Raw genomic sequence first — 112,915 nt, forward strand, 5'->3', positions numbered from 1 at the left:
GAGCATCCTGCGAGGGAAGCTCGGTCGCGATGTGCTGCCCTTCGCGGCGATCCGAGATGCCAGCCTGCAACTGCGCCAACAAAACCTGCGGAACCAGGATGCCAGTGCAAGCGACCAGCTCGTCGCCGCAAACGACCGGATCGCTGCGCTTGAAACGCAAGTCGCTTCGCTCGGCTCGGAACAGGACTACTACATTTCGGAGTATGAGAAAGAGCGGGCACGAGCTGAACTCTCGGAATCTCAGGCGCAGAAATCCGCCTACCGCATTCAGCATCTGACAAACCAGATCAAGGCGAAGGGCGATGATCCCGATCAGGACATTGCCATTCCTGCAAGCTGGCAGGAGCTGCCCGCATGGTGTGATGAACAATTGGCAGGGCGACTGGTTCTGACACCGAACGCACATCGCGGGGCACGGAATCCGGTATTCACAGATGTCGAGACAGCAGCGCAATGTCTGCTGTGGCTGGCGTCGGAATGTAGGGACCAACGCATCAATGGTGGGGGTGGATCGATCAACAACGTGACGATCAAGGATGGCATCCAGAACGCCTCCTGTGGTGCGGACACCTACGAGTTCGACTGGAACGGCCGCAGGTTCTCAGCCGACTGGCACATCAAGAATGGTGGAAACACCCGCGACCCGTCGCGATGCCTTCGCATCTATTACTGCTTTGATCCACAGGCGCAGCAAATCATTGTGTCCGACATGCCTGCGCATCGCCGAACAGGTGCGACATGAGTGAGATCGGCATCACCGATGCTTGCGTGGAAAACTGACATTGCATTTGTCCAATCAGGATATGTCACCATAGTGTGAGTTTGCGACATTTATCGCGGTGGTGGCAGGCGGCGATCGGCGGCATTTTGGGTATTGCGCGGGAATCGCCAAGATGTTGTACGGGAGCCCCGAGCCGAAAGCACTCGCGATCTGGCACGGCTCGAACCTTGCCGAACCGGAAACGGATCGTAATCATATTTGACTAATAAGGTACATTTTACTGTCAGATATGACTTAGAGGTTGCGAGCTATTTCCATCTCACCGCCGACGAATGCAGCCTCGTAGTCCCGCGCCAGCGGGCCAGAGACGCCAACCTGCCTGAAGGCTTCCCGCCATCCGTCCGAAATGCGTTCCGCCATGTTCCGGATCGTCTCCCGTGCCTCGGCCTCGGGAATCTCGAAAAACTCGCAAGCTTCCAGAGCAAGTTTGACCGAGCGGTCATGGGCTCCCCCCTCAAGAATCGCCGTCTCGAGGTGCGGGTTGCGGTCCGGTGCGGGGTTCACGTCGAATACCGGCGACAAGCGCCACCGATCCGCCCCCACATAGAGAAAGCCGTGGTTCTTCAGGTGATCGTCCTTGTTGGACACGAGGATCGTGAAGATCAGACGCCGGTAGAGTTCCCGGAAATCGTCGGAAGGATCGGGTGAATAAGCCCGCATGAAATCGACGATCTCGGTATAGGAACCCAGCTCCGTTCCTGTCTTGCCGAGCGCAGTGCGCGCGGAGATGTAAGGAATCCGTGCAGCCCCACGCCGGTCGAACCGTTGGATCAGCGCAACCGGGAACGGCGTGTCCGCCAGTTCCAGCCGTGTGTCGGGCGTGCGGATACCGCAGGCCGCGGCCAGACGCAGCGTCGCGACCTCGACGCGCTCGATTGGCTGTTGATCGTGGACCGAGGTGAACTTCGCCAGCCACAGCACATCGCCGTCCCTGACATTGGCTTTGGGGCGAGCGCCGCCGGAGCCGCCGGCACCGGCCAGCGCCTGCATTTCCTCGGGCGATATTTCTTTGCCCTGCTCATAGGCTCGCGCGATCGCCGTGATGGCTGCGAGATCGACCAGACGCGGGACGGCGTCCACTGCCTTGCCGCGAATGACCTCACCCTTGTCATCCAGAAAGCGCAACGCACCTTGCCGGCAGGTATCATCGGAAAGCGTCAGATATTGGAATTCGTTGAGACCATTGCCATAGGCACGTTCGAGCAGCCTGCGTCCCCAGCTGTCCGGAGCCGCATCGGCGAAAACGCCCGCCAAAGCGTCGCGCATGTTGCCGGGCTGCCCCGAAGTGTGGAATGGGCCGGCCTCGAGAGGGAAATCGGGCTGTATGGCGAAGGCGCGCGGGTTTTCGATCCATTCGGCGTCATAGGCGAAGGTCGAGAATTGGCGTGGCCCGGCATGGGTGAAACGCAATTGGCCCACCGATGCGCGGCCTTCGCCAAGCGCGACATGGGCGACGAAATCGGCCATCAGAAGGAGGCCCCGTCAGGGTCCACAACGTCCTGCCGATCCTGCGTCTCCTCCGTATGAGCCTTCTGCTTTTTCAGCCTTGCCGCGAAGGAGCGGCCCCTGCGCGGTCCGTGCTCCGCTGCCAGCGCCAGCCCCAGATCGTCCTTGCGGATATCGACCAGGTCAGCGAGCCGCTCCAGAAGACCGAGCACAACGAGAACGTCGGCAAGCGTTCCGATGGCGACACCGGGATCACCCCGTTCAAGGCGCGCGATGGAACTTGGCGAGGTTCCCGCACGCACGGCGAGATCCGCCACGGCAATACCACGCCGCAGCCGCGCTTTGCGGATATCCTGGCCCAGCCGTTCCAGTGCTGGCTTCGCCTTAGGAGAACCCATCTCAATCATCCATATATGATGCAAAACGCTGATAAACCGATCATATATGACTAATTAGCTCCAAGGTCAAGAATTTCAGTCGGTGCCTCCAAGATCACCATCGCCTCGTTTTGGCGATCTGCGACAGGCGGGGCGCGAACTGATGCGCCGATATTCTCGATTTCCTTAGCCATTGGCGGTCAGTGCCTCGAGATAGGGCCGAATGACCGTGGCGACCGATCCTCGTGCAGCCTGGCTGGCAATCTCGCTTGGCGTCGTCTTGCGCTGGCGCAGCGCTTCCTGAAGACCTTCGATCGCCACGGACAGGCCAATCTTGTTCCGATACCGGAAGCAATCGGCAATCGTCTTTGCGACGCCGAAAACCTTCACAGGCACCCTCTCGATAGGGTGGGTCTCAACCCCCTCGGTCAGGAGACGATCTGTGAAACGTACCAGCCTAATGGGTGTGCCTTCGGGTTTCGGAGACCAGTCCTTCTGGCCCACGGCGAGCCAAACTTTCCTGGGCAGCTGATCGGTCAGCCCGTGGAACGCCAGGGCAGAAACGAGGCAAACGACGCCCTTGGGAATCCGTTTGGCCGTCTCTGCAAGACTATGGTGAACGTCGAGGGGCGCGTCGGAAAGTTGATAAAGTCCGCGCGCGAGTCGAAGCACCTCGCCGTCCCGTTCCATCCGGCTCATGGTGGCGGCCGTTACGCCCGCCTCGCGCAGCTCTGCCAGGCGCGAAATGCCGCGCGCGGTCAGCACGGTATGGGCAATCTGGCGTTGGGACATGGATGACGGCACGATACGGAACCTCGGAGAAAAGGACCTCTTATCCGAGGAATTGTATCAATCTGCGTGGATGAAGAAAGGTGCCAGGTAGAAGAGGCTGCCGCTCTACGAAACGCGTTCGCCTCAAACGGACCCCTGAGCCAACAGCGACGACTGCTCAACAGGTCACCTTGTACATCCGCACCGGGAGGGGAAAGCCTTCCCCTGCGCCCGAGCCCGCTGGTCTCGACCGACCCCTTCTGCAGGGCGGCTGCCCCGCAACGCCCCGCTGAGAGTGAGAGAGTGGACTTGTTTCCCGTGACGGGTTGAAGGTTGGAGAAGAGGTCTCCGGCGCCCGTCATGGAGATTGGTCCCATGAATATGCAGGTCCTCGATGCGCGCCGTGACACCAGCGGCGGTTACAAGGTCGATGTCGGCCGTGGCGAGCGGGTCGGCCGCGTCTCGTCAGAGTGGTTCTCGCGTCCGGCCGACGAGCGCTACCTGTCTCTGTCCGAGTTGGCCCGCACTGCCCGCGACCGCACCGAACGCAGCCGGACGCGGGTGGTGGAGAGTGCGCTCGTCCATGTCGAGGCGAACCGCAACGACCCGGAGCGGCTGGCCCTCATCCTGCCGGGCACGGATACGCCAGTCGCGCCGACGCACTGGTCCTTCGGACAACTCGCCAGCCTGGTCGGAGCGCCCGCAGCCTATCTGCGCCAGCTCCCGGCCGCCCTCGCTGGCATCAACCTGCAATATGGCCTGACCTCCAATCGGGCCGAGCAGATCAAGACGCTCGAAACCGATACTGGGCGTGTCGAACTGCGCGCCGTCACTGGCCCGGACTATGGCCGCATCTACGATCACGAACTGGTCGAGGCGGTGCAGCGCATTGCCGGCAACGGCACGGGCGACACCCGCTGGAAGGTGCCGGGCGTGCTCGACTGGTCGACCGGAATCTACAATCCGCGCGTCGACATCACCAAGGATACGACCACGCTCTATGCCTCCGACCGCGACGTCTTCCTGTTCCTGGTCGACGACCTGAATCCGATTGAGGCCGGCCGACTGCCGGACGGATCGCCCGACCTCTATTTCCGCGGCTTCTATTGCTGGAATTCCGAAGTCGGCGCCAAGACGCTCGGCATGGCGAGCTTCTATCTGCGCGCGGTCTGCCAGAATCGCAATTTGTGGGGCGTGGAGGATTTCGAGGAAATCACCATCCGCCACTCCAAATATGCGGCCAACCGCTTCGCGCATGAGGCAGCCCCGGCGCTGCTGAACTTCGCCAACTCCTCGCCCCTGCCGTTCGTCAACGGCATCAAGGCCGCCCGCGAGCGGATCGTCGCCAGAACGGACGAAGACCGCACCGACTTCCTGCGTCGGCGGGGCTTCTCCAAGGCCGAGACCGGCAAGATCATCGACAGGGTGCTGGCGGAGGAAGGCCGTCCTCCGGAGTCCATCTTCGATTTCGTGCAGGGCATCACTGCCGTCGCGCGCGACAAGCCGCATCAGGACGCCCGCCTCGACATGGAGGGTAAGGCCAAGAAGCTGCTCGATCGAGCTGCCTGATTTCCGCGAAGCCGGGGATGCGGTTGTCCGTGTCTCCGGCTTTGCGCTTCCGTGCCTTTCTGGTTTGCCGGTCCGTGGCGCTGCCCCCTTTAGAGGAAGAGGGCGGCGCTTCGCTCCGTGACGGGTTGGAGGTTGAGAGAGAATCTCTCGGCCGCCCGTCGCGGAGTAATCCCCGATGGCTACTGCTGTTCAGAAGATCATCCTGTCGTCCTCGCGCGACATCCCCTTCAACAAGCTGGTGCTCAGCCAGTCCAACGTCCGGCGGGTGAAGGCCGGCGTCTCGATCGAGGACCTGGCGGCCTCGATCGCCCGGCGCGGCCTGATCCAGAGCCTCAGCGTCTTCCCCGTCGTTGACGCCGAAGGCAACGAGACCGGCATGTTCGAGGTGCCCGCCGGCGGCCGCCGCTTCCGCGCACTCGAATTGCTGGTGAAGCAGAAGCGTCTCGCCAAGGTCGCACCCGTGCCCTGCGTGGTCCGCGATCGCGACGGCGTCATCCTTCCCGAGGAAGTGTCGCTCGCCGAGAACATCGAGCGCGCGCCGCTCCATCCGCTCGATCAATTCCGCGCCTTCCACGACATGCTGACCAAGGGCATGACCGAGGAGGAGATCGCCGCGGCGTTCTTCGTGCCCGTCAACGTGGTCAAGCAGCGGCTGCGCCTCGCGACCGTCTCACCGGTCCTCCACGACGTCTATGCCGACGACGGCATGACGCTGGAGCAGCTCATGGCCTTCACGGTCTCCCAAGACCACGAGCGTCAGACCCAGGTCTGGGACGCGATCAAGGACGCCTGGTCGAAGGAGCCCTATCAGATCCGGCGCATGCTGACCGAGACCACGGTGCGCGCGTCCGACAAGCGTGCCGTCTTCCTCGGCATCGAAGCCTATGAGGCGGCTGGCGGCACCGTCATGCGCGACCTCTTCCAGGCCGATGATGGCGGCTGGCTGCAGGACGTGGGGCTTCTCGATCGCCTCGTCGCCGACAAGCTGAAGGCCGAGGCTGAGGTGATCGCCGCCGAGGGCTGGAAGTGGATCGAGGTCGCGGTCAGCTTCCCCTACGACGCCGTTCGCGGCCTCCACGAAGTCTCCGGCACGCCGATCGATCTATCGGCGGAGGAACAGGCGACCATCAAGGCGCTCACCGCCGAGCAGGTCAGGCTCGAAGCGGAATATCAGGACGCCGACGAACTGCCCGACGAGGTCGACGAGCGTGTGGGCGAGATCGAGACGGCTCTGGCGGCGTTCGACGATCGCCCGGAGCACTTCGACCCGACCGACATCGCCATCGCCGGCGTGTTCGTCAGCATCGACGCCAACGGGTCGCTTTCGGTCGATCGCGGCTTCGTTCGGCCCGAGGATGTGCCTCAGGTCCGGACCGATGGTGAGGAAGGATCGGAGAAGGAGATCGAATCCGATGGCACCGCGAGCCCGTCGGTGCAGCGCGCCGTCATCACATCGGCGGCCAGCCTGTCGAACCGGAGGACGATGAGGACGACAGCATCAAGCCGTTGCCCGAACGCCTTGTGATCGAGCTGACCGCCTACCGCACCCTCGCGTTGCGCAACGCGGTGGCGGAGAATCCGCACATCGCCATGACGGCGCTTCTCCACAAGCTAGTCTCGGACAACTTCATGACCCGCATGTACACGGGCGCCATGGAAGCGGGGGTGAAACACATCTTCTTCCCGGTTCAGGACGAGACTCTGAAGGACAGCCCCTCCGCGCGGGCTGTGCAGGAGCGTCACGACGCCTGGGCCGCCGACATCCCGAAGGACGACGACGCCCTCTGGGACTGGCTCGCTGGTCTCGACGATGCCAGCCGCATGGCGCTACTGGCGCATTGCGTCAGCTATGGGGTCAACGCGCTCTATGAGCGGCCGAACCCGCACAGTGCGGGCGGCATGTCGCAGCATACGCTCGATATGAGGCTCGCGCAGGCCGACCGGCTGACGCGGGCGACCGGGCTCGACTTGGTCGAAGCCGGCTGGCGTCCGACCTTCGGGAACTACCTCAACCGTGTCACCAAGCCGCGCATCCTCGAAGCCGTCCGCGAAGGCGCCGGCGAACGGGCAGCACAGCTCATCGACCATATGAAAAAGGGCGACATGGCCAAGGAGGCCGAGCGTCTCCTGGCCGACAGCGGCTGGCTGCCCGAGCCGCTTCGACTTGCCGGTGTCGACGGTGATCCGGCACCGGACGCGGACGGCGATGGCAAAACCGAGGGCGCCGAGCTGCCCGACTTCCTCAGCGCCGACGAAGAAACGGAATCGCCGGCCGATGGCGAAGGCGACGAGCGTCACCTCATCGCCGCCGAATGAGCGGCTCGCGGGGCGGCTTCGGCCGCTCCGCACCTTCCAATTCCAACTACTCCGAGCCCGGCCCTGCTCCGGGCTCTTTTCGTTTCAGGAGCCTGATATGGCCGAATATCTCACCCGCTTCTCCTGCCTGCTCGACGTCGGCTCGGTCGCCAATGTCGCGCGGGCGTTCGACATCTACACCGCGCTGATGGCCGAGAACGGTCGCGAGGACCCGCCCGCCGAGCCATTCCTGCTCTCGCTCACGCCCGAGCATGGCGCGACACGCCTCTGGCTTCGCGACCCCGGCACCGCCGATCCGCAATTGCTGGTCACCTTCGTCACCCGTTGCGCGGAGACATTCGCCCTCACCGGCACCTGGGGCTTTCAGTGGGCCGGCGTCGCCTCGGACCCTGTCATCGACGGCTTCTCCGGCGGCGCCCATCTGCTCGATCTCTCCACCGGCCGCACGATCGAGTGGATCAGCACCGGCCGGTGGCTAGCTGAGGGAGCTGTGCGATGATTCCCGACCATGCGCGCGCCCGGCCTCACGGTCGGGCGCTTTTTTATGTCAGCGGACGAGAGGAAGAGGACGGCCGGGACGGATCGAGTCCGGGCGGTCGAGAGAGAGCGCCGCCGGGCTTGTCCCTTCCGCTCTCCCGAGGTCCCCCCATGAACATTCTGTCTCCCGTGGCCCTTCCGGCCGCGCCCGTCACCCGTGCGTCCCCGATCCTCGCCGTGGCGCAGCAGCTTCTCGATTATCTCGAACGCGGCCAGCGCATCGACGCCGCGCTCCTCCGTGCAGCGATGGAAGCGGCCTTCCGCGCATCCGACACCAGCGGCGCCTGGGACTGGAAGGCGGCCTATGAGGCCTGCGAGGTCGCGACAGTCCTCTTCCTGCGCAAATACGGAAAGGCACTTTTCCGTAAGGCCGCATCTCCGGCTGCACGTCTTTCCGCTCTTGGGAAGATCGCCGGGCTCCTGCCGACGCATACGCGGCGCTCGGAAGAATCGCAGGCGCTCCAGCAGTTCTCGACGCCGGCGCCGCTCGGCCTCGCCGCAGTGGTGGCCGCCTCCATTGCCGCTGGCGCCATCGTGCTGGAGCCCTCGGCTGGCACCGGCCTGCTCGCCGTCCTGGCCGAGATTTCAGGCGGAACGCTCCTCCTCAACGAACTGGCCGAGACCCGAGCCGATCTGCTCGCTGCGCTGTTTCCGGCCATTGCCGTCACCCGCTTCGACGCGGCCCAGATCGACGATCATCTCGCGCTGGGTGCCACCCCGTCAGTGGTGCTGATGAACCCGCCGTTCTCCGCGATGGCTAACGTCTCCGGCCGAGTGGCCGACGCCGCCTACCGCCACATCGCTTCAGCGCTGGCCCGGCTTGCCGGTGGCGGGCGGCTGGTAGCGATTACCGGTGCCAACTTCAGCCCCGAGCATCCGGCTTGGGCAGCGGCCTTCGTCCGGCTTCAGGAGCGTGGCCGCATCGTCTTCACCGCGGCCGTCGACGGCTCAGTTTATGCCAAGCACGGCACGACCATCGACACGAGGCTGACGGTCATTGACAAGCTGCCGGCCGACGATCGGGCGGCGTTTCCCGCTTCGCCCGGCATCGCGCCGGACATCGAAACGCTGCTCGGCTGGATTGAGACGCAGGTTCCGCCGCGTCCAACTGCCACCCTCCCGTCAGTGACAACCTCGGCGTCCGCCGCGACGCCCCCCACCGTTCGCGGATACCTCGCGGGTACCGCTGCTGTACGTCCCGCCACGCCCGCGTCCATTGAGCCCGAAGGCGTCGAACTCGCCTATGAAACCGTGGACTGGACGCCCGCCGAAAACGGCCGGATCAGCGGCTCTCCGATGACAAAGGCGACATCGAGCCGCCCTCGCGATACGCCCGCGAGGGTGTCATCGAACGAAGCTTCCTCCACTCGGATCTTCACCTTCGGAATTTTCGTCGATAGGTTCTCAGGAGTTCCGGCAAGGGGCCTTGAGTAAGCGTTCCCATCAGGCCGATCCGCAAGTGCCCGTGTTGCCCGGTGTGGGACGACGCTAGTTCCTTGACCGCCCTGTGGAGATGTTCCGCTCCAACACGCGCTTCCTGAAGGAAATGGCTACCAATGGGAGTCAAGACCACCCCAGTACGGCGGCGCTCGAACAGAGCGACGCCGAGCCGCCGCTCGAGAAGCTGTACTCGGCGTGTGAGCGTAGACTGGTTGACCCCGATGGATAGTGCCGCGCGACGGAACGATCCGTGCTCCGCGGCAAGATGAGCATAACGAAGGTATCGCAGGTCAAGCGAGAGATCGGGCACTCTCGGCCCTCCGCTCCGACCTCCGCATGGTCGGCGTGAGCTTGCAGTTCATCCGACGCGATCGCCAGCCTGGGCCGCAGGTAGCCATCCAAAACCAACCTGCCGGTGAGATCCATCTATCCCCAAACCTCCTTCGGAAGCTCTCTTCCATTCCTCTAAACTCCGCATTATAACCTTTATAAGCCATTGTGTGCGACTGATTCCCTTATATAGGGAATTTAGAGGAACTTAAAGCCTACCAGAGGTAACAAAAATGTCGGAAGAGTTCTATACGGTCGAGTTCGCCGCGGAGCAGTTGAAGCTGCATCCAAAGACCGTCCTCAAATTCATTCGTCAGGGTCAATTGCGTGCCACCAAGGTTGGTCGCCAGTATCGCATCTTGCGCTCAGACCTTGCCGCCTTGGTTGGTGATCATCGTGCGGCTCGGGGCGCGTTGCGCGAGGTTAGGTCGACCACGATCGTCGATATCTCCAACGCGGATGCCGAGTTCGCACGGAGGATGGCGGCACTTCTGACAGGCGCCCGCAAGGCAAACGGCCGGTCTGCCGAGCCCATGAGCGTGGACGTCACACACGATCCGGCGAACAAGCAGGTCAAGATCATCATCGTCGCCCGGCCATCGGATGCTGCCGAACTCCTGCAACTCTCCGAAGTCCTGCTGGAAGGCCGTACATGAGTTCCGCCTTCCGAACACCAGAAGGCGCGAAGGCGGTCCGCGAGAGCTATGAGCAGCTTCTGGAGCATTGGCCGTCGCCAAGCCGTCGCCATCTTGTGCCGACCTCAGCGGGTGAGACATTTGTGATTGAAAGCGGCCCGCTCGATGCACCAGCCGTCGTCCTGTTGCATGGCACTGCTGCGAATTCCGCCATGTGGCTGAGCGACGTTGCCGCGTGGACCCAGCGATTCCGCGTGTTTGCTGTCGACATCATCGGCGATGCTGGTCTCAGCGCCTTTAACCGCCCAGCGCTCGATACCGACGCGCATGCGCGATGGCTAGACGAGGTTCTCTCAGCTCTTTCGATCCAGCGCACGTCGCTTGTCGGCATCTCCATGGGCGGCTGGCTCTCGCTCGACTACGCGACGCGCCGTCCTGAGCGCGTGCAGAAGCTCGCCGTCATCAACCCCGCCGGCGTCGGCGAGCCTCGGAACGTGCTCATCTGGGCGCTGCCGCTCTTGATGCTTGGCCGGTGGGGCCGCCGCAAGATGATTGAGCGGATCGCCGGCGCTCCGAGCGGTGCGCCGTCCCCGGATCAAGCGGCAGTGGCTACTTTCCTAGAACTGATCTTCAGCCACTTCCGGCCGCGCACAGCGGCGCTCCCCCGGTTCGACGATGCCGCATTGGATCGGCTATCTATGCCTGTCCTGGCGATCATCGGAGGTAGGGACGTCTTTATCGACGCGCCCGGCACCCGCGCGCGTCTCGAGGCGCATGTTCATGACCTGACGATGTCGTTCCTTCCAGACGCCCATCACTTCGTACCCGGTCAGACTTCGAAGATCGAAGCATTCCTGGCGGCCAAACCGACAGCGTCAGCATAGGAGCGTCGCTTTGAAGGAGAAGATCGATATCAACCTCGTCAAAGCCCTTCGGAAGCGCACCGCAGCCGGAGTGGTGAGTTGCAGAGACGCGCTGATCGACACCGGTGGCGACCTCGATTCGGCAGTGAAACTCCTGCATGAACGGCATCTCTTGCCCGCCGCCATTGAGCGCCGACCTACGGCCGAGGGGCTGATCGCCTTCCTCGTCGATGGCCGTTGCGGCGTCATCGTTGAGCTCGCTGCAGAGACAGACTTCACTGCCGTCAATCCGCTTTTTCAACAAGCAGCGCAAGCTATCGCGCGTACCACGTTCACGGTGGGAGGCGAATTGGCCAATACGCTCGCAGCGCCGTCGCCCGATGGTCAGGGAGACATCGCAGGCTATGTGCGACGACTGGCTGCAACGTTCGGCGAGAACATTCATGTCCGGAGGGCAAGCATCCTCAGGACCGAGAATGGGTTGATCGGCGCATACGCGCACAATCCGCCGGTGCCGGGCCTTGCGAGAATGGTGGCGCTAGTGGCAATCAGCGGACAGGCCCCCGGTTTGTCTGGCAATTTAGTTGCCAAGAAGCTGGCCATGCACGTCGTCGGCGCCGCGCCGCTGTGGTCGAACGTCGATCATGTTCCGCCGTCGGTTCGCGATCAGAAGCGGTTGAGAATCGACGACGACCGTGAGCATAGCCCAGACGAACGCGACGTCAGTTCCGCCATCGAGGCACGGCTGGAGCGGTTCTACGATCAGACCGTCCTTCCTCGACAACGCTACCTGCTCGACCCCTCGATGACCGTTGCCGAGTTTCTGGCTGCCGAGGCCGGGTCTGATGCTCACATCGAGGGTTTCGTCTGTTTCCGCATCGGAGAGGACGCCGCGCACGACGCGCGTGTTGCCGAAGCTGCGGAGTTCGAATGGACCTTCGGCAACGATTGGTCTGACGAGCGCCCTTCGAAACTGACCGCCATCGGCAATGAGCGGGTCTTTGAGATCTCGCCTCATGGACCGAAGCTGCGGGACGATCGTGACGCCGTCGATCTTATCAATGCGGCATGGTCGGGCGGAGCGACCATCATCGCCCTTCCTGTGGAGCGTCTGTCGACGGATTTCTTCCCTCTCAGCACAAGGAAGGCCGGGACGATACTGCAGAAGTTCTCGAACTTCGGCACACGCGTTGCCATTGTCGGCGACATTTCCTCCGAACTCAGTGCGAGTTCGGCGCTACGCGACTTCGTCTATGAATCCAACCACCGCGGTCAGGTCGTGTTCGTTCTCGACCTGACCGCGTTGATGCAAGGATTGCGGAAATCACAGCACGACAACGGGGATACCGCATGAAAAGCTAAGCGTCGCGATCATCGGCCGAACGCTGGCAGCCAACAAGCTTTTGAAGGACCGAGAAGATCGCCAATCGCCTTTAGGTAGCCTTCCAACGCAGCACGCCCAGTCTCAGACAGGTGAAAACTTGTAGCAGCCGACGGAAACCCGCCGATGTGTACGCTACAGCCCGAAAATGCCGCACGGCATTTCGAGGGGGCTTCCAGTACCGATATCTATCGCTTTCAATCGCCTTAGAGAAGGAGATTGAAAATGCGAAAGACCGAAACTACCCAAATCAGGCGAACAATCCGGCGCCACCAGTGACGCGAGATGGTGCCGATGGCTGACAGCACGATTTATGAAATGGAGCAACGTGGCGAGTTCCCCCGTCGGTTCGCGCTCTCGCCACGGTGTATTGTTTGGGACCTGGCCGAGGTCGAGGCTTGGCTGATGGTAAGGCGGGCTGCCCCGATCCGTCGAGCACAGCACCCTGACGTCACCAAGCGGAAAACCCGCCCGGTCAAAGAGCGGGATCAAGCTCCATCAAGGGCATAGCTGGCGGCAGAAGCGTTGGGGCGTGCTTCCGACCGTCGATCCAAGCGTCCACGGTATCTGCCCACTGCTGCATCATATGCCGGCGCTGCACCTCATACTCGGCCTTGTTGTAAACGCCGCGCGATGAACGCCCGTCCTCGTGCGCCAGGCACTTTTCGATCCAGTCGCTGTTAAAGCCCAGCTCATTTAGCAGCGTCGAGCCCGTCCGCCGCAGATCATGGACCGTGAAAGGCTCCAGCGGCAGCCCCTCCTTCTTGGCCTGTTCGACGACGGCATAGGTGACCCGATTGAAGGTCGCGCGCGACATCGGCGCGTCCGCGTCGTACCGGGACGGCAACAGATATCGGGAGTTGCCGGAGCAGGTCTTGAGCGCGATCATGATGTCCAACGTCTGTCGGCACAGGTAGACGTTGTGCGGTTTCGACCGCTTCATGCGCTCCTTCGGGATCGTCCAGACGGCGTTGTCGAAATCGATCTCGTCCCACACCGCATCCTGCAACTCACTTTTCCGGACCATGGTGAGGAGGAAAAGTTTCATGCCGAGGCGGATTGTCGGTAGCGTCGCGACATGCTCGAGCTGTTTGAACATGATGCGGATCTCGGCGGGTGAAAGCGCGCGATCCTTCGGCGTAAAGGTGGCGATCGAGGCCGGCCCAACGTCATCGGCCGGATTGGCGACCTTCTCGCCATGCAGAATGGCATAACCGTAGATCTGCTTGAGGATATCCCTAACGTGGATGGCGGTCGCAGGCGCACCCCGCTCGACGATCTTGCCGCAATGGGCGCGCAGGTCATCAGGTGTGATCTCTGTCAGAAGTCGGTTCCGCCAGACGGGCATGAGTTCGCGTTCGAAGATGGAGCGGCGCATCGCGCGGGTGCTGTCGGCCATGGTCGCGTTGGTCAGCCATTTCTCGCCGAACTGGCCGAAGCTCTTTGCTTCCTTGATCCGGCGCTTCTCCCGCTGCTTCTCGATGGCGGGGGACCGCCCCTCGGCAATCGCCCGGCGCGCATCAATGCATAGCTCTCGAGCCCTGGCGAGCGATATCCCGTCGCGGGCATACCTACCAAGATAGACGGTCTCCCGTCTGCCATTTAGCCGATAGTCGAGCCTGAACGAGATGGCGCCCGAGGGTGCGACGCGCACATACATGCCGTCACGATCAGTCACCTTGTACATTTTTGCTTTTGGTTTCAAGCCCTTGAGTGCTGCATCGGTCAACATTTCGGGCCTCCTCGCGGAAAAGTACCGTCACGCGGTTTTTGGAGGCCAATGTCGTCGAAAACGCTTATATTTCAGCGTATTAGTTCGAAAAAAGTACCGTCACGAGCCTCGTTCCTCCTGACGGTACTTTCGTTTTTGCGATTGAGCAATGGGGGCGAGGCCCGTCAGGCGGGCCGCCGGACGTGATCTATGCCTACCGATAGATGTCGATAGGTACGGAAGGGATTTATTTTTATTTTCAGTTAGTTAGATCGAAGTGCAGCGTAAATTCGGCGGCGTTTGGATAGGCCAGAATCATTCCCACTCGATCGTGCCCGGCGGCTTCGACGTCACATCGTAGACCACACGGTTGATGCCGCGGACTTCGTTGATGATGCGAGTGGCCGCACGTCCGAGGAATTCCATGTCGTAGTGGTAGAAATCGGCGGTCATGCCGTCGACCGAGGTGACGGCGCGGAGCGCGCAGACAAATTCGTAGGTGCGGCCATCCCCCATCACGCCAACGGTCTGGACCGGCAGGAGCACGGCAAAGGCCTGCCAGATCGCGTCGTAGAGGCCAGCCTTGCGGATTTCGTCGAGGTAGATGGCGTCGGCTTCGCGCAGGATGTCGAGCTTTTCGCGCGTCACGCCGCCCGGGCAGCGGATGGCAAGGCCTGGACCCGGGAAGGGGTGGCGGCCGATGAACGAATCCGGCAGGCCAAGCTCCTTGCCGAGCACGCGGACTTCGTCCTTGAAGAGTTCGCGCAAGGGCTCGACAAGCTGCATCTTCATGCGCTCGGGCAACCCGCCGACATTGTGGTGGCTCTTGATCGTCACCGAAGGACCGCCGGTAAAGGAGACGCTTTCGATCACGTCGGGGTAGAGTGTGCCCTGGCCGAGGAAGTCCGCACCGCCGAGCTTTTTCGCTTCTTCGTCGAAGGTCTCGATGAACAGGCGGCCGATGATCTTGCGCTTGGTTTCCGGGTCGCTGACACCTTCCAGCTCGCCGACGAACTTGTCGACGGCATCCACATGGATGAGGTGCAGGTTGTAGTGTTCCTTGAACATGGCAACGACATCCGCCGCCTCGTTCTTGCGCATCAGGCCGTGGTCGACGAGGATGCAGGTCAGCTGGTCGCCGACGGCCTCGTGGATCAGCAGCGCTGCAACCGACGAGTCGACGCCGCCCGAGAGCGCGCAGATGACGCGCTTGTCGCCGACCTGGGCGCGGATCTGCTCGACCGCCTTCTGGCGATAGGCATGCATGGTCCAGTCGCCCTTTAGGCCGGCGATGTTCTGCACAAAGTTCTGGATGAGCTTCGCGCCGTCAGGCGTATGCACGACCTCAGGATGGAACTGCACGGCGTAATACTTGCGCGATTCGTCCGCGATGAAGGCGAAGGGCGCGTTGGACGATGTCGCGAGCACCTTGAAGCCTGGCGGGATCGCGGTGACGCGGTCGCCATGGCTCATCCAGACCTGGTGGCGAGAGCCGACGGACCAGAGGCCATCGAAGAGGTCGCAATCCTGTTCGACCTCGAGGAAGGCGCGGCCGAATTCGCGGTGATGGCCGCCTTCGACCTTGCCGCCGAGCTGGGCGCACATGGTCTGCTGGCCATAGCAGATGCCGAAGATCGGAAGGCCGCTGTCGAACAGCACCTGCGGTGCGCGGGGGCTTCCTACGTCCAGCGTGGAAGCGGGGCTTCCCGACAGGATGATCGCCTTGGGCTTCAGCCGGTGGAAGCCGTCTTCGGCGGACTGGAAGGGGACGATTTCGCAATAGACGCCGGATTCACGAACGCGGCGGGCGATCAGCTGCGTTACCTGGCTGCCGAAATCGACGATGAGAACACTGTCGGGATGTGCTGTCTGGGTCATGGCGAGCCTTTAAAGAAATCGCGGCCATCTTTCAATGGCAGATTGCCCAGAGGACCGCGAATTTTTGTGCGCCTGCTCAGAACCAGAAGACGCCGTCTTCCAGCGCCGTCTGCAAGCCGTCGACGGCGAGTGCCAGCTTCTTGTCGATGAGATGCAGATACTGCGTCCAGTCGTCAATGTGATTGACGTCGTGGCGGCCGTCGGAAATGCCGCGCAGCCCGATCAGCGGGATGCCGAAACTCTGGCAGGCGCGCAAGATCGCGAAAGTCTCCATGTCGACCATCTGGCCCTCGATCGACTGGTAGGCGGCACCCGAGACGACATTCGCCCCGGTGGACAGCGTGGCGGCCGGAATGCCGGGGATCCTGAGCGGCAGCTCGACGGCAACCGGGAGATCGAGGAAGGGTGTCTTGCCCTTCTCGAAGCCGAAGGCCGAGGCATCCATGTCGCGATAGGATATAGCGGAAACCTGGTAGATCTCTGCCTGTTCGAGTGAGGCGGATCCGGCCGAGCCCAGCGACACGACGAGATCCGGCAGATCGTCGTGGCTAGAGAGGCGGGTAAGTTCTCTGGTCAGCACCACGGCGGCCTCCACCGGTCCGACGCCGGTCATCAGCGGCGAGATGCGGGTGCGCAGAAAAACGCCGTATTCGGCGTCCGCCGCCATGACGAACAGCACTGTCTTTCCGGCGATCGGCTTCATCTCATAGGTCATCCGGAAATCCCCTCCCGCCCGCGGATCACCATCATCGTGCTGGTCATGGAGGCAATCAGCTTGGCCGGCCCCTCGGTCAGCGCATAACCGCGACCGTCGGCGACAATGATATTGGATCCGGGCTTGGTGATTTCGCCGCGAAACAGAAAGCGCTCGCCGCGCCCCGGCGACATCAGGTTCACCTTGAACTCGATGGTGAGCAGCGAGATCTCGGGCGTGGTCACCGTGTAGGCCGCATAGCTGCAGGCGGTGTCGAGGGCAGCAGAGATTACACCTGCATGCAGAAAGCCATGTTGCTGGGTGAGTTTGGGGTCATAGGCGAGTTCAATCTCGACCACACCGGGGCTGACGCGCGACAGAGAGGCGCCCAGAGTCTCCATCGCCCCCTGGCGCGCAAAGCTCTGCCGAATGCGCGTTTCGACTGCGTCCTGATCGTAGTCCACCATGCCTCATGTCCCTTTTCGGCGGCGAAAGTGGCATGCGCATGTGAGGCAGGCAAGCCGGTTCAGCGATTAATCAGTTGAGCCAGGCAATCGACAGATTGAGCACGGTCGCAAACGCGACCCAGGCGAGATAGGGGATGAAGAGCAGCGCCGAGATCCGGTCGATCGACCTGGCCTTCGCCATGAACGCGATGATCGTCAGCAGCATGCCGGCGATGACCGCGAGCGCCAATTCCGGGTTCTCCAGGCCGAAAAAGGCTGGCGACCACATCAGGTTGAGGGCCATCTGGGCAAACCAGAGCTGCATGGCTGCCGATTTCGGGGCGCGCTGCCAGATACGCGCGCCGGCGATGCCGATCAGCACGTAGAGCGTCGTCCAGACCGGGCCGAAGAGCCACGATGGCGGGTTGAAGCCCGGCTTGTTCAGGGATTGGTACCAGTCGCCCGGCGCATTGGTGAGGCCAGCGAGGAGGCCAGCGCCGACGACGAAGCCGATGAAGAGAAAGTAGCTCAGGATCTTGGACATAAACCGCATCTAGGGCGCCTCCCTGGGTTCTGCCAGCCTTCAGAGACGGATGATGTGCTGATCCCAGGCAACCTTGCTGTGCTGGTCGAGAAAATCGCCGCGATAGGACGAGACGGCAAAACCTGTGCGGGAGGGGGCAATGCCCGCAGCATCCGGCAACACCGTCTCGGAAAGAAGCCGCCCGTCTCGGCCATCCAGCACGGCCCAGAGCCCGCTTTTCGGCGAGGCGATGCCCACGCGGCCCTCGGTGCGGTTGACGGCGATCGCGCCGACGTAATTGCCCAGCCGATCGGTCGTCTCGTCAGGCAGATGTACATAGGAGACGGCTACGCCCTTGGCGAAATGCCCGACCAAAGGCGGACGATCGGTGCGCGGCCCCTCATATTGGCAGGCGAACCATACCCGCCCATCGGCGGCGACATCGAGATGCCGGGTGGAAAGCTGCCTGAGTTCCGGCGGCAGCACATGCTTCTCGAGCAGCGTACCCGTGCGGGCATCGGCCAGGACCAGCGAGGGTTCCATGTGGTCGAGATTGAGTTTGGTCCGGCCGAAATCGGGATGTGTCTCGATCCCGCCATTGGCAATCACGAGAAGCCCGTCTTCTGTGACGGTGATGTCATGAGTGCCGATACCGTGAGCCGGGACTTCGCCCACGCGCTCGAACCCGGAAAGACAGTCGTAGATCCCGATCATCCCGGCATTGGCATCGAAGTTGTTTTCGCTCGCGTAGAAGAGCTTGCCGTCGGGTGAAAAGGCGCCGTGGCCGAAATAATGCCGCCCCTCTGGCGCGGCAATGATGCGCGGCTCTACATGGTTCTTGGCGTCGAAGACCACGGCAAATGTGCCCGGCCTTCGTGCAAAAGCGACAGACAGGCCGTTTGCGACACTGTGGCAGAGACCGTGGATTCGGCCCGGCAGCGCGATCTCGGCGATCAGGCTGCCAGCCTCGCTGACGAGCCCGATGGCAAATTTTCCGTCGGAGCGTTTGATGCCGCTGGCATAGACCGCGTCGGCTCGCTCCAGCGCAAAGGCCGAACGGGGGCCAAGGCCTGCCACGAAGGCAAGGCCTGCGGAGCGCAGGAAGGCCCGACGATCGATGAGCGGCGTTGAAATCATCTCAGTCGCCGTCGGAGAAAGAAAAGCCGGCCGCAAGCCCGATGCCGCCGCCGAGATCATTGTTGAGCCTGAGGATCAGGTCGCGGCTGTTGAGCAGCAGGAAATCAAGCTTGGCGATCTGCGCCGGGTCCTCGAAGACCTGGGCCACGTCCGGCTTGATGTCGGCCGAAACCCGCGACAGGGAGCGGGCAACGAAATCCGTCGACGAGACGACCGAGCGATTATCTTCAGCCAGCAGGTCCACCATGCCCGACGTGTCAAGCAGGTCGCGCAAACCCTCGATATTGGCCGTGATCGAGCGGAAGGTATTGCCTGAGCGCCAGTAGATCGCCTGACGCGGCAGGGCCTTCTTTGGGTCACCCTTGTAGAATTGCTCGATGCGCTGGTCGCGGATCGTCTCGGCGGCATGGACGAGCACACCGAGCAGTTCCTTGGCGGCTTCCGCCTCGTCGCGGTAGAGCGGATTGGCAGGTCCCGGGGTCTTCCACGCGGCCTGGACACCATCGGGCGCATCCCAGGCGGCGGTCAGTTCTGCGCCGAGACGTTTGAGGTTGGCGGATATCGCGGTGCCGTACTGGCAGCGGTAAGCACCTTCAGCTGTTGCGAGGCTGCCAGAGCCCGTGCCGAACAGCACGAATTCCAGGGCGCCAAGCCCCTGCATGGCGACACTCTTGCCCTTCAGGGTCTCGACAGAGGTGACGCTTGGATCCGGTTTGGCGAGGGCCGCCTGAACCTGCTTGAGGCCCGTTCCCTTGCGATCGGGGAAAAACAGGATTCGTTCGAAGCGATTCCCCTCGATAACAGGCCCGACGCGCACGATCTCGACGCGGGACCAGGCTTCGACGACATGGCCGAACGTGGACTGGGCCTCTTTCAGGCTTTCAGCCGAGGGAGAGCCGCAGAGTGTCGTCATGGCCGTCTGCATCGCGCCAGCCCGATCGGTGAACCGCCGGTAGCCCGGCCGGATGAATTCGTCGACCGCACGTGCCATGACAACAGGCACCTTGGCGGCGTCGAGCGCGCCGACGGTCGGAGCCGTATCCTGCGCGAGCACAGGCAGGGGCAGGGGCAGAAGAATGGCGGAGAGAAGGGCGAGGCGCGTGAATACCCGCATCAGAGAGACTCCAGAAACGTGATCAGGGCCTTGCGGTCCTTGGGTTCGGCGGTGGCAAAAGCATTGCGGGCAGCTTCGGCTTCTCCACCATGCCAGAGAATGGCCTCGGTCAGATTGCGCGCCCGCCCGTCATGCAGGAAAAAGCTGTGGCCACTCACCACCTGCGTGAGACCGATACCCCAGAGCGGCGGCGTGCGCCACTCCTGGCCGGTCGCATCTCCGACGGGCTGGTTGTCGGCGAGGCCCTCGCCCATGTCGTGCAGCAGGAAGTCGGAATAGGGCCAGATCAGCTGAAAGGCCTGCGCCTTGTTCTCGGCCTTCCGGCTCGTCACGAATTTCGGTCGATGACAGGCAATGCAACCGCTTTGGTAGAAAACCTGCTTGCCGCGCAGGACTGTTGCATCGTTCACGTCGCGCCGCTTCGGCAGGGCCAGGTTCCTAGCGTAGAAGGTCACGAGGTCCAGCACCGGGTCCGGCGCTTCCGAATTGCCCAGCCGCGGCTGAACACCGGTCGCCGCCTCGAAACAGGCCGTCTGCCTGTCTGCGCAGTCGCCGTAATGGCGCGGATCGTCAGGCGTCGAAATGCCGAGGTCTCCGGCAAAGGCGCTCGAACTCTGGTCGCGCACCGAAGCTTTCTGCGCCTTCCAGCCGAAGCGACCGAGCCTGATTTCGCCGGTGCGGTGATCGCGGGCGCGGGCCGCACGTCCGGAAATCCCGTCGCCGTCAACATCGTCCGGGTCGGCGTGCGCCCGAATATCCTCTTCGGGGATGGCCTCGATCAGCCCGAGCCCGATCATCGGATTGGCGATGCGTGGTGAAAGTGTGGTGCTCGGGTCGAGCGGTCCGTAATTGAGGTCGCTGGCGGAATAGCTGGGCCGGCGAAGCATCACGGTCTCGCCGCCGGCAAGCGTTACCGCCTCCTCGACATAAGTCACCACCATGCGCCCCTCGGCCGCCATGCCGGGGATTGCCTGATCCTGCAACTGGCCGCCATAGACGGGGTCGGGAAGCGAGGCCATGTCGAGACGGTCGAGCCTTGCCTGTTCCTCGGCCGTGGCAGCGGGCCGCGCAAGCCGGAAGAACATCGAGGTATGATCGCGGTCGCCTTCCGGCGGATGGCCTCGTCCGTCCTTCAGATGACAGCTTTGGCAGGCCCGCGCATTGAACAGGGGACCCAGGCCATCGGAGGCTTGAGTGGAAGAGGGGGAGGAGACCCAGAGTTTGCGGAACAGCGCATTCCCGAGCTTGAAGTCTTCTTCCTCCGCAAAGGTGATGTTGGCGGAAAAATCGGAGAAGGAATCGGCGTTGACGCCGCGTGGAGACGTTCCCGCCCCCCCTTGCATCAGTTCGAAGCGCTCGGCCTTGCCGAAGTCGTCTGTGGGGCGCGTGACGGCGACCACACGGGCCCGGTCCTTGGGCGTCAGATCCGCGCGTTCGCCGAGTTCCCCGGCGAGTGCCGCAGGCATCGGGAAAGCTGCCGTGACGAGAAGGCCGAGACCGGCGAGAAGGACCTTGCGAACTGTCATTGTGAAGATCGGGCCGCACCGGTGAGGGGCGGCCCGCCTTTGCTGCTTACTGGAAGACGGCCTCAGGACTATCAAGGCTGTCGGAACCTTCAAGCTCGATCGTGCCAAGCTCCAGCGACGCAATGACGCGCTGGATGGTCTGGGTCTGGTCGATCAGACCGTCGATCGCGGCCTGGACGGTGGCATTGCCCTCCGCATTGCCTTCGCCGATCATCTGGTCATAGGCTTCCTTGGTTTCGGCGCGCTCGGCCATGGCATTCATGGCAGCCAGCGTCTTGTCGAGCTTGGCCTTCATTTCCGCGTCGAGTGCCTGATCCTTGGCAGCGACGAGCTCGGACAGCGACGGACCGGTCAGCTTGGTGCCATCGACGCGCGTATATTCGCCGGTATAGGCGGATGCGATGCCGATCGCGTCGTTCAGGTGCGAGGCATGCGTATTGTCGGAGAAGCAGTCATGCTCCTCTTCCGGATCATGCAGCAGCACGCCGAGTTTCATGCGCTCGCCGGCGAGTTCGCCGTAGGAAAGCGAGCCCATGCCGGTAAGGATCGTGGAAATGCCCTTCTGCGCATCGGCAAGAACGGCCTTCGTCGCTTCGCCTTCGGGCGCCCAGGCGGCGACCATTTCTTCGAGGTCCTGCACCAGCAGCGTGGAGGCGGCCTTCAGATAGGCGGCGCGGCGGTCGCAATTGCCATTGGTGCAATTGGCCGTGTCATAATCGGTATGGGAGCGGCTGCCGGCGCCCGGGCCCGTGCCGTTCAGGTCCTGGCCCCAGAGGAGGAACTCGATGGCATGATAGCCGGTCGCGACATTGGCTTCGACTTCACCCGCCTCGTGAAGGGTCTCGCCCAGGAAATCCGGCGTGATGCTGGAAGCATCGACGTCTTCGCCGTTGATCTTGATCTTCGGATTGGCGATGACATTGGCCACATAGAGCGCGTTGCCATCGCTCTCGGTGCCGTAGCCTGCATCGACGTAATCGATCAGGCCTTCATCGAGCGGCCAAGCATTCACCTTGCCTTCCCAATCGTCAACGATGGGGTTGCCGAAGCGATAGACCTCGGTCTGCTGATAGGGCACGCGGGCGGCGATCCACGCTGCGCGTGCTGCCTTCAGCGTTTCGTCGCTGGGCTTGGCGATCAGCGCGTCGATGGCGGCATCAAGTGCCTTGGCAGTCGAAAGCGCATCCTGGAACTTGGCTTCGGCCATTGCACTGTAGTGGGTCAGTACGTCCTTGGGCGCAGGTGCGGCGACGGCCGGACCAGCGAAGATGGCAGCCGATGTTACAAGCAGCGCAATCGACGCGCCGATGACGGATTTCCGGATCATGGTGTCTCCCTTCGGCGCCGATGGGCGCCTCGTATTGAACGGACGGCCTGTCTTCGCGCAAAAAGAAACTGGTGTCAAACAGTCGAGTATAATTTACAATGACTGCAATTGACGATGATCAGGTCATTCCGCGCGGCGCCGCATCCGGCAGAAGAAGAAGCCGTCCGTATCCATGCTGGCCGGGCTGAGCGTTACCGTCTTGCCATCTGCCGAGCGAGGCTTTGGAGCCGAGGCGCCGAACAAACGTGTCCAGTCCTCCAGCACGGGAACGGTCTCGAAGCTCGGATTGGCCTCGCAGAAGGCCTGAACCTGTCGATCGTTTTCCTCCGGCAACACGGAACAGGTGACGTAAAGCAGCGATCCGCCGATCCTGACGAAGGTCGAGGCCTCGGTCAGGGCTTCCTGCTGCTGCGCCAGACGTTCCTGCAGGTTCCGGTCGGTCAGGCGCCACTTGGTGTCGGGACGGCGCCGCCAGGTGCCGGTACCGGTGCAGGGCGCATCGACCAGCACCTGGTCGCAGCGCTCCTTGAGGCTCGCGAGACCCTTGGTGCTGTCATGCACCTGAACATTGTGCGTGCCGGCGCGCTTCAGTCGTTCGATGATCGGTGCCAGCCGCTTGCGGTCGGCGTCATAGGCGTGCACCTGGCCCTTGTTGTTCAAGGCGGCCGCCATGGCGAGCGTCTTGCCGCCGCCGCCGGCGCAGTAGTCGAGCACCTGATCGCCTTCGCGCGGTGTCACGAGATCGGCGACGATCTGCGAACCTTCGTCCTGAACTTCGAACCAGCCCTTCTGGAAGCTGAGTTCGGCCGTGACGTTCGGCAGGCGGGACGGTCCTTCGCCGGCCGGTACGCGCATGCCGAAGCGGGCGATCGGCGAAGCCTGGGCGCCGGATCGGTCGAGTGCCTTCAGCACCTTGTCACGCTTGGCCTTCAGCGTGTTGACGCGCAGATCGAGCGTCGGTCGTGTGGCGAGCGCCTGCGCTTCGGCCAGCCAGTCGTCACCGAAGGCCTGTTCAAAGGATGGCTGGACCCAGTCGGGAATGTCACCCTGGACATGAAGCGGGGCTTCGGAGAGGTCTCGGGTGGTAAAGGCCGCAGTCTGGCTTTCGGAAAGGGGCGCAGGCGCGAAATTGTCGCCTTCGAGATCGGCTTGCAGGGCCTCGAGATTCATGCCCCATTGGCGCAACAGCACCGCCCAGCCGAGCGCGTGGGCGCTGTCGTCATCCATCAGCCAGGCATGGGAAAGCTTCATGCGAAGGGCGTCGTAGACGATGTTGCCAATGGCAGCACGATCGCCGGAACCGGCGAAACGATGCGAAAGGCCCCAATCCTTGAGGGCATCGGCAACGGGACGGCGACGGGTCTCGATATCGCTCAAGACTTCAATCGCACCGGCAAGACGGCCGCCCAGACGCATGGTCATTCTCCTCTGAAAGAAGAGAGCGTGGTAACGGCGATCAAGGGCAAGAGCAAGCGCCTAAAACCCGACGGACCAATCGCCGCTCCCGAAGGTAGTCTAGCTCAGCCGATGATCTCGTAGCAGACCTTGGCATGGCCCGCGCGGATCATGCCGATGTTCTGAGCGGCAGCCTTGGAGAGATCGAGAACGCGGCCGCGGATGAAGGGGCCACGATCGTTGATGCGAACGACGACGCTCTTGCCGCTTCGCGAATTGGTGACCTTGACCTTGGTACCGAAAGGCAGGCTCTTGTGGGCCGCGGTCAGCTTGGCCGGGTTCATGCGTTCACCCGAGGCGGTCTTCGAATGCAGCGCATACCAGGAGGCGCCGCCACAGGAAGACTTCGCATTTGCACTGTGAGGTGCGAAAGCACAGAGTGCAGCAACAGTTGCAGCGGTTAAAATAGAGCGTCGGCTGATCGTCAAGTTATACATCCCTAGTCGTTGGCACGAGCGAATTTTTGCGTGCAGCGGCTAGGCAGGGTCAAAAATGGCAAAAACGTGCCATTTAGCGTTCACGAAAAGTTACAGCTTGTAACAATTGTGATGTAAGTTCTGTAAGTCTTGACCCTAATGAAATGTTAAGTTCTGAGAAAAATCGTTTGATTCCATGCGCTTTGCGAGAATGAAAAACTCGCGTCGGCCATGCTTCTGCCGCTCACGGAATCATTGAAGAAAAATTTTGCTCAGACGCCATATTTCCTGCCCGAATTGTGGTGCGAACGGGGCGGTGGGCGATGTTTTGCAGGACTTGTGGCGCGACATGAGCAAAGTTCAACCAGGAAAACGCTGCCCTATGGCTTTCGGTTCCATGTTCCGGAGCCAAGTAGATCCGCCAGTGACACATGGTAGTTCGGGTGCTGGAAGTTGAATCCGAGCGACTTGATCTTGGCGTTCGAAACCCGCTTGTTCTCGCCGTAGAAGGAGCGTGCCATCGGGGTCAGCTCAGCCGTTTCGAAGGGCTGTTCCGGCGGCGCCTCCACGCTCATCAGCCGCGCCGCTTCGGTCACGACATCCTGCGGGGGGGACGGCAGGTCGTCGGTCACGTTGAAGATACCTGCGGTTTTCGCACCCGCGAGGAGGGCCGTGGCGGACGCGATGTCCTCGACCCGGATGCGGTTGAATACCTGGTCCTTCTTCACCAGTCGACGCGCCGTGCCCTTGGTGAGGTTCATGAAGGTGTTGCGGCCGGGGCCGTAGATGCCGGAGAGACGCAGGATCGCGAGCGGCAGATCGTCCCGCGCTGCGACTGCCTGCCAGGCCTGCTCCGCCTCCACCCGCTCCACCGAACGCACAGAAACCGGCTTCAATTCCGTTTCCTCGTTCACCCAGGCGCCATGATGATCACCGTAGACGCCGACGGTGGATAGATAGCCGATCCATTCGAGCCGGGGTATCAGGACCTTGATATCCGCAGATCCGCAAAGCCGGATGAGTGGGTCACCCGCACTCCCCGGTGCGATCGACTGGATAAGATGTGTCGTCTCTGAAAGTTCGGCGCGCAGTTCTTCGGAGAGGCTGAGGCCATCGAAGAGGAAGGGTCGGATGCCGGTCTCTGCAAGCGCAGTGCCCTTCTCGGCGCTGCGCGTGGTCCCGGCAACCGAGGCGCCCTGATCATGGAGCAGCCTGCCGATTGCCTTGCCCGAATATCCCGCGCCGAAAATCATCACACGCATGCGTCAGCTCTCCGTCATCCATTCCTGTCGGACCTGTGCGTCCGTTTCCTGCCCCAGATGCTCTGCCCGGAGCCTCATGAAGTCTTGCTCCGGCAGAAGCCGCGACAGCGCCCATGCCGCCATGCCGCGCACATCGGCGGAACGATCCGTCAACAGTGTCGCGCAGGCAGGCGCCAGATCGTAAGAGCCGGAATTGCCAGCGGCAATCAGGACGTTTCGCACAAACCGGTCTCGCCCGATCCGCTTGACCGGCGAGCCGCTGAAATAGGTGCGGAATGTCGGATCGTCCAGCGTCAGGAAGAAGGCAATGTCGGGGGCCTTCAGGTCCTCGCGCGCGACGAGCTTCATCTCGCGGGCCGAAGCCGCAAACTTGTTCCAGGGGCAGGCGGCCAGACAGTCATCGCAGCCATAGATGCGATTGCCGAAGGCAGGACGCAGCGCCCTGTCGATCGGCCCCTTGTGCTCGATCGTGAGATAGGAAATGCAGCGCCTCGCATCGATCTGATAGGGGGCGGGGAAGGCGTTCGTCGGACAGGCGTCCAGACAGGCGCGGCAGGAGCCGCAATGGTCACGCTCGGCTTCGTCGATGTCGAGCTCGGCGGTGGTGAAGAGGCTGCCGAGAAACAGCCAGGAGCCGAAGTCGCGGCTGACGAGATTGGTGTGTTTGCCCTGCCAGCCCAAGCCTGCCGCCGCCGCAAGCGGCTTTTCCATCACGGGCGCCGTGTCGACGAAGACCTTCACATCCGCCCCGGCGCGAGCGGCAAAGCGTGTCGCCACTTCCTTGAGGCGCCCCTTGATGACGTCATGATAGTCGCGGTTGCGGGCGTAGACTGAGATCGCCGCCTTCTCAGGTTCAGCCTGCAGCAGGCGCGGATCCTCGTCCGGTCCGTAATTCATGCCGAACATGACGATGGACCGGACTTCCGACCAGAGCACGCGTGGGTCAGCGCGACGATCCCGGGTCTCTTCCATCCAGGCCATGGTGCCGTGCCGTCCGGCCTCGAGAAAGCTCTGGAGCCTGGCTGGGGCCTCCGGAATGACGTCCGGCAACGTGATCCGACAAAGATCGAAACCCTGGGCTTCGGCATCCTTGCGCAGGAACCGCGTGAGGTCTGCCCGCCGCTTCCGGATCTTGGGATCGATCTGCGGCTCATCCATGGCAGCAACCGTCAGAAATCGAGATCGGCGTAATGCGACACGGGCGTGATGCCGCGCACGCGCTCGGTGAGCAGCGGTCGGAAGGACGGCCGCGACTTGATGCGCTGATACCAGTCCTTTGCGACCGGAAATTCATTCCAGTCGATCTCGCCCAGATAGTCGAGCACGGAGACAGCGGCCGCAGCCGACAGGTCGGCATAGCTCAGTCGTTCGCCAGCCAGCCACTGGCGCGAGCCCGAAAGCCAGGTCAGGTATTTCATGTGATGGCGGATATTGGAGCGCGCTGTACGCAGCACCTTGGAATCGGGTGCGCCGCCGCCCAGCCCGTTCGGAATGATCAGCTTGTGCACGCGCTCGCGCACCAGCGGCTTGGTCACATCCTGCTCCATCTTCTGGAGAAACCACTCCGTCAGCCGACGGATCTCTGCGCGCTGGAAGGGATCTTCCGCAAAGAGCCGGCGGTCGCGCTTCAGCACGCCGTGGGTTTCGTCGATGAATTCAGAAATGATGAAGGGACCACAGAGCGCCCGCATATTGTCGTCGACATAAACCGGCAGCGTGCCGGCGGGATTGAAGGCGAGGAACTCCTTGCGCTTCTCCCAGGTCTGCTCCTCCACCAGATCCGTCTGGAAGCCGTATTCGGCCAGAACCAGGCGAATGAAACGGGACGCGGTGGACATCGTGTGATGATACAGGGTCGGCATCGGAACTCGAATTCTCGGATTTTTCAGTAGCCGCAGCGCAGGCTTTCGAAGCGGCTGGTCATCAAGGCGGCTTCCAAGCTATAGGGTTTCAGCTCCCGCAATACAAGCAAATCACTTTGCCTTCCCCTAGAAGGAGACCCCATGGAAGATCAATCGATTATCAGCGCGCTCGTGCTCGGCCTGATCGAAGGGCTGACCGAGTTCGTGCCGGTATCGTCCACCGCGCATGTGCTGCTGGCCGGCCATTTCCTCGGCTTCGAATCGCCGGGCAACACCTTTGCCGTTCTGATCCAGCTCGGCGCCATCCTGGCCATCCTCAGTGTCTACTTCGCCAAGCTGCTCGGCATTGCGCTCTCGCTGCCGACCAGTGTGGAGAGCCGCCGCTTTGTCGGGGCCGTTCTGGTGGCCTTTCTGCCGGCTGCGGTGATCGGCGCGCTCGCCCACGACTTCATCAAGACCGTGCTCTTCGAAACGCCCATGCTGATCTGCGTTGTCCTCATTCTCGGCGGGCTCGTCCTTCTCTGGATCGACCGCATGCCGCTGAAGCCCCGATATCACGACGTCACGGAATATCCGCTGTCGCTCGCCTTCAAGATCGGTCTTTGTCAGTGTGTGGCGATGATCCCCGGTACCTCGCGCTCAGGCGCCACGATCGTCGGGGCTTTGCTGCTGGGAGCCGACAAACGCTCGGCGGCCGAGTTTTCCTTCTTCCTCGCCATGCCGACCATGCTCGGAGCCTTCACGCTCGATCTTTACAAGAACCGGAATGCGATCTCGGCGGACGATGGCCTGATCATCGCGATCGGCTTCGTGGCCGCCTTTGTCTCGGCGCTTTTTGTCGTGCGGGGGCTTTTGAATTTTGTCTCGAAACGGGGTTATGCGCCCTTCGCCTGGTGGCGGATCGCCATCGGCCTGGCTGGCATCATCGGACTTCTCACTTTCGGCTGAAATCGAGAAGGCGCAGACAAGAAAAAAGGCCGTCCACGGGGCGGCCTTTTGTTATCGGAAAATCAGTTCTTCGCGGAAATGGCCGACGTCGCGCAGGGATCGATGCCATAGGCGGGCGAGCAATTATCCTTGCGGGCCGCCAGCGTGGTCGGTGCGACGAAGGAGCCTGCGATGATAACCAGTGCCGCACATGCGAAGAACAGTGCGATAGGCTTGCCCATGGAAGTGCCTCTTGAATACTGACTGAAATGAAGCGCCGGAAAGTGCTTCCGACCGGCCGTTGGGGGCCAGTCTTTACGCATTGCCACGACCGCCATCAATAGGCGATCTTGCTTTATCCGCGGTTAACGCAGGTCTCCGGATAGCTGCGTCTTTTGTGCAACGCAGTGGCGGTTGGGACGCAAGATCATGCAGGCAGCCATCAGGCTGCCTTGCCGGATCCCGTATACTGGCCATGCACGCGATACTGCACCAGATAGGTCGGCAGGATCGCGGCCATGGTCACCGGCTGGATGCCGAGACCTTCCAGCGTGCGGCCTTCCGCCTTGGCAGCCGCCGAAACGACATTGTCCTTTTTCAAGAGCTTGACCTGGTCGCTGGTGAGTGGTGGCGTGATCAACGGCACGGCAGAGGCGATGCTGCCCATCAGCGAGGCGATACCGAAGGGCAGGGAAACGAGCGGGCGCTTGCGCCCGACGATTTCCAGCATCATCTCGAGACACTGCTTGAAGGTCGCAACGTCACGGCCGCCGAGTTCGTAGATCTTCCCGCGGGCGATCGAGCCGTCGACGGAACGTGCAACGACTTCCGCGACATCTTCCACATAGACGGGCTGGAATTTTGTCTTGCCGCCGCCGACCAGCGGCAGCACGGGTGCAATGCGGGCCATGGCGGCAAACTTGTTGAAGAAGCCGTCTTCGGGCCCGAAGACAATCGAAGGGCGCAGGATGGTGGCGTCAGGCAGGATCGACTGCACGGCGGCCTCCGCACGGCCCTTGGTGGCGGCGTAGACCGAGTCCGAGGTGGCATCGGCGCCAATGGCCGAAATATGCGTCAGCGTCGCGTCGACGGACCGCGCGGCTTCCGCCACCGCACGCGCTCCGAAATCCTGCACGGCATCAAAGCCGTTGCGGCCGCTCTCGAACAGGATGCCGACGCAATTCACGACATGGTCTGCCCCCTGCACGGCGGCATCGACCGACGAGCGGTAGCGCAGGTTCGCCTGGACGAAGGAGATCTGGCCGACATTTCCGAGCGGCTGCAGGAAGCCTGCGAGATCGGGGCGGCGGACGGCGACGCGGATGCGGTAGCCGCGGCGGGCAAGCGCCCTGACCACATGCCGCCCGACAAAGCCCGAGCCCCCGAAGACGGTGACGAGCGGCGGAAGGTTGGACAAGGTCATGGACGGCTCCCCTGAACTGGCTGGGCGCATACGATATGCGCGATCTGCGCCTCTCTTAGCCGAATCGTCTGGCCGGGGAAAGGCCCGTCAAGGCCGCATCCGCAGGACATTCCACCTCAGGCGACGGGAGGCTCAGACGCCCTCGACGACCACCATCTCGGCATCGGCCGCTTCCTGGCGGATCTTGGCGGCAATCTGGTATTCCGGCGAGTTGTAGCAATCGACGGCAACCTGATGCGAGGAGAACTCAATCACCACGTTGCGGGTCCGGGCCTTGCCTTCGAGCTGGGTGAAGGCGCCGCCGCGGGCGAGAAAGGTCGCGCCATACTTGTCGAAGGCGACCTTGGCTGCTGCGACATAGTCCTTGTAGCGCTCGGGGTCCCTGATATCCACACGTGCGATCCAATAGCCCTTGGCCATGTCTTCCTCCCGGTTTGTCTTCGATTACGCCTGTTTGGCCAGCGCCTCGTCCATCTCGGCGAGAATGGCGAGCGCAGCGGCCTTCGGCTCGTCCGCCTTGACGATCGGACGTGCCACGACCAGATGGCTGGAGCCGGCCGCAATCGCGTCCGCGGGCGTCATGACGCGCTTCTGATCGCCCTTGTCGGCGCCGGCCGGCCGAATGCCGGGTGTCACGATCGCCATCTTCGGGCCAACGATGCCGCGTACGGCAGAGGCTTCTTCGGCCGAGCAGACGACACCGCCCATGCCGGCCATGCTTGCCTGTTCGGCACGCTTCAGCACCAGCGTACGGGGATCATATTCGTAGCCGGCATCGCTCAGATCCTGCTTGTCCATGGAGGTGAGCACGGTGACGCCGAGCAGGCAGAGGCCGGAGCCCTCTGCGGCCTTGACGGCGGCTGCCATGGCCTTCGGATAGGCATGCAGGGTCAGCATGGTCATGCCCATGCGCGCAATGTTCTCGACCGCAGACGCGACTGTATTGTCGATGTCGAGCAGTTTCATATCGAGGAAGACCTGCTTGCCCTCCATCGCGAGATCGCGGGCGAATTCGAGCCCGCCGGCAAAAGCGAGCTGGTAGCCGATCTTGTAGAATGAGATGCTGTCGCCGAGCGTGGAGACGACCCGCTCCGCTTCCTGGACCGTCGGAACATCCAGTCCGACGATGAGACGATGACGTGCGCTCACGTATAAAACTCCTGCCAGATCTCCATGGGCGTCCAGTCGCATGAGATGCGCCGGTCTGCAAGGGAGAAGCAGAAAAGATTGCCGCCGCCCCCAGCTTGATCCTGTACCCGCGATATGGGGATGCCTGAAAAATGACATTTCAGCAGGGTGCCGACGGCGCCGTGTCCGACAAAGGCGATCGGTTTGGTGGCGTCGTGTGTCGCAAGGATGCCATCCACCGCGCTGACGATGCGCGCCTGCGCATCCACGGCACGCTCCCAGCCGCGATAGCTGTCCTGCGGGTGAGCGAAGAACCAGTCCGCCGCGCGCTCGAAATCGGCAGGCGCAAGGAAGCCGGTCGCCGACCGGTCATTCTCGTGCAGGGCCTCATGGGCTTCAACGTCGACGCCCGCGGCATTGGCAAGGATCTCGGCAGTCTCGAACGCCTTGCGCTCCCTGCTGCTGACGATCCGCGAAAGCTGCCGCACCCAGGGCCGTTCCGCGCAAGCCGCAGCGCGAGCCCGCCCGACGGCCGACAGACCCCAGTCGGGCACGGGGACTGCGGGATCGATCTGCACCTGCGGGTGGGTTATGTAGAGCCCGAACATTGGTGGCGCGCTCAGGCCTTGCGGTAGATCCACAGCTGCGCCGGCGGGATGTTGCGCACTACGAAATCGAAATGCTGGATGTGATAGCGATCCGGCTTGGCGATGACGGGCGACACGGGGCCATAGGTGATCTGCACCACCGGCCGGCCTTCGGGAATGCGGGACAGCAGGTCTTCAAGCAGCTGGATGCGCGCTTCCATGGGAAAACTGAGCATCGGCACGGCTGAAATCACGCAGTCGAAGGTCTGGTCTGCGAATTCGCCAAGGGATGTCTTCAGGTCGAAGGCGTCGCCATGAACGAAGTTGACGCCGGCATAGTCCTCGACAAGGCGGCGGTAGAAGTCTTGCGAATACTCGACCGAAACGATCTTCTCGGGCGCGACGCCGCGCGCCAGGATCTGCTTGGTGATGACACCGGTGCCCGGCCCAAGTTCGAGAACGGGCAGGCCCGACTTGACGTCGATGACGCTCGCCATGCGCTTGGCGGTGATCGAGGATGTCGGCATGATCGCGCCGACGGTCTTGGGACCCTGCATCATGCCCCTGAAGAAACGGATTTCCTCGTCGAATTTCTTTTCGAACCGTTCCTTCAGTCGAATGGCCATGGTCGTCCCTCTTCTTGTTGCTGCGCGATTGCTGCGAGCTGATTGCGACAATTTTGGGCCAGTCTGTCGCAAACGCAAGAGGGAATGGCGCAGGCGGGCCACATGCCCGCCAGAAAGTTTCAGGTGCCTAGACGCGCATCGGCATCAGGACGTAGAGCGCGTCGGCTCCGGCGGTGTCGCGAATGAGCGTCGGAGAGCCGGCATCGGCCAGCAGGAAGATCGCGTCCTCGCCCGAGAGCTGGGCGGTGATGTCGAGGAGATATTTGGCGTTGAAGCCGATCTCCATCGCGTCGCTTTCATAGCCGACGGCGACCTCTTCCGTGGCGCTGCCGGAATCCGGATTGTTGACAGTCAGCATCAACTGGCCATCGGCGAGAGCGAGTTTCACGGCGCGACCACGCTCCGACGAAATGGTCGAGACACGGTCGACGGCGCGCGCGAAGGTCTGGCAATCGACCCGCATTTCCTTGTCGTTCGCCTGCGGAATGACCCGCTGGTAATCCGGGAAGGTTCCGTCGATCAGCTTGGAGGTGAGCACGACCGAGCCGATGGAGAGGCGGATCTTGGAATCGGAGATTTCGATGCCGATGATCAGGTCCGGATTGTCGATCAGCTTCTGCAATTCGCCGACGGTCTTGCGCGGGATGATGATGCCCGGCATGCCTTCCGAACCGGGGGGCGCATCGACATCGGCACGGGCGAGGCGGTGACCGTCGGTCGCGACGGCCCGCAGCTTCAGCGCGCCGGAGGCTTCGATCGTGTGCAGGAAGATGCCATTCAGGTAATAGCGGGTCTCTTCGGTGGAGATCGCAAACTGCGTGCGATCGATCAGCATCTTGAAGTCCGATGCCTTCATCTTGAACGAGTGGGAGAAGCTGCCGGCCGTGAGATCCGGGAAGTCCGATTGCGGCAGGCATTGCAGCGAGAACTTCGAGCGGCCGGAGGCGACCGTCATCGTGCCGCCGTCCGGGTTGACGGCGAGCAGGACTTCCGAACCGTCCGGCAGCTTGCGCACGATTTCATAGAGCAGATGCGCCGGCACCGTTGTGGCGCCTGCCTGCTCGACCATGGCGGCCGTGCTCTCGGTGATCTCGAGGTCGAGGTCCGTCGCCTTCATGTCGAGCGCAGCACCTTCGGCTTTCAGCAACACGTTCGAAAGGATCGGGATCGTGTTGCGACGCTCGACCACGCGGTGCACGTGGTTCAGAGACTTGAGGAGATTGGACCGTTCAAGAGTTATACGCATGGGATGCTACCGCTTTCGACGTGTCGTCTTCCGGAGTTCCGGATCGGAAAAAGGGGCCGGGCAGTCCCCGGGCCGGACAATGTGGACGGGCAAAATGGCAGTAAAAGAGCGGGAAAAGCAAGAGGCTCCAAGGTTTTCCACGCCCGTCCCGGGCGGAGCTTGTCGGAATGGTTTATGTTGGCGACGGCCTTGCCGCGAGCATGGGGGTGGAGGATAAAGGCCGCATGACAACTGAAGAGAAAAAAGCGCCCGTCGCACACGGTTCGAAGCGCTACCGCCTGAACGATACGTTGATTGCCGCCCGGCCACTGGAGCCCGCGCTTTATCTCGTGGCAACGCCGATCGGCAATCTCGGCGACATCACCATTCGCGCGCTGGAAACCTTGGCCGGCGCCGATGTGCTCGCCTGCGAGGATACGCGCGTCACCCGCGTCCTTCTCGACCGCTACGGCATCGAAAACCGTCCCTATGCCTATCACGAATACAATGCCGACGAGGCCGGCGCACGGCTTCTCGCAGCCTTGGAAGCGGGCAAGTCCGTGGCGCTGGTCTCGGATGCCGGCACGCCACTCGTCTCCGACCCCGGTTACCGCCTCGGCCAGCTCGCCATTCAGGCGGGGCACCGGGTGGTGCCGATCCCCGGCGCCTCGGCACCGCTCGCCGCCCTTGTCGGCTCCGGCCTGCCGAACGATTCCTTCCTGTTTGCCGGGTTCTTGCCGACCAAGGACAAGGCCAAGCGCGATCGCCTGCGGGAGCTTGCCAAGGTGCCCGCAACACTGATCTTCTTCGAATCCCCGCATCGCATCGGCGATACCCTGGTCGCGGCCGCCGACGAACTCGGCAATGATCGGCCGGCCTCCGTCTGCCGGGAGCTGACAAAAACCTTCGAGGAGTTCCGGCGAGGCCCTCTCGGCGATCTCGCCGCCGCCTATGCCGACAAGACGGTCAAGGGCGAAATCGTCCTCGTCATCGGGCCGCCGGCCCCCGATGCCGCACCTGACGCCGCCGATGTCGACAGCCTGCTGGCCGAACTGGCCACCACCATGCCGACCGCCAAGGCGGCAACCGAGGCCGCAAAGCTGACCGGCCTGCCGCGCAAGGACCTCTACCAGCGCCTTCTGGAACTCAAGGGGGCCGCATGAAGCGAGCCGGCGCGGATCGAAATCGCATCCGTGCCGAGAGGCTGGGCCGCTGGTCGGAATACCGGGCGGCACTCGCTCTGCTCCTCAAGGGCTACCGTATCCTGGCATTCCGCTACAAGACGAAAGCCGGGGAAGTGGACATCATCGCCCGCCGCGGCGATCTCGTCATATTCGTTGAAGTGAAAGCCCGAAGAGATCTGCGCGCCGGTGTCGACGCCGTCGGTTACGCGGCCGAAAGGCGCATCGCCAATGCCGGAGATCATTGGCTTCGCCGGCAACCCGATGCAACACGCCTGTCACTTCGCCATGATATTGTCGTCGTGCGGCCTTGGCGCTGGCCGACCCATTTTCAGGGCGCTTTTTAGCTTCGTTTCACTTTCGGACTGGGAATAGCGAAACCTTCGTTTTGTGACAGCCCTGACATAAAACTTTCAAGTCGCTGTCATGGAGCGCGCCTAATGGAGCCCTCACCGCAACAACCGGTGGAGAGGATCTATCCCATGATCAAGAAGATTTCCCTGGCCGCTCTGGCCCTGACCATGACCGCATCGACGACGCTTGCCGCGACCAACATCACCTGGTGGCACGGCATGGGCGGCCGCAACGGCGAAGTCATCAACGAGATCGCCCAGAAGTTCAACGAAGCTCAGAGCGAATGCGCCCTGACGCCCGTGTCCAAGGGGACTTACGAAGAAGCCCTGTCGGCCGGCATCGCCGCCTTCCGTTCGGGCGAACAGCCGAACATCCTGCAGGTCTTCGACGCCGGCGCTGCCACCATCATCAATGCCAAGGGCGCGACCATTCCGGCTGAAGAGCTCCTCAAGGACAACGGCTTCGAATTCAATCGCGAAGCCTTCATCGAGGGTGTTCGCTACTTCTACGCCGATAGCGACGGCAAGTTCGTCGGCATGCCGTTCAACTCGTCGGCGCCGATCATGTACATCAATGACGAAGCCCTGACGAAGGCCGGCGTCGAAGCCCCGAAGACCTGGGAAGAGTTCGAAGCCATCGCTCCGAAGCTCAAGGAAGCCGGCTTCATCCCGCTCGTCCAGTCGCAGCTCACCTGGCAGTTCACCGAGAACTTCTTCTCGCGCAACAACATCCAGTTCGCCTCCAACAACAACGGCTATGACAGCATCGTTGATACGACGATCAACGTCACCGACGAAAACCACGTCATGATGTATGACAAGCTGAAGGCCTGGTACGATCAGGGCCTGTTCGGCTACTACGGCGCTGCCTGGAACGACAACCAGAAGGTCTTCGAAGAAGGAAAGGCCGCTCTCTGGATCGGTTCGTCCGGCTCCTTCGGCGGCCTGCAGACGACGGCGACCATGCCCTTCTCGGCAACCTTCCTGCCCTACTGGGACTCGATTGAAGGCGCTGGCGTGCACTCCTTCATCGGTGGCGCTGCCCTCTTCGCGATGGCTGGCAAGTCGGCTGAAGAGAACAAGTGCTCGGCCTCCTTCTTCAACTTCCTGACCTCGACCGACGTCCAGAAGTTCTACCACCAGGCCACCGGCTACGTCGCCATCACCAATGCCGCTTACGAACTGTCGAAGTCGGAAGGCTACTACAACGAAAAGCCGGCTGCCGAAGTTGGCATCCAGCAGCTGCAGTTGCCGACGGCCGAGTGGAACAAGGGCTATCGCCTCGGCTTCTACCCGCAGATCCGTGCAGTGATGGAGCGCGAATACAACCGCCTCTTCGCCGGCGAGACGACGGCAAAGGACGCCATGGAAACGATCAAGAAGGAAGCCGACGAGCTTCTCGCCCGCTTCGCCAAGACGGCTGGCTGATCATTTCTGAAACTTGATTGGGGCCCGGGGGCGACAAGCCCCCGGGACTTGCCTTGAGAGGGCTCCATGAAGCGCGTCCAGTTCAACTCGCGATACCTGCCGTATCTGTTCCTGCTGCCGCAGTTCGCGATCATTTCCATTTTCTTCTATTGGCCCTCGATGCAGGCCATCCAGTCCTCTTTCTATATCGAGGACCCCTTTGGCTTCGGTTCGAGCTTCGTCGGCGCCGACAACTACACGGATGCGCTCACCTCACCGGAATACCAGCGGATCGCCCGCTTCACGATCGCCTACAGCCTGATCGTCACCTTCCTGGCTTTGTCGATCGGCATGCTGCTCGCGCTGAAGGCGGATGCCGTCATTCGCGGCCAGTCCGCCTACAAGACGCTGCTGATCGTGGTGTATGCCATTGCCCCGCCGGTCGCAGGCCTGATCGGCATGATGCTCTTCGACCAGCATATCGGTCCCTTCGTCAAATTCGCCGCCCTCTTCGGTTGGGACATGAAGGTCGGCCTGAATTATTTCGATACCGCCTTTGCCATGGTGGCGGTCGCCGTCTGGAACCAGATCCCCTACAATTTCATCTTCTTTCTCTCCGGCCTTCAGGGCATCCCGGCCTCCATCCGCGAGGCCGCGGCGATCGACTGCAAGTCCGGCACGCGCCGCTTCTGGACCGTCATCCTGCCGCTGCTCACGCCGACCGCCTTCTTCCTGCTGGTCATCAACATGACCTATTCGCTCTTCGACACCTTCGGCGTCATCGACGTCATCGTGAAGGACAAGCCGGCCAACAACCCGATCACCCTGGTCTACAAGGTCTATCTCGACGGCTTCCGCGGCAACGACCTCGGCTCGTCCTCGGCCCAGTCGGTCATCCTGATGCTGGTTGTCCTGGTCCTGACCATGATCCAGTTCCGCTTCATCGAACGCCGCGTCCATTACGGTTGAGGAGAGCACCATGTACCGCACCAAATTCTTCGACCATCTGATCCTGACCGCAGGCGTCATCTTCATGCTCGGACCGTTGGTGGTGGCCTTCACCACCTCGACCCACTCCGCCGCCGAGATCCACACGCACGGCCTGATGCTCTCGGTTGGGGACAATTTCGCCACGACCTATGACAAGGTCCTGTTCAAGTCCGGCGGCTTCACCGGCCAGGTGACGGGTCTCACCATGGCGATGAACTCGCTGATCCTGGGCCTTGGCTTTGCCATCGGCAAGATCGTGCTGTCGATGCTGGCAGCCTACGCCATCGTCTACTTCCGTTTTCGCTTTGCCACACTCGCCTTCTGGCTGATCTTCACCACGCTGCTCCTGCCGCTCGAAGTGCGCATCATGCCGACCTACAAGGTCATGAGCGAGCTTTCGCTCCTGAACAGCTATCAGGGCCTCATCCTGCCGCTTCTGGCCTCCGCCACAGGCACCTTTTTCTTCCGGCAGTTCTTCAAGTCCGTGCCGGACGAGCTTCTGGAGGCCGCGCGCATCGATGGTGCCGGCCCCTTCAAGTTCTTCATCGATATCCTCTTGCCGCTCTCGCGCACCATGATCGCCGCCGTCTTCATCATCATGTTCGTCTATGGCTGGAACCAGTATCTCTGGCCCATGCTGATGACCACCGACGAGGGCTTCTACACCCTGATGCGCGGCATCAAGCAGATCCTGCAGGTCTGGGTCGGCTCGCAGATCCCCGATTATAACGAAGCCTTTGCCATGGCCGTGCTCGCACTCCTGCCCCCCGTCATCGTGGTGGTGGTGTTCCAGAGCTGGTTCATCAAGGGCCTCACCGAAACCGACAAGTAAAGGGAGTGCCAACCATGGCGTCCATCGACATCAACCGGGTCTCCAAGATCTATGACAAGGGCGGCGCTATGGCCGTCGACACGGTCGGCATCCAGATCGAGGACGGTGAATTCATCGTGCTCGTCGGCCCCTCCGGCTGCGGCAAGTCCACGCTGCTGCGCATGGTCGCGGGGCTTGAGGATATTTCAGAGGGGACGATCTCGATCGGCGACCGTGTGGTCAACGAAGTCGAGCCGGCAGACCGCGACATCGCCATGGTTTTCCAGAACTATGCGCTCTATCCGCACATGACCGTCTACGACAACCTTGCCTACGGCCTGAAGAACCGGGGCACGCCAAAGGCGGAAATTGCGGCCCGCGTGGCGGAAGCCGCCAAGATGCTGGAGATCGAGAAATATCTCGACCGCAAGCCGCGTGCGCTCTCCGGCGGCCAGCGCCAGCGCGTTGCCATGGGCCGTGCGATTGTGCGCAAACCCGCCGTCTTCCTGTTCGACGAGCCGCTGTCCAATCTCGACGCCAAGCTGCGCGTCACCATGCGCGGCGAAATCCGCAAGCTCCAGAAGCGGTTGAAGACGACCGCAATCTACGTCACCCATGACCAGCTGGAGGCCATGACACTCGCAGACCGCCTGGTGGTGCTGAACAGTGGCCGGATCGAGCAGATCGGCACGCCGCTTGAGGTCTACAACCGTCCGGCCTCGACCTTTGTCGCGAGCTTCATCGGCTCCCCGGCTATGAACCTCGTCCATGGGCGGATCGAAGGCTCTGAACTCACCATCGGGGACGAGCAGATCGCCTTGAACGGTGTCTGGCCGCGGGGCGATGTCCGTGTGGGTCTGAGGGCAGAGGATCTGGTCCTCGCAGGCGAGGGCGAGGTGATGTTCGACCTTGCCATCGATTATGTCGAGGAACTCGGCGCCCAGCGGCTCGTGCATGGTCTGATCGGCGAACAACATCTCACCGCGGTCGTCGGCTCGAGCGTCCCGCTCGCGGCCAGGCTTCCCTTGCGCATCGCACCGGACCGGCTGCATTTCTTCGCAGCCGATACCGGCCGGCGCCTGGAGCCCGGTTCGCGCGACGCGGTCTCGACGACTGCGTCCGCCGAGCGCAGCCAGGCTTTTGCCTGAGCCGATCGCGCGCATTTTAACAATCGGGCTCACGTGAACTTAGGAGCTTGCTGGTAGCGTCCCCTGCGATTTGAGAGGGGGAAAACATGGCTTTGAAGCTTCTTTTGGCGGGAATGGCGAGTGCTGCACTGATGGCGCCGCACCGCCGTATGGATGAGCAGGCGCCTGTGGTCGCCGCCAATGGTGATCACCTGGCGCTCAAGGCAGCGCCCATCAACGCGGACTGGATCATTCGCGGCACGCCGCTCGCGCGTATCGGGGAGCATTCGCAAAGCACCGACGAGGCGAGCCTGACGGCCGTCTGGGATTGCACAGCTGGCGAGTTCCGCTGGTTCTTCGGCTGGGACGAAACAGTGGTCATCCAGGAAGGCGAAGTGCATGTCACCGGCGAGGACGGAAGCCAGCGCATGCTGAGGGCAGGCGACATCGCTTACTTCCGCCAGGGTACCTGGTCGACGTGGCGGGTCGACAATTACGTCCGCAAGGTTGCCTTCCTGCGAAAACCCTTCCCCGGACCGCTCGCCACGCTCTACCGGATCCGCAACGCGCTGAGGCGTGGCAAGTATTCCGCACTCTGACCTGAAACCTCGTTCAGCAAAATTGAGGCGGCGCGGCGTTGCTATCCCCCGCCGCACGGCCTAAATCTCCGAGACTTTCCGAACGGAGACAGACCCCATGGCGAAGATTACCAATGTCGCGGTCCAGATGGACCATGTATCCACGATCAACATCGCGGGCGACTCCACCTTCGCCATGAGCCTGGAAGCGCAGGCGCGCGGCTACAAGCTTTTCCACTACACGCCGGAGCGCCTGTCGATGCGCGACGGCAAGGTTTATGCGACCGTCGAGCCGATGGAACTGCGCGACGTCAAGGGCGACCACTTCACGCTCGGCGCCGCCGAGCGGGTGGATCTCTCGTCCATGGACGTGGTGCTGTTGCGCCAGGATCCGCCTTTCGACATGGCCTATATCACCGCCACCCACCTGCTCGAGCGCATCCACCCCCAAACGCTCGTCGTCAACGATCCGGCCTGGGTGCGCAATTCGCCGGAAAAGATCTTCGTCACCGAGTTCGCTGACCTGATGCCGCCGACATTGATCACGAAGGATCCGGCCGAGATCGCCCGCTTCCGCGAGGAGCAGGGCGATATCATCCTGAAGCCGCTTTACGGCAATGGCGGCGCCGGCGTCTTCCACTCGACGCGCGACGACCGCAATTTCTCCTCGCTGATGGAAATGTTCGGCCAGATGTTCCGCGAGCCGTTCATCGCTCAGGGCTATCTGCCGGCCGTCCGCAAGGGCGACAAGCGCATCATCCTCGTTGATGGCGAGCCGGTTGGCGCAATTAACCGGGTGCCCGCCGAACACGACGCCCGGTCCAATATGCATGCCGGCGGAAGACCGGAGCCGACCGAACTGACGGCGCGCGAGCGGGAAATCTGCGCCCGCATCGGGCCGGCCCTGCGTGAACGCGGCTTCCTGCTCGTGGGCATCGACGTCATCGGCGACTACATGACCGAGATCAACGTCACATCGCCAACCGGCATCCGCGAAGTGAAGAAGTTCGGCGGCGCCGACATAGCGGCCCTTCTCTGGGATGCAATCGAGCGCAAGCGCACCTAACCGACTGAAACCCCGCTGGAAGTTCCAGGCCTGTCCGGATTGCCCCGACGGGTGCAACCTCACGCTATCTGAAGATGCGAATGTTCCGCAAATGTTCTTGCGTGTCGTCGCCTCCTATGCGAGATTGTTCCTGTCGCCACACGCAATATGAAGTTGCACCGGCGGTTTCAGGTCGATCGGCGAGGGCGGGCAATGGTAGCGCGTATCAGTACGGTTGCATTCCAGGGCATTGAGGGCGTGCCTGTCGAGGTTCAGGTCATGGTCGCGCCCGGCAAGACGGGCATGCAGATCGTCGGTCTGCCCGACAAGGCGGTGGCCGAGAGCCGCGAGCGCGTCCAGGCGGCGCTGCACGCTTCCGGTCTGGCACTGCCGGCCAAGCGGGTGACGGTCAATCTGGCGCCGGCGGACCTTCCCAAGGAAGGCTCGCATTTCGACTTGCCCATCGCGCTCGGCCTCATGGCCGCACTCGGCGCGATCCCCGGGGACGCGCTATCAGGCTTCCTGGTTATCGGCGAGCTGAACCTGGATGGCACCATCGCCCCGATCGCCGGCGCATTGCCGGCAGCGATCAGTGCCAATGCCATGGACAAGGGGCTGATCTGCCCGGCCGACAGCGGCGCGGAAGCGGCCTGGGCCGGCAGCGAGGTCGATATCCTCGCCCCGCGCAGCCTGATCGCGCTCGCCAATCATTTCCGGGGGACGCAGGTGCTCACCCGACCGGAGCCTTCGGTGCGGGCACCCGCCGCCAATCTGCCTGATCTCGCCGACATCAAGGGGCAGGAAAGCGCCAAGCGCGCGCTGGAAGTGGCCGCTGCCGGCGGTCACAATCTGCTTTTCGTCGGCCCGCCCGGTTCGGGAAAGTCGATGCTGGCGGCGCGTCTGCCCTCCATCCTCCCGCCGCTGTCGCCGTCCGAACTGCTCGAAGTGTCTATGATCCATTCCATTGCCGGCCAGCTCTCCGGCGGCAAGCTCTCCGATCGGCGGCCGTTCCGCACGCCGCATCACTCGGCCACCATGGCAGCCCTTGTCGGAGGCGGCCTGCGGGCAAAGCCCGGTGAAGCCTCGCTCGCCCATCACGGCATCCTGTTCCTCGACGAACTGCCGGAATTTGCGCCGCCGGTGCTCGATGCCTTGCGCCAGCCGCTCGAGAATGGCGCATGCATCATCGCCCGCGCCAACCACCGCGTCTCCTATCCCTCCGATTTCCAGCTGGTCGCCGCGATGAATCCCTGCCGCTGCGGCATGGCGGGGGAGCCCGGTCATGTCTGCGCCCGCGGGATCCGCTGTCAGACAGAATATCAGGGCCGCATTTCCGGACCATTGATGGACCGCATCGATATCCGCATCGACGTTCCCGCGGTCTCTGCCAGCGATTTGATCCGGCCGCGGACGGCCGAAAGCAGCGTAGAGGTGGCCAGGCGCGTCGCTGCGGCCCGCGCCCGGCAGCGGGATCGTTTCGAAAGGCTTGGTCTCGCAGTCAGCACCAATGCCCGCTGCTCGACGGCCTTGATCGAAACGCTGGCCGAACCGGATGCCTCGGGCCTCCAGCTCTTGCGTGATGCGGCCGACAAGTTCCGCTTCTCGGCGCGTGGATACCACAGAGTGCTGAAGGTCGCCCGGACGCTTGCCGACCTCGACGGCGCTGAAATCCTGGGGCGCATTCACCTGGCCGAAGCGATCTCCTACCGCATCGCGTCCGAGAGGCTTGCAACGGCAGCCTGATGTGGAGGCCGGGCAGGACGGCGATAGAGCCTCAATGCTCGGCGGGCGGCCCTTCTGTCGGGCGCAACATGTCGACCGGCAGCATCATCCGGATCACCGCACCCGTTTCCGGATAGGTGATTTCGGTCTGTCCGCGCACGCCGGCAATGACGCGTTTCATCAGCGTCGAGCCGAAGCCGCCGCCGCCGGCCAGGGGTGGGGAGGGGACCGGTCCGCCGCTCTCGCGCCAGGTGATCACCAGTTGCTCGGCCGGTTCTGCATGTGTCTCGACCGACCAGTCGAGGGCGACGTGGCCGCCCTGCACGCTGAGTGCCCCATATTTCGCGGCATTCGTTCCGAGTTCGTGCAGGATGAGACTGAGCACGACAACGGTCTGGCCGCCGATCGGGACGCGCGGTCCGCTGGCGGAAAAGCGCGGCGTGCCGACAATGGCGAAGGGTTCGAGCGCCTGGAAGACGACGCTTTGCAGCGATGCGTCTTCGCCTTCGCGCAAGCCTCGCAACAAAAGGTTGGACCGGCCAAGCGCGGTCAGCCGGTCGCGCAGCCGCGCGGCGAGCTCGTCGGCGCTGGAGGCGTTCTTGAGCGAGAGGCTAATGATCGCGTTGATGGTGGCGAAGATGTTCTTGAGCCGATGGTCCAGCTCCTGCGCCATCACCTCCTGCTGTTCGGCAAGCCGCTGGATCTCCTCGCGCGTGGTCATCTCCTGGCGATAGGCCCTCGTGACGAGATAGATCAGTGTCAGGTCGGTCGCCACCACAAACAGGTAGAGCCCCATGGCGAGAAGCGTCCCCATGGAAAAATCGAACCGTCCGGGGCTGATGAAGAAATACCAGGCCGAAATGCCGGATAGTGCCGCCACCATCAGGCCTTGCCTCAGCCCGAAGACGAAGCCGCAAATGATGACGGCCGGGAAGAATGTCAGGAAGGGAAATCCGGCGGGCAGGACGGGATCGAACCATGCCCTGATGGCAAGGGCGATAACGAAGACGATGAGGCTCGCCACATAGGTGGCGACGAGGCCGCTGGGGGAATGTCGCTCCTGCACCGAGGCGAAGGCAGGGAGGCGATGAAGAAGTGCGCGCATGGGCCCCCTGGGGATGCAGTCAGATTGTCGGAGGCAAACTAGCCGGGGATGTGACCCGCCGCAATGCTTGCGGAAGCGCCGGTCCCGAGCCGGCGCTTCCGCGGATGGTTCACTCGCCGAGACCGGCGAAGAGGGCGGTCGAAAGATAACGTTCGGCGAAGGACGGGATGATCACGACGATTGTCTTGCCGGCATTCTCCTCCCGCTGGCCGAGCTGGATCGCGGCAGTCAACGCAGCGCCGGAGGAAATGCCGACCGGAACGCCTTCGAGCCGGGCGACGAGGCGGGCATTTTCAAAGGCTTCGTCATTGGTGACGGTGATGACTTCGTCATAGACTTCCCTGTCGAGGATAGCAGGCGCAAACCCGGCGCCGATGCCTTGGATCTTGTGGGGGCCGGGATTGCCGCCGGAAAGAACCGGGCTGTCGGCAGGCTCCACCGCGATGATCTTGACCCCTGGCTTGCGGCTCTTCAGCACCTGCCCCGTGCCGGTGATCGTGCCGCCTGTACCGATGCCGGACACCAGGAAGTCGATCGTGCCTTCGGTATCGTTCCAGATTTCCTCGGCGGTGGTCTTGCGGTGGATCTCCGGATTGGCCGGGTTTTCGAACTGCTGCGGGATTACGGCGTCAGGCGTCGCATCAGCCAGTTCCTGGGCCTTCGCGATCGCGCCCTTCATGCCCTTGGCACCTTCTGTCAGCACGAGTTCCGCCCCGAGAAGCGCCAGCATCTTGCGGCGCTCGATCGACATGGTCTCGGGCATGGTCAAGATCAGGCGATAACCCTTGGCGGCTGCCGCGAAGGCAAGAGCAATGCCGGTATTGCCCGAAGTCGGCTCGATGAGAACCGTCTTGCCGGCCACGATCTTGCCCTGTGCTTCCAGGCTTTCGATCATTGCCACACCGATACGGTCCTTGACCGAGGCGATTGGATTGAAAAACTCGAGCTTGGCCAGCAGATGCGCCTTCACGCCCTTTTCCCTGGCCAGCTTGTCGAGCCTGACGATGGGGGTGTCGCCGATCGTTTCGGTGATCGAGCCATAGACGCGTCCGCGACCGGGTTTTTTCTGCTCAGTCATGTGTTTCTCCCTGATGATCTTGTTGAACCCAGCTTATGCTTCCCTCGAAGGCCGCGCCAGCACAGGCATGTCGCCGAGGGACGCCTGGTTGGAATAATCTGCTCCGCCTCCGCAAGGCTTGGAACGCCTGGACCGGCTTCAGGCCGCACGCGCCGCAATATAGGCTGCCGTACCCGCAAGGACCCCCGCCGCGCCGCGGTTGAGGAGCTTGAGTGCCTCCGGCCTTTTGAGCAGGCCCCGCGCCTGGGCGGCAAGAAGGATATAGGGCAGCAGCACCGCCATCAGGACGATGAAGGTCAGTCCGACGAGCAGAACGTAGTCCGCAGACCCGATTGCCTCCAGCGGAATGAGTGTCGGCACGAGAGCCACGTAAAACAGCATGGTCTTCGGATTGCCGAGCGTGACCAGCAGGCCGGAGAGGAACGAAAGCGCCGGGCGCATGGCCGTTTGGGCCTTGATGTCCTGCGGCAGGAGCCCGGCCGTCCAGAGCTTCCAGGCGACATAGACGAGATAGGCCGCCCCGAGGAATTTCAGGATCAGGAAGGGCGTGGCAAAGGTCTTGGCCAGCACCGAAAGCCCAAGGATGACGGCGGTCAGATAGACGAGATCGCCGAGAATCAGCCCGAGCCCCATGAAGAAGGTCGGCCGGAAGCCGGAGCCCAGCGCACGCGCCACGATTGCCGTCATGCCCGGGCCCGGAATGGCAGCCGCAATGAAGAGGGCGCCGCAATAGGCAATGATGGTCGTCAGGGTCATGGGGGCTCCTCCTCGCCCCATTCCTAATCCTGGCGGCAAAGACTTGCAACGGTGACACGATCGCGATTGCGATCCGGGATCGGTTGTATCAAGGAGGGTGCACACTTGCGTGGAGACGTCGTTGTGCCAAGCCTGCCTGCATTCCTCGCCTTCAGCCTGATCTGCCTCGGCATGGTCCTGACACCTGGACCCAACATGATCTATCTGGTGTCACGATCGATTTGCCAGGGTCCCATGGCGGGCCTTGTCTCGCTCGGTGGCGTCGCCCTCGGCTTCGTGGTCTATATGGTTTTGACCGCGCTCGGCATCACCGTGCTGCTGCTGGCCGTACCGCTGGCCTACGAAGTGCTGAAGCTCTGCGGCGCACTTTATCTCGCCTGGCTGGCCTGGCAGGCCCTGCGCCCCGGCGGACGCTCACCCTTTCAGGTCCGCGATCTGCCCGTCGACCGCCCGCGCAAGCTCTTTCTGATGGGCTTCGTCACAAGCCTGCTCAATCCGAAAGTCGCGATCCTCTATGTGTCGCTGCTGCCGCAATTTGTCGATCCAGCGCGGGGCAGCGTGCTTCTTCAGTCGCTGAGCCTCGGCTTCACACAGATCGTCATCAGCGTCTCGGTCAATGGTTTGATCGCTTTGACCGCTGGCACCATTGCGCTTTTCCTCGCGGGCCGGCCGCTCTGGATGGTCGTGCAGCGCTGGTTGATGGGCACCGTGCTTGCGGCGCTCGCCATCCGCATGGTGGCGGAAGCGCAGCGGTAAACGCCGACCTCACACCCCCGTCGAACCGAACCCGCCAGCACCTCGCACAGTCTCCGATGTCTCGGTTACCTCGGTCAGCCTGACCTGCGTCACCGGTGCGATCACCATCTGCGCGACCCGCATGCCGCGGGAGATGACGAAATCGGCCTCACCGAGATTGATCAAGAGCACCTTCACCTCGCCGCGATAGTCGCTGTCGATGGTGCCTGGCGTGTTGAGGCAGGTCACGCCGTTCTTGAGGGCGAGCCCCGAGCGCGGCCGGATCTGCGCCTCGAAACCGTGCGGGATTTCCATGATCCAGCCTGTTGGAACCAGCGCCCTCGCGCCCGGCGCGAGCGTGAGTGGTTTCCCGTCATCAACGGCCGCGCGCAGATCCATGCCGGCAGCCCCCGCCGTCTCGTAGGCGGGAAGCTCCAGCCCCTCGCCATGCGGCAGGCGCTTGAGCGTGAGCAGGGGACCTGGGACGTTGGAGCGGATGGCGGACATGGGCAGGATTCCTTTGTTTGTCGCGCTCAATTGCATATTGGCCGGTGAAACGCTAGATAACCGCCCGACCAGAAGGAACTCCACGATCATGGCCGAAACGCTCGCCGAGGCGGTCTCCCGCCGCCGCACCTTTGCTATTATCGCGCACCCGGATGCGGGTAAGACGACACTCACCGAAAAGCTGCTGCTGTTCGGCGGCGCCATTCAGCTCGCCGGTGAAGTGAAGGCCAAGAAGGATCGCATCCAGACCCGGTCGGACTGGATGAAGATCGAGCGCGAGCGCGGCATCTCGGTCGTCACCTCTGTCATGACTTTCGAATATGACGGCAATGTCTTCAACATCCTCGACACACCGGGTCACGAAGACTTCGCCGACGACACCTATCGCACGCTGACCGCCGTCGATGCGGCCGTCATGGTCATTGATGCCGCCAAGGGTATTGAGCCGCGAACCTTGAAGCTGTTCGAGGTCTGCCGCATGCGCGACATCCCGATCATCACCTTCGTCAACAAGATGGACCGCGAAAGCCGCGACATCTTCGAGATCCTCGACGAGGTGGAAGAGAAGCTGGCGCTCGACACGGCCCCGATCACCTGGCCTGTCGGTCGTTCGAAAAGCTTCTGTGGCTCCTACAATCTGGTCGACAACACCTTCCGCGGCTCCGACAAGCAGGTCGAGGCGCTCGCGGTCAACAGCCCGAAGAACGTCGCCGAAAACCTGCCGGAAAACGAGCGTGCCACCTTCGTCGATGAGCTGGAACTGGCGCAGGAAGCCTGCCGGCCTTTTGATCACAAAGCCTTCCTCGAAGGTCACATGACGCCGGTTTTCTTCGGCTCCGCCTTGCGGAATTTCGGCGTGCGCGACCTGATCAACGCGCTGGGCGCCTTTGCGCCCCCGCCGCGCGACCAGGTCGCCGATGTCAGAACGGTGCACGCGGCCGAAGACAAGATGACGGCCTTCGTCTTCAAGATCCAGGCCAATATGGATCCCAATCACCGGGACCGCATCGCCTTTGCCCGCATCTGCTCCGGCAAGCTTGAGCGCGGCATGAAGGCGCGCCTTGCCCGCACCGGCAAGCAGATGGGCCTGACGGCACCGCAGTTCTTCTTCGCGTCGCAGCGTCAGCTCGCCGACACGGCTTACGCCGGTGATGTCGTCGGCATCCCGAACCACGGCACGCTGCGCATCGGTGATACCCTGACCGAAGGCGAAAACCTCGTGTTCCAGGGCGTGCCGAACTTCTCGCCAGAAATCCTGCGCCGTGTCCGTCTGGAAGATGCGATGAAGGCGAAGAAGCTGAAGGAAGCCCTGCAGCAGATGGCGGAAGAGGGTGTCGTGCAGCTCTTCTCGCCGGAAGACGGCTCGCCCGCCATCGTCGGCGTCGTCGGCGCGCTGCAGCTCGACGTGCTGAAGGAGCGCCTTCAGGGCGAATACGGCCTGCCGGTCTCCTTCGAAATGTCGCGCTTCTCCGTCTGCCGCTGGATTTCGGCCGAACAGAAGGACGATCTTGAAAAGTTCATGACCCAGCGCCGTGGCGACATCTGCCGCGATCTCGATGGCGACCCGGTCTTCATGGCGCAAGACCAGTTCTCGCTTCGTTACGAGTCCGAACGCTACCCGGCGATCAAGATGGTTGCCATCAAGGAGTATCACGCCGTCAAGGCGGCGTGATCGATCTCGGGGGTGGCGGCGCTGGCTCGCCACCTGCTTCTCGGTCGGTCAAATTGCCGGAGCGATCCGCAGCCCTGACGATGGCTGGAAGTCGATCCGCAGGCGTTCATAGCTTTCGATGGTCGGATGTGATGTCTCGAGCGGCTGGGCGTGGGTGGCCGTGACGACGGCGACATCGGCCCCTGCCGCTTCTCCGGCCCTGACGCCAGCCAGCACATCCTCGAAGACCAGGCAGCGGGACGGATCGACGCCAAGCTTCTGCGCGCCGAGGCGGTAGCCGGCCGGATCGGGTTTGCCGATCTTCACATCCTCGGCCGTCACGATTTGCAGCGGTTGTGGCAGGCCGGCAGCACCGATGCGGGCACGCGCAAGGGCGGAAGGCGCCGAGGTCACGATTGCCCAGCGCTCCGCAGGCAGGCTTTTCAGAAAGGCGATGGCACCCGAAATGGGAACAACGCCGTCGAGATCCTCGATTTCGCCGCGCTCGATCTCCAGAGCTTCCTGCACGACGTCGATGCCGGGCAGGTTCAGCGCGCTGATCGTGTCGATTCCACGCTTGCCGTGCATGAAGGGCAGGAAGGTCTCGAGATCGAGACCATGCCTCAGCGCCCAGCGGCTCCAGACCCGTTCGGCAGCGGCGATGGAGTTGAGCAGCGTCCCGTCCATGTCGAAGAGAAAAGCGTCATAGGAGCGGTCGAAAAGCCTGTCGGGGGAATGATGCAAGGCGTGGCTCCTCTGGTCCAATGCGCGATGAGGCTCCCTAGCTGCTCCGGGCCAAGCCTACAAACACTTAAATCGGCAAGAGATGAGTGACAGAGACACCACTCTCGCCTAGTCTCGACCTCGAGAGACAGGGGCGTCCGGCGAAAGCCGGGCTGAGAAGGACCCTTTGAACCTGAACCAGATCATGCTGGCGGAGGGAGTCGCTCGGGTGCCGCGGGCTCTCTGCGTCTGCCCGTCGCTTCTCCACCCGCAAAGGAGAAGCCGAGATGCCATCGTCCCCCATCCGCAACGTGCTCACCATTGCCGGCTCCGACCCCTCCGGGGGTGCCGGCATCCAGGCGGACCTCAAGGCCTTCTCCGCGCGCGGTTGTTACGGCATGGCCGTCATTACCGCGCTGACCGCGCAGAATACGAGAGGGGTCTCGGCCGTCATGCCGCTCGATCCCGGCTTCGTGGCAGAGCAGATCCGCATGGTCTTTGCCGATATTCGCGTCGATGCGGTGAAGATCGGCATGATTGCCAACTCCGGCATCGCGCGCGCGGTCGCCGATATGCTGAGGCCTCATCGCGGCATCCCCATCGTGCTTGATCCCGTCATGATCGCCAAGGGAGGGGCCGCTCTGCTCGACCCGGAGGCGATCGACGCGCTGACGAACGAGCTCCTGCCGCTGGCCACACTGCTCACGCCCAACCTGCCGGAGGCCGCGGCTCTGCTCGGCGACCCCGAAGCCTGCGACCGGCGGATCGTGGAGTCCCAGGCCATCAGGCTGACGGGCCTTGGCCCGGAGGCCGTCCTCGTCAAGGGTGGCCATCTGCCGGGCCAGGAAAGCCCCGACGTGTTGGTGGTCGGGGGAGCCGTGACGTGGTTTGAGGCCGATCGCATCCCTACGCGCAACACCCATGGCACGGGCTGTTCCCTGTCGAGCGCCCTGGCCGCCGAACTGGCGAAGGGCCTCGAAACACCGGAGGCTGTGAGGCTCGCCAAGGCCTGGCTCGGAGACGCGGTCCGGACTTCGGGTCAACTGTCCGTCGGTTCGGGGCATGGCCCGGTCCACCATTTCCACGCCCTGTGGGAGGTCACTGGGCAGAGTTGATGGCTGGGAGACGGGATCTACAAAAAAAGAAGGCCCGGCGGTGGAGTGCCGCCGGGCAAGGTGAACTTGACTGCCGGGTTTAATGCTCGGCCTTGATAAAGGTTCCGTTCTGCAGCTCCTTCATCGCCTGCATCAGCTCTTCGCGGGTGTTCATCACGATCGGCCCGTGCCAGGCGACGGGCTCCTTGATCGGCTTGCCGGTCACGAGAAGGAAGCGGATACCCTGCTCGCCCGCCTGCACGGTAATCTCGTCGCCGGTGTCGAAGACGACGAGCGTGCGGTTTCCGGAGAGGTCGCGGATATTCAGCTCTTCGCCCAGATACTCCTTCTCGACCTTGACGCCGAAGGGCGTCGACGCATCGCGGAACGACCCGGAGCCGGCGAAGATATAGGCAAATGCCGAGCGATAGGTATCGACCGGGAAGGACTTGCGCTTGCCCGGCGGCACCGAAATGTCGAGATAGACCGGTTCGGCGGCAATCCCGTCGACCGGGCCGTTCTTGCCCCAGAATTCGCCGGAGATGACACGGACCGAAGTCCCGTCATCGTCCACGACGACCGGAATGTCGGCCGACTTGATGTCCTGATAGCGCGGCTTCGTCATCTTCAGCGACGAGGGCAGGTTGGCCCAGAGCTGGAAACCGTGCATGCGGCCGGCGAAATCGCCCTTTGGCATTTCCTGATGCAGGATCCCGCTACCGGCCGTCATCCACTGCAGGTCCCCGGCGCCCAGCATACCTTGATTGCCCAGGCTGTCGCCATGCTCGACAGTTCCGGCAAGCACATAGGTGATCGTCTCGATGCCGCGATGCGGATGCCACGGAAAGCCGCGGACATAATCGCTCGGCGTGTCGTTGCGGAAGTCGTCCATCATCAGGAACGGATCGGTCATGTCAGGATCGCCGAAGCCGAAGACGCGGTGCAGCTTGACGCCGGCGCCTTCCATGGTCGGCGTGGCGCGGCTCTCATGTTTGACGGGACGTATGGACATCGGGGATCTCCTCGGAACGAAAGGCTTCGGTTGCAGCCAGTATAGACGATCGGAGGAGGCTGCGGAGGAGCGCCAAAGGCAACGCAGTGTTCACTTTTGCTCGTGTTGCACTGCGAAAAGCCATTGCCGGCCCGGATAAATATCTGTCATGAAGGCAGTGACGTTTGCAAATCGTTAGCCATTCGAGCCAAGACTGGGTGAAAGTCGTCGGTGGTTTGGCGGATTGGGAGATGTAAGGACATATGTGTCGCTGGGCAGCCTATCGCGGAGTTCCGATCTTCCTGGAGGAGCTCGTCACCTCGCCCGCTCATTCCCTGATCGAGCAATCCCATTGCGCAACACGCGCGAAAACTGCGACCAATGCCGATGGTTTCGGCATCGCCTGGTATGGTGATCGCCCCGAGCCCGGCCGGTTCCGCGATGTTCTCCCCGCCTGGTCCGACTGCAATCTGAAGAGCCTTGCCCGCCAGATCCGTTCGCCGCTCTTTCTCGCCCATGTGCGCGCCGCGACCCATGGCGCGACGCGTCGCGACAATTGCCATCCCTTCGTGCATGGAAACTGGTCCTTCATGCACAATGGCCAGATCGACAATTTCGACCGCATCCGCCGCCCCATGGAAGGCATGCTGGACGACGAACATTTCCACGCCCGTGTCGGCACCACCGACAGCGAACTCCTCTTCCTGCTCGCCCTGCAGTTTGGTCTGCGGGAGCGCCCGATCGCCGCCATGAGCGAGGCCGTCGGCTTTGTCGAGCAGATCAGCCTGCATTTGACCGGCGAGGCCAGGATTCGCCTGACGGCGGCTTTTTCCGACGGCGAGACGCTCTATGCGGTACGCTACTCCACCGACGAGCACGCCCCCACGCTCTATGCCGCCCCCATGGGGCCGAAGGGAAGCTACTGCCTCGTCTCGGAACCCCTGAACGACGAGACCGACACCTGGGTGGAAATCACGGCCGGCAGTGCCGTGATCCTTAATGGAAACGGGCTGGATGCCGCTGAGTTCAAGCCGCAGGTCGAACGCATCAGGCTCGATCAGGTACGCCAGCCCGCTATGGCCGGCTAACCTCTCCCGTCAAACTGGGATCCCCAGTTCTGCCCGCAGCTTCCTGGTCAGGCCACCGGCCACCAAGCGATGCGAGCGGCGGATGTACTCTGCTATCTCTGCTGCAGCGAGTTCCGTCTCCGGATCGAGCGTCACCCATTTGCGCTTGGCGAAGTAGGGAGCCTGCGCCACGCCACCGAGTGCCGTCAGGATTTCGAAGCTTTCCTCGCTTACCTTGAAGCAGATCCGCCGTTCGACATCGGTCAGCAGTGTGAAGACCTTGTCGCCCACCTTGGCCACTCGGGCATCCCACTGGTCGACAAGGCTGGTTCCTGGCAGGCTCCGCACGAGCGCCTCGAATCCGTCCCGGTCGAAAAGACTCATGCGCCGGTTCCCCCGATCTGGGTGGCGATCCACATCGCCAGTCGCTCGGCCACTTCGCTCTTGGTGAGATCGGGCCATGCCTCGACTCCATCATGCGAGATAAGGCGAACCCGGTTACGGTCGCCACCCATCACGCCGGTTTCGGGGGAGACATCATTGGCGACGATCAGGTCGGCACCCTTGCGCTCGAGTTTGGCCCGACCATTGTCCTCGACATTTTCCGTCTCGGCAGCAAAGCCGACGACGAGGCGCGGGCGCTCGGGGTGGTGTCCGATTGTTTTCAAAATATCGGGGTTTTCGGCGAGCTGCAGCGGTGGCGGCGCCTCGCCGGGCTGCTTCTTGATCTTCCTCTCCGCCGAGGCCGCCACCCGCCAATCGGCCACGGCAGCGACCATGACCGCTATATCGACCGGCAGCGTGGAAATCACGGCATCGCGCATCTCTTCGGCGCGCTCGACATGCACTGTCCGAACGCCCTCGGGGTCGGGAATGATCACAGGCCCTGAGACGAGGGTCACGTCCGCACCAAGCCGGGCCAGTGCCGCCGCGATCGCATGTCCCTGCTTGCCGGAGGAGCGGTTTGCGATGTAGCGCACGGGATCGATCGGCTCATGTGTCGGCCCGGAGGTGACGACCGCCTTCAGCCCGGCGAGGGGCCTGGGTCCCGAAAGCAGATCCTCAACGCGGGCGACGACCTCCAGCGGTTCGGCTATGCGTCCGCGCCCGCGTTCGCCACTCTCAGCCATCTCGCCTTCCATTGGCCCGATCGCCTGGATCCCGTCGCGCTGGAGCACGGAAAAATTCCGCCGTGTGGCCGCATGGGACCACATTTTCGGGTTCATCGCAGGCGCGATCAGCACAGGGCGATCAGTCGCGAGCAATACGGTCGAGGCCAGATCGTCGGCAAGTCCGTTCGCCATCTTCGCCATCAGGTCAGCGGTGGCGGGCGCGACGAGCACGAGATCACATTCCCGCGCCAGCCGGATGTGGCCCACATCCTGTTCGTCTTCGCGGGAGAAAAGTTCGGTATAGACATGGGAGGCCGAGAGGGCGCCCACGGCGAGCGGTGTGACAAATTCCTGCGCCCCTCGCGTCATGATCGGGCGCACGTCAGCACCGCGCTCGCGAAGCCTGCGAATGAGGTCGAGGCTCTTATAGGCGGCGATACCGCCCGCGATTATCAGCAAAATACGCTTTCCGGCCAAGGTCATGCAAAGGGACCCCTTTCTGTCGGCCGGACCCTAGCGCAAATTCTGCGGGTGGAAAATGCTTGAAGAACAAGACTGGTAAACGGAGCGGATCAACCATTCGTGCCGAGGCGGAGCGGCACCTCCGCGACAGTCCCGCGCTCGGTTTCAAGGTAACGCAGCCCCGTCCCGAGCGTTGCGGCCATCGACTTGACGATGCGACTGCCGAGCCCTGTGCCCTTCGGCGCGCAATCGGGATCGATGCCTACGCCATCGTCCTCCACGCGCAGTATCGCCTCCTCGCCCGAGATCGTCTTGAGCGTCACCCGGATGTCCCCACTCTGCCCCTGGGGATAAGCATATTTGAAGGCATTGGTGACGAGTTCCGTGACCACCATGCCGACGGATACGGCCTTGTCGGCGGTCAGCGTGATCGGATCGGCATCGAGGAGCAGACGGATCGGCCTTTCGGCGCTGTGCAACGAATTGTAGAGCTCGACTGTCAGGCGATTGAGATAACGGTCGAGTTCGACCTTGCTGACGTCGTCGGACGTATAGAGGCTGCGATGCATGCCGGCGATCGCCGAGATCCGCGCCTGGGTTTCGGCGAGTTCCGCCTTGACCTCCTCGCTGCGGGCACTCGAGATCTGCAGTCGGAGAAGGCTCGCCACGAGCGCCAGCGAATTGGCAACACGGTGATTGACTTCGGCAAGCAGCGCCTCCGCCCTTTCCTTGCCAAGCCGGATCTCTTCGTCAGCCTTCGCCTTGGCCGCCCGCAACTGGGCATTGGCGACGGACTGCTCGATGGCGCTCGTCAGCAGGGAAAGGAAGTCGTCACTGACCGTCTTGATCACATAGTCGGCCGCGCCAGCCTTGATCGCCTCGATCGCAACCTGGGCCTCGTTGGAGCCCGTGACATAGACGACGGGCAAATCGACCTTGCTCTCGCGCATCTGCGCGAGAACTTCGTGGCCTGTGCCGTGTCGCAGATAATGGTCGAGCACGACGACGTCGAAGCCCTCGCTGTGCATCCGCTCGAGCGCCGTTGTTGGGTTTTCGGCATGGGACACTTCGTGCCCCAGCCGACCCAGATGCTTCTGCACCAGCCGCGCGATGGCCGCATCATCGTCGATGTAGAGGACACGGAATCTCATCGACGCTGATCCGCGGTCATGGGATCTGCATGACGGAGAAGAAGAGACCGAGCTGGCGGATCGCGTTGGCGAAATTGTCGTAATCGACGGGTTTGGTAATATAGACATTGGCCCCGAGGTCATAGCACCGCTGGATCTCCCGCTCGTCATCCGTCGTGGTGAGGATGACGACCGGCAGCCGCCGCGTATGCGGATTGGATTTGATCTGGTCGAGAATATCGGTGCCCGACATGTCCGGTAGATTGAGGTCGAGCAGGATCAGAAGGTAACGATCTTCCGAGGCCTTGCCGCTGCGATCCTTTCCAAGAACGTAGTCGAGCGCCGCGGTCCCGTTGGTAAACGGGATGATCTCGTTGTGCACGCCGGCGCGCCGCACGTTCTTCTCGATGAGACGGGCGTGACCCTCGTCGTCTTCAACCATGATGATGGTGACTTCTTTACCCACGGCTTTCATATTCAACTCCGTACCAAGCGTGACAGATCAGATGGCAGTCGCAGTACGAAGGTCGATCCCTTCCCTAGGCGGGACCGAACCGTGATCTCCCCACCCAGGTTGCGCGCAAGCGAGCGGACATGGGCGAGACCGATGCCTTCGCCGGACTGGTCCTGATGGCCGGACCGCCGGAAGAGTTCGAAGATGCGTTCGTGATCCTGTTCTGCAATGCCACGGCCATTGTCCTCCACTTCGATCCGAACCATGAGCCGCCCTTCGGGCGCGGTTCGGACAGCGAGGGCCAAAGGCCGATCCGGATGCTTGTACTTTATCGCATTGTCGAAAAGGTTACCGAGAATCTGTTCGACCGAAAGCCGGTCGGTGTTGAGGCGGGGCGCCTTGATGTCGAGGTCGATGTTTCCGTCGCTCTCACTGATCTGATGATAGACGCTCGCGGTGATGGTCTCCAGCATCGGTTGCAGTTCCACGATCTCGGGCTTCAGCTGGCGCCGGCCGTCGCGGGAAATCTTGAGGATGGCGTTGATCAGGCCGTCCATCTTCTTCGTTGACGAACGAATGAAGCCGATTGCTTCCGGCAGGTCCTCGGCCGCCGCCAGCCGCGCCTCGTGGATCTGCTCCTCCGATATGGCTTTGCCGTCGTTCAGCACATAGGCCTGCAACGCCTTCAGCGAAGCATCCAGTTCCGCCGTGAAGCCCATGATGTTGACCAGCGGCGCACGCAGGTCGTGGGTCACGATATAGGCGAAACGCTGAATTTCCTGGTTGGCCTGCATCAGGTCCTCGGTGCGTTCTGCAACGCGCGCCTCGAGGCCTTCGTTCAGGACTTCCACCTCGCGGCGGGAGGACGCAAGCGCCCGGACATGTTGCGCGACGACGAGGAGCGCGCCGCCCATGACGGCGATAATGGCGATGCCGCCACCGATGGTGATCCATTGAAGCTGTTGTGTGGCGGCAAGTTGGTCCTGGGTTCCGCTTTCGACATTGGCGTCGGACAGTTCCTTGAACCGATCGAGTATCTCGCGGATGTCATCCATCAACTCGCGGCCGACATCGCTCTGGACGAGCTCGATGGCCTGATCCGGCTCGCCGCTCCGCACGAGATTGATTGTCTGCCCCATCTCGTCCAGCTTGCTGCGGACCCTGTCGCGCAGCTCAGCCATCTGCGCGGCTTTGATCGGCCGATCCTTCACGGCTTCGCCAAGCTGTGCCAGGTCGTCCCGGATCTCGGCGGTGGCGCCTTCATAGGGCTGCAGGAACAGCTCGTCGCGTGTGATGACGAAGCCGCGCTGGCCGGTCTCGGCATCCGTCAGCTTCTGCATCAGGTCGGCCGACATGCGACGGATGCTGCGCTCCTGCAGGATGTAGTCGAAAGTCGAGCGCGTGCGCTCGACGAGACCAAGGGTCGCGACGATGATCCCGATGAGAATTCCGGTGCCGATCAGGAGAAAGAGCAGCGTGGACCGAACGAAGCCGGTTTGGGTGGCAGACATGGTGCTCCTGAGGGAACAAAGAAAGCATAATGCCGTTGCAACGCCGCTTGTGCGGCATTGTTCCATCAAGACATCAAGAAAATTTGGTCCAAGCGGGCGACGTTTGGGCGTGAGATCAGGAGACCTGGACCGCAATCACGACGGCAGCCGCAGCAATGACCCAGAGCGCCGCCCGGCCGAACCGTGTGTGCCGGGCCTCCGCACGTCCGATACGCTCGGCCGTGTCGGCGTCAAAGCGAAGCCCTTCCTCGCTCATGCGCACGATTTCGCCATGCAGCTTTTCGGTCTTGGCCGCGATCTCCGGCAGCGCCTCGGCCAGCCTCAGGGCCGCCTTCGCGCCATCCTTCAGGTCGGTCGCGATCCGCTTAGGCCCGAGATTGTCGCGGATCCAGTGCGAAACGACGGGTTCTGCGGCCTTCCACATGTTGAAACGAGGATTGAGGATGCGCGAGACACCCTCGACCACAACCATGGTCTTCTGCAGCATCACGAGTTCCGGACGTGTTTCCATGTCGAAGATTTCGGTGACCTCGAACAGCAGCGTCAGCAGCTTGCCCATCGAGATGGTCTCTGCCGGTTGTCCGTGGATCGGCTCGCCGATCGCCCGGATCGCCTGGGCGAAGCTCGCGACATTGTGGTGCGATGGAACGTAGCCCGCCTCGAAATGGACCTCCGCCACGCGCATGTAGTCGCGGGTAATGAAGCCATAGAGGATCTCGGCGAGGAAGCGGCGCTCCTTCTTGCCCAGACGCCCGGCAATGCCCATGTCGACCGCGACAATCATGCCAGCGGGATCCACGAAGAGATTGCCGGGATGCATGTCGGCATGGAAGAAGCCGTCACGAAGCGTATGGCGCAGGAAGGACTGGATCAGCGTGTCGGCCAGCGCATCAAGGTCGTGCCCGGCGGCCAGAAGTCCTTCGACATCCGACATCTTGATGCCGTCGATCCATTCCATGGTGACGACGTCGCGTCCTGTCCGCTCCCAGTCCACTGTGGGGACGCGGAACCCGGGATCCTCCTTGGTATTCTCGGCAATTTCCGAAAGGGCAGCGGCCTCGAGCCGCAGATCCATTTCGACCTTGGTGGTCTGCTCGAGCGTCCTGGTCACCTCGACCGGTCTCAGCCGTCGGGTATGCGGCAGGAAACGCTCCTGCAGATGCGCCACCAGATACATGGCCTCGAGATCGGCGGCGAAGCGCTTGCGCACGCCGGGGCGGATCACCTTCACGGCCACCTTGCGCCGTCCCTCCGGTGTGTCCACCTCGGCCGGATGCACCTGCGCAATCGATGCGGCAGCAATCGGCTCGTCGAAGCGCGTGTAGAGATCTTCAATCGTCCGGCCAAGAGACTCACGGATCGTGGCTCTGGCTGCTTCGGTCGGGAAGAATGCCATGCGGTCCTGAAGGCCCGACAGATCCTCGGCGAAATCCGCGCCGACGACATCCGGTCGGGTTGCGAGAAACTGGCCGATCTTCACATAGGAAGGGCCCAGCCGCGCGACCGCATTGGCCAGTCGATCGGCCCGGTCGACGGATTTGGCTCGGCTGCGGGCAAGCGGAGCCACGGCCGCCTTGGCGAAGCCGACGAGGGGAGGCAAACCTTCTGATGGCAGCGCCGCCACGACGCCTTCCCGCACCAGCACCCAGCCGACCCGCGCCAGTCGGAAATATGCACCGATCGTGCTCATGCGCCTCAGATCTTCCAGCCGGAATGCAGGGCTGCGATCCCGCCGGTATAGTTGGTGTAGCGCACGTTGGCGAAACCGGCCCGTTCGATCATCCGGGCGAAATCCGGCTGGTTGGGAAACTTGCGGATCGATTCCACGAGATACTGATAGGGCTCGGCATCGCCGGTAATCATCTTGCCAAAGCGCGGGATCGCATTGAACGACCAGGCGTCGTAGACCTTGTCGAGCAGCGGCATCTCCACTTCGGAGAATTCCAGCACCAGCAGTCGTCCACCGCGCTTCAATACCCGGAACGCTTCCGACAGCGCCACGTCGATATGCGGCACGTTGCGGATGCCGAACGCAATCGTATAGGCGTCAAAGCTCTTGTCTTCGAAAGGAAGGCTTTCGGCATTGGCCTCGACGAAGGTGAGGTTGGGGGAGAGCCCCTTCTTTTCTGCCCGCTCGGCGCCGACGCCGAGCATCGAGCCATTGATGTCGAGCACGGTTGCATGGGCCAAGCGGTTCGAGGCTTCGACAATGCGAAACGCGATGTCGCCCGTGCCGCCGGCAACGTCGAGGATCTTGTAATTCGGATCCTTGCGCGGATTGAGGGCCGCCACCATCGCATCCTTCCAGACGCGGTGCAGACCGGCCGACATCACGTCGTTCATGATGTCGTAGCGCTTGGCCACCTTGTGGAAGACCTCGTTGACCAGACCCTGCTTTTCCTGCTCGTCGACCTGGCGGAAGCCATAGGAGGTTTCCATGCCACCCTCGGCGGAAATGCGGCTTGCAGTCATCGGTTCACTCCACGTAACGGACAGGTCGGGCGGACCATAGCGAAAAGGGCTCTCACGCGCTATCTGCGCAGGACACCGGCTTCAAGGCTGGTCTATAGACCGTAAAACAGGCGCTTCAAACAGAAAGATGGGCTGAAATGCCGGAATTGCCAGAGGTTGAGACAGTCAGACGCGGTCTGGCACCCGCCATGGAAGGCGCCAGATTGCAGCGCCTGGAGCTTCGGCGCCCGGATCTGCGCTTTCCCCTGCCGCGCGATTTTGCCGCAAGGGTAGAAGGACGCCGGATCCTCGCCTTGTCGCGTCGGGCAAAGTACCTGCTGATCGATTTCGAAGACGACCTGACGATCATTGCCCATCTCGGCATGTCCGGCTCTTTCCGCATCGAGGCGGAGGAGGGGGCAAATCTGCCCGGCGTCTTCCACCACGAGCGCAGCAAGGACGAAAAGCACGACCACGTCGTCTTCCATCTCGACCGCCCGGAAGGCGTCGTCCGTGTCGTCTATAATGACCCGCGCCGTTTCGGCTTCATGGAGCTGATGGCGCGCTCCGAACTCGACACTTATCCGGCCTTCCGCGATCTCGGTCCCGAGCCGGTCGGCAACCGGCTCTCCGCCGACTATCTGGCCACGCGTTTCGCCGGTCGCAGCCAGCCGCTGAAAAGCGCTCTGCTGGACCAGAAAGTGATTGCTGGTCTCGGCAATATCTATGTCTGCGAGGCGCTCTGGCGCTCGCATCTCTCACCCACCCGCAAGGTATCCACACTGGTGACGGCAAAAGGCAGGCCCAAGGCGGAGCTCGCCGTGCTGACCGACGCGATCCGCGAGGTCATTGCGGATGCGATCCAGGCAGGCGGCTCGTCATTGCGTGACCATATCCAGGCAGACGGCACGCTGGGCTATTTCCAGCATTCCTTCCGGACCTACGACCGGGAAGGCAAGCCCTGCCTCTCGGATGGTTGCCAGGGTACCGTCGAAAGAATAGTTCAATCGGGCCGCTCTACATTCTATTGTCGGGCCTGCCAGAAATGAGGCCAAGGGCCGCGCAAGTGAGGAAGCCATGTCATATGAAACCCTGTTGATCGAACGCCGCGATCGGGTGGCGTTGATCACCCTCAACCGGCCCCAGGCGCTGAACGCCCTGAATTCCACCGTCATGCGCGAGCTCGGGCAGCTTCTGGCCGAGCTGCAGGCCGATGCCGCGATCGGTGCCGTCGTGCTCACCGGTTCGGAAAAGGCCTTTGCGGCGGGTGCCGACATCAAGGAAATGCAGTCGCTCGATTTCGTTGACGTCTATACCGGCAATTTTATCAGCGGCTGGGATGCGATCGCCGGCTTCAGCAAGCCTTTCATTGCGGCCGTGTCCGGCTTCGCGCTCGGTGGTGGCTGCGAGCTCGCCATGATGTGCGACTTTATCATCGCCTCGAAGAGCGCGAAGTTTGGCCAGCCCGAGATCACGCTCGGCGTCATGCCCGGCATGGGAGGCTCGCAGCGCCTTACCCGCGCAGTTGGCAAGGCCAAGGCCATGGATCTTTGCCTGACCGGCCGGATGATGGATGCGATCGAGGCAGAAAGCGCCGGCCTCGTCGCCCGCGTGGTCGAACCGGAGCGCTTGCTCGACGAGGCGCTGGAAGCGGCGGCAAAGATCGCGTCCTACTCGCTGCCATCCGTCATGATGACCAAGGAGGCGGTCAACCGGGCTTTCGAGCAGACTCTGACGGAGGGGTTGCGCTTCGAGCGCCGCCTGTTCCATTCTCTCTTCGCCACCGAAGACCAGAAGGAGGGCATGGCCGCCTTCGTTGAGAAGCGCAAGCCGGCCTTCCGGAACAGATAAGCGCAAGGGAGGGCGCGATTCCTGTCGAATCCGCGTTGACGCATTCGCGCTTTCCCGCTATATGCCCGCCCACGGTTGGGAAAGCCATTGCGCTTTCTCATGAAGCAGCTCCCCAAGTGCTGGTATGGCAGGTCGCAACGACCCGACGCGGCGATGGTGGGCTTTGGTTTGAATTTCGAGAGAGGCATCCATGGCCAACACTTCTTCGGCGAAAAAGGCGACCCGCAAGATCGCTCGCCGCACTGCAGTCAATAAGGCTCGTCGTTCGCGGGTCCGTGGTTTCATCCGCAAGGTCGAAGAAGCCATCGCTTCTGGTGACGCTTCGGTTGCCAAGGATGCACTTCAGGCTGCCCAGCCGGAGATCCAGCGCGCCGCCACCAAGGGCGTAGTTCACGCCAACACGGCATCGCGCAAGATTTCGCGTCTCGCCGCTCGTGTGAAGGCCCTGGCTGTCTAATTTTAGACACTGTTTCGACATTTTCTGAAGAGCCTGGCGTTTCGCCGGGCTTTTCGTCGTTTCCGTTTCGGCGGTGTTGAGCTGGCGCATTGTAATGCGGTGAAACAAGCTTACTTGTCAGTCGCATGACATAAAATACCCAATCATTACATTGGCTTGAGAGAGGTCGTCAGCTTCGCCTCCACTTTCCGCCGGGGGAAGTTGGGCGCCTTGTGAGTCAAGAGATTTTTTATTTTTCTGCTCTGCCGGAGGTCCATTTTGCCGCCGGCCATGAATCTCCTTGATTCAAAAGCATTTCTTTTTCGACCGAATGTGACGCAAAAATGAAGTACCAAGAGTCAATGGCCGCCGCCGGAGTTTGCGTAAAAATCCCGGTTGATCTTGCCATTTGATCCTGCCTTAATGGCCTCCAGCAAGGGGGCAGGGAAACCTCCGAAACGACGGCTCGGACGGCAGCAATGTGGTCTGGACCAGTCTACCCTTGCCGGAGCGGAGTGTTTCCATTCCGTTTTATCATAAAGTGTTCGGCGTTGCATCGGAGACGTAGTCGTCTCCGCGCGATGAGGATTTGTGTCTTGTCTGCAGCATTGCAGATCGGGCCGGAGAATTACGAGCCGCATGTCGAGGATGCGGTTCGGGGGACAAGGGACGACCATCGTCTTGAGGGGGCGAGGGGCAAGTCATGCGGGTGCTTTCGGCTGAAGCACCCTTGTGATGCGTCTGGGGACTGTCGATCCTTCGGGGTCGGCGCGAGATGAAGCGGCTGTCGGGCGAGCATTGAAGCGCCCTACACCAGGAATGATTTTGGAAGGCGGCAATATGCACATGAACTCGATGACGGCCAGTGCGTTGGTAAACGGGGACAATGCACAGTCGGCGCTTGGCGTCGCGTGCTCCGACGGAGCAGGAGAGAATGCCGGAATGACACATAGCGACCTCTTCGACCGCTTCAGCAAAAGACTGAAGGCGCAGGTCGGGGTTGATGTCTACCAGAGCTGGTTCGCCCGCCTTAAGCTGCATTCGGCTTCCAAGAGCGTGGTTCGGCTGACGGTTCCCACGACCTTCCTGAAGTCCTGGATCAATAACCGCTACCTGGATCTGATCACGTCGATCTTCCAGGCGGAGGATCCGTCGATCCTGAAGATCGAGATCATGGTCCGCACCGCCAGCCGCAACACCCGCGGCCCGATCATGGACGAGCGTCAGGTGGGTTCCGAGCCCGCACCCCAGCAGACCACAGCGCGCAAGACAAGTCCGCAGGGCATCGGCCAGATCGCCTCGCCGCCCGGTCCGTCGTCGGTCACGGGCCGCGCGACAAGCACGGCAAGCCCGCTCTTCGGCTCGCCGCTCGACAGCCGCTACACCTTCGATGGTTTTGTCGAAGGCGCGTCGAACCGGGTAGCACTCGCGGCCGCCAAAACCATCGCCGAAGCCGGCGCTGGCGCCGTACGCTTCAACCCGCTCTTCATTCATTCCTCCGTCGGTCTCGGCAAGACGCATCTGTTGCAGGCGATCGCCAATGCCGCAGTGCACAGCCCGCGCGCGCCGCGCGTGGTCTATCTGACCGCCGAATATTTCATGTGGCGCTTTGCCACCGCCATCCGCGACAACGATGCCCTCACGCTGAAGGACTCGCTGCGCAACATCGACCTCCTGATCATCGACGACATGCAGTTCCTGCAGGGCAAGATGATCCAGCACGAGTTCTGCCATCTGCTCAACATGCTGCTTGACAGCGCAAAGCAGGTCGTCGTCGCCGCCGACCGTGCGCCCTGGGAACTGGAATCGCTTGACCCGCGTGTTCGTTCGCGTCTCCAGGGTGGCGTTGCCATCGAAATGGAAGCGCCTGACTACGATATGCGTCTCGACATGATGAAGTCGCGCCTGGAAGTCGTCCGCAAGGATGACGCTTCGATCGACATTCCCGCCGAGATCCTGGAACATGTTGCGCGCAACATCACCAGCAGCGGCCGCGACCTGGAAGGTGCCTTCAACCAGCTTCTGTTCCGCCGTTCCTTCGAGCCGAACCTGTCGATCGAACGCGTCGATGAACTGCTCGCCCATCTTGTCGGCGCGGGCGATCAGAAGCGCGTGCGCATCGAGGACATCCAGCGCGTCGTCGCTCGTCACTACAATGTTTCGCGCCAGGAACTGGTGTCCAACCGCCGCACCCGCGTCATCGTCAAGCCGCGCCAGATCGCCATGTATCTGTCGAAGACGCTGACCCCGCGCTCCTTCCCGGAGATCGGTCGCCGCTTCGGCGGTCGTGACCACACGACGGTTTTGCATGCGGTTCGCAAGATCGAAGAGCTGATCTCGGCCGACCAGAAGCTGTCGCAGGAGATTGAACTCCTGCGTCGCCTGATCAACGAATAAGCGAAAAACCGCAGACTTTGAGGCCACCGAGATCCCGAAACGGGCTCTTGGTGGCCTTTCCGTATCCGGACGCGGTCAGACGCGGACGATCGCGATGATCTCGGGGTTACGATCCAGATGAGACGGGCGATCTCAACTTTCCAGAAGTTTCATTTCAGCATAGCCCGCAGTCAACGATGAGGCTGTATTCCCGCGTTCCGCCAGGCGCTCTTCCTCAGCAGGCGAGGTCTGCGACGACGGCGTTGAGGATCAGCATCCCGGTTGGTGTTACCCGAAGCCTCGAATTGCCCAGCCGCTCGATGAAGCCCTGCTCCAGCAGGAACTGCTCCTTGTCGGGATCGGGATCGCGACCGGAAAGCTGCTGCCACCGGGCGAGATCGACGCCCTCGCGCAGGCGAAGCCCCATCAGAAGCAATTCGTCGGCCTGCGCCTCGTGATCGAGCTCTTCGCGTTCGATCATCCCGTGGCCATTCTGCTCGACGGCAGAAAGCCAGGTTTCCGGATGCCGTTCGGCCACCGTCGCGATCTTCGTCCGCCCTTGCGTCAAACGCCCATGCGCTCCCGGACCGACGCCGGCATAGTCGCCGTAGCGCCAGTAGGTGAGGTTGTGCCGGCTCTCGGCACCCGGGCGGGCATGGTTCGACACCTCATAGGCCGGAAGCCCCTCGCGCGCGGTAATCTCCTGCGTCGCCTCGTAAAGCGTTGCCGCATGTTCGTCATCGGGCACGATCAGCTTGCCGGCCTTGTGCAGGCCGTAGAAGGCCGTGCCCTCCTCGATGGTCAGCTGGTAGAGCGACAGATGGTCGACGGCATAGGACATGGCTTCCTTCAGTTCACGCTCCCATCCCTCCACCGTCTGGTTGGGCCTGGCATAGATCAGGTCGAAGGACATGCGCGGAAAGATCTCGCGCGCCAGCCGGATGGCTTTCAGCGCATCAGCGACGTCATGCAGTCGGCCGAGAAAGCGCAGGTCAGGATCGTTCAGCGCCTGCACACCGAGCGAGACGCGGTTGACGCCGGCAGCCCGGTAGCCGTGAAAGCGGGTCGCCTCGACGCTGGAGGGATTGGCCTCCATCGTGATTTCGATGCCATCGGGCATGTGCCAGTTGGCGGCAATCCCATCAAGGATGGCGCCGACCGTCGCGGGATCCATCAACGAGGGCGTGCCACCGCCCATGAAAACGCTGGTGACCGTCTTCGGCCCGGAGAGCGCCCTGATCGCCTTCATCTCGGCGAGGAATGCCGAGACAAAGCGAGCCTGATCCACGGGCTGGTGGCGTACATGGCTGTTGAAGTCGCAGTAAGGGCATTTGGCCGCGCAGAAGGGCCAATGCACATAGACGCCGAAGCCGGGTTCTCCCGTATCAGGTAGAAGCGTGAAGGACCGGTCGGTCAAGGGGTCACGCCTCCAGGCAGGTTTCGACGAAGAGCTTGAAGGCACGTGCGCGGTGCGACAGCGCTGCTGCATCGCCCGGTTTCCAGCCATGCTTCTCGTCCGCGGTCATCTCGCCGAAGGTGCGCTCATGGCCTTCCGGCTGGAAGATCGGGTCATAGCCGAAGCCGGCGGACCCACGCGGCGGCCAGGCAACGGTGCCCTCGACCTCGCCCCGGAAGAATTCGGTATGGCCATCGGGCCAGGCGAGGCAGAGCACGCTGACAAAGCGGCAGCTCCGTTTCGCCGGATCAGAAGCGTCGCGTTCTGCAAGTGCTGTCTCGACCTTTTCCATCGCCATGGCAAAGTCGCGACTGCCATCCTCGCGTTCGGCCCAGTTGGCCGTGTAGACGCCGGGCGCGCCGTCGAGTGCATCGATGACGAGGCCGCTGTCGTCGGAGAGGGCTGGCAGGCCAGACGCCTTGGCTGAGGCCAGCGCCTTGATCGCGGCATTTTCCTCGAAGGTCGTGCCGGTTTCATCCGGTTCGACGAAGTTGAGGTCCTTGGCCGACTTGGCGGAAAAGCCGAAGGGGCCGATCAGGTCGGCGATCTCGGCGATCTTGCCGGCATTGTGGCTGGCGACGACGATGGTGCGGGTATCAAGCTTGCGCATGCGGTCCTCAGAGATTCCAGAGTTTCGGTTCGGCGCATTCCAGGCTGTTGCCGGCGGGATCGCGGAAATAGATCGAGCGGGCGCCACTGGGCCAGCGGAAATCGGATTCGATGGTGATCCCGGCGGAAATCAACCGTGCCACCATGGCGTCGAGTGCATCGCCGGATACGCGGAAACACAGGTGACCCGCGCCGCTCGTGCCATGTGCCGGAACCGGCAGCGACCCTGCTGGCGCGGGCTTTGCCGTCTCCGCCGCATTGAAGATCAGCACCACCGTCTGCCCGCAGCGGAAGAAGATGTGCCGATCGTCATGCCGTGCGATGCGTTCCAGGCCCAGTACGGCGCCATAGAAATGCTCGGCGGCGTCGAGGTCGGACGCATAGAGCGCCGCTTCCAGAACGCCTTCGATCTCCCCTGCCATCCGCCCGGCCTCTTCGCCTCAGTCCCGAGGTCTCAGCCGATCGCCTGCTTCTGCAGGGCGACCAGTTCGTCGATCCCGTTGCGGGCGAGGCCGAGCAGGATCAGAAACTCGTCCTGGCTGAATGGCTTGCCTTCGGCCGTGCCCTGGATCTCGACGATGCCGCCGGTTCCGGTCATGACGAAATTGGCATCCGTCTCGGCTGCCGAGTCTTCCAGATAATCGAGGTCGATCACCGGCTGGGTTGCGAAGATGCCGCAGGAGACGGCCGCGATATGGTCCTTCAGGACCTTCTCGACCTTGATCATGCTGCGGGTTTCCATCCACTTCAGGCAATCATGCAGCGCGATCCACGCGCCGGTAATCGCCGCAGTGCGCGTGCCGCCATCGGCCTGAATGACGTCGCAGTCGATCGAGATCTGCCGCTCGCCGAGCGCTTCCAGATCGACGACAGCGCGCAGCGAGCGACCGATCAGCCGCTGGATTTCCTGCGTGCGGCCGCTCTGCTTGCCGGCGGAGGCCTCGCGGCGCATGCGGTCGCCGGTGGCGCGCGGCAGCATGCCGTATTCGGCCGTCACCCAGCCCTTGCCCGAATTGCGCAGCCACGGCGGGGTCTTGTCTTCGAGGCTTGCCGTGCACAGCACATGCGTATCGCCGAATTTGACCAGGCAGGAGCCTTCCGCATGCTTGGAAAAGTTGCGCTCGAACGAAACCTTGCGCATTTGATCGGTTTTTCTGCCGGATGGCCGCATTGCAATCTCCTGGGTTGTCTGTTGCCTTCTAAGGAGGGAGCTGCGTATTTGCAAAGAAAAACCATGTCGCGGCGCGCAGTGGCGCGCCGGACGCGATTTATTCCTTGGTCATCCCGTGCGCTGTGACTATATTTCCGTCATGAAACATCTGAGATCCAGTCCGCTCCGCCAATGGCATCACTGAAGACGACCGTCGCAGACGTTTCCGCCTCCCTGGACGATCGTTCAAGGGAAGTGTTTCGCCGTATCGTCGAGACCTATCTCGACTCGGGCGATCCGCTCGGCTCCCGCAGTCTTTCGCGTCTCCTCCCGATGTCGCTTTCGCCGGCCTCTGTGCGCAATGTCATGAGCGATCTCGAGGATCTCGGCCTAATCTATGCGCCGCATGTCAGCGCCGGGCGCCTGCCGACGCAAGCCGGCCTGCGTTTTTTCGTCGATGCCTTCATGCAGGTCGGCGATCTCTCGGATGGCGAGCGCGACGAGATCGAACGGCAGATCCGGCCGACCAGCGCCGACCAGCCGATGGAAGCCATGCTCACCGAGGCGAGCCGCATGCTGTCCGGGCTTTCGCGCGGTGCAGGCCTTGTCATTTCGTCCAAGAACGACCCGATCCTGAAGCATGTCGAATTCATCCGGCTGGAGCCGACCAAGGCGCTCGCAGTTCTTGTCGGCGAGCACAACCAGATCGAAAACCGCATCATCGACCTTCCGGCCGGCGTGACCGCGTCGCAGCTGACGGAAGCGGCCAATTTCCTCAATGCCAATCTGGCAGGCCAGACGATGCGGGAATTGCGCAGCCAGATCGAGAAGCTCAAGACGCAGGTCGCGAGCGAGCTTGATACGCTGTCGCGCGATCTCGTCGAGCGCGGGCTCGCGGTCTGGTCGGGCGAGGTTGCAGACAAACAGCCGGCGCGGCTCATCGTGCGCGGCCGGGCCAATCTCCTCGAAGGGCTGGTCGGTTCAGACGACATCGACCGGCTGCGGCTCCTCTTCGATGACCTCGAACGCAAGGAAAGCCTGATCGAAATCCTCGATCTGGCGGAGACCGGGCCGGGTGTGCGGATCTTCATCGGCTCGGAAAACAAGCTTTTCTCGCTGTCCGGCTCGTCTTTGATCGTCGCACCCTATCGTGACGGCGAAGATCGCATCGTCGGTGCTGTCGGCGTTATTGGACCCACGCGCCTCAATTATTCGCGCATCGTTCCCATGGTCGATTACACCGCGCAGCTCATGGCCAGGCTATCGCGCGGCCAGCGGTGAGCAATTTCCCTGCAAACCCTTGATTTTTTCGCGCCAAACCCTGATATCGGGCACGCATTCGAAACCTTGAGCTTCGAAAACGAGACATTATCCGGAGAACGTCATGACCGAAGAAACCAACAAGAACGGACCTGACGCGGCAGCCCTCGAGGCAGAAGGAACCGCGACCCCCGAAGGGCAGGTTGCAGACGAAGGAGAGGCCTCCGCTGAGCAGCAGCCTGATCCTGTCGAGGCGTTGAAGGCGGAGAACGCCGACCTGCGCGATCGCTTCCTGAGGCTCGCAGCCGAGATGGACAATCTTCGTCGCCGCACCGATCGCGAGATCAAGGATGCCAAGTCCTATGCGGTCACGGGTTTCGCACGGGACATGCTTTCGGTGTCCGACAACCTGCGCCGCGCCATCGAGACCTTGCCCGACGAGGCCCGTGCTGCAGCGGATGCAGCGTGGACGGCCCTGATCGAGGGCGTTGAAATGACGGAGCGGGGCATGCTCTCGACCCTGGAGCGTCATGGCGTTCGCAAGATCGAGGCGGAAGGCCAGAAGTTCGACCCGAATTTCCACCAGGCCATGTTCGAGGTTCCCAACCCGAATGTCGCAAACAACACGGTGGTTCAGGTCGTTCAGGCAGGTTACGCCATCGGCGAGCGGGTCCTGCGGCCGGCCATGGTCGGCGTCGCCAAGGGCGGCCCAAAGACGGAAGCCTCAACCGATGACGCCTCGAAGGCGTGACAGGCAAAGAACGGCCTTGAATCAAAAAGCGCCTCCTGGGGCGCTTTTTTTTGGCTCATCTTTGAGAGCTGAGGGTATCAGGCGGCGTTCGACGCCTGTTCCTCGTTGAGGAAGGTGTAGATAGCCGACGCCGATTCCGTCGCCCGCAGCTTGGCCACGAGATCCTGATCGCGCAGGACACGGGCGATCCGAGATAGCGCTTTCAAGTGATCCGCACCAGCACCTTCGGGGGCCAGGAGAAGGAAGACCAGATCAACCGGCTGGTCGTCCAGAGCCTCGAAATCCACGGGCGTCTCAAGACGCGCGAAGATCCCGGTGATCTTGTTGATCTTGTTCAGTTTTCCATGGGGGATGGCAATCCCGTTGCCGACGCCGGTCGAGCCGAGCCGCTCGCGCTGCAGGATGACGTCGAATATTTCCCGTTCCGGAATGTCGGTGAGCTTGGAAGCTTTGGCCGCAAGTTCCTGAAGCAGTTGCTTCTTGGAGTTCACCCGGAGTGTAGGTACGACAGCATCCTGCTGCAGCAAATCTGCCAATGCCATATCAATGTCCTTCATGCCTCGGATCGAGGAGCGGGCGACTGCAAAAGACAGTCGCCCTTCCGATCTTCAGCCTTTGATGTTGGCGGAATCGATCCACCCGATATTACCGTCATTCCGACGATAAACGATATTCAATTGTTCTTTTCCCGGGCTTCTGAACAGAAGAACGGGTTCGTCGGTCATGTCGAGTGCCATCACGGCGGTCGCCACCGACATGGTGCGCAGTTGCTTCGTGCTTTCCGCAACGATTGTCGGCGAAAAATCGTCCGGCACTTCATCATGCTCGTCGTCTACGGAATCCATGACCGTGTAGGCCACCTCGATCGACGGGTTCTGTGCTTCCCCGGCGTGGTGATCCTTCAGCTTGCGCTTGTAGCGTCGCAGGCGCTTCTCGACGCGTTCACACGCGGTGTCGAAGGCCACTTGAGGATCATTGGCCTCGCCTGCTGCATGCAGGTTTGCGCCGGTATCAAGATGCACCAGGCAATCGGCGGCGAAGCGCGACTGCGACTTCGTGACGACCACTTGCCCGGAATACCCTCCGTCGAAGTATTTGGTAACCGCATCCTGGATTCGGTCTTCGATCCGCTGGCGGAAAGTTTCACCGATTTCCATCTGCTTGCCGGATACACGCACACTCATGGAGTTTCCCTTCTTATGATTGGTTGCATATCCATTTTACGCCAAGCGACGTCCGCGTCCAAGCTTTTCGAGCGGTTCGGTCAGTCTGTGCCTTCGTTTGTCGGGCGTAGTCCAGGGCACTTTCCCCTGAGCGACAGTGTGCGCTGTCGATTGCGGCGCGCTTCTAGCCGCCCTCGGGAGAAGAGTCAATCTCCTGTTAATCTTTGCGTCGGGAAGGCGGCGTTCAGCCGGCCGAAATCTTCGCCATCGCCCGCTTTTCCCGGCGTCTCTGCACGGAGGAGGGGATGTTCATTGACTCTCGGTATTTCGCTACCGTGCGACGGGCGAGGTCTACGCCGCCAGACTTCAACTGATCGACGATGTCATCGTCGGAAAGCACGGCCTCGGGGCTTTCCTGGGTGATCAGGGCGCGGATCCTGTGCCGCACGGATTCCGCGGAGTGACTGTCACCGCCCTCGGCCGAGGCGATGGAGACGCTGAAGAAATATTTCAGCTCGAACAGCCCGCGCGGCGTCATCATGTATTTGTTTGTCGTGACGCGGCTGACGGTCGACTCGTGCATCTTGATCGCATCCGCCACCGTCTTCAGATTGAGCGGGCGCAAGTGATCGACGCCATGATCGAGAAAGGCCGACTGCTGCCGCACGATCTCGGCCGCGACCTTGGTGATGGTGCGCGCGCGCTGGTCGAGGCTTCGGGTCAGCCAGTTTGCATTCTGCATGCATTCCGACATGAAGGCCTGGTCCGGCGTGTCTTTGGAGGCGCCCCGTCGCCCGACGGCTGCCATGTAGCTATGGTTCACGAGCACTCGGGGAAGCGCATCCGGGTTCAGTTCCACCCGCCAGCCGCCCTGACCGTCGGGGCGGACCACGATGTCCGGTGTCACTGATTCGCTTATCGAATGTTCGAACGGGCTGCCGGGCTTGGGGTTGAGCTTGCGGATTTCCGCCAGCATGTCGATGAGGTCTTCCTCGTCGACGGCACAAATCTTCTTCAGCGTTGCAAAGTCGCGCTTGGCAAGCAGGTCCAGATTGTCAATGAGCCCGGCCATGGCCGGATCGTAACGGTCCCGCTGTTGAAGCTGGATCGTCAGGCACTCGCTCAGCGAGCGTGCAAACACACCTGCCGGTTCGAGCGTCTGAAGGGTCTTCAACGCAGCTTCGATATCGGCCAGCGAAATGCCAAGTCGTGCGGAAATCTCGGCGAGATCCGCGCGCAGATAGCCGGCTTCGTCGAGATGGTCGATCAGTACGGCCGCGAGCAGCTGATCCGGGGGCGAGGTGAGTGCGAAGGGCACCTGCTGGTTCAGGTGGTCGCGCAGACTGATCTGGCCCGCGACGAAGTCATCGAGGTCGAAGCCTTCGCTTCCCTCGCCGGATTGGCCCGGCATCGACTTCCACTGTCCGAGCAGTTCGGGAGCATCAGGGCGTTGCGCTGAGCCCTCATCGGCAAACGCCGTGTCGTAATTCGTATCCAGTCGGTCGCTCAGCCGTTCGGTGGCGCCATGCTCGTACCAGTCGCTGTCGAGCGACGGTGCCGCTGCCATGTCGTCAGCAGGTGCCTCCTGCTGGCTGGCGCTCCCGTGTCGGTCGGCATTGTCCGGTATCTCGCCGCCCAAATCTCCATCATCTGCCGCCATTTCGAGCAGCGGATTGCGCTCCACTTCCTGAGAGATGAACTGCATCAGTTCGAGGTGAGTCATCTGCAGCAGCTGAATTGATTGCATCAGCTGTGGGGTCATCACCAGCGACTGGCTCTGTCGCAGGAATAGGTTGGCGGATAAGGCCATGGCGGACGTTCGACTCCCCTACATTCCCCCGCAGCCCCGCCATTGATGGCGGGATAATCGACTTGGCCCAAAAATTGCTTTTTATTTTACTTTGGTCAAGCCGCAGGAGCGGGCTGGGCTTCGTTTTCTTCGTCCTGGCCTCAAAGGCTGAACTTGTCGCCGAGATAGAGGCGGCGCACATCGGCATTGTTGACGATGTCGTTGGCCCGTCCGTGGGTGAGCACTTCGCCCGCATGGATGATATAGGCACGGTCGATCAGGCCGAGCGTTTCCCGCACATTGTGGTCCGTGATCAAAACGCCGATGCCGCGGGCCGTCAGGTGCCGCACGAGGTTCTGGATGTCGGAGACCGAGATCGGGTCGACGCCGGCGAAGGGTTCGTCGAGCAGCATGAAGGTCGGGTCTGTGGCAAGCGCGCGGGCGATCTCGAGACGGCGGCGTTCACCACCCGAAAGCGCCACGGCAGGCGACTTGCGCAGCTTTTCGATGTGAAACTCCGACAGCAGCTCGTCGAGCTTCGCTTCGCGCTTGCGCTTGTCCGAGACATGCACTTCGAGAACCGCACGAATATTGTCTTCGACGGTCAAGCCGCGGAAGATCGAGGCTTCCTGGGGCAGGTAGCCGACGCCGAGACGCGCGCGCCGATACATCGGCATAGACGTCACATCATTGCCGTTGATCGAAATCGTTCCGGCATCGACCGGCACAAGGCCAGTGATCATGTAGAAACACGTCGTCTTGCCGGCGCCATTCGGACCAAGCAGGCCCACGGCCTCACCGCGACGCACCACAAGCGATGCGCCGTTCACGACGCGGCGCGAATTATAGCTTTTGGTCAGCCCATGGGCGATGAGCGTGCCTTCATAGCGCGCCTTGTCGCCCGGCAGGCCGGCCGGGGCAGCCGCCTTGCTGGCCTGCTTTGTCTTTCTAAGGAAGGGAATTTGCACGTTCACGCCGACCCGTCAGTTGCTCTGCTGGGACTTGGGGTCGAGCTGGATCTGGACGCGCCGGCCGCAGCTATCGAGCTTGGCCTGGCCAGAATTCATCTGGACGGTGAGCTTGCAGCCGACGAAGACGTTTTGCCCTTCTGACAGCACCACGCGCTCGCCTTCGAGCACGAAGACCTGCTTCGTCATGTCGAAATAGCCCTTGTCGGCCGTCGCCTGCTGCGTTTCCGACTGCAGGAAGACCTTACCCGTCACATCGATCTTTTCGATGTCGGCATTGCCCTGTGTGACCGTTGTGCCTTCGCCGCGATAGAGAACCGTCATGGCGCCGGCCTGAAGGGTCGTTGTGCCCTGGACCACCTTAACATTGCCGGTGAAGAAAGCCTTCTTCTCCTGTTCGCGGATCTCGAGCGCATCGCTTTCGATCTGGATCGGCTGGTCGTTGGACAACTTCAGGCCATTCATCTGGCTATTCGTCGTCTGGGCCGAGGCGACCGCGGTCAGGCCGCTTGCCGAAACGAGGAGGAAGCCAGCGAGGGAAATCTTGGCGAAGGAGCGGTAAATCATGGCTGGGCGGCTTCCATTGACCGATTGCTGCGGATGGCGGACGGCTCGATATTCAACTTGACGGCGCCCGTGAAAATCATGGTTCGCCCCTTATCCTTCATCTCGAGCGAGTTCGCAACAATCGACGCGCCTTTGGTCTGGATCGCGACCGGGTCATTCGTCTTCATCGTGCCCCCGGCAATGTCGAGATTGGCGGAGCCGAACTGGGCATCGATGCCGCTGCTCAGGTTGAGCGTGAACGGCTTGTCGAGATTGAGCAGGTTGGCAGCCCGGTCGAAGATACCGCTCGTCGCCACGACGCGGGCAAGCACAGTGTCATTGACAGGCACTGCGGCCGCGATCGTCTCCAGCGTGATCATGTTGGGATTCTTTATATCCTGCAGGGCGCGTTCGGCCCGCAGTGAATACCGGACACCTTCGGAATTACGCCCGGCGATCGCCGGCTTTTCCATCACGACCTTGCCATCTTCGATCTTGGCGGATTCGATCTGCAATTCTTCCGGCATCAGGCTTCTGACGACCGAAACCGCCATGAATACGAGCGTGACCGCGAGCGCGACGACCGGCAGGATAACGCGCAGCCTTTTGACCCGCCGGGAGTGGCTCATCGCCTTCCGGTAGGCATCCGCACCTGCCCCGTGGCCGGTGGTCGGCAGGCCGTCATGAATCGATTGCAGCATTAACAGGAACCCGTTCTTCAAGGATGGCGACCGCAGCCGATCCATCGTATTGGTCGTTTCGCATGTCTTCCGGTTGTTGCCAATATGGATTGCCGCAACGCCGTTACAAGAAACATGCCAGTCGGACTGATGGAATGGCGATGCGGGGAAACGAAGGCGGACCCTATCACGATTTGGCATGTGATGCGCGTCATAGCTCTCGCAAAGCCGCGACTTTATGGTTAAGTTGTTCCTTGACTGAGCTTTTTCGCTTTGGCAACTTTGGCGACGTTCACGTCACAACAGAAAATGCAGGGGGTCCGCGTGATAAAGTCGGAATTGGTGCAGATCGTCGCGGCCCGTAATCCGCATCTCTATCATCGCGATGTCGAAAACATCGTAAATGCCGTCCTCGATGAGATCACCGATGCGCTTGCAGGTGGCAATCGCGTCGAACTGCGCGGCTTTGGAGCTTTCTCCGTCAAGAATCGGCCCTCGCGCTCCGGTCGCAATCCGCGCACGGGAGAAACCGTCTTCGTCGAAGAGAAGTGGGTGCCCTTTTTCAAGACCGGCAAGGAGTTGCGCGAGCGGCTCAATCCCGGCATGGGTGACGAAGGGGACGAATAACCGCTTTTCGCGTTGAAAATTCCGCGTCTGTCCTTAACTTGAGCCAAATGGGGTGCCTTGATGCACCCTGGACAGAACAGGGAGTTTCGAGATGATCCGGAAAATCGTAGGCCTCGTGGTGTTCGTTCCGTTCGGCATACTCCTCATCGTTCTGGCGGTCGCGAACCGCGCGCCGGTCAGGCTGGCATTCAATCCCTTCGATCCGGCTGATCAGGCTTTGTCGGCCTCCGCGCCGCTCTTTGTGCTTCTCATTCTCGCCGTCATGCTGGGCGTGCTTCTGGGCGCCATCGTCACCTGGTTCACCCAGGGCAAGCATCGCAAGAAGGCCCGCAGCCAGTCACGCATGGCACAGCAGTGGCAGGCCGAAGCTGACCGGCAGAAGACCCGCGCCGAAGAAATCGCCGGCGCGACCCTTCCGCAGCTCAGCGCCAAGTAAGGCCAGGGCCGGCGAATTCGCGGCAAATCTCCTTTCCGCGCCGGGCCGGCAATGCTAAGGGCTGGCCGAGACGTAAAAGAGCCACGGATAACAGACGTGAAGAACAAGGAACGTCGCCCCGGCGCCAAGCCATTCCCGGGAGCGAAGGCAAAGGGCAGTGGTGAGACGCGGCCGGCAGCGGCAAAGCCTTATGCATCGAAGGGCAGGGATGAGCGACAGGCCCGTCCTCCGCGCCGCGATGCCGAGGCAGTAAGGCCGAAGCCCCCGGCGCAATCCCCTGATACGGCGGCGGAGCCCGCCCGCGCCTTGGTGGTCCGCACCGGTGACCGTCCGGCCGAGCGCGTGCCCTTGATCCTCGAATCGACAGGCGCTGGCGATTTCCACCTGATCGACAGCGGCGATGGCCTCAAGCTCGAGCAATACGGCCCCTATCGGATCGTGCGCCCGGAAGCCCAGGCGCTGTGGCCCAAGGCCCTGCCCACCCATGTCTGGGACAAGGCCGACGCCGTCTTCACCGGCGATACCGACGAAGATGGCATGGGCCGCTGGCGCTTCCAGCGTGAGGCGCTCGGCGAAACCTGGCCGCTTTCCCTGCTCGGCGTCGATTTTCATGGCCGCTTCACCGCATTTCGTCATGTCGGCGTCTTCCCCGAGCAGATCGCCCACTGGAGCTGGATGAAGCAGAAGATCGAGACATCGGATAGGCCGCTGAAGGTCTTGAACCTGTTCGGTTATACCGGGGTCGCTTCGCTCGTTGCCGCCGCCGCCGGCGCCGAAGTCACCCATGTCGATGCCTCCAAGAAGGCGATCGGCTGGGCCCGCGAAAACCAGTCGCTGAGCCGCCTCGACAAGGCGCCGATCCGCTGGATCTGCGAAGACGCAATGAAGTTCATCCTGCGCGAGGAACGCCGCGGCCATCGCTACGACATCATCCTCACCGACCCGCCAAAATTCGGCCGTGGCCCAAACGGTGAAGTCTGGCAGCTTTTCGACCATCTGCCGCTGATGCTCGATATCTGCCGCGAACTGCTGGCGCCCAAGGCCGTCGGTCTTGTTCTGACGGCCTATTCGATCCGCGCGAGCTTTTATTCGATCCACGAACTGATGCGCGAAACCATGCGCGGCAAGGGTGGTCTGGTCGAGTCGGGCGAACTGGTCATCCGCGAGGCCGGCCTCGACGGAAAGACGCCGGGCCGCGCGCTCTCCACCTCTCTCTTTAGCCGCTGGGTGCCGAAATGACCGACGATTATCGCCAGGACGACTCCCGCCGCGTCGGTCAGGTGAAGGAAGTCACCAGCCTCGCCAATCCGATCATCAAGGACATCAAGGCGCTCTCCCAGAAGAAGAGCCGCGACGAAAGCCGCACCTTCCTCGCCGAAGGCCTGAAGCTTGTCATCGATGCGCTCGATCGCGGCTGGGCCATCCGCACCCTCGTCTATGCCAAGGCCGGCAAGGGAAAGCCTCTGGTCGAGAAGGTTGCCGCGCGCACGGTCGCCGCCGGCGGCCTTGTATTGGAAGTCAGCGAAAAGGTCATGTCCTCGATCACGAGGCGCGACAACCCGCAAATGGTCGCCGCTGTCTTCGAACAGCGCTGGACGCCGCTCAAGGACATCCAGCCCAAGGGCTCGGAGACCTGGATCGCGCTTGACCGGGTTCGCGATCCCGGCAATCTCGGCACGATCATTCGCACGGCAGACGCTGCCGGCGCTTCGGGCGTCATCCTGGTTGGCGATTGCACCGATCCCTTCTCGATGGAAACCGTGCGCGCCACCATGGGCTCGATGTTCGCATTGCCGCTGGTCAAGACGACGCCGGCGGATTTCCTCAAGTGGAAGAAGTCGGTCGACGCCCGTCTCGTCGCCACGCATCTGGCCGGAGCCGTCGATTACCGCACCATCGATTATCGCTCCAAGCCGGTCATCCTGATGATGGGCAACGAACAGTCGGGTCTGCCGGATGACCTTGCCAAGGCCGCGGACAAGCTCGCCCGCATTCCCCAGGTCGGCATGGCCGACAGCCTCAATCTGGCAGTCGCGACCGGCGTCATGCTCTTCGAGGTCCGCCGCCACCTGCTCTCCCTTGACGGAGACAAGTGACGCATGTTTGCCGCCTTCAACCGGCCGCTGCCGGTCCTCAGCTTTATCGCTATCGCGCTGGTCCTCGATCAGGCCATCAAATATGCGGTGGAAGTCACTCTGCCGATGCACGAGCTGATCCCGGTTCTGCCCTTCTGGGCGCTTTACCGGACGCATAACCTCGGCGTCGCCTTCTCCATGCTGTCGCATCTCGACAGCTGGTTCATCATCGGCCTGCGCCTCGTTATCGTTGCTTTCGTGCTGTGGCTGTGGCGCAAGACGGGCCCGCAACAGCATTTCGCGCATCTCGGCTTCGCAATGATCATCGCCGGCGCGCTTGGCAATATCATCGACCGGCTGACCTATGGCTACGTGGTCGATTATATCCTTTTCTATACTCAGACCTGGTCCTTCGCGGTCTTCAACCTGGCCGACAGTTTCATCACCATCGGGGCAATTTGCATCGTGGTTGACGAGATCATTCAGCACCGGAAACCGAAGCCGCCCGAAGCCTGAGGGAGCACACACGTGTGCGAAGTTTTGTCACTTTCCTGTAGTAGTCTCGTGTTTAAAGGCGCGTGACTTCAACGCTGGATAGATCCGATGAGCGTGGAACTGATCGAACGAGACCTTCACCTGGGCAACACGGCTGCGGCGTCGCTCGGGCAGCCATCATCCCGCGATATCCTCGGGCGCATTGGCAACCTTGAGACGCGCATTGCTCGCACCGATCGCGAGGTTGATGCCGCCCAGGCCGTGCGTTACCGCGTCTTCGTCGAGGAAATGAAGGCTCAGGTTTCCGTCGAAGATGCCCGTCGCGGCCGCGAGGTCGATAGCTGGGACAGCCTTTGCGATCATCTTCTGGTGCTCGACCGCTCGATCGACGGCGATAGCGAAGACCAGATCGTCGGCACCTACCGCCTGCTGCGCCATGAAGTGGCGATCGCCCATGGCGGCTTCTATTCCGGCTCCGAATTCGGCGTGAATGCGCTTGTCGCCCGCCATCCGGAAAAGCGCTTCATGGAGCTCGGCCGCTCCTGCGTGCTGCCGCAATATCGCACCAAGCGCACGGTCGAGCTGCTTTGGCAGGGCTGCTGGGCCTACGCCCTCCACCATCGCATCGATGCCATGTTCGGCTGCGGCTCCTTCCCCGGCGTGCAGCCGGAGGAGCATGCGCTCGCGCTGTCCTTCCTGCATCAGAACGCTGTCGCCAGGGGGGAATGGGCCGTGGACGCACTGCCCCATCTCTACCGTGAGATGGATCTGATGCCCTCAGAGGCCGTCAATGCCCGTCGCGCCCTGTTCGCCATGCCGCCGCTGATCAAGGGATATCTCCGCCTCGGCGCCATGGTCGGCAATGGAGCGGTGGTCGATCAGGCGTTCAACACGACCGATGTCCTGATCATTTTACCCATTGCCAGCATTTCCGGCCGCTACGTCAACTATTACGGCGCCGACGCCGGCCGCTTCGCGAGCGCCAGCTGACGATCGCTTCTTCTCCTTGGCGAGGAAATGAGAAGGGGGGGCAGAAAGGCCGAACGCCTGATGCTCTGTTCTGATCGATCACCGCGAAACAGCGCATCCGGCTGATCGCACCTGGCCAACACCCAGTCGGCAGTCACACGGCGCCACCTCAGCCTTCGCCACCCGCATCGGCACCTCTGCCACCATCGGCAGATCTGCAAGCTCTTTCAGGTTCATCGTCCGCACGGCCGGGTGCCCCGTGGGGTCATGCCGCCAGTCGCGCGCTGCTTCTGATTCGGGTTCGCGCAGTCTCCAGAAAAACTTGAACATGGCTCAAACCTCATGCGCTCCGCGAGAGCAATTCCAGCATTGCATTGAGACTATGTTCGACCTCTGGCCTCCAATATTCAATTGAGTTTTCCCGTGTCCGGCTATAGTTTTCCTGCATGAAGAGCCTCAACCAGGTCCATCTGAACGGCCTGCGTGCCGTCGAAGCCGTCGCCCGCCTCGGCTCACTGCAGACGGCGGCAGAAGAATTGGGCGTATCGATCGGTGCCGTGAGCCAGCAGGTGATCAAGACCGAACAGCAGCTCGGCCGCACGCTCTTCGAACGCACCAGTCGTGGCATGGTCCCGGTGGAGACGGCGGCTGAAATCCTGGCCCGCCTGAGCGATGGTATTCGTCATCTCTCCAGCGCCGTGGCGCTTGCCAAGCGCAGCGACGACAGCCTGCTGACCATCTCTGTTGCCCCCGTCTTCGCGGCCCGCTGGCTTGTGCACCGCATTGCAGACTTTTCCGAACGTTTCCCGCAAATCAGCCTGCGCATCGATGCCAATGACCGGTTGACCGACGCCAGCCAGACGGATCTGGATCTGAGGATCCGCGTCGGGCGCGGTCACTGGCCGGGTTTCCGGACGGAACTGATCCTGGAGCAGCAGGTGGCGCCGCTCTGCACGCCCGCCATGGCCGCCACGCTTGAGAAGCCCGCCGACATCCTGACCCTGCCCAAAATCATTGATGGCCGCGCCATGTTCACCTGGGATGTCTGGCTTGCCGCCGCAGGCCTTCCGGGCGCCGAGATCAAGGCGCGCCACACCTTCAGCGAGGCTTCGCTGTGTCTCGATGCCGCGATTGCAGGGCAGGGGGTGATGCTCGCCTGGCAGACACTCGCCTCGCATCAGCTGCAACACGGCCAGCTGGTCGCGCCCTTCGGCCCCTCGGTGAAGACCGGGTTCGGCCACTACTTCGTGACCGCCGAAAACGCGAGGCGCTCCGACAAGGTGGAGAAGTTCAAGCGCTGGCTGAAGCGCGAGATCGAAGACGACATGGAGCGGCTCGCAAGAGCCGCCCCCGTATTCGCCCAGGCGTTCGCGCCTTGATCAAACCGCTGCGTTATAGGCCGCAATCGCCGCCATATTGACGATGTCGCTGTCCTTGGAGCCCATCTGGGCGATCTGAACCGACTTTTCGAGCCCGATCAAGAGCGGTCCCATCACCGTCAGCCCGCCCAGTTCCTGCAGCATCTTCGTCGAGATTGCCGCCGAATGGATCGCCGGCATGACCAGAACATTCGCCGTGCCCGAGAGGCGGCAGAACGGATACTGCTCCATCCGATGGCTGTTGAGCGCGATGTCTGCACCCATCTCGCCGTCATATTCGAAGGAAACCCCACGCCGGTCGAGGATCTTGACGGCTTCGCGCACCCGCTCGGAGCGCTCGCCGGTCGGGTGACCGAAGGTCGAATAGGCCAGCAGCGCCACGCGCGGCTCCAGCCCCAGCCGATGCGCCACGCCGGCCGCTTCTTCGGCGATGTCGGCCAATTCATCAGCCGTCGGCATGTCGTGCACGGAGGTGTCTGCAACCACAATCGTGCGGCCACGGGCAAGCGCCAGCGACACCCCGATCACCCGGTGTCCGGGAGCCGTGTCGATGCAGCGGCGAACATCTTCGAGCGCGGTCGAATAATTGCGCGTCGTGCCTGTCACCATGGCATCCGCATCTCCCAGCGCCACCATGCAGGCAGCGAAATGGTTGCGATCGGTGTTGATCAGACGCTGCGCATCGCGATGCAGGTAGCCCTTTCGCTGCAGGCGGGCATAGAGATATTCGGTATAGGCCTCGACGCGGGTCGACATGCGGGCGTTGATCACCTCGATGCCGGGGCGATCGAGATCGATGCCGGCACGTTCGGCGGTCGCCTTCAGCGGTTCGTCGCGGCCGAGCAGGATCGCCGTGCCGAGCCCGAGATTGACGAAGGAAATCGCCGCGCGCATCACCTGCTCCTCTTCGCCCTCGGCAAAGACGACGCGTTTGGGGTGGCTGCGCACATGCTCGAAGATCCGCTGTGTCGCCGCTGCAATCGGGTCGCGCCGGGCCGATAGTTCGTGCGCATAGGCGCCGAGATCGTCAATTTCCTTGCGCGCAACACCGCTTTCCATCGCGGCTCTTGCGACGGCCACCGGAATGGCCGAGATCAGGCGTGGATCGAAAGGAACGGGAATGATGTATTGCGGTCCGAAACGCGGACGTTCGCCCTGATAGGCGGCCGCCACATCGTCAGGAACATCTTCGCGCGCCAGATCTGCAAGCGCCCTGACCGCCGCGATCTTCATCGCGTCATTGATCTGGCTGGCGCGCACGTCGAGCGCACCGCGGAAGATATAGGGAAAGCCCAGAACATTGTTGACCTGGTTCGGATAGTCCGAACGCCCGGTCGCCATGATCGCGTCGTTGCGGATTTCGGCGACTTCCTCAGGCGTGATTTCCGGGTCCGGATTGGCCATCGCGAAGATGATCGGGTTCGGCGCCATCGAGGCGATCATGTCGGATGCGAGCGCGCCCTTCTGCGACAGCCCGAACACGACGTCCGCGCCCACCATTGCCTCGCGCAGCGTCCGCCGGTCCGTCTTGACGGCATGGGCGGACTTCCACTGGTTCATGCCCTCGGTGCGGCCCTGGTAGATCACGCCCTTGGTGTCGCAGAGAATGATGTTCTCGCCGTTGAACCCCATCGCCTTGATCAGTTCGATACAGGCGATCGCAGCAGCCCCTGCGCCATTGCAGACGAGCTTCGTCGTCTTGAAGTCGCGCCCCGTCAGCTCCAGCGCATTGATCAGCCCTGCAGCCGCAATGATCGCGGTTCCATGCTGGTCGTCGTGAAAGACCGGGATATCCATCAGCTCGCGCAGCCGGCTTTCGATGATGAAGCAGTCCGGCGCCCTGATGTCTTCGAGGTTGATGCCGCCGAAGGAGGGGCCGAGGTAACGCACGCAGTTGATGAACTCGTCGACGTTTTCGGTGTCGACCTCAAGGTCGATCGAATCCACGTCGGCAAATCGCTTGAAGAGAACGGATTTGCCTTCCATGACCGGCTTCGAGGCCAGAGCCCCGAGATTGCCCAAGCCAAGGATCGCCGTGCCGTTCGAGATGACCGCGACCATGTTGCCGCGGGTCGTGTAATCGTAAGCCGTGGCCGGATCGGCGGCGATCGCTTTCACCGGAACGGCGACGCCGGGGGAATAGGCGAGCGACAGATCGCGCTGGGTCGCCATTGCCTTGGTCGGCGTAATCTCCAGCTTGCCTGGTCGCCCCTGGGAATGAAAGTCCAGCGCTTCCTGTTCCGTCACCGAGACTTTCGTTCGGCCGGTCTTGTTCTCGCTCGTCATACTTCCCCTCACCTTGTTGTGGGCAGCGGGCGTTCGCTGGTCCATCCTGGTTGTTTTTCCTCGCCTTAAGCCGTTAGTGTTGCACGACTTCCTTTTCAAGAAAACACCGAGCCCGTGACGCTATATCAAGCCACCCCGAGTGATGTCCTGAACGTCGCCGAGCTGACCTCGGAAGAGAGTCGCGCGACGGCCACGCCGATGATGGAGCAATTCATCGAGATCAAGGCCGCCAACCCCGGCAGCCTGCTCTTTTATCGGATGGGCGATTTCTACGAGCTTTTCTTCGAGGATGCGGTCGATGCGTCGCGCGCGCTCGGCATCACGCTGACGAAGCGCGGCCAGCATCTCGGCCAGGATATCCCCATGTGCGGCGTGCCGGTGCATGCGGCCGACGATTATCTGCAGAAGCTGATCTCGCTCGGATTCCGTGTCGCGGTCTGCGAGCAGATCGAAGACCCAGCAGAAGCCAAGAAGCGCGGTTCGAAATCTGTCGTGAAGCGCGACGTTGTCCGCCTCGTGACACCAGGCACGATTACCGAGGACAAGCTCCTCTCGCCCTTCGAATCGAATTATCTGATGGCGCTCGCCCGCATCCGCGGCGGCTCCGCACCCCAGCTGGCGCTCGCCTGGATCGACATCTCCACGGGCATCTTCCGTCTGGCCGAAACCACCGAGACCCGCCTGCTCGCCGATATCCTGCGCATCGAGCCGCGCGAACTGATCGTGCCCGATACGCTCTTCCACGACGAGGAGCTGAAGCCGGCCTTCGACGTGCTCGGTCGTGTCGTGGTGCCTCAGCCGGGCGTCCTCTTCGATAGCGCCAGCGCCGAGGGCCGCATCGCTCGCTATTTCGGCGTCGGAACGCTGGATGGCTTTGGTTCGTTTTCCCGCGCCGAGATCGCCGCTGCTGCAGCAGCCGTCGCCTATGTCGAAAAGACCCAGATTTCCGAACGCCCGCCGCTTGGGCTTCCCGAACGTCAAAACGCCGCCTCGACCCTTTTCATCGACCCGGCGACCCGCGCCAATCTCGAGCTGGTCAAGACACTCTCGGGAGAGCGCAACGGCTCGCTCCTCAAGGCGGTCGATCGAACCGTCACCGGCGGCGGTGCCCGCCTGCTCGCCGAGCGCCTGATGTCGCCGCTGACGGACCCGGAAGCGATTGCCGACCGTCAGGACTCCATCGCCCATCTTCTGGCTGATGGCCTGCTCGTTGATCGCCTGCGTGATGCCCTCAAGCGGGTGCCCGACATGCCGCGCGCGCTTTCGCGTCTCGCGCTCGATCGCGGTGGCCCGCGCGACCTCGGTTCGATTGTCGCCGGCCTTGCTGCCTCCGCCGAGGTTGGCCGCTTGCTTGATCCCCCGAGCCTGCCGAAGGAACTGTCCGAAGCGCTCGCCGATCTCGCCGCGCTCCCCGCCGATCTGGCGCCGAGCCTCTCATCAATGCTGGCCGACGAACTGCCGCTCCTGAAACGCGACGGCGGCTTCCTGCGCGATGGCGCGATATCAGAGCTCGACGAACTCAGGGCGCTACGCGACCAGTCCCGCCGCGTGATCGCCGGGCTGCAGCTGCAATATGCCGAGGAAACCGGCATCAAGTCGCTGAAGATCAAGCACAATAATGTTCTCGGATATTTTATCGAGGTCACTGCGGGGAATGCCGGCCCGATGACCGAGGGCGACGAGGCCAAGGCTCGCTTCATCCATCGCCAGACGATGGCGAATGCCATGCGCTTCACCACGACGGAACTCGCCGAGCTCGAAAGCCGCATCGCCAACGCTGCCGGCCAGGCGCTGTCGCTGGAGCTTGCGGCCTTCGAACGGATGGTGAGCCAGATCGTCGCTGCCGCCGAACCGATCAAGGCTGCCGCCCGCGCCCTCGCAGTGATTGATGTCGCTGCCGGCCTCGCGGCCCTTGCAGAAGAGCAGGGCTATTGCCGCCCGCTGGTCGATGATTCGAGAATGTTCGCCATCACCGCCGGTCGCCACCCGGTCGTCGAGCAGGCGCTCCGCCGCCAGGCCGCCAGCCCTTTCATCGCCAATGACTGCGATCTCTCGCCGCATGATACAAAAGGCCCCGGTGCCATCTGGCTGCTGACCGGCCCGAACATGGGCGGTAAGTCGACCTTCCTGCGCCAGAATGCGCTGATCGCCATCCTCGCCCAGATGGGCTCGTTCGTGCCCGCCGGTGCCGCCCATATCGGCGTGGTCGATCGGCTCTTCTCCCGCGTCGGCGCCTCGGATGATCTCGCCCGCGGCCGCTCCACCTTCATGGTCGAGATGGTTGAGACCGCAGCCATCCTCAATCAGGCAACGGACCGCTCGCTGGTCATCCTCGACGAGATTGGTCGCGGCACCGCCACTTTTGATGGCCTCTCCATCGCCTGGGCCGCCGTCGAGCATCTGCACGAGGCAAACCGCTGCCGCTCGCTCTTCGCCACCCACTTCCACGAACTGACGGCACTGTCGGAAAAGCTTGCCCGCATGTCGAACGTCACGATGCGGGTCAAGGAGTGGGATGGCGATGTCATTTTCCTGCATGAGGTCGGCCCCGGTTCCGCCGATCGCTCCTACGGCATCCAGGTTGCCCGCCTCGCCGGCCTTCCGGCCGCTGTGGTCTCGCGCGCCCGGGAAGTTCTGACCCGCCTGGAAGACAGTGACCGCAAGAACCCGGCCGCACAGTTGATCGATGACCTGCCGCTGTTCCAGGTCGCCGTCCGCCGCGAGGAGGTCCAGAAATCAGGCCCTTCCAAGGTGGAGGAGGCCCTCCGCTCGATTGATCTTGACGACCTCACGCCTCGCCAGGCGCTCGACGCGCTCTATGATCTCAAGAAACAACTTGGCAAGCCTTGACCGGTAGAGTGCCTGTCAATCGCGCCCGAAAAGGGCTATAGCGCCACCAATCCCGGCCGATTCCCGGGTCCCGAGAGATGATGCTGCCCCCCATGGCCAAAGCAGACCTTGCCTTCGACGATCTCCTAGACATCGACGCGCTGCGTGCGTCCTGCGAAGCGGTGACACGGAGCGGCTCCGGCAATCTGCTCGAGATCCGCTCGCGGCTCCTGCCCATCCTGAAGAAAGCCTCGGCGGATGCCCGTGAGCAGGCGCGCCTGAAGCTCTTCGAGGATGGCAGCGGCATGAACTGCGCCAACCGGATCTCATGGATCCAGGACCAGCTGATCTCGGTGATCTTCGAATTTGCCCGCACCCATGTTTATCCGCGGGGTGTCGAGGGCCTCTCTGTTGCCGCCGTCGGCGGTTACGGCCGCGGCACGCTGGCGCCCGGCTCCGACATTGACCTCCTCTTTCTCTTGCCTCCCAAGGCAGGGCAAGACATGCACAAGGCGGTCGAGTTCGTGCTCTACCTCTTGTGGGATGTCGGCTTCAAGGTCGGTCATGCCACTCGCACGGTCGAGGAGTGTATCCGCCTGTCCAAGTTGGACATGACCATCCGCACGGCCATCCTCGAAACCCGCCACATCTGCGGCGATGAGACGCTCGTCACCGAACTCCAGCATCGTTTCGATCAGGACGTCACGACCGGCACTGCGCCCGAATTCATAGCCGCCAAGCTCGCCGAACGCGACGAACGCCACCGCAAGGCCGGCGACAGCCGCTATCTCGTCGAGCCCAACGTCAAGGAGGGTAAGGGCGGCCTGCGGGATCTCCAGACCCTGTTCTGGATCGCGAAATACAATTATCACGTCCGCGATACCGGCAAACTGGTGCGCCTCGGCGTTCTCTCTCGCCACGAATGGCGCCTCTTCCAGAAGGCCGACGACTTCCTCTGGGCGGTTCGCTGCCACATGCATTACCTGACCGGAAAGCCGGAAGAGCGGCTCTATTTCGATATCCAGCCGGAAATCGCCAAAAGCCTCGGCTACCAGCCGCGTCCCGGTCTTTCCGCCGTCGAGCGCTTCATGAAGCACTACTTCCTGGTGGCCAAGGATGTCGGTGACCTGACCCGTATCTTCTCGGCGGCGCTGGAAGACCAACAGGCGAAAGCCGCGCCCGGCATCGGCGGCATGATTGGCCGCTTCGCCAACCGTCCGCGAAAGATCGCCGGCGCCAGCGAATTCATCGATGACCGCGGCCGCATCGCGCTTGCCGATCCTGGCGTCTTCAAGAATGATCCGATGTCGATCATGCGCCTTTTTCATGTCGCGGATCTGAACGGCCTCGAATTTCACCCCGATGCGCTGAAGGCGGTCACCCGGTCTCTCTCGCTGATCGACAACACCTTCCGCGAAAGCGAGGAAGCAAACCGCCTCTTCCTCTCAATCCTGACATCCCGCAGGGATCCCGGCTTCATCTTGCGCCGCATGAACGAGGCCGGCGTGCTCGGTCGCTTCATGCCGGAATTCGGCAAGATCGTCTCGATGATGCAGTTCAACATGTATCATCACTACACCGTCGACGAGCATCTCATCCGCACCGTCGAGGTGCTTTCCGAAATTGACAACGGCAGGGCGGAGGAAGTTCATCCGCTGGCCAACAAGATCATGCCGGAGATCGAGGATCGCCAGACGCTCTACGTCGCGATCCTGTTGCACGACATCGCCAAGGGCCGCCAGGAAGACCATTCCGTTGCCGGTGCCAAGGTCGCCCGCAAGCTCTGCCCGCGTCTCGGCCTCTCGCCCAAACAGACTGAAATGGTCGCCTGGCTGATCGACCAGCATCTGCTGATGTCCATGGTCGCCCAGACCCGCGACCTGCATGACCGCAAGACGATCACCGACTTTGCCGAAAAGGTACAGTCGCTCGATCGCCTGAAGATGCTGCTCGTGCTGACGGTCTGTGATATCAGAGCCGTCGGACCGGGTGTCTGGAACGGCTGGAAGGGCCAGCTCCTGCGCACGCTCTACTACGAGACCGAATTGTTGCTGTCCGGCGGCTTTTCCCAGGTCTCCCGCAAGGAGCGCGCCAAACATGCTGCCGAGCAGCTTTCGAAGGCGCTCGAAGGCTGGAGCCAGAAGGACCAGCGCACCTACACCAAGCTGCATTACGAGCCCTACCTGCTTTCCGTCGATCTCGAAGACCAGGTGCGTCACGCCCATTTCATCCGCCAGACGGACAAGTCCGGCCAGGCACTCGCCACCATGGTGCGCACCCACCAGTTCCACGCGATCACCGAGATCACGGTGCTGTCGCCCGACCATCCGCGCCTGCTGTCGATCATCGCCGGTGCCTGTGCCGCTGCCGGCGCCAACATCGCCGACGCCCAGATTTTCACCACGTCGGATGGCCGCGCGCTGGACACGATCCTGATCAATCGCGAATTCCCGATCGACGAGGACGAAACCCGCCGCGCCGCCACCATTGGCAAGATGATCGAGGACGTGCTGTCTGGCCGCAAGCGCCTGCCCGAAGTCATCGCCACGCGCTCCAAGGGCAAGAAGAAGAACAAGACCTTCCCGGTCCAGCCGGATGTGCGTCTCTCCAATGCGCTCTCCAACAAGTTCACGGTCATCGAAGTCGAGTGCCTCGATCGCATCGGCCTTCTTGCCGAGATCACCGCTGTCCTCTCCGACCTCTCGCTCGACATCCACTCGGCCCGCATCACCACCTTCGGCGAAAAGGTCATCGACACCTTCTACGTGACTGACCTCGTCGGCCAGAAGGTCACCAATGAGAACCGCCAGGCGAATATCGGCAACCGGCTGAAATCCGTCATGGTCGACCAGCCGGACGAACTTCGGGACAACATGCCCTCAGGCATCATCGCGCAGCCCCAACGGGCGACGCCGTCGCCGAAAAAGGCGCGGGCCTGAGGAATGAGCCTGGTCAAGAAATTCATGACCGTTGGTGGCGCGACGCTCGGCAGCCGCATCTTCGGCTTTGCGCGCGAAACCCTGATGGCCGCAGCCCTCGGCACAGGACCGGTCGCAGACGTCTTCTATGCAGCCTTTCGCTTCCCCAATCTCTTCCGCCGTCTCTTTGCCGAAGGTGCCTTCAACGCTGCCTTCGTGCCGCTCTTCGCCAAGGAGATCGAGGCGAACGGCACCGATGGCGCCAGGCGTTTTTCCGAGGAAGTCTTCGGCGTCCTCTTTTCCGTCCTGCTGATCCTTACCATCGGAATGCAGCTTTCCATGCCGCTGCTTGTCCAGTGGGTCATTGCCCCGGGCTTCGCCGATGATCCGGAAAAGTTCGACCTGACGGTTCGCCTGGCGATCGTCATGTTCCCCTATCTGATGTGCATGTCCCTGACGGCCATGCTGAGCGGCATGCTGAATTCGCTGCACCACTTCTTTGCGGCTGCCATCGCCCCTGTTTTCCTCAATGTCCTGATGATCGGGGCGCTCGGATGGGCGCTCTGGACCGGTGCCGATCCCGCCACGACAGCCTGGGCGCTCTCGTGGTCCGTGCTCGGGGCGGGTCTCCTGCAGATGGCCGTCGTCTACATCGGCGTGCGCCGTGCCGGCATCCGGATCGGCTTCAAGCGTCCGCGCTTCACCCCCAATGTGAAGCGCCTGCTGGTGCTGGCCGTCCCGGCTGCCGTCACCGGTGGCATCACGCAGATCAATCAGCTGATTGGCCAGGCCATCGCCTCGACGAAAGAGGGGGCGATTTCGGCTCTGCAATATGCCGATCGCATCTACCAGTTGCCTCTCGGCGTTGTTGGCGTAGCAGTCGCCGTCGTGCTCCTGCCGGAACTTGCGCGCGCGCTGAAGGGTGGGCACATGAAGGAGGCCGGCACCCTTCAGAACCGATCGATCGAATTCGTCCTCTTCCTCACGCTCCCCGCCGCCGCCGCTATCTGGGTTCTCTCCGACGAGATCATCCGCGTGCTCTACGAGCGCGGCGCCTTCAGTGAACAGAACACCGCTGTCGTTGCCTCGATCCTTGCTATCTACGGCATCGGTCTGCCCGGCTTCGTGCTGATCAAGGCGCTTCAGCCGGGATATTACGCCCGCGAAGACACCAAGACCCCGATGCGCTTCACCATGGTTTCGGTCGCGCTCAACACGGGCCTTGCCGTGACACTCTTCCCGATCTTCGAGGAAAGCGGCATTGCGATCGCCGAAGCCGCAGCTGGATGGACAAACACCGTCTTGCTGTTTTCGGTCCTGCTCTGGCGCGGCCATCTCGTCTTCGAATGGTCGCTCGTCACCCGCACCGTGCGCCTGATGATCGCGTCCGCGATCATGGCCGCCCTGCTCGTCTACCTGTCCGATCGCTGGTCGTCCTGGCTGTCGCCGGAAAGCCCGCTCTTTGATCAGGTTCTGGCTCTGGGTGCGCTGGTGGTCGTCGCCATGCCCGTCTATTTCGGCATTGCCTTCCTCATCGGCGGTGCCGATATCGGCATGATCCGCCGCAATCTGAAGCGCAGGAAGAAGGCCGCCGACGAGGCCGAAACGACCCCGTCCGCGCCTGATCAGCAATAGGTCCAGGTCCGCTTCGGGCCGATGTCGACATGCACGATGCCGTTGCAGTAGCGTCCGATCCCGCCGATGCCGGGTGCTGTTCGCGCGGCTGCGACGATCTTCTTCTCGGAAACGCCGGGCACACGGATGTCGGCGGCAAAACAGTGGCTGTGCTGGGACCGACCCGAGCGAGGACGGTGGCCGGAGGTGACGACCGGCTTCTTGCCGGTTTTCTTGGCGATATGGGCGAGAATGCCCTTCAGCTCGTCCGGAAAACAGTTGGCTTTGACGCTGACACGCTGCAGCGTATAGGCAACGGCCGTGTCATGCTTCATGAAAAAATGGCGCTTCTTCTTTTCCACGGCCTCGACGGGGGAGAGGAGACCGAGCGAAAGAACGCAGCCGAGCGCGACGCGAAACAAAGTGCGCATGAGTGACCTTCTGGAATGAGTTTGTTGTTTTCAGCGATCCAGATCGCTTGCGGCAGTTTTCTATTCCTGAAAATGTGGCAAATTTGGTGCGCTTTGCTCGGATTGACGTTTTCGCCTGTTTTTTAGGCTGCCCGCGGGGCCCTTGGCGCCTCGCGAAATCATTCTCTAACCCCCTCGAATCAGGGAGGAAATTTGCCCATGCGTGATTTTTTGAGCCCGAGCGTCACAAAGCGGACCGGAGGGTGTGATCTATGACCACGAACAGTCTCTTTCTCGTCAGTCTGCTGGTCGACGGCTACGACCGCGCGAAGGCCTTTTATTGCGAGGCTCTTGGCTTCGATTGCGTGGAGGACAAGGTAATGCCGGATGGCAAGCGCTGGCTGGTGGTCCGTCCCAAGGGTGGAGAAGGTGCCGCCATCCTGCTTGCCGAGGCGGCAGACGAGACCCAGCGGGCGGCGATCGGCAACCAGACCGGCGGCCGCGTCGGTTTCTTCCTGCGAACGGATGACTTTGCCCGTGACCATGCGCGTTTCCGTGACGCGGGTGTGCTCTTCCGGGAAGCCCCGCGCCACGAGCCCTATGGCACCGTCGCGGTGTTTCAGGACCTCTATGGCAACCTGTGGGATCTGATCGAACCGGCGAAGGTCTGAGCGCTAAGCGCCATGGAAGTGAGCGCTTGATTGCACAGCCTCTGCCGTGCATAAGCCGTGATCGACACGCGATCGCAAGATCGGGCCCTCCACCAGCCTGTTGAGGACAATCATGGGTGAGTTCAAGCCGCTGGTATTCTCCGGCGTTCAGCCGACCGGCAATCTCCATCTCGGAAACTATCTCGGTGCGATCCGCAAGTTCGTCGCACTGCAGGAAAACAACGACTGCATCTATTGCGTGGTTGATCTGCATGCGCTGACGGCTCAGCTCGTCCACGAGGACATGCAGACCCAGATCCGCTCGATCACTGCCGCCTTCCTTGCCGCGGGCATCGACCCGAAGAAGCACATCGTCTTCAACCAGTCCCAGGTCCCGCAGCATGCGGAACTGGCCTGGATCTTCAACTGTGTCGCCCGCCTCGGCTGGATGAACCGCATGACCCAGTTCAAGGACAAGGCCGGCAAGGATCGCGAGCAGGCCTCGCTCGGCCTCTACGCCTATCCCAGCCTGATGGCCGCCGACATTCTCGTCTACCGCGCCACCCATGTGCCGGTTGGCGATGACCAGAAGCAGCATCTGGAGCTTGCCCGCGACATCGCCATGAAGTTCAACCTGGACTTCCATGACAAGATCGTTCCCACCGGCCTCGGCATCGACATCAAGGTCGGTGAAGAGCCGGTTCACGCCTATTTCCCCATGGTCGAGCCGTTGATCGATGGCCCCGCGCCGCGCGTCATGAGCCTGAAGGACGGCACCAAGAAGATGTCGAAGTCGGACCCGTCCGACCTGTCGCGCATCAATCTGATGGACGACCAGGATGCGATCTCGAAGAAGATCCGCAGGGCCAAGACCGATCCGGATGCATTGCCAAGCGAAGTCGACGGTCTGAAGGGCCGCCCCGAGGCCGACAATCTCGTCGGCATCTATGCGGCACTCGCCGACAAGTCGAAGGCCGACGTGCTCTCCGAATTCGGCGGCCAGCAGTTCTCGGTCTTCAAGCCGGCTCTGGTCGATCTCGCGGTCGAGGTTCTGGCCCCGATCAACGCGGAGATGCGTCGCCTCATGGAAGACCCCGGTCACATCGATGCGGTCCTCCGGGATGGCGGTGAACGTGCGCGTACCCGTGCCGAAAAGACCATGAACGAAGTCCGCGACATCATCGGATTCGTGCGATAAGGTCTTGGTCGCTGGCGGGTCCGCCCGGAGCCCGCCTGCGCCACATGATATCTTTCCGGCGGCGGGGTCATCAATGGTTTCAACGCGTCTGTCACGTCTTGAAGGTCATCGCCGCAAGTTCATGGCGGTCATCGACAACACTCCGGAATGCTCGCGAGCGGTCCATTATGCCGGCCGCCGCGCGAAGAATTCCAATGGCGGACTGGTGCTGATCTACGTGATCCCGGAAGGTGACTTCCAGCAATGGCTGGGCGTCGAGGAGATCATGCGGGCCGAGGCCCGGGAAGAGGCCGAGGCGGTCATGGCCAAGGCAGCCCAGACGGTGCGCGATACGATCGGCATCGAGCCTGAGCTCGTCATCCGTGAGGGAAGCGCCTATCCCGAGATCAACGGCCTGATCGAGGAAGACAGAGACATCGCGATTCTGGTCCTGGCCGCAGGCTCGACCAAGGAAGGTCCCGGCCCGCTGGTCTCGATGATCGCCGGACGCGGCGCTGCCTTCCCGATCCCGGTCACGGTCCTGCCGGATTCGCTGACGGATGAGGAAATTGACGCGCTCTGCTGATGTCGACTTCCTGACGATCGTGTCTTGAAGATGCGGCCCGCAAGGTCTATTTTGGAAATATTCTAATCTTTAGTGGTGCCCTCACCGCACCGGAGGCCATAATGTTCATCCAGACCGAAGCCACGCCGAACCCGGCGACCCTGAAATTCCTGCCCGGCAAGGTGGTGATGCAGACCGGCACGGCCGAATTCCGCGACGCCGATAGTGCGGCCGCGTCACCGCTCGCCTCGCGCATCTTCACGATCCCGGGCGTGACGGGCGTCTTCTTCGGCTATGATTTTGTCACCGTCTCCAAGGACGGCCCGGAATGGCAGCATCTGAAGCCGGCCATTCTCGGCACGATCATGGAGCATTTCATGAGCGGTGCCCCCGTCATGGGCACGGCCTCGACGTCCGCGCAAGTGGACAGCGACGAGGAGTTCTTCGATGCGGGTGACGAAACGATCGTTGCGACCATCAAGGAACTGCTGGAAACCCGCGTTCGTCCCGCCGTCGCTCAGGATGGCGGCGACATCACCTTCCGCGGCTTCAAGGACGGCAAGGTCTTCCTCAACATGAAGGGCTCTTGCGCCGGCTGCCCGTCCTCAACCGCGACCCTGAAGCACGGCGTGCAGAACCTGCTCCGCCACTTCGTGCCCGAGGTGCAGGAAGTCGAAGCGGTCTGATTGGACCGGACTGGAGACAACATGATCGTTCTTGCGATCGATACGGCGGGTGTGGACTGCGCAGCCGCCGTTTTTGAGTCCGAAACGGGCAAGATGCTCGGCCGCGTCAGCGAAACCATCGGGCGTGGCCATGCCGAACGCTTGATGGCCATGATCGATGATGCCCTGGCCGAAGCGAAGCTCACGCTGACCGATGTCGAGCGTATCGGGGTGACAGTCGGTCCCGGATCCTTCACCGGCATCCGCGTCGGTGTCGCCGCCGCCCGCGGGCTGGCTCTGGCACTCGGCGTGGAATGTGTCGGCGTATCGACGCTGGAAGTCCTGGCCCGGACCGCATCCGGTTCCGAAAAACCCGTGCTGGCCGCGATCAACGCCCATCGCGATCAGGTCTATGCCCAGGGCTTCGAGCGTGATGTGCCGCAGGGCGAACCGCTGTTGCTCGAGCTCGACGATTATCTCGCCCGCGCGACTGCGCCCGGCATCGTGCTGGTCGGCTCGGCATCGGCCCTGGTGGAAGACCAGGAGGCTGAAACCGCTCCCGATCATTATCCGATCGATCTCGTTGCGCGCATCTCAGCAACTGCGAAAGCCCAGGGCAAGCCGAGGCCGCTCTATCTGCGCGGACCGGATGCGAAACCGCAAACCGGGTTTGCCGTATCGAGAGCCTGACATGCGCGACAGCCTGTTCTACCGCCAGCCCGAGTTCGAAATCGTCCCCATGACCTCCGAACACTGCCGCGCGGTGGCCGGGCTGCATGCCGAGCGCTTCCCCCGCGCCTGGGGCGATGGCGAATTCCTCAGCCTGCTTTACCAGCCCAATACCTTCGGCTTTGCCGCCTGGCAGACAAACACTCTCTTCTTCAAGGCGCCGCTATCGGGCTTTGTGCTCGCACGCGAAGTGGCCGGCGAGGCCGAGATCCTGACGATCGCCGTCAGCGACAAGGTCGCCCGCTTCGGCCTCGGCTGGCGGCTCATGCAGGCGGCGATGCGCGAGGCGAAGTTGAGGGGGGGCGAATCCATGTTCCTCGAAGTCGACGACGGCAACCAGGCGGCCCTCGGCCTCTACCGCAAGCTCGGCTTCGAGAAGGCTGGCGAACGGCCGGCCTACTATATGAATGAAAACGGCCGCCGGTCCTCCGCGCTTGTCATGCGCCGCGATCTTCGCTAACCGGTCGGTTGGACGAACCGACCATCTGCAGATAAGCTGACACCATGAATGACGCCCTGAAATCTTTGGAAACGCTGTGTGCCGAACGGGGCATGCGCATGACCGAGCAGCGCCGCGTCATTGCCCGCATCCTCGAGGAATCCGACGATCACCCCGACGTCGAGGAACTCTATCGCCGCTCGTCCAGGATCGACGCCAAGATTTCGATTTCGACAGTCTATCGCACGGTCAAGCTCTTCGAGGACGCCGGCATCATCGAGCGTCATGATTTTCGCGACGGCCGCTCGCGCTACGAGACCGTGCCTGAAGAGCACCACGACCACCTGATTGATTTGAAGACGGGCACCGTGGTCGAATTCCATTCGCCGGAAATCGAAGCCTTGCAGGAGCGCATCGCCCGCGAACACGGCTTCCGCCTCGTCGGCCATCGCCTGGAGCTCTATGGCATACCGCTGTCGAAGGACGAGAAGTGAGCCGATGACCACCACGCCTGCGAGGCCCGCGTGATCAACTGGTTGAGGGTCGGGCTCTACCTGCTCGTGCTGCTCGTGGTCTCGGGGCTGCTGATTCCGGTCCAGCTTCTGGCGCTCCGCCTCGACTGGCCGCTGCGCAGGCGTTTGCCGCGCCAGTGGCACCGCATGGCGCTCTGGTTCCTCGGCATCCGCGTCCATGTCCATGGCGCGCTCGACACCCGCCGCCCGTTGATGATTGCCGCCAATCACGCGTCCTGGAAGGACATTCTCGTCCTTGGTTCGCTGGCCGATGTTGCTTTCATTGCCAAGACCGAGGTCGCTTCCTGGCCCGTCTTCGGGTTCCTCGCCAGGCTGCAGAAGACGATCTTCGTGGTTCGCGAGGAAAAGCGCCGCACCGGCGACCAGATCAACGAGATCGCGGCCCGCATGGGAGATGGCGAAATTGTCGTGCTCTTCCCGGAAGGCACGACCTCGGATGGCAACCGCATCCTCGGCATCAAGTCGTCCCTCTTCGGTGCGGCCGCGGCCGCCCTCCCGAATGGGGAAGATGCTGTCGTCTACGTTCAGCCCGTCGCCATCGCCTATACCCGCGTCCAGGGCATGCCCATGGGACGTTACCACCGCCCGATCGCCGGCTGGCCCGGCGACATCGGTCTCCTGGAGCATCTGATCGGCGTCCTGCGTGCGGGCGCGCTTGATGTAGACGTGACCTTTGGCGAGACGGTCGAATTCAAGAAAGGCGACAGCCGCAAGGCACTCGCGATCCGCATCGAGGACAAGTTGCGGACCATGCTGCTCGCCCATTTGCGCGGCCGGCACCGCCGCTGAGCGAGACTTTGTCAGTGGTTGTAGTCTGGACGCCGGTAGGTCATCTTACTCGCAACAAAATGCGGTGGGGGAAGACCGAATGTTTCGAATGCTGTTCAGGCTTTTGTTGCGTGAGACAAAGCGACGGTCCAGAGATTCTGGCAGACCTCCAGTCGTTGTGGTTCACCTGAAGCCTGAGCCTGTAACCGAACGAATTCTCAGAGGACAATGTTGGGTCGTGGATGGCGATACCATCGTGATAGACGGCACGCACATTCGCATCGCAGGCATAGACGCGCCAGAACTGGATCATCCTTGGGGTAAAAAGTCGAAGTGGACTCTGGTCCAGATGTGCAAGGGCCAAGTTGTTACTGCTAGACTGCGCCCGGATCTTTCATATGATCGTGTGGTTGCGGAGTGCTTCTTGCCGGACGGTCGCGATATTGCTGCCGAACTTGTGCGTGCTGGGATGGCCCTTGACTGGCCAAAGTTTTCTGGAGGCAGGTATCGTCATCTGGAGGCGCCGGATGCCAGAAAGAGATTGTGGCGTGCCGATGCTCGGCAACGGGGCAAGCTCCCTCCAAAATCTGAGATCAAAGGCTAAAGGGTTTCATCACAAACGGAATTTTTCGGTTTAATCGCCGGCCGAAAACCACTAAATAGCGGCCATGACCCAGGAAACCGCGAGCCTCACCGAAACCCCGCTGCCGGGCGCCAATACGCGCAAGGTCTTCATCAAGACCTATGGCTGCCAGATGAACGTCTATGACAGCGGTCGCATGGCCGATGCCCTGGCGGCGGATGGCTATGCGCCGACCGAGGTGATGGAAGAGGCTGACCTCGTTCTGCTCAACACCTGCCATATCCGGGAAAAGGCCGCCGAGAAGGTCTATTCGGCGCTCGGACGCCTGCGCGAGCACAAGAAGGTGCGTGCGGCCGAAGGCAAGGAATTCATGATCGGCGTCGCCGGTTGCGTCGCCCAGGCTGAAGGCGAGGAAATCTCCCGCCGTGAGCCCGCTGTTGATGTCGTGCTCGGCCCCCAGACCTATCACCGTCTGCCGCAGGCGCTCCGCAAGGCCCGCGCCGGCGAGCGCGTGGTCGATACCGAATATGCGCTGGAAGACAAGTTCGAGCACCTGCCCGATCCGACCAAGATCATCGGCAAACCGCGCTCGGTCACCGCCTTCCTCACGGTCCAGGAAGGCTGCGACAAGTTCTGCACCTTCTGCGTGGTGCCTTATACCCGTGGGTCCGAAGTCTCCCGTCCGCTCTCCCAGCTTCTGACGGAAGCCCGTCGTCTCGTGGATTCGGGCGTGCGCGAACTGACGCTGCTCGGCCAGAACGTCAACGCCTGGCATGGCGAGAACGAGCAGGGCACGACGATCGGTCTCGGCGACCTGCTCTACAGGCTTGCGGAAATCCCGGGCCTTGCCCGTCTGCGCTACACCACCAGCCACCCGCGCGACATGGATGACCGCCTCATTGAAGCGCATCGCGATCTCAGGATGTTGATGCCGTATCTGCATCTGCCGGTGCAGTCTGGCTCCGACCGGATCCTGAAAGCGATGAACCGTCGCCACAAGGCCTCGGAATACATCGCCCTTATCGAGCGCATCCGTTCCGTCCGTCCGGATATCGCGCTGTCGGGTGATTTCATCGTCGGCTTTCCCGGCGAGACCGAGGCCGATTTCGAGGACACGATGACCCTTGTGCGCGAAGTGAACTACGCACAGGCTTATTCGTTCAAATATTCCACCCGTCCGGGCACGCCCGGCGCCGATCTGCCCGATCACGTGGCCGAGGATGTGAAGACAGAACGCCTGGCACGGCTCCAGGCGCTGCTGCTCGACCAGCAGCAATCCTTCATGCAATCGATGATTGGCAAAACCATCGATCTGCTACTGGAGAAGCCGGGCCGCATGCCGGGCCAGCTCATCGGTCGTTCGCCCTGGCTGCACTCTGTGAATGTTGATGCAAAGTCATCGCAAATCGGTGACATTATACAGGTACGAATCACCGCAGCCGGCCCAAACAGCTTGTTTGCCGAGGTGGCAGAGGGTTAGAGTGAGGGTCTGAACCTGAACGCAACAGGAGCCTGATCGCTTGAACGCAACAGAAGTGGTTTCTTCACCCTCGCGCAATGTCCGCAACCCTGCGACCGACGCCAATCACTTCATCTTGACGTTCGAGAACAACAGGCTTGCCAGCGAGCTCTTCGGCCAGTTCGACCAGCATCTGAAACTGCTTGAGCAGCGCCTGCAGATCGAGGCCCGCGCCCGCGGCAATTCGGTCGCCATAACAGGCGAACTCCAGGCAACCAATCAGGCCCGTCGCGCGCTCGATTTCCTCTATGCCCGCCTGCAGAGCGGCGTCTCGGTCGAAGCTTCGGATGTCGAAGGCGCGATCCGCATGGCAGTCGCTGCAGACGACCAGTTGTCCCTCCCGACAATGGAGCGCAAGGCCAAGCTCTCCATGGCGCAGATTTCCACCCGCAAGAAGACGATTGCGGCCCGCACGCCGACCCAGGACGCATACATGCGCGCGCTGGAACGATCTGAAATGGTATTCGGCGTCGGCCCCGCCGGTACCGGCAAAACCTATCTCGCCGTCGCGCATGCTGCCCAGCTTCTGGAACGCGGCGTGGTCGATCGCATCGTGCTCACCCGCCCAGCCGTTGAAGCCGGAGAGCGCCTCGGCTTCTTGCCGGGTGACATGAAGGAGAAGGTCGATCCCTATCTCCGGCCGCTTTACGATGCGCTCTACGACATGATCCCCGGTGACAAGGTCGAGCGTGCCATCACCGCCGGCGTCATCGAAATCGCGCCGCTCGCCTTCATGCGTGGCCGCACGCTCGCCAATGCCGCCATCATCCTCGACGAGGCGCAAAACACCACCTCGATGCAGATGAAGATGTTCCTCACCCGTCTCGGTGAGAATGGCCGCATGATCATCACCGGCGACCCGAGCCAGGTCGACCTGCCGCGCGGCGTCACATCCGGCCTCGTCGAGGCCTTGCAGGTGCTGAAGGGTGTGGAAGGTGTCTCGGTCGTCCGCTTCAAGGATACCGATGTGGTCCGCCATCCGCTTGTCGGCCGCATCGTGCAGGCCTATGACGCGAAGTACAAGGTACAGGACGAGAGCGAGCAGAGCGAGCACTAAGGCTCGCCCTGCCATGAAACGATGAGCCAGTTGGACATACAGATAGCCGTCGAGGCAGACGGTTGGGCAGACGAGATCGCGCTGGAGGCTTTGGCCACGCGCGTTCTCGGCGCGGCCGAAACGCATCTCGCTTCAAGCGAAGGCCAGGCCTTCCCGAAGCAGCCGACGGAGGTCTCCCTCGTCTTCGCAGATGACGAAATGATCCGTGAGATCAATGCCGAATGGCGCGACAAGGACAAGCCGACCAACGTCCTGTCCTTTCCCGCCTATCCGCTGACCCCCGGCAAAATACCAGGGCCGATGCTCGGCGACATCATCATTGCGCGCGAGACGGTGGAACGTGAAGCGATTGATCTGGAGAAAAGTTTCGAGGATCATCTGACCCATCTGATGGTTCATGGATTCCTGCATCTCTTCGGCTATGACCACATCGAAATTGACGATGCCGAGAGAATGGAAGCGCTGGAGACTCGCATTCTGGCGAAACTTGGCCTATCTGACCCCTATGCGGGACAAGACCCGATCTGATAGTTTGGAACAATGACCGATTTTGCGACGAAAACGGCCCCCGAGGCCAAAGAGAGTAATGAGGGATCTTCTTCGGAAGAGGGCAGTAGTCCCCCCCGAGCGGAAGGCTCGGCCCGACAATCACCATCCTTCTGGGCTCGCCTGGCCCGCATTCTGAAACCGTCTTCTTCCACAAGCCTGCGCGAGGACCTGACGGTCGCCCTGAATGCCGATGCCCAGTTGGGCGAGGCATTTACGCCCGAAGAGCGGGCGATGCTCAACAACATTCTCCGCTTCCGCGAGATCCGCGTCGAGGACATCATGGTCCCGCGCGTCGATATCGAAGCGGTCGATCAGAGCGTCACCATCGGCGAATTGATGACCATCTTCGATGTGTCCGGTCGTTCGCGCATGCCTGTCTATGCCGATACGCTCGATGACCCGCGCGGCATGGTCCACATCCGCGACCTTCTATCCTACGTCACCAAGCAGGCTCGCAGCCGCAAGCGCATGGCAAAGCCGGCCGCAGCAGCAAACGCTGCAGACAAGGTGGAAAAGCCGGCCAAGCCGAAGATCGACTTCGACCTCGCCCGCATCGATCTCATGAAGACTGTCGCCGAAGCTGGCATCATCCGGTCGATCCTCTTCGTTCCGCCCTCCATGCTCGCCTCGGACCTGATGAGCCGCATGCAGGCGGCCCGCACCCAGATGGCACTGGTCATCGACGAATATGGTGGCACGGACGGTCTCGTCAGCCACGAGGACATCGTCGAAATGGTCATTGGTGACATCGATGACGAACACGACGATGAAGAAGTCATGTTCAGCCGCGTCTCCGACGATGTTCTGATCGCTGACGCCCGCGTCGAACTGGAAGAGATCGCCGAAGCGATCGGTCCCGATTTCGACATCAAGGATCGTCTCGAAGACGTCGATACGCTGGGCGGCCTGATCTTCTCCGCGCTCGGCCGCATCCCGGCCCGCGGCGAAGTGGTTCAGGCGCTGCCCGGCTTCGAGTTCCACATCCTCGATGCTGATCCCCGCCGCATCAAGCGTGTTCGCGTCGCCCGCAAGCGGGCCGGTGCGCGCCGTCGCTCGACCACGAAGGGGGATGTCGAAATCCGCCCCGACGGCGAAGTCGATGCCAAGGCGCCCAAGGCCGTGGCTCCCACGCAGAGCGAGCCCGCACCCAAGGCGCGGACGCGGACCAAGGCACCGGCAAAGCCTCGCGCGCCCAAAGCTGCCGCAGTGCCGAGCGAACCAGTCGTCGAACCAGCCGCCGAGCCGGTTGTCGACGTGAGCGAGACGCTGCTAGAGAGCGCCGACCGGCCATCGTCCTGACGGTCGGAGCCTCCAGCACCGAAAGCCGCGACACGGCCCCTGTTTTTTGGAAGACTGCCCGCGTTTGATTCGCGGTCAAGAGGGGTGGACATGCAGGCTTTGGCAGCGAGGATCTTGCTGCTGTGGGGCGTGAGACGAGCAGGTCTCGCAGTTCTCGCAGGAGCGATCGGGGCGCTTGCCCTTCCGCCATTCGACATCTTCGCCTCGATGTTCGTCTCGTTCACACTGCTCGTCTGGCTGCTGGACGGGGCAACGGGCGATGCCGAAACGGGCAGGGCAGGGCTCTCCTCATCCTTCTGGACGGGTTGGTTCTTCGGTTTCGGCTATTTCGTCAGCGGTCTCTGGTGGCTCGGCAATGCTCTGCTGCTCGAGGCGGATGAATTTGCCTGGGCAATCCCGCTCGCCGTGCTCGGGCTCCCCGCCGTGCTCGCGATCTTTTACGGGCTGGCCACCATGCTGGCGCGGCAGGTCTGGTCCGATGGCATGGGGCGCATAGCTGCCCTTGCGGCGGCCTTTGGCCTCGTCGAATGGCTGCGCAGTTTCATCGCGACCGGATTTCCCTGGAATGCAATCGGCTATGCCGCAATGCCCGTGCCGCTGATGATGCAGTCAAGTCATCTGCTCGGCATCCTCGCGATCACACCCCTCGCCGTCTATGTCTTTTCCGCACCCGCGCTTCTCGGCACGCGCCGCGGTGCCTGGCCAGGCCTGCTGCTTGCCGCTTTGCTGCTCTCCGCCCATTTCGGCTACGGTTGCTATCGTCTCTACGTCGCTCCGCCGACGGAAGCGGACAAGACGCTGACGGTCCGCCTCGTGCAGCCGGCGATCGATCAGTCGCAGAAAATGGAGAATACTGATCGCATCGGGGTTTTTGAAAAACACCTGAGCCTGAGCGCCGCAGCGCCGGAAGACGGTAAACCACGACCCGACGTGATTATCTGGCCTGAAACCTCCGTCCCCTTCATCCTCACCGAAAACCCCGATGCCCTCGTCCGTATCGGCGATGTGCTCCAGGAAGGTCAGGTTCTGTTGACCGGCGCCGTTCGGGCGGAGGAGCGGGGCGCTGGCCAGCCGCCGCTTTACTACAATTCGGTCTACATGATCGATGACAAGGGGCAGATCCTCGGCGCAAGCGACAAGATACATCTGACGCCCTTTGGTGAGTACGTCCCCTTCGAGGACATTCTGCGCCGCTTCGGTATTGAGGAACTGATCAGCCTGCCCGGTGGCTTCACCGCTGCGGCCAGCCGGGCGCCGCTGAAATTGCCATCCGGCATCGGGTTCTATCCACTGATCTGCTACGAGGCGATCTTCCCCGCAGAAATCGCGCCTGACCTTGCCGGCGCAAATGCAATCCTGAACGTGACGAACGACGCCTGGTTCGGTTCGACTCCAGGTCCCTATCAGCATTTTCTTCAGGCAAGGCTGCGCGCCGTCGAGACGGGCCTGCCGCTGATCCGGGTGGCAAACAACGGCATTTCGGCAGTCGTGGACCCTTATGGACGTGTGATCGATGGTCTGGCGCTGAACGCGTCGGGGGCTGTGGATGCAACCCTTGATGTCAGCTCCGGTCCGAAACGTAACATTCAATCCCACCCGCTAAACTTCTGGTTGGTGATTGCCGCAATGGCCGTGATTGCCCTGTTTTCTAGTCTGGGTTTTATTAGGCGGACGAATTGACCAAAAACCCCTAAAATTGCATAGTGGAACAGACCGGTAATCTATAAGTATGCTGAAAGATCAGCGATCACGAGTACAACGTATCGTTATGGTTTCGTGGACGCCGGGTTCTGGTCGGAACGCCAACAATTTGTCAGGACGACTTTCATGATCGAGAACAAGAAGAAGCCGAACCCGATTGACATCCATGTCGGGAGCCGGATCAGGCTCCGTCGCACGATGCTTGGCATGAGCCAGGAAAAGCTGGGCGAAAGCCTCGGGATTACCTTCCAGCAGATCCAGAAATACGAAAAGGGCACCAACCGGGTCGGCGCCAGCCGCCTTCAGAACATCTCCAACATTCTGACGGTTCCGGTTTCCTTCTTTTTCGAGGATGCCCCGGGCGACCAGCCTTCCAATGCGACCGGGATGGCAGAAGCATCGAGCTCCAATTACGTCGTCGACTTCCTGTCTTCCTCGGAAGGTCTCCAGCTGAACCGTGCCTTCGTCAAGATTGGCGACGCCAAGGTGCGCCGCAAGATCGTCGATCTCGTCAAGGCATTGGCGGCAGAGGCGGACAGCGAGTAAGCGAGCCACGTCCTGTTCAAAGAGAGCGGCCGTCGGGCCGCTTTTTTTATGCACGGGAAGGAAAATTCTACTCACATAAAGATATATTTATGTGGTTGTGTCCTTGTCATCGCCGCTGGAACTGAGTAACGATGCCGCCATCCATACTTTGAGGGGAATCCCGATGCGCGCAAACTACCTTTTCACCAGCGAATCCGTTTCCGAAGGTCACCCGGACAAGGTTTGTGACCGAATTTCTGATGAAATCGTCGACCTGGTATACCGGGAAGCGGCCAAGACCGGTGTTGATCCCTGGACTGTGCGCATTGCCTGCGAAACCCTTGCCACCACCAACCGCGTCGTCATTGCCGGCGAAGTCCGCCTTCCGCCGAGCCTGATGAAGACCGACAAGAACGGCAACGAGGTCATCAATCCGGCCAAGTTCAAGTCCGCCGCCCGCAAGGCGATCCGTGACATCGGCTACGAGCAGGACGGCTTCCACTGGAAGACGGCCAAGATCGATGTTCTCCTGCACTCGCAGTCCGCTCATATCGCCCAGGGTGTCGACAAGGCTGCTGATAGCTCCAACAGCGAAGGCGCCGGCGACCAGGGCATCATGTTCGGTTACGCCTGCAAGGAAACGCCGGACCTGATGCCGGCCCCCATCTACTATTCGCACAAGATTCTGCAGACGCTCTCCGCCGCCCGCAAGAAGGGCGAAGGCGACGTTGGCAAACTCGGCCCCGATGCCAAGAGCCAGGTCACCGTCCGCTACGTCGATGGCAAGCCGGCCGAAGCAACTTCCATCGTACTCTCCACCCAGCATCTCGACGAGAACTGGGATTCCAAAAAGGTTCGCCAGGTCGTCGAACCCTTCATTCGCGAAGCTCTGGGCGAACTCAAGATCGCTGACGATTGCGCCTGGTATATCAACCCGACCGGCAAGTTCGTCATCGGCGGTCCCGATGGTGACGCAGGCCTGACCGGCCGCAAGATCATCGTCGACACCTATGGCGGTGCTGCCCCCCATGGTGGCGGCGCTTTCTCCGGCAAGGACACGACCAAGGTCGACCGTTCGGCAGCTTACGCCGCCCGCTATCTCGCCAAGAACGTCGTTGCCGCTGGTCTCGCCGACCGCTGCACGATCCAGATTTCCTATGCCATCGGCATTGCCCAGCCGCTGTCGATCTATGTCGACCTGCATGAAACCGGCAAGGTCACCGAGGACGAGGTGGAAGCCGGCATCCGCAAGGTGATGGACTTGTCCCCGTCGGGCATTCGCCGCCATCTTGACCTCAACAAGCCCATCTATGCTAAGACGTCGGCCTACGGCCATTTCGGCCGCAAGGCTGGCCGCGACGGTTCCTTCTCCTGGGAGAAGCTGGACCTGGTCAAGCCGCTCAAGGATGCGATCAAGGCTTGATCTGAATGACGGAACAGGAACGCAGGACGAGGTCGACCGAAGCCTTCTTCGGTCGACGCAAGGGAAAGCCATTGCGCGACCAGCAGGTCGGGCGGATGGAAACCATCCTGCCGGAGCTAAAGGTCGACCTGGCATCTCCGGTGCCAGCCGACCTCAAATCGCTGTTTCCCCTGCCTGTCGACAAGATCCGTCTCGAAATCGGTTTTGGGGGCGGCGAGCATCTCGTTCACCGCGCCCGCACCAATCCGACCACCGGCTTCATCGGCGTCGAACCTTTCATCAATTCCATGGCAAAGCTGCTGGCGGTCGTCGAGGCCGAGGGACTGCAAAACATCCGCGTCTATGATGACGATGCCACGCAGCTGCTCGATTGGTTGCCGGAAGGCCAGATCGACCAGATCGATCTTCTCTATGCCGATCCCTGGCCGAAGAAGCGCCACTGGAAGCGCCGTTTCGTCTCGCAGGTGAACCTTGAGCGCTTCCATAAGGTGCTGAAACCGCAAGGCACCTTCTGCTTCGCCTCCGACATCGACACTTATGTCAACTGGACGCTGCAGCACTGCCGCGATCACGGTGGGTTCGAATGGACGGCCCGCAATGCCAGCGACTGGCTGACGCCTTATGACGGCTGGCCGGGAACGCGCTACGAAGCCAAGGCTCGCCGTGAGGGCCGATCCTCGGCCTATCTCACCTTCCACAAGCGCTGATTCGCGAGCGTCGTCGCCGCGAACTGGTCAGAGCACAATTTCAGTGCAGCGATACGGTTTTCAGATCGTCTTCGGCGGCCTTGAAGAAGGTGCTGGAGCGATTATCCGTGAGGAGAATGGGTGTGCCATCGGCGGCGAACAAAGCCCAAAGGTCCAGTGTAGGATCAATTTCCGGAGCTTCCGGGAAGCAGCGGGAAACTTCGGCCGACTTCATCTTCCGGATATAGCCCACTTCGCCGGCGCCCAGATGGGCGAACTCAGACTTGGTCAGGTGGGACGAGGCTTCTTTCAGTAACATTCCGATCCTCCGCGAATGAGGGAGAGGCGGCCGAACATTGCCGCAAGTCTCATTCTGCGGTGGAGATGTTAATTTTCCTTACCAGATGCACAGGATCGTGCCTTTCAATGTCGACCGACAAAAGCCCGTTCCTGAGCGATGCCCCGGTTACTTCCATCCCATCCTCGATCGCAAAGACGCGCTGGAATTGCCGGGAGGCGATGCCTCGAAACAGATAGTCTACCTCCTCGCGGTCCACCTGCTTGCCGCAGATGATCAACTGGTTCGCCTCGATGCTGACGTCGAGTTCGTTTTCGTCGAACCCCGCCACGGCGAGTGTCACGCGCAGCCGCTCCACCCCCATCCGCGGGGCGAGGCGTTCGATGTCGTAGGGCGGGTAGCCGTCACTACCCCGAGGCCGCCGCAATGCGCCGCCATCGGCCGTGTCGAAGGTGATGAGGAAGGCTTCCGTCGGCAGTCTGGTGCGCGTCATTTCATTCCTTGTTCAGCCCGGCAGGGGCTGTTGGCCAGTCATGCTGAATATGGGAAATCACATCCTGCCCGACAAGCACTCTCTTGCTTGACAAATGCAAGGCTGGGCTCCAAGCCTCAGGCTTTCGACCTTAGGATGCCCAATGACCGAACCCCGCAAGATCATCATCGACACCGACCCCGGTCAGGACGATGCCGCTGCCCTCATGCTTGCCTTCGCCAGCCCGGATGAAATCGAACTCCTCGGCATCACGACAGTCGCTGGCAATGTTCCCCTGCGGATGACCAGCCGCAATGCCCGCATCGTCTGCGAACTCTGCGGCGAGACAGGCCGGCGCGTCTTCGAAGGCGCGGATCGCCCCATGGTGCGCCCGCTCGTCACCGCAGAACACGTACACGGCAAGACCGGCCTTGACGGCGCCGTCCTTCCGGAACCCACCATGACCGTGGAGACCCAGCACGCCGTCGATTTCATCATCGATACGCTGCGCAACGAACCGGCCGGCTCCGTCACGCTCTGCACACTCGGCCCGCTGACCAACATGGGTCTTGCGCTTGAAAAGGCGCCCGATATCGCGCCCCGCGTCAAGGAACTGGTGATGATGGGCGGCGGCTTCTTCGAGGGCGGCAACATCACGCCGGCTGCCGAATTCAACATCTATGTTGATCCCCATGCTGCCGCTGCCGTCTTCGCTTCGGGCATTCCCCTCGTCGTGATGCCGCTTGATGTTACGCACCAGTTGATGACCACCAAGGCCCGCGTCGCGAAGATCGCCGCCATCGGCAACAGGCCGGCGAAAATAATGGCCCAGTGGCTGGAATTCTTCGAGCGTTTCGATGAGGCGAAATACGGTTCCGATGGCGGTCCGCTGCATGATCCGACCGTCGTCGCATACCTCCTGAAGCCGGAGTTGTTCAGCGGACGTCATTGCAACGTCGAGATTGAGGTACAGTCGGAACTGACGGTTGGCATGACTGTCGTCGATTGGTGGGGCGTCTCCGGCCGCACGCCGAACGCAACCGTCATGCGCAATGTCGATGCCGACGGTTTCTTCGACCTCCTGGTCGAGCGGTTTTCGCGCCTCCAATAAACGAGAAGGGCCGCTGCATCTGCAGCGGCCCTCTTTGTCTGCAATCTGTTCTCGGCTCAGAACTCTTCCCAGCTGTCGGCGCCGCCTGAGGCCCCGCCTGCCGCCGCCACCTTCCGCGGCGCCGGCGTGTAGACTGGCGCGCGGGGAGCCGCGGCCTGTGGCGTGTAGGAACCGCGCATGCTTTCCGCTGTGGCTCTGAGGATAGCAGCCGGAGCGACCGCACCACCCACCTGAAACTTCGCCACAAGCCCACGCAACGTGTCGGATTCGTTGCGCAGCGCCATGCTGGCGGCCGTCGTTTCTTCGACCATGGCCGCGTTCTGCTGCGTCACCTGGTCCATCTGGTTGACGGCGGCATTGACCTCCTTGAGGCCCGATGCCTGTTCGCTGGCCGAAGCCGAGATCTGCCGGATCAGGCCGTTGATCTGCATGACCTGCTGGGAGATCTTTTCGAGCGTCTGCCCCGCTTCACCGACCAGCTCCACCCCGTCCTTGACCTGTGCGGCCGAGGCGTTGATCAGAGCCTTGATTTCCTTGGCAGCGGTGGCCGATCGCTGCGCCAGTTCACGCACTTCCTGCGCCACGACCGCAAAACCCTTGCCGGCTTCCCCGGCACGCGCCGCCTCGACGCCCGCATTGAGTGCCAGAAGGTTGGTCTGGAAGGCGATTTCGTCGATCACGCCGATGATGCGCGAGATCTCCTGCGACGACTGTTCGATGCCGTGCATGGAGGCAACTGCCTTCTGTACGACCTCGCCGGACTTCTCGGCATCCTTGACGGCGACCGAGACGGTGTTGGCGGCAGTACCCGCGTTTTCGGCGCTGGAATGGACCTGCTCTGTGAGTTCGTTGAGGGCTGCAGCCGTCTCCTCCAGGCTGGCGGCCTGCTGCTCGGTGCGCTTGGAGAGGTCGGCGGCACTTTCGGAAATTTCGCTCGTCCCGGCGGCAATGTTGACGACGCTGCCGTTGACCGACGCGATTGCCTGTTCGAGGCTCGCCACTGCTTCATTGAAGTCGCGCTTCAGCGCCCCGTATTCGCCGGGGAAATCCTCGGCAATCCGATGGGCCAGATTGCCCTGCGAAAGCTGGGCGAGACCACTGCCGAGCGCGGTGACCACATGCTGCTGCACCGAGGCCGAGGCATTGCGATCCTCTTCGTTGCGGCGGCGTTCGCCTTCGGCTGCCTTTCGCTGTGTCTCGGCTTCTGCTGCCAGCATGTGGCTTTCGGCAAGCTTGTGACGGAAGCCGTTGAGCGCCTTGGCGACGAGGCCGATTTCGTCCTCGCGATGCTGGTTCGAGATGTCGCTTTCATAATCGCCCTTCGTCATGCGCTCGACATCGCCGACGAGACCATGCAACGGGCGCTGTGCCAGAGAACGAACGGCGAGGAGCAGCGTCAGCATCACGGCAGCGAGCACGATCAGGCCGCCGACGATCATCATCATCGTCTGCGCCTCGATCGCGGCATTGATCGCCGCATGCGGAATGTCGATGATGACAGCCCAGGTCGCGTTCACGCCGGGAACGGCGAAAGGATAAAGCAGGCGGTCGAAGCCTTCGCCGCTTGCGTTGACGAGGTTCGGGACCAGGCCGCCGGTTCCGTTCGATAGCGAAGCCTTGAGCGCGTCCGCCCCTTCGGCTTCGTAGGTCTTCATCACGAGGTCGTCTGTCGGAGCCACGAGCCACTGCGCGCCCTGCGCCACGAGCATCACGCGGCCGGTCTCGAAGGGCTTCAACGCCTTCAGCTTGTCGGACAGCGACAGAAGCGACATGTCTACGCCCGTGACGCCGATCAGCTTGCCGCCGGAGAAGACGGGAAAGGCGATGGAACTCATGGTTGTCGGAACGTCGGTTCCCTCGGCCATGTAAGGAGCCGTGATCGCGCCCTTGCCGCTCTTGGCCGCCAGCGCATACCACTCGGCCGGATAATCCGCACGGAAGGTAGAGAACTGGACCTCGCCGTTGCGGTTCTTCGACCAGTAAGGGGTGAAGTAGCCTTCGTCATTGGCCGAAAGGTCGAGCTTGCCCTTGATTTCGTCCTTCTGCCCGTCGATGGCGAGAGGTTCTTCCGCCATCCAGCTGCCGAAAGCGAACGGGTTCTGTTCGAGATTTGCCTTCAGGATATTGGTGATGCCGAGGCGGTCGAGCGACTTGCCCTCATGCCCGCGACCGATGACGCCGGACATGGTGCGTGCGGCACTGGCAAGTTCACCGATGTCACCGGCGATTTCACGCGCGATGGATTTGGCCTCGGCGTCCGCCTGGTCCATGGTCAGGGAGTGAACCCGGTCACGGGTCTGCGAGATCAGAACGAGATTGGAGAGAATGAGCACGAGGCCGATGGCAATGCCAGTGACAACGAGAAGCTTGGCTGCAATCGAACGGTTGAAGAAGGCGAACATGGAGGCCTCGAGGACTGAGGATCAGGACGCAGGGGCATTCGTTCCGCACTTTCATGGCGCGGCCGGGCGCGCCTTCACGCACCCCGATCACGACCGATGCTATGTTCCATTGCTTAACGGGCAATAAATCAGACTTGTCAGCTCTGTTTCAGATCAGAGCGAGGCGGCAACCTCATCGGACACAGGGATCGACGGCTGCGCCCCGGGTTTGAGGCAGGCAAGCGATCCGGCAACCGCCGCGCGACGTATCGCCTCGCTGAGCATCAGTCCGGAATCGAGGCTGGCTGCCAGATACCCGCAGAAGGTGTCGCCGGCGCCGACGGTGTCGATCGGTTCGATCTTCAGCCCCTTCGTCCGATGCAGGCGGCCCCCCTCCGCAGCAACGACGCCTTCGGCGCCGAGCGTGATGATCAGGATCTGCCCGGTCTCGGTGTGCATCTGAAGCAGCATCTGTTCGCGCTGGTCGGCGGTCAGCGCCTCGCGCCCCACCAGAAGTTCAAATTCGGTCTCGTTGGCGATGACAATGTCTGCCAGTTTCGCGAGATCGGCAGCCTCGGCAATCAGCGGCGCCGTATTGAGCACGGTGCGCACGCCGTGCGCCTTGGCAGCCTCGAGTGCTGCCTTCACCGATGCGGCGGGCACTTCAAGCTGCAGCATGAGGATGTCACCCGGTTTGCTGCCCGAAACCGCTTTGGCTGCTTGGCCGGGGCTGAGGGTGCCGTTGGCGCCAGGCACCACCGCAATCATGTTCTCGCCGTCGCCACCGACGAGAATGAGCGCTGTACCGGTGGGGCCATCCACGTGCGCGACGCCGGAAAGGTCCGTTTCCGCCTTTTCCAGCAGGTCGAGCGCGGGTGCCGCGAACTCGTCACGCCCAACCGCCCCCACCATGCGCACGGACGCGCCGGCGCGCTTGGCGGCCAGCGCCTGGTTTGCGCCCTTGCCGCCGGCTGCCGTTGCAAATCCGGTTCCCGGAACTGTCTCGCCCGGCTTCGGAAGGCGCGGCGTGGTGGCGACGAGGTCCATGTTGATGGAGCCGAAGACGGTGATCATGAGCGAGGTGCCTCCCTAAGGCAATTCCAGCAAAAGCGGCAACCGGTTTTGCCTCCGGAATGGCATGAAACCAGTGGGACAGAGCATTGAAGGCGACGACGTTTCGTCGGAATGCTCTGCCGTTTTGTTCTCTTTTGGACCAGTCCCTCAGTCTTCGTCAACAACCCTGAGCTTGAGCATGCTGGTGCGGCTCTCCACCGCCCGCGCGGGGACATCTTCGCCATCCTCGCGTCCGCCCGGCGTCTCGAACTCCATGGCTTCGATCTTGGCGCCGCGCTTGGCCAGCTTGTCCGAGGAGGTGATGATCATCTCCACGTCCTTCTGGGCCGCCAGAAAATGGCTTTGCAGTTTCCGCGTGCGATCGTCCAGGCGGCTCAGATCCTCCATGAGGCGGATCACCTCGCCCTGGATCAGGTGTGCCTGCTCGCGCATGCGCTGGTCCTTCAGAACGGCCTGGATCACCTGGATGGACAGCATCAGAAGCGAAGGCGAGACGATGACCACCTTCTGCCGGTGCGCCTTCTGCACGACACCCTCGAAATTCTCGTGGATCTCGGCAAAGATCGATTCCGAGGGCACGAACAGAAAGGCCATGTCCTGGGTCTCGCCCGCGATCAGGTATTTCTCCGAAATGTCCCGGATGTGTACCTCCATGTCGCGCTTGAACTGCTGGGAAGCCGCCTTCTTCTGCTCGGGGCTTTCTGTCTCCCGGATCACGTTCCAGGCTTCGAGCGGGAACTTTGCATCCACCACCAGCGGCGGAGAATCATTCGGCATGCGGATGGTGCAGTCGGGGCGCGACCCGTTCGACAGTGTCGTCTGGAAGGCATAGGCCCCCATGGGCAAGCCGTCGGCGACGATCGTTTCCATCCGCGATTGCCCGAAGGCGCCGCGCGTCTGTTTGTTGGACAGGATCGCCTGCAGGCCGACGACGTCCTTGGCCAGCGACTGGATGTTGTTCTGTGCCGCGTCGATCACTGCGAGCCGCTCCTGCAGGGTCCGCAGATTGTCATGGGTCGACTTGGTCTGTTCGGTGATCGTGGCGCCGATCCGGTGCGTCATGCCGTCGAGCCGCTGGCTGATCGTCTGGTTCAGTTCGGTCTGACGGCTGCCGAAGACTTCGGCCATGGTCGCAAGCCGACCCTGCATTTCGGCCTGCGCCTTCAGGAGTTCTGCGAGCCGCGCCTCCGCCGTCTCGTCCCGCCGGGCCATCTCCTCCACTTGTCTTGCTCTGGCAGATGCCGCACGCGTCAAGAGCAGGATGAGAGCGATGATGGGAACGAGCACGACCGCTGCGGCGAGCGCCAGCAGGAAGGTGGGCGAGAGGGTGACTGAGCCGATGGTCACCGCCGGAATGTCCTGGATGTTCATACGCTGACAATAGCTGATTCGGAGGAGGCTGACAGATCAAAGAGTGAACATGCGAAGCGTGTGGTGCCCGGGGCCATATGCCGACGAATCTTTTTTCCAGCCGAAACTGACAAAGCGCAAGCCAGGGGGAGGGAGCGCACCCCGAAACACCGTGTTCGATCGTATCGGCGAAAAACGGCGCCGCTGACGCAACCAAAGATTTACCATTTGGGTGCCTCCTTCCGCCTTTCCATCAGCATCATCTGATGTTTCCCTGGGTTGTAAAAAGTGAGTGTGCCATGTCGCGTGCCGACAATTCCGATCTGAAAAACCGTCTTCGTTTTCTCGGGCTTGATGACCAGGGTCGTGAGACCCTGCGTCGCCTGGGGCCGCTGATCCGCCGGAACATCGGCGGCGCACTCGACATCTTCTATGACAAGGTGCGCAAAGTGCCGGAAACAGCGGCCTTCTTCCGCAGCGAAGATCACATCAAGGGTGCCAAGAAGCGTCAGGAAGAACATTGGGGCATCGTCG

111 protein-coding genes, 3 pseudogenes and 1 riboswitch (2 of these 115 only partly in view) are annotated in these 112,915 nt (G+C 62.1%); of the genes and pseudogenes, 58 read left to right on the forward strand and 56 right to left on the reverse strand.

The genetic code is table 11. The features are described 5' to 3' along the window. Positions 1-742, forward strand: the end of a protein-coding gene (locus QTL56_RS16965; protein ID WP_245134319.1) for a hypothetical protein. The gene continues 878 nt to the left of window position 1, outside the view; 742 of the gene's 1,620 nt are visible here — the last part of the coding sequence; its start codon lies beyond the left edge, outside the window; its stop codon occupies positions 740-742. Between the two features lie 273 nt (positions 743-1,015). Here the strand turns inward: QTL56_RS16965 and QTL56_RS16970 are convergent, their stop codons facing one another. The 3 genes from QTL56_RS16970 to QTL56_RS16980 all read right to left on the reverse strand — a co-directional run bounded on the left by QTL56_RS16970 (position 1,016) and on the right by QTL56_RS16980 (position 3,396). Then, a complete protein-coding gene (locus tag QTL56_RS16970) occupies positions 1,016-2,248 on the reverse strand; it encodes a type II toxin-antitoxin system HipA family toxin (protein ID WP_245134322.1) in 1,233 nt (410 codons plus the stop codon). Next, positions 2,248-2,625 (reverse strand): helix-turn-helix domain-containing protein, encoded by a 378-nt coding sequence (locus tag QTL56_RS16975; RefSeq protein ID WP_245134324.1) that lies wholly within the window; start codon positions 2,623-2,625, stop codon positions 2,248-2,250. The genes QTL56_RS16970 and QTL56_RS16975 overlap by 1 nt, the downstream gene beginning before the upstream one ends. 165 nt (positions 2,626-2,790) lie before the next feature. Next, on the reverse strand, positions 2,791-3,396 hold the full coding sequence (locus tag QTL56_RS16980; RefSeq protein ID WP_245134325.1) for a type IV toxin-antitoxin system AbiEi family antitoxin domain-containing protein: 606 nt from the start codon (positions 3,394-3,396) through the stop codon (positions 2,791-2,793). A 354-nt stretch (positions 3,397-3,750) separates the two neighbouring features. On the opposite strand from QTL56_RS16980, the gene QTL56_RS16985 reads away from it, so the two are divergent. From QTL56_RS16985 to QTL56_RS17000, 4 genes and pseudogenes are all read left to right on the forward strand, one after another. Next, entirely contained in the window at positions 3,751-4,944 is a 1,194-nt protein-coding gene (locus tag QTL56_RS16985) for a DUF932 domain-containing protein (protein WP_245134326.1), read from the forward strand. A 175-nt stretch (positions 4,945-5,119) separates the two neighbouring features. Then, positions 5,120-7,260: pseudogene (locus tag QTL56_RS16990) on the forward strand (ParB/RepB/Spo0J family partition protein). A gap of 97 nt (positions 7,261-7,357) precedes the next feature. Then, on the forward strand, positions 7,358-7,759 hold the full coding sequence (locus tag QTL56_RS16995) for a hypothetical protein (RefSeq protein ID WP_245134327.1): 402 nt from the start codon (positions 7,358-7,360) through the stop codon (positions 7,757-7,759). A 149-nt stretch (positions 7,760-7,908) separates the two neighbouring features. After that, positions 7,909-9,084: pseudogene (locus QTL56_RS17000) on the forward strand (methylase); the annotation flags it as partial. An 88-nt stretch (positions 9,085-9,172) separates the two neighbouring features. Here the strand turns inward: QTL56_RS17000 and QTL56_RS20905 are convergent. Further along, positions 9,173-9,547, reverse strand: coding sequence for a LysR family transcriptional regulator (locus QTL56_RS20905; protein ID WP_353958562.1), 375 nt, complete (start codon positions 9,545-9,547; stop codon positions 9,173-9,175). Positions 9,548-9,800: 253 nt separating this feature from the next. On the opposite strand from QTL56_RS20905, the gene QTL56_RS17005 reads away from it, so the two are divergent. The 4 genes from QTL56_RS17005 to QTL56_RS17020 all read left to right on the forward strand — a co-directional run bounded on the left by QTL56_RS17005 (position 9,801) and on the right by QTL56_RS17020 (position 12,956). After that, positions 9,801-10,223, forward strand: a complete 423-nt coding sequence (locus tag QTL56_RS17005; RefSeq protein WP_048649004.1) for a helix-turn-helix domain-containing protein — start codon at positions 9,801-9,803, stop codon at positions 10,221-10,223. Further along, the gene (locus tag QTL56_RS17010) at positions 10,220-11,086 is read left to right on the forward strand and encodes an alpha/beta fold hydrolase (RefSeq protein ID WP_245134329.1); all 867 of its coding nucleotides are present in this window, start codon (positions 10,220-10,222) and stop codon (positions 11,084-11,086) included. Before QTL56_RS17005 ends, QTL56_RS17010 begins: the two co-directional genes overlap by 4 nt. Positions 11,087-11,096: 10 nt before the next feature. Further along, the gene (gene tsf, locus QTL56_RS17015) at positions 11,097-12,419 is read left to right on the forward strand and encodes a translation elongation factor Ts (RefSeq protein ID WP_245134332.1); all 1,323 of its coding nucleotides are present in this window, start codon (positions 11,097-11,099) and stop codon (positions 12,417-12,419) included. Between the two features lie 345 nt (positions 12,420-12,764). Continuing rightward, on the forward strand, positions 12,765-12,956 hold the full coding sequence (locus tag QTL56_RS17020; RefSeq protein WP_441295313.1) for a helix-turn-helix transcriptional regulator: 192 nt from the start codon (positions 12,765-12,767) through the stop codon (positions 12,954-12,956). Here the strand turns inward: QTL56_RS17020 and QTL56_RS17025 are convergent. The 14 genes from QTL56_RS17025 to QTL56_RS17090 all read right to left on the reverse strand — a co-directional run bounded on the left by QTL56_RS17025 (position 12,922) and on the right by QTL56_RS17090 (position 27,797). Further along, the gene (locus tag QTL56_RS17025; protein ID WP_245134335.1) at positions 12,922-14,178 is read right to left on the reverse strand and encodes a tyrosine-type recombinase/integrase; all 1,257 of its coding nucleotides are present in this window, start codon (positions 14,176-14,178) and stop codon (positions 12,922-12,924) included. The two genes, QTL56_RS17020 and QTL56_RS17025, sit on opposite strands and share 35 nt — an antisense overlap. A 294-nt stretch (positions 14,179-14,472) precedes the next feature. Then, a complete protein-coding gene (gene guaA / locus QTL56_RS17030; RefSeq protein WP_245134337.1) occupies positions 14,473-16,035 on the reverse strand; it encodes a glutamine-hydrolyzing GMP synthase in 1,563 nt (520 codons plus the stop codon). Positions 16,036-16,111: 76 nt separating this feature from the next. Then, entirely contained in the window at positions 16,112-16,750 is a 639-nt protein-coding gene (locus QTL56_RS17035) for a 5'-methylthioadenosine/S-adenosylhomocysteine nucleosidase (RefSeq protein ID WP_245134339.1), read from the reverse strand. Beyond that, positions 16,747-17,196, reverse strand: coding sequence for a PaaI family thioesterase (locus QTL56_RS17040; RefSeq protein ID WP_229573517.1), 450 nt, complete (start codon positions 17,194-17,196; stop codon positions 16,747-16,749). Before QTL56_RS17040 ends, QTL56_RS17035 begins: the two co-directional genes overlap by 4 nt. Positions 17,197-17,266: 70 nt before the next feature. Next, positions 17,267-17,719: a TspO/MBR family protein gene (locus QTL56_RS17045; protein WP_370660369.1), complete on the reverse strand. Its 453-nt coding sequence runs from the start codon at positions 17,717-17,719 to the stop codon at positions 17,267-17,269. A gap of 39 nt (positions 17,720-17,758) precedes the next feature. After that, on the reverse strand, positions 17,759-18,835 hold the full coding sequence (locus QTL56_RS17050) for a DUF1513 domain-containing protein (RefSeq protein WP_245134343.1): 1,077 nt from the start codon (positions 18,833-18,835) through the stop codon (positions 17,759-17,761). A 1-nt stretch (position 18,836) separates the two neighbouring features. Beyond that, positions 18,837-19,949 carry an imelysin family protein gene (locus QTL56_RS17055; RefSeq protein ID WP_245134345.1) on the reverse strand — a complete coding sequence of 371 codons (1,113 nt, stop codon included), beginning with the start codon at positions 19,947-19,949 and terminating at the stop codon, positions 18,837-18,839. Further along, positions 19,949-21,475, reverse strand: a complete 1,527-nt coding sequence (locus tag QTL56_RS17060; protein WP_370660305.1) for a di-heme oxidoreductase family protein — start codon at positions 21,473-21,475, stop codon at positions 19,949-19,951. The genes QTL56_RS17055 and QTL56_RS17060 overlap by 1 nt, the downstream gene beginning before the upstream one ends. 46 nt (positions 21,476-21,521) lie before the next feature. Continuing rightward, positions 21,522-22,802 carry an imelysin family protein gene (locus QTL56_RS17065; protein WP_245134346.1) on the reverse strand — a complete coding sequence of 427 codons (1,281 nt, stop codon included), beginning with the start codon at positions 22,800-22,802 and terminating at the stop codon, positions 21,522-21,524. A 123-nt stretch (positions 22,803-22,925) separates the two neighbouring features. Beyond that, positions 22,926-24,218, reverse strand: coding sequence for an RsmB/NOP family class I SAM-dependent RNA methyltransferase (locus QTL56_RS17070; RefSeq protein ID WP_245134348.1), 1,293 nt, complete (start codon positions 24,216-24,218; stop codon positions 22,926-22,928). 104 nt (positions 24,219-24,322) lie between these two features. Beyond that, positions 24,323-24,685: a septal ring lytic transglycosylase RlpA family protein gene (locus tag QTL56_RS17075; RefSeq protein ID WP_229573511.1), complete on the reverse strand. Its 363-nt coding sequence runs from the start codon at positions 24,683-24,685 to the stop codon at positions 24,323-24,325. 368 nt (positions 24,686-25,053) lie between these two features. Continuing rightward, a complete protein-coding gene (locus QTL56_RS17080) occupies positions 25,054-25,935 on the reverse strand; it encodes an SDR family oxidoreductase (protein WP_245134350.1) in 882 nt (293 codons plus the stop codon). Between the two features lie 3 nt (positions 25,936-25,938). Next, positions 25,939-27,093, reverse strand: a complete 1,155-nt coding sequence (gene queG / locus QTL56_RS17085; protein ID WP_245134352.1) for a tRNA epoxyqueuosine(34) reductase QueG — start codon at positions 27,091-27,093, stop codon at positions 25,939-25,941. Between the two features lie 11 nt (positions 27,094-27,104). Continuing rightward, complete coding sequence (locus QTL56_RS17090) at positions 27,105-27,797, reverse strand: glutathione S-transferase family protein (RefSeq protein ID WP_229573508.1); 693 nt, start codon at positions 27,795-27,797, stop codon at positions 27,105-27,107. 141 nt (positions 27,798-27,938) lie between these two features. Between QTL56_RS17090 and QTL56_RS17095 the strand changes: the two genes are divergently transcribed. Next, a complete protein-coding gene (locus tag QTL56_RS17095) occupies positions 27,939-28,745 on the forward strand; it encodes an undecaprenyl-diphosphate phosphatase (protein WP_245134354.1) in 807 nt (268 codons plus the stop codon). A gap of 62 nt (positions 28,746-28,807) precedes the next feature. Here QTL56_RS17095 and QTL56_RS17100 read toward each other — a convergent pair whose 3' ends face one another. From QTL56_RS17100 to dnaN, 7 genes are all read right to left on the reverse strand, one after another. Continuing rightward, the gene (locus tag QTL56_RS17100; protein WP_229573506.1) at positions 28,808-28,966 is read right to left on the reverse strand and encodes a hypothetical protein; all 159 of its coding nucleotides are present in this window, start codon (positions 28,964-28,966) and stop codon (positions 28,808-28,810) included. Between the two features lie 200 nt (positions 28,967-29,166). Beyond that, positions 29,167-30,147, reverse strand: a complete 981-nt coding sequence (locus tag QTL56_RS17105; protein ID WP_245134356.1) for a complex I NDUFA9 subunit family protein — start codon at positions 30,145-30,147, stop codon at positions 29,167-29,169. A gap of 132 nt (positions 30,148-30,279) precedes the next feature. Further along, entirely contained in the window at positions 30,280-30,567 is a 288-nt protein-coding gene (locus QTL56_RS17110; RefSeq protein ID WP_229573504.1) for a DUF1330 domain-containing protein, read from the reverse strand. A 24-nt stretch (positions 30,568-30,591) separates the two neighbouring features. Beyond that, positions 30,592-31,296 (reverse strand): orotidine-5'-phosphate decarboxylase, encoded by a 705-nt coding sequence (pyrF, locus tag QTL56_RS17115; protein ID WP_245134358.1) that lies wholly within the window; start codon positions 31,294-31,296, stop codon positions 30,592-30,594. Continuing rightward, complete coding sequence (locus QTL56_RS17120; RefSeq protein WP_245134360.1) at positions 31,293-31,883, reverse strand: histidine phosphatase family protein; 591 nt, start codon at positions 31,881-31,883, stop codon at positions 31,293-31,295. The genes pyrF and QTL56_RS17120 overlap by 4 nt, the downstream gene beginning before the upstream one ends. A gap of 11 nt (positions 31,884-31,894) precedes the next feature. After that, entirely contained in the window at positions 31,895-32,488 is a 594-nt protein-coding gene (gene pmtA / locus QTL56_RS17125) for a phospholipid N-methyltransferase PmtA (protein WP_245134361.1), read from the reverse strand. Between the two features lie 127 nt (positions 32,489-32,615). Beyond that, complete coding sequence (gene dnaN, locus QTL56_RS17130; RefSeq protein ID WP_229573500.1) at positions 32,616-33,734, reverse strand: DNA polymerase III subunit beta; 1,119 nt, start codon at positions 33,732-33,734, stop codon at positions 32,616-32,618. 224 nt (positions 33,735-33,958) lie between these two features. Here dnaN and rsmI point away from each other — a divergent pair, with 224 nt between their 5' ends. The 9 genes from rsmI (at position 33,959) to QTL56_RS17175 (ending at position 42,948) form a co-directional block, all read left to right on the forward strand. Then, entirely contained in the window at positions 33,959-34,876 is a 918-nt protein-coding gene (rsmI, locus tag QTL56_RS17135) for a 16S rRNA (cytidine(1402)-2'-O)-methyltransferase (RefSeq protein WP_245134362.1), read from the forward strand. After that, positions 34,873-35,241, forward strand: a complete 369-nt coding sequence (locus tag QTL56_RS17140) for a YraN family protein (RefSeq protein ID WP_229573498.1) — start codon at positions 34,873-34,875, stop codon at positions 35,239-35,241. The genes rsmI and QTL56_RS17140 overlap by 4 nt, the downstream gene beginning before the upstream one ends. A 135-nt stretch (positions 35,242-35,376) precedes the next feature. Beyond that, the gene (locus QTL56_RS17145; protein ID WP_245134364.1) at positions 35,377-36,675 is read left to right on the forward strand and encodes an extracellular solute-binding protein; all 1,299 of its coding nucleotides are present in this window, start codon (positions 35,377-35,379) and stop codon (positions 36,673-36,675) included. 66 nt (positions 36,676-36,741) lie between these two features. Then, positions 36,742-37,623 carry an ABC transporter permease subunit gene (locus QTL56_RS17150; protein WP_245134365.1) on the forward strand — a complete coding sequence of 294 codons (882 nt, stop codon included), beginning with the start codon at positions 36,742-36,744 and terminating at the stop codon, positions 37,621-37,623. Positions 37,624-37,633: 10 nt separating this feature from the next. Further along, entirely contained in the window at positions 37,634-38,476 is an 843-nt protein-coding gene (ugpE, locus tag QTL56_RS17155) for a sn-glycerol-3-phosphate ABC transporter permease UgpE (RefSeq protein ID WP_245134367.1), read from the forward strand. Positions 38,477-38,490: 14 nt separating this feature from the next. Next, positions 38,491-39,603, forward strand: coding sequence for a sn-glycerol-3-phosphate import ATP-binding protein UgpC (locus QTL56_RS17160; RefSeq protein ID WP_245134369.1), 1,113 nt, complete (start codon positions 38,491-38,493; stop codon positions 39,601-39,603). An 86-nt stretch (positions 39,604-39,689) separates the two neighbouring features. Next, positions 39,690-40,181 carry a cupin domain-containing protein gene (locus tag QTL56_RS17165; protein ID WP_229573493.1) on the forward strand — a complete coding sequence of 164 codons (492 nt, stop codon included), beginning with the start codon at positions 39,690-39,692 and terminating at the stop codon, positions 40,179-40,181. Between the two features lie 97 nt (positions 40,182-40,278). Then, positions 40,279-41,226 (forward strand): glutathione synthase, encoded by a 948-nt coding sequence (gshB, locus tag QTL56_RS17170; protein ID WP_245134371.1) that lies wholly within the window; start codon positions 40,279-40,281, stop codon positions 41,224-41,226. A 192-nt stretch (positions 41,227-41,418) separates the two neighbouring features. Continuing rightward, positions 41,419-42,948, forward strand: coding sequence for a YifB family Mg chelatase-like AAA ATPase (locus tag QTL56_RS17175; protein ID WP_245134373.1), 1,530 nt, complete (start codon positions 41,419-41,421; stop codon positions 42,946-42,948). A gap of 31 nt (positions 42,949-42,979) precedes the next feature. Here the strand turns inward: QTL56_RS17175 and QTL56_RS17180 are convergent, their stop codons facing one another. The 3 genes from QTL56_RS17180 to QTL56_RS17190 form a co-directional block, all read right to left on the reverse strand. Next, entirely contained in the window at positions 42,980-44,032 is a 1,053-nt protein-coding gene (locus QTL56_RS17180; protein ID WP_229573490.1) for an HWE histidine kinase domain-containing protein, read from the reverse strand. Positions 44,033-44,141: 109 nt separating this feature from the next. Continuing rightward, positions 44,142-45,110, reverse strand: a complete 969-nt coding sequence (gene cysK, locus QTL56_RS17185; RefSeq protein ID WP_229573489.1) for a cysteine synthase A — start codon at positions 45,108-45,110, stop codon at positions 44,142-44,144. Between the two features lie 138 nt (positions 45,111-45,248). Next, positions 45,249-45,866 carry a LysE family translocator gene (locus QTL56_RS17190; RefSeq protein ID WP_245134375.1) on the reverse strand — a complete coding sequence of 206 codons (618 nt, stop codon included), beginning with the start codon at positions 45,864-45,866 and terminating at the stop codon, positions 45,249-45,251. Positions 45,867-46,037: 171 nt separating this feature from the next. Here QTL56_RS17190 and QTL56_RS17195 point away from each other — a divergent pair, with 171 nt between their 5' ends. After that, entirely contained in the window at positions 46,038-46,622 is a 585-nt protein-coding gene (locus QTL56_RS17195) for a LysE family translocator (RefSeq protein WP_229573904.1), read from the forward strand. A 9-nt stretch (positions 46,623-46,631) separates the two neighbouring features. Here QTL56_RS17195 and dut read toward each other — a convergent pair whose 3' ends face one another. Continuing rightward, positions 46,632-47,108, reverse strand: a complete 477-nt coding sequence (gene dut / locus QTL56_RS17200) for a dUTP diphosphatase (protein ID WP_245134376.1) — start codon at positions 47,106-47,108, stop codon at positions 46,632-46,634. A gap of 88 nt (positions 47,109-47,196) precedes the next feature. Here dut and QTL56_RS17205 point away from each other — a divergent pair, with 88 nt between their 5' ends. Then, a complete protein-coding gene (locus QTL56_RS17205) occupies positions 47,197-48,780 on the forward strand; it encodes a peptide chain release factor 3 (protein WP_245134378.1) in 1,584 nt (527 codons plus the stop codon). Between the two features lie 48 nt (positions 48,781-48,828). Here the strand turns inward: QTL56_RS17205 and QTL56_RS17210 are convergent, their stop codons facing one another. Then, positions 48,829-49,446, reverse strand: a complete 618-nt coding sequence (locus QTL56_RS17210) for an HAD-IA family hydrolase (protein ID WP_289393569.1) — start codon at positions 49,444-49,446, stop codon at positions 48,829-48,831. A gap of 176 nt (positions 49,447-49,622) precedes the next feature. Continuing rightward, positions 49,623-49,719: riboswitch (TPP riboswitch) on the forward strand. Positions 49,720-49,769: 50 nt separating this feature from the next. Between QTL56_RS17210 and thiD the strand changes: the two genes are divergently transcribed. Then, positions 49,770-50,597, forward strand: a complete 828-nt coding sequence (gene thiD / locus QTL56_RS17215; protein ID WP_245134382.1) for a bifunctional hydroxymethylpyrimidine kinase/phosphomethylpyrimidine kinase — start codon at positions 49,770-49,772, stop codon at positions 50,595-50,597. Between the two features lie 79 nt (positions 50,598-50,676). Here the strand turns inward: thiD and QTL56_RS17220 are convergent, their stop codons facing one another. After that, positions 50,677-51,588: a pirin family protein gene (locus tag QTL56_RS17220; protein ID WP_245134385.1), complete on the reverse strand. Its 912-nt coding sequence runs from the start codon at positions 51,586-51,588 to the stop codon at positions 50,677-50,679. A gap of 242 nt (positions 51,589-51,830) precedes the next feature. Here QTL56_RS17220 and QTL56_RS17225 point away from each other — a divergent pair, with 242 nt between their 5' ends. Continuing rightward, complete coding sequence (locus tag QTL56_RS17225; RefSeq protein ID WP_229573483.1) at positions 51,831-52,655, forward strand: class II glutamine amidotransferase; 825 nt, start codon at positions 51,831-51,833, stop codon at positions 52,653-52,655. Positions 52,656-52,664: 9 nt separating this feature from the next. Here QTL56_RS17225 and QTL56_RS17230 read toward each other — a convergent pair whose 3' ends face one another. From QTL56_RS17230 to ubiE, 7 genes are all read right to left on the reverse strand, one after another. Then, positions 52,665-53,018 carry an MmcQ/YjbR family DNA-binding protein gene (locus tag QTL56_RS17230; RefSeq protein ID WP_245134387.1) on the reverse strand — a complete coding sequence of 118 codons (354 nt, stop codon included), beginning with the start codon at positions 53,016-53,018 and terminating at the stop codon, positions 52,665-52,667. Then, entirely contained in the window at positions 53,015-54,229 is a 1,215-nt protein-coding gene (coaBC, locus tag QTL56_RS17235) for a bifunctional phosphopantothenoylcysteine decarboxylase/phosphopantothenate--cysteine ligase CoaBC (RefSeq protein WP_245134388.1), read from the reverse strand. The genes QTL56_RS17230 and coaBC overlap by 4 nt, the downstream gene beginning before the upstream one ends. Positions 54,230-54,318: 89 nt before the next feature. After that, positions 54,319-55,359 carry a response regulator gene (locus tag QTL56_RS17240; protein ID WP_245134391.1) on the reverse strand — a complete coding sequence of 347 codons (1,041 nt, stop codon included), beginning with the start codon at positions 55,357-55,359 and terminating at the stop codon, positions 54,319-54,321. Between the two features lie 16 nt (positions 55,360-55,375). Continuing rightward, a complete protein-coding gene (locus QTL56_RS17245) occupies positions 55,376-55,813 on the reverse strand; it encodes a response regulator (RefSeq protein WP_229573479.1) in 438 nt (145 codons plus the stop codon). Between the two features lie 2 nt (positions 55,814-55,815). Beyond that, a complete protein-coding gene (locus QTL56_RS17250) occupies positions 55,816-57,303 on the reverse strand; it encodes a sensor histidine kinase (RefSeq protein ID WP_229573478.1) in 1,488 nt (495 codons plus the stop codon). A 115-nt stretch (positions 57,304-57,418) separates the two neighbouring features. Beyond that, positions 57,419-58,993, reverse strand: a complete 1,575-nt coding sequence (gene ubiB, locus QTL56_RS17255) for a 2-polyprenylphenol 6-hydroxylase (RefSeq protein WP_245134393.1) — start codon at positions 58,991-58,993, stop codon at positions 57,419-57,421. A gap of 5 nt (positions 58,994-58,998) precedes the next feature. Beyond that, a complete protein-coding gene (ubiE, locus tag QTL56_RS17260) occupies positions 58,999-59,775 on the reverse strand; it encodes a bifunctional demethylmenaquinone methyltransferase/2-methoxy-6-polyprenyl-1,4-benzoquinol methylase UbiE (protein WP_229573476.1) in 777 nt (258 codons plus the stop codon). Between the two features lie 137 nt (positions 59,776-59,912). Here ubiE and mutM point away from each other — a divergent pair, with 137 nt between their 5' ends. The 4 genes from mutM (at position 59,913) to dnaA (ending at position 64,438) form a co-directional block, all read left to right on the forward strand. Further along, positions 59,913-60,803, forward strand: coding sequence for a bifunctional DNA-formamidopyrimidine glycosylase/DNA-(apurinic or apyrimidinic site) lyase (gene mutM / locus QTL56_RS17265; RefSeq protein ID WP_245134395.1), 891 nt, complete (start codon positions 59,913-59,915; stop codon positions 60,801-60,803). A gap of 28 nt (positions 60,804-60,831) precedes the next feature. Continuing rightward, positions 60,832-61,605, forward strand: coding sequence for an enoyl-CoA hydratase (locus tag QTL56_RS17270; protein ID WP_229573474.1), 774 nt, complete (start codon positions 60,832-60,834; stop codon positions 61,603-61,605). 190 nt (positions 61,606-61,795) lie between these two features. Next, complete coding sequence (rpsT, locus tag QTL56_RS17275) at positions 61,796-62,062, forward strand: 30S ribosomal protein S20 (protein ID WP_229573473.1); 267 nt, start codon at positions 61,796-61,798, stop codon at positions 62,060-62,062. Between the two features lie 819 nt (positions 62,063-62,881). Continuing rightward, positions 62,882-64,438 (forward strand): chromosomal replication initiator protein DnaA, encoded by a 1,557-nt coding sequence (gene dnaA / locus QTL56_RS17280; protein WP_245134397.1) that lies wholly within the window; start codon positions 62,882-62,884, stop codon positions 64,436-64,438. A 214-nt stretch (positions 64,439-64,652) separates the two neighbouring features. Here the strand turns inward: dnaA and hemW are convergent, their stop codons facing one another. The 4 genes from hemW to rph are packed head-to-tail and all read right to left on the reverse strand — an operon-like array spanning position 64,653 to position 67,653. Further along, the gene (gene hemW, locus QTL56_RS17285; protein ID WP_245134398.1) at positions 64,653-65,834 is read right to left on the reverse strand and encodes a radical SAM family heme chaperone HemW; all 1,182 of its coding nucleotides are present in this window, start codon (positions 65,832-65,834) and stop codon (positions 64,653-64,655) included. 4 nt (positions 65,835-65,838) lie between these two features. After that, entirely contained in the window at positions 65,839-66,483 is a 645-nt protein-coding gene (gene rdgB / locus QTL56_RS17290) for an RdgB/HAM1 family non-canonical purine NTP pyrophosphatase (protein ID WP_245134400.1), read from the reverse strand. A 7-nt stretch (positions 66,484-66,490) separates the two neighbouring features. Then, positions 66,491-66,904, reverse strand: coding sequence for a VOC family protein (locus QTL56_RS17295; protein WP_245134402.1), 414 nt, complete (start codon positions 66,902-66,904; stop codon positions 66,491-66,493). A 32-nt stretch (positions 66,905-66,936) separates the two neighbouring features. Beyond that, complete coding sequence (rph, locus tag QTL56_RS17300; protein ID WP_229573468.1) at positions 66,937-67,653, reverse strand: ribonuclease PH; 717 nt, start codon at positions 67,651-67,653, stop codon at positions 66,937-66,939. A gap of 171 nt (positions 67,654-67,824) precedes the next feature. Between rph and hrcA the strand changes: the two genes are divergently transcribed. Together hrcA and grpE are read left to right on the forward strand one after the other, a co-directional pair. Continuing rightward, entirely contained in the window at positions 67,825-68,913 is a 1,089-nt protein-coding gene (hrcA, locus tag QTL56_RS17305; protein WP_229573467.1) for a heat-inducible transcriptional repressor HrcA, read from the forward strand. A gap of 103 nt (positions 68,914-69,016) precedes the next feature. Further along, positions 69,017-69,643 (forward strand): nucleotide exchange factor GrpE, encoded by a 627-nt coding sequence (grpE, locus tag QTL56_RS17310; protein ID WP_245134404.1) that lies wholly within the window; start codon positions 69,017-69,019, stop codon positions 69,641-69,643. 77 nt (positions 69,644-69,720) lie between these two features. Here the strand turns inward: grpE and ptsN are convergent, their stop codons facing one another. From ptsN to QTL56_RS17340, 6 genes are all read right to left on the reverse strand, one after another. Continuing rightward, positions 69,721-70,185, reverse strand: a complete 465-nt coding sequence (ptsN, locus tag QTL56_RS17315; protein WP_245134406.1) for a PTS IIA-like nitrogen regulatory protein PtsN — start codon at positions 70,183-70,185, stop codon at positions 69,721-69,723. A 66-nt stretch (positions 70,186-70,251) separates the two neighbouring features. Further along, entirely contained in the window at positions 70,252-70,827 is a 576-nt protein-coding gene (gene hpf, locus QTL56_RS17320; protein WP_229573464.1) for a ribosome hibernation-promoting factor, HPF/YfiA family, read from the reverse strand. Between the two features lie 223 nt (positions 70,828-71,050). Continuing rightward, positions 71,051-72,616 carry an RNA polymerase factor sigma-54 gene (rpoN, locus tag QTL56_RS17325; RefSeq protein WP_245134408.1) on the reverse strand — a complete coding sequence of 522 codons (1,566 nt, stop codon included), beginning with the start codon at positions 72,614-72,616 and terminating at the stop codon, positions 71,051-71,053. 140 nt (positions 72,617-72,756) lie between these two features. Further along, on the reverse strand, positions 72,757-73,563 hold the full coding sequence (gene lptB, locus QTL56_RS17330; protein WP_245135477.1) for an LPS export ABC transporter ATP-binding protein: 807 nt from the start codon (positions 73,561-73,563) through the stop codon (positions 72,757-72,759). Between the two features lie 15 nt (positions 73,564-73,578). Then, entirely contained in the window at positions 73,579-74,130 is a 552-nt protein-coding gene (locus QTL56_RS17335) for an LptA/OstA family protein (RefSeq protein WP_229573462.1), read from the reverse strand. Beyond that, positions 74,127-74,810 carry an LPS export ABC transporter periplasmic protein LptC gene (locus tag QTL56_RS17340; RefSeq protein WP_245134410.1) on the reverse strand — a complete coding sequence of 228 codons (684 nt, stop codon included), beginning with the start codon at positions 74,808-74,810 and terminating at the stop codon, positions 74,127-74,129. Before QTL56_RS17340 ends, QTL56_RS17335 begins: the two co-directional genes overlap by 4 nt. 303 nt (positions 74,811-75,113) lie before the next feature. Between QTL56_RS17340 and QTL56_RS17345 the strand changes: the two genes are divergently transcribed. The 6 genes from QTL56_RS17345 to olsB all read left to right on the forward strand — a co-directional run bounded on the left by QTL56_RS17345 (position 75,114) and on the right by olsB (position 79,412). Beyond that, on the forward strand, positions 75,114-75,416 hold the full coding sequence (locus tag QTL56_RS17345; protein ID WP_229573460.1) for an integration host factor subunit beta: 303 nt from the start codon (positions 75,114-75,116) through the stop codon (positions 75,414-75,416). Between the two features lie 91 nt (positions 75,417-75,507). Beyond that, the gene (locus QTL56_RS17350) at positions 75,508-75,852 is read left to right on the forward strand and encodes a LapA family protein (protein WP_229573459.1); all 345 of its coding nucleotides are present in this window, start codon (positions 75,508-75,510) and stop codon (positions 75,850-75,852) included. 96 nt (positions 75,853-75,948) lie between these two features. Continuing rightward, positions 75,949-77,091 carry a class I SAM-dependent methyltransferase gene (locus QTL56_RS17355; protein ID WP_245134412.1) on the forward strand — a complete coding sequence of 381 codons (1,143 nt, stop codon included), beginning with the start codon at positions 75,949-75,951 and terminating at the stop codon, positions 77,089-77,091. Next, positions 77,088-77,948: a TrmH family RNA methyltransferase gene (locus QTL56_RS17360; protein WP_245134428.1), complete on the forward strand. Its 861-nt coding sequence runs from the start codon at positions 77,088-77,090 to the stop codon at positions 77,946-77,948. Before QTL56_RS17355 ends, QTL56_RS17360 begins: the two co-directional genes overlap by 4 nt. 3 nt (positions 77,949-77,951) lie before the next feature. Then, complete coding sequence (lspA, locus tag QTL56_RS17365) at positions 77,952-78,443, forward strand: signal peptidase II (protein ID WP_245134430.1); 492 nt, start codon at positions 77,952-77,954, stop codon at positions 78,441-78,443. Positions 78,444-78,530: 87 nt separating this feature from the next. Then, positions 78,531-79,412: a l-ornithine N(alpha)-acyltransferase gene (gene olsB / locus QTL56_RS17370; RefSeq protein ID WP_229573455.1), complete on the forward strand. Its 882-nt coding sequence runs from the start codon at positions 78,531-78,533 to the stop codon at positions 79,410-79,412. Positions 79,413-79,490: 78 nt separating this feature from the next. Here the strand turns inward: olsB and QTL56_RS17375 are convergent, their stop codons facing one another. Then, positions 79,491-79,721: a hypothetical protein gene (locus QTL56_RS17375; RefSeq protein WP_245134432.1), complete on the reverse strand. Its 231-nt coding sequence runs from the start codon at positions 79,719-79,721 to the stop codon at positions 79,491-79,493. A gap of 116 nt (positions 79,722-79,837) precedes the next feature. On the opposite strand from QTL56_RS17375, the gene QTL56_RS17380 reads away from it, so the two are divergent. Beyond that, entirely contained in the window at positions 79,838-80,770 is a 933-nt protein-coding gene (locus QTL56_RS17380) for a LysR substrate-binding domain-containing protein (RefSeq protein WP_245134433.1), read from the forward strand. Here the strand turns inward: QTL56_RS17380 and QTL56_RS17385 are convergent, their stop codons facing one another. Then, positions 80,771-83,056, reverse strand: a complete 2,286-nt coding sequence (locus QTL56_RS17385; RefSeq protein ID WP_229573452.1) for an NADP-dependent malic enzyme — start codon at positions 83,054-83,056, stop codon at positions 80,771-80,773. A gap of 198 nt (positions 83,057-83,254) precedes the next feature. Here QTL56_RS17385 and mutS point away from each other — a divergent pair, with 198 nt between their 5' ends. The 3 genes from mutS (at position 83,255) to murJ (ending at position 90,438) form a co-directional block, all read left to right on the forward strand. Beyond that, a complete protein-coding gene (gene mutS / locus QTL56_RS17390) occupies positions 83,255-85,906 on the forward strand; it encodes a DNA mismatch repair protein MutS (protein ID WP_245135479.1) in 2,652 nt (883 codons plus the stop codon). Between the two features lie 92 nt (positions 85,907-85,998). Further along, positions 85,999-88,824 carry a [protein-PII] uridylyltransferase gene (locus QTL56_RS17395; protein WP_245134436.1) on the forward strand — a complete coding sequence of 942 codons (2,826 nt, stop codon included), beginning with the start codon at positions 85,999-86,001 and terminating at the stop codon, positions 88,822-88,824. A gap of 3 nt (positions 88,825-88,827) precedes the next feature. Next, complete coding sequence (gene murJ / locus QTL56_RS17400) at positions 88,828-90,438, forward strand: murein biosynthesis integral membrane protein MurJ (protein ID WP_245134438.1); 1,611 nt, start codon at positions 88,828-88,830, stop codon at positions 90,436-90,438. Here the strand turns inward: murJ and QTL56_RS17405 are convergent. Further along, on the reverse strand, positions 90,429-90,848 hold the full coding sequence (locus QTL56_RS17405; RefSeq protein WP_229573449.1) for a YcbK family protein: 420 nt from the start codon (positions 90,846-90,848) through the stop codon (positions 90,429-90,431). The two genes, murJ and QTL56_RS17405, sit on opposite strands and share 10 nt — an antisense overlap. Before the next feature lie 251 nt (positions 90,849-91,099). Between QTL56_RS17405 and QTL56_RS17410 the strand changes: the two genes are divergently transcribed. The 17 genes and pseudogenes from QTL56_RS17410 (at position 91,100) to trmB (ending at position 105,716) form a co-directional block, all read left to right on the forward strand. Next, complete coding sequence (locus tag QTL56_RS17410) at positions 91,100-91,498, forward strand: VOC family protein (RefSeq protein ID WP_245134440.1); 399 nt, start codon at positions 91,100-91,102, stop codon at positions 91,496-91,498. 112 nt (positions 91,499-91,610) lie between these two features. Further along, on the forward strand, positions 91,611-92,675 hold the full coding sequence (trpS, locus tag QTL56_RS17415) for a tryptophan--tRNA ligase (protein ID WP_245134442.1): 1,065 nt from the start codon (positions 91,611-91,613) through the stop codon (positions 92,673-92,675). Between the two features lie 73 nt (positions 92,676-92,748). Continuing rightward, on the forward strand, positions 92,749-93,240 hold the full coding sequence (locus QTL56_RS17420) for a universal stress protein (RefSeq protein ID WP_229573446.1): 492 nt from the start codon (positions 92,749-92,751) through the stop codon (positions 93,238-93,240). Between the two features lie 101 nt (positions 93,241-93,341). After that, positions 93,342-93,905, forward strand: coding sequence for a NifU family protein (locus QTL56_RS17425; protein WP_245134443.1), 564 nt, complete (start codon positions 93,342-93,344; stop codon positions 93,903-93,905). A gap of 21 nt (positions 93,906-93,926) precedes the next feature. Continuing rightward, positions 93,927-94,574: a tRNA (adenosine(37)-N6)-threonylcarbamoyltransferase complex dimerization subunit type 1 TsaB gene (gene tsaB, locus QTL56_RS17430; protein WP_245134445.1), complete on the forward strand. Its 648-nt coding sequence runs from the start codon at positions 93,927-93,929 to the stop codon at positions 94,572-94,574. Between the two features lies 1 nt (position 94,575). Next, positions 94,576-95,073 (forward strand): GNAT family N-acetyltransferase, encoded by a 498-nt coding sequence (locus QTL56_RS17435; RefSeq protein ID WP_229573443.1) that lies wholly within the window; start codon positions 94,576-94,578, stop codon positions 95,071-95,073. Positions 95,074-95,117: 44 nt separating this feature from the next. Next, the gene (locus QTL56_RS17440; protein WP_229573442.1) at positions 95,118-95,546 is read left to right on the forward strand and encodes a Fur family transcriptional regulator; all 429 of its coding nucleotides are present in this window, start codon (positions 95,118-95,120) and stop codon (positions 95,544-95,546) included. A 33-nt stretch (positions 95,547-95,579) separates the two neighbouring features. Next, positions 95,580-96,374 (forward strand): lyso-ornithine lipid O-acyltransferase, encoded by a 795-nt coding sequence (gene olsA, locus QTL56_RS17445; protein WP_370660370.1) that lies wholly within the window; start codon positions 95,580-95,582, stop codon positions 96,372-96,374. Between the two features lie 217 nt (positions 96,375-96,591). Beyond that, entirely contained in the window at positions 96,592-96,957 is a 366-nt protein-coding gene (locus QTL56_RS17450; RefSeq protein WP_245134449.1) for a thermonuclease family protein, read from the forward strand. A 64-nt stretch (positions 96,958-97,021) separates the two neighbouring features. After that, complete coding sequence (gene miaB / locus QTL56_RS17455; protein ID WP_245134451.1) at positions 97,022-98,416, forward strand: tRNA (N6-isopentenyl adenosine(37)-C2)-methylthiotransferase MiaB; 1,395 nt, start codon at positions 97,022-97,024, stop codon at positions 98,414-98,416. A 40-nt stretch (positions 98,417-98,456) separates the two neighbouring features. Continuing rightward, positions 98,457-99,512, forward strand: a complete 1,056-nt coding sequence (locus QTL56_RS17460) for a PhoH family protein (protein WP_229573439.1) — start codon at positions 98,457-98,459, stop codon at positions 99,510-99,512. 21 nt (positions 99,513-99,533) lie between these two features. Beyond that, on the forward strand, positions 99,534-100,040 hold the full coding sequence (gene ybeY / locus QTL56_RS17465) for an rRNA maturation RNase YbeY (RefSeq protein ID WP_245134452.1): 507 nt from the start codon (positions 99,534-99,536) through the stop codon (positions 100,038-100,040). A gap of 12 nt (positions 100,041-100,052) precedes the next feature. Next, positions 100,053-101,135, forward strand: a pseudogene (locus tag QTL56_RS17470) (transporter associated domain-containing protein); the annotation flags it as partial. 315 nt (positions 101,136-101,450) lie between these two features. Beyond that, the gene (lnt, locus tag QTL56_RS17475; RefSeq protein ID WP_245134453.1) at positions 101,451-103,040 is read left to right on the forward strand and encodes an apolipoprotein N-acyltransferase; all 1,590 of its coding nucleotides are present in this window, start codon (positions 101,451-101,453) and stop codon (positions 103,038-103,040) included. 147 nt (positions 103,041-103,187) lie between these two features. After that, entirely contained in the window at positions 103,188-103,607 is a 420-nt protein-coding gene (locus QTL56_RS17480; protein ID WP_102020784.1) for a helix-turn-helix domain-containing protein, read from the forward strand. Between the two features lie 163 nt (positions 103,608-103,770). After that, a complete protein-coding gene (metK, locus tag QTL56_RS17485; RefSeq protein WP_245134455.1) occupies positions 103,771-105,009 on the forward strand; it encodes a methionine adenosyltransferase in 1,239 nt (412 codons plus the stop codon). Between the two features lie 5 nt (positions 105,010-105,014). Beyond that, on the forward strand, positions 105,015-105,716 hold the full coding sequence (trmB, locus tag QTL56_RS17490) for a tRNA (guanosine(46)-N7)-methyltransferase TrmB (protein ID WP_245134457.1): 702 nt from the start codon (positions 105,015-105,017) through the stop codon (positions 105,714-105,716). Positions 105,717-105,756: 40 nt separating this feature from the next. Here trmB and QTL56_RS17495 read toward each other — a convergent pair whose 3' ends face one another. Both QTL56_RS17495 and QTL56_RS17500 read right to left on the reverse strand, forming a co-directional pair. After that, entirely contained in the window at positions 105,757-106,014 is a 258-nt protein-coding gene (locus QTL56_RS17495) for a BQ00720 family protein (protein WP_229573429.1), read from the reverse strand. Between the two features lie 49 nt (positions 106,015-106,063). Further along, on the reverse strand, positions 106,064-106,486 hold the full coding sequence (locus QTL56_RS17500; RefSeq protein ID WP_229573427.1) for an Hsp20 family protein: 423 nt from the start codon (positions 106,484-106,486) through the stop codon (positions 106,064-106,066). 142 nt (positions 106,487-106,628) lie between these two features. On the opposite strand from QTL56_RS17500, the gene QTL56_RS17505 reads away from it, so the two are divergent. Further along, positions 106,629-107,576 (forward strand): nucleoside hydrolase, encoded by a 948-nt coding sequence (locus QTL56_RS17505; RefSeq protein WP_245134458.1) that lies wholly within the window; start codon positions 106,629-106,631, stop codon positions 107,574-107,576. Positions 107,577-107,632: 56 nt separating this feature from the next. Here the strand turns inward: QTL56_RS17505 and QTL56_RS17510 are convergent, their stop codons facing one another. The 3 genes from QTL56_RS17510 to QTL56_RS17520 form a co-directional block, all read right to left on the reverse strand. Then, the gene (locus QTL56_RS17510) at positions 107,633-109,978 is read right to left on the reverse strand and encodes a methyl-accepting chemotaxis protein (protein ID WP_229573424.1); all 2,346 of its coding nucleotides are present in this window, start codon (positions 109,976-109,978) and stop codon (positions 107,633-107,635) included. 153 nt (positions 109,979-110,131) lie between these two features. Next, positions 110,132-111,031: a ribokinase gene (locus QTL56_RS17515; protein WP_245134460.1), complete on the reverse strand. Its 900-nt coding sequence runs from the start codon at positions 111,029-111,031 to the stop codon at positions 110,132-110,134. A gap of 147 nt (positions 111,032-111,178) precedes the next feature. Beyond that, positions 111,179-112,402, reverse strand: coding sequence for a DNA recombination protein RmuC (locus QTL56_RS17520; RefSeq protein ID WP_245134462.1), 1,224 nt, complete (start codon positions 112,400-112,402; stop codon positions 111,179-111,181). Positions 112,403-112,680: 278 nt separating this feature from the next. Here QTL56_RS17520 and QTL56_RS17525 point away from each other — a divergent pair, with 278 nt between their 5' ends. Next, positions 112,681-112,915: the 5' end (the start) of a globin-coupled sensor protein gene (locus tag QTL56_RS17525; protein ID WP_245134464.1), read on the forward strand. It continues 1,277 nt past the right edge of the window; the window shows 235 of its 1,512 coding nt (coding positions 1-235); the start codon lies at positions 112,681-112,683; the stop codon falls past the right edge of the window.

This window comes from Peteryoungia algae, assembly GCF_030369675.1.
Classification (GTDB): Bacteria; Pseudomonadota; Alphaproteobacteria; order Rhizobiales; family Rhizobiaceae; genus Allorhizobium; species Allorhizobium algae.

Coding starts and splice junctions, on each gene's coding strand:
- QTL56_RS17210 (WP_289393569.1), bottom strand. CDS start 49,446: ATGGACGGGACGCTGCTCAACTCCATCGCCGCTGCCGAACGGGTCTGG.
- QTL56_RS17140 (WP_229573498.1), top strand. CDS start 34,873: ATGAAGCGAGCCGGCGCGGATCGAAATCGCATCCGTGCCGAGAGGCTG.
- mutS (WP_245135479.1), top strand. CDS start 83,255: ATGATGGAGCAATTCATCGAGATCAAGGCCGCCAACCCCGGCAGCCTG.
- gshB (WP_245134371.1), top strand. CDS start 40,279: ATGGCGAAGATTACCAATGTCGCGGTCCAGATGGACCATGTATCCACG.
- QTL56_RS16975 (WP_245134324.1), bottom strand. CDS start 2,625: ATGGGTTCTCCTAAGGCGAAGCCAGCACTGGAACGGCTGGGCCAGGAT.
- rpsT (WP_229573473.1), top strand. CDS start 61,796: ATGGCCAACACTTCTTCGGCGAAAAAGGCGACCCGCAAGATCGCTCGC.
- lspA (WP_245134430.1), top strand. CDS start 77,952: ATGTTTGCCGCCTTCAACCGGCCGCTGCCGGTCCTCAGCTTTATCGCT.
- QTL56_RS17380 (WP_245134433.1), top strand. CDS start 79,838: ATGAAGAGCCTCAACCAGGTCCATCTGAACGGCCTGCGTGCCGTCGAA.
- QTL56_RS17160 (WP_245134369.1), top strand. CDS start 38,491: ATGGCGTCCATCGACATCAACCGGGTCTCCAAGATCTATGACAAGGGC.
- QTL56_RS17495 (WP_229573429.1), bottom strand. CDS start 106,014: ATGTTACTGAAAGAAGCCTCGTCCCACCTGACCAAGTCTGAGTTCGCC.
- QTL56_RS17220 (WP_245134385.1), bottom strand. CDS start 51,588: ATGTCCATACGTCCCGTCAAACATGAGAGCCGCGCCACGCCGACCATG.
- QTL56_RS17335 (WP_229573462.1), bottom strand. CDS start 74,130: ATGATTTACCGCTCCTTCGCCAAGATTTCCCTCGCTGGCTTCCTCCTC.
- QTL56_RS17425 (WP_245134443.1), top strand. CDS start 93,342: ATGTTCATCCAGACCGAAGCCACGCCGAACCCGGCGACCCTGAAATTC.
- pmtA (WP_245134361.1), bottom strand. CDS start 32,488: ATGGCCATTCGACTGAAGGAACGGTTCGAAAAGAAATTCGACGAGGAA.
- QTL56_RS17110 (WP_229573504.1), bottom strand. CDS start 30,567: ATGGCCAAGGGCTATTGGATCGCACGTGTGGATATCAGGGACCCCGAG.
- olsB (WP_229573455.1), top strand. CDS start 78,531: ATGAGCGTGGAACTGATCGAACGAGACCTTCACCTGGGCAACACGGCT.
- QTL56_RS17230 (WP_245134387.1), bottom strand. CDS start 53,018: ATGAGTCTTTTCGACCGGGACGGATTCGAGGCGCTCGTGCGGAGCCTG.
- QTL56_RS17270 (WP_229573474.1), top strand. CDS start 60,832: ATGTCATATGAAACCCTGTTGATCGAACGCCGCGATCGGGTGGCGTTG.
- QTL56_RS17435 (WP_229573443.1), top strand. CDS start 94,576: ATGCGCGACAGCCTGTTCTACCGCCAGCCCGAGTTCGAAATCGTCCCC.
- QTL56_RS17090 (WP_229573508.1), bottom strand. CDS start 27,797: ATGCCGACCCTGTATCATCACACGATGTCCACCGCGTCCCGTTTCATT.
- QTL56_RS17240 (WP_245134391.1), bottom strand. CDS start 55,359: ATGAGATTCCGTGTCCTCTACATCGACGATGATGCGGCCATCGCGCGG.
- QTL56_RS17175 (WP_245134373.1), top strand. CDS start 41,419: ATGGTAGCGCGTATCAGTACGGTTGCATTCCAGGGCATTGAGGGCGTG.
- QTL56_RS17520 (WP_245134462.1), bottom strand. CDS start 112,402: ATGAACATCCAGGACATTCCGGCGGTGACCATCGGCTCAGTCACCCTC.
- QTL56_RS16980 (WP_245134325.1), bottom strand. CDS start 3,396: ATGTCCCAACGCCAGATTGCCCATACCGTGCTGACCGCGCGCGGCATT.
- QTL56_RS17150 (WP_245134365.1), top strand. CDS start 36,742: ATGAAGCGCGTCCAGTTCAACTCGCGATACCTGCCGTATCTGTTCCTG.
- QTL56_RS17205 (WP_245134378.1), top strand. CDS start 47,197: ATGGCCGAAACGCTCGCCGAGGCGGTCTCCCGCCGCCGCACCTTTGCT.
- QTL56_RS17055 (WP_245134345.1), bottom strand. CDS start 19,949: ATGCGGGTATTCACGCGCCTCGCCCTTCTCTCCGCCATTCTTCTGCCC.
- QTL56_RS17180 (WP_229573490.1), bottom strand. CDS start 44,032: ATGCGCGCACTTCTTCATCGCCTCCCTGCCTTCGCCTCGGTGCAGGAG.
- rpoN (WP_245134408.1), bottom strand. CDS start 72,616: ATGGCCTTATCCGCCAACCTATTCCTGCGACAGAGCCAGTCGCTGGTG.
- QTL56_RS17025 (WP_245134335.1), bottom strand. CDS start 14,178: ATGTTGACCGATGCAGCACTCAAGGGCTTGAAACCAAAAGCAAAAATG.
- ybeY (WP_245134452.1), top strand. CDS start 99,534: ATGAGCCAGTTGGACATACAGATAGCCGTCGAGGCAGACGGTTGGGCA.
- QTL56_RS17060 (WP_370660305.1), bottom strand. CDS start 21,475: ATGACAGTTCGCAAGGTCCTTCTCGCCGGTCTCGGCCTTCTCGTCACG.
- guaA (WP_245134337.1), bottom strand. CDS start 16,035: ATGACCCAGACAGCACATCCCGACAGTGTTCTCATCGTCGATTTCGGC.
- QTL56_RS17045 (WP_370660369.1), bottom strand. CDS start 17,719: ATGTCCAAGATCCTGAGCTACTTTCTCTTCATCGGCTTCGTCGTCGGC.
- QTL56_RS17505 (WP_245134458.1), top strand. CDS start 106,629: ATGACCGAACCCCGCAAGATCATCATCGACACCGACCCCGGTCAGGAC.
- QTL56_RS17420 (WP_229573446.1), top strand. CDS start 92,749: ATGGTTTCAACGCGTCTGTCACGTCTTGAAGGTCATCGCCGCAAGTTC.
- grpE (WP_245134404.1), top strand. CDS start 69,017: ATGACCGAAGAAACCAACAAGAACGGACCTGACGCGGCAGCCCTCGAG.
- QTL56_RS16985 (WP_245134326.1), top strand. CDS start 3,751: ATGAATATGCAGGTCCTCGATGCGCGCCGTGACACCAGCGGCGGTTAC.
- dnaA (WP_245134397.1), top strand. CDS start 62,882: ATGCACATGAACTCGATGACGGCCAGTGCGTTGGTAAACGGGGACAAT.
- QTL56_RS17515 (WP_245134460.1), bottom strand. CDS start 111,031: ATGATCACCGTCTTCGGCTCCATCAACATGGACCTCGTCGCCACCACG.
- QTL56_RS17250 (WP_229573478.1), bottom strand. CDS start 57,303: ATGTCTGCCACCCAAACCGGCTTCGTTCGGTCCACGCTGCTCTTTCTC.
- QTL56_RS17225 (WP_229573483.1), top strand. CDS start 51,831: ATGTGTCGCTGGGCAGCCTATCGCGGAGTTCCGATCTTCCTGGAGGAG.
- tsaB (WP_245134445.1), top strand. CDS start 93,927: ATGATCGTTCTTGCGATCGATACGGCGGGTGTGGACTGCGCAGCCGCC.
- queG (WP_245134352.1), bottom strand. CDS start 27,093: ATGGATGAGCCGCAGATCGATCCCAAGATCCGGAAGCGGCGGGCAGAC.
- QTL56_RS17195 (WP_229573904.1), top strand. CDS start 46,038: ATGGTCCTGACACCTGGACCCAACATGATCTATCTGGTGTCACGATCG.
- QTL56_RS17105 (WP_245134356.1), bottom strand. CDS start 30,147: ATGACCTTGTCCAACCTTCCGCCGCTCGTCACCGTCTTCGGGGGCTCG.
- QTL56_RS17480 (WP_102020784.1), top strand. CDS start 103,188: ATGATCGAGAACAAGAAGAAGCCGAACCCGATTGACATCCATGTCGGG.
- hpf (WP_229573464.1), bottom strand. CDS start 70,827: ATGAGTGTGCGTGTATCCGGCAAGCAGATGGAAATCGGTGAAACTTTC.
- metK (WP_245134455.1), top strand. CDS start 103,771: ATGCGCGCAAACTACCTTTTCACCAGCGAATCCGTTTCCGAAGGTCAC.
- rsmI (WP_245134362.1), top strand. CDS start 33,959: ATGACAACTGAAGAGAAAAAAGCGCCCGTCGCACACGGTTCGAAGCGC.
- QTL56_RS17405 (WP_229573449.1), bottom strand. CDS start 90,848: ATGCGCACTTTGTTTCGCGTCGCGCTCGGCTGCGTTCTTTCGCTCGGT.
- QTL56_RS17120 (WP_245134360.1), bottom strand. CDS start 31,883: ATGTTCGGGCTCTACATAACCCACCCGCAGGTGCAGATCGATCCCGCA.
- mutM (WP_245134395.1), top strand. CDS start 59,913: ATGCCGGAATTGCCAGAGGTTGAGACAGTCAGACGCGGTCTGGCACCC.
- QTL56_RS17005 (WP_048649004.1), top strand. CDS start 9,801: ATGTCGGAAGAGTTCTATACGGTCGAGTTCGCCGCGGAGCAGTTGAAG.
- lnt (WP_245134453.1), top strand. CDS start 101,451: ATGCAGGCTTTGGCAGCGAGGATCTTGCTGCTGTGGGGCGTGAGACGA.
- QTL56_RS17100 (WP_229573506.1), bottom strand. CDS start 28,966: ATGGGCAAGCCTATCGCACTGTTCTTCGCATGTGCGGCACTGGTTATC.
- QTL56_RS17440 (WP_229573442.1), top strand. CDS start 95,118: ATGAATGACGCCCTGAAATCTTTGGAAACGCTGTGTGCCGAACGGGGC.
- QTL56_RS17035 (WP_245134339.1), bottom strand. CDS start 16,750: ATGACCTATGAGATGAAGCCGATCGCCGGAAAGACAGTGCTGTTCGTC.
- QTL56_RS17065 (WP_245134346.1), bottom strand. CDS start 22,802: ATGATCCGGAAATCCGTCATCGGCGCGTCGATTGCGCTGCTTGTAACA.
- QTL56_RS17375 (WP_245134432.1), bottom strand. CDS start 79,721: ATGTTCAAGTTTTTCTGGAGACTGCGCGAACCCGAATCAGAAGCAGCG.
- QTL56_RS17410 (WP_245134440.1), top strand. CDS start 91,100: ATGACCACGAACAGTCTCTTTCTCGTCAGTCTGCTGGTCGACGGCTAC.
- QTL56_RS17010 (WP_245134329.1), top strand. CDS start 10,220: ATGAGTTCCGCCTTCCGAACACCAGAAGGCGCGAAGGCGGTCCGCGAG.
- QTL56_RS17500 (WP_229573427.1), bottom strand. CDS start 106,486: ATGACGCGCACCAGACTGCCGACGGAAGCCTTCCTCATCACCTTCGAC.
- ubiB (WP_245134393.1), bottom strand. CDS start 58,993: ATGAGCACGATCGGTGCATATTTCCGACTGGCGCGGGTCGGCTGGGTG.
- ugpE (WP_245134367.1), top strand. CDS start 37,634: ATGTACCGCACCAAATTCTTCGACCATCTGATCCTGACCGCAGGCGTC.
- QTL56_RS17295 (WP_245134402.1), bottom strand. CDS start 66,904: ATGGCAGGGGAGATCGAAGGCGTTCTGGAAGCGGCGCTCTATGCGTCC.
- QTL56_RS17070 (WP_245134348.1), bottom strand. CDS start 24,218: ATGCGTCTGGGCGGCCGTCTTGCCGGTGCGATTGAAGTCTTGAGCGAT.
- cysK (WP_229573489.1), bottom strand. CDS start 45,110: ATGACTGAGCAGAAAAAACCCGGTCGCGGACGCGTCTATGGCTCGATC.
- QTL56_RS17350 (WP_229573459.1), top strand. CDS start 75,508: ATGATCCGGAAAATCGTAGGCCTCGTGGTGTTCGTTCCGTTCGGCATA.
- coaBC (WP_245134388.1), bottom strand. CDS start 54,229: ATGACCTTGGCCGGAAAGCGTATTTTGCTGATAATCGCGGGCGGTATC.
- QTL56_RS17040 (WP_229573517.1), bottom strand. CDS start 17,196: ATGGTGGACTACGATCAGGACGCAGTCGAAACGCGCATTCGGCAGAGC.
- rdgB (WP_245134400.1), bottom strand. CDS start 66,483: ATGCGCAAGCTTGATACCCGCACCATCGTCGTCGCCAGCCACAATGCC.
- QTL56_RS17080 (WP_245134350.1), bottom strand. CDS start 25,935: ATGCGTGTGATGATTTTCGGCGCGGGATATTCGGGCAAGGCAATCGGC.
- QTL56_RS17145 (WP_245134364.1), top strand. CDS start 35,377: ATGATCAAGAAGATTTCCCTGGCCGCTCTGGCCCTGACCATGACCGCA.
- QTL56_RS17165 (WP_229573493.1), top strand. CDS start 39,690: ATGGCTTTGAAGCTTCTTTTGGCGGGAATGGCGAGTGCTGCACTGATG.
- QTL56_RS17095 (WP_245134354.1), top strand. CDS start 27,939: ATGGAAGATCAATCGATTATCAGCGCGCTCGTGCTCGGCCTGATCGAA.
- QTL56_RS17340 (WP_245134410.1), bottom strand. CDS start 74,810: ATGCTGCAATCGATTCATGACGGCCTGCCGACCACCGGCCACGGGGCA.
- thiD (WP_245134382.1), top strand. CDS start 49,770: ATGCCATCGTCCCCCATCCGCAACGTGCTCACCATTGCCGGCTCCGAC.
- QTL56_RS17360 (WP_245134428.1), top strand. CDS start 77,088: ATGACCGACGATTATCGCCAGGACGACTCCCGCCGCGTCGGTCAGGTG.
- ptsN (WP_245134406.1), bottom strand. CDS start 70,185: ATGGCATTGGCAGATTTGCTGCAGCAGGATGCTGTCGTACCTACACTC.
- trpS (WP_245134442.1), top strand. CDS start 91,611: ATGGGTGAGTTCAAGCCGCTGGTATTCTCCGGCGTTCAGCCGACCGGC.
- trmB (WP_245134457.1), top strand. CDS start 105,015: ATGACGGAACAGGAACGCAGGACGAGGTCGACCGAAGCCTTCTTCGGT.
- hrcA (WP_229573467.1), top strand. CDS start 67,825: ATGGCATCACTGAAGACGACCGTCGCAGACGTTTCCGCCTCCCTGGAC.
- dut (WP_245134376.1), bottom strand. CDS start 47,108: ATGTCCGCCATCCGCTCCAACGTCCCAGGTCCCCTGCTCACGCTCAAG.
- QTL56_RS17385 (WP_229573452.1), bottom strand. CDS start 83,056: ATGACGAGCGAGAACAAGACCGGCCGAACGAAAGTCTCGGTGACGGAA.
- QTL56_RS16995 (WP_245134327.1), top strand. CDS start 7,358: ATGGCCGAATATCTCACCCGCTTCTCCTGCCTGCTCGACGTCGGCTCG.
- rph (WP_229573468.1), bottom strand. CDS start 67,653: ATGCGGCCATCCGGCAGAAAAACCGATCAAATGCGCAAGGTTTCGTTC.
- QTL56_RS17510 (WP_229573424.1), bottom strand. CDS start 109,978: ATGTTCGCCTTCTTCAACCGTTCGATTGCAGCCAAGCTTCTCGTTGTC.
- QTL56_RS17020 (WP_441295313.1), top strand. CDS start 12,765: ATGGAGCAACGTGGCGAGTTCCCCCGTCGGTTCGCGCTCTCGCCACGG.
- QTL56_RS16970 (WP_245134322.1), bottom strand. CDS start 2,248: ATGGCCGATTTCGTCGCCCATGTCGCGCTTGGCGAAGGCCGCGCATCG.
- murJ (WP_245134438.1), top strand. CDS start 88,828: ATGAGCCTGGTCAAGAAATTCATGACCGTTGGTGGCGCGACGCTCGGC.
- miaB (WP_245134451.1), top strand. CDS start 97,022: ATGACCCAGGAAACCGCGAGCCTCACCGAAACCCCGCTGCCGGGCGCC.
- dnaN (WP_229573500.1), bottom strand. CDS start 33,734: ATGCGTATAACTCTTGAACGGTCCAATCTCCTCAAGTCTCTGAACCAC.
- QTL56_RS17395 (WP_245134436.1), top strand. CDS start 85,999: ATGGCCAAAGCAGACCTTGCCTTCGACGATCTCCTAGACATCGACGCG.
- ubiE (WP_229573476.1), bottom strand. CDS start 59,775: ATGACTGCAAGCCGCATTTCCGCCGAGGGTGGCATGGAAACCTCCTAT.
- QTL56_RS17050 (WP_245134343.1), bottom strand. CDS start 18,835: ATGATTTCAACGCCGCTCATCGATCGTCGGGCCTTCCTGCGCTCCGCA.
- QTL56_RS17245 (WP_229573479.1), bottom strand. CDS start 55,813: ATGAAAGCCGTGGGTAAAGAAGTCACCATCATCATGGTTGAAGACGAC.
- QTL56_RS17190 (WP_245134375.1), bottom strand. CDS start 45,866: ATGACCCTGACGACCATCATTGCCTATTGCGGCGCCCTCTTCATTGCG.